Origin of the sequence: Nocardioides conyzicola (assembly GCF_039543825.1) — a bacterium.
Lineage (GTDB): Bacteria > Actinomycetota > Actinomycetes > Propionibacteriales > Nocardioidaceae > Nocardioides > Nocardioides conyzicola.
On the sequence record NZ_BAABKM010000002.1, the window covers coordinates 225559 to 337092 of the forward strand.

Annotated in this window: 111 protein-coding genes and 3 tRNA genes (2 of these 114 cut by a window edge); 40 read left to right on the plus strand and 74 right to left on the minus strand. The window is 71.9% G+C overall.

Annotation, left to right across the window (positions count from 1 at the left end; genetic code table 11):
* The 5 genes in view from thrB to argS are tightly spaced (at most 6 nt apart) and all read right to left on the minus strand, a layout consistent with a single transcriptional unit that may run on beyond the window.
* Positions 1–299, minus strand: the start of a protein-coding gene (thrB, locus tag ABEA34_RS04055) for a homoserine kinase (RefSeq protein WP_345519524.1). Its footprint begins 604 nt before the window's first position; only the first 299 of its 903 coding nucleotides appear in the window; it begins with the start codon at positions 297–299; the stop codon falls past the left edge of the window.
* 6 nt (positions 300–305) lie between these two features.
* Entirely contained in the window at positions 306–1391 is a 1086-nt protein-coding gene (gene thrC, locus ABEA34_RS04060) for a threonine synthase (RefSeq protein WP_345519525.1), read from the minus strand.
* Positions 1388–2698, minus strand: coding sequence for a homoserine dehydrogenase (locus ABEA34_RS04065; RefSeq protein WP_345519526.1), 1311 nt, complete (start codon positions 2696–2698; stop codon positions 1388–1390). Before ABEA34_RS04065 ends, thrC begins: the two co-directional genes overlap by 4 nt.
* Positions 2698–4092 carry a diaminopimelate decarboxylase gene (gene lysA / locus ABEA34_RS04070; RefSeq protein ID WP_345519527.1) on the minus strand — a complete coding sequence of 465 codons (1395 nt, stop codon included), beginning with the start codon at positions 4090–4092 and terminating at the stop codon, positions 2698–2700. The genes ABEA34_RS04065 and lysA overlap by 1 nt, the downstream gene beginning before the upstream one ends.
* A gap of 4 nt (positions 4093–4096) precedes the next feature.
* On the minus strand, positions 4097–5764 hold the full coding sequence (gene argS, locus ABEA34_RS04075; protein WP_345519528.1) for an arginine--tRNA ligase: 1668 nt from the start codon (positions 5762–5764) through the stop codon (positions 4097–4099).
* Positions 5765–5920: 156 nt separating this feature from the next.
* Between argS and ABEA34_RS04080 the strand changes: the two genes are divergently transcribed.
* Positions 5921–5993 (plus strand) — tRNA-Arg (locus ABEA34_RS04080).
* 60 nt (positions 5994–6053) lie between these two features.
* Here the strand turns inward: ABEA34_RS04080 and ABEA34_RS04085 are convergent.
* Both ABEA34_RS04085 and ABEA34_RS04090 read right to left on the minus strand, forming a co-directional pair.
* Positions 6054–6950 carry an LCP family protein gene (locus tag ABEA34_RS04085; protein WP_345519529.1) on the minus strand — a complete coding sequence of 299 codons (897 nt, stop codon included), beginning with the start codon at positions 6948–6950 and terminating at the stop codon, positions 6054–6056.
* Complete coding sequence (locus tag ABEA34_RS04090) at positions 6947–7537, minus strand: hypothetical protein (protein WP_345519530.1); 591 nt, start codon at positions 7535–7537, stop codon at positions 6947–6949. The genes ABEA34_RS04085 and ABEA34_RS04090 overlap by 4 nt, the downstream gene beginning before the upstream one ends.
* A gap of 173 nt (positions 7538–7710) precedes the next feature.
* Here ABEA34_RS04090 and ABEA34_RS04095 point away from each other — a divergent pair, with 173 nt between their 5' ends.
* Both ABEA34_RS04095 and ABEA34_RS04100 read left to right on the plus strand, forming a co-directional pair.
* Complete coding sequence (locus tag ABEA34_RS04095; RefSeq protein WP_345519531.1) at positions 7711–11451, plus strand: multifunctional oxoglutarate decarboxylase/oxoglutarate dehydrogenase thiamine pyrophosphate-binding subunit/dihydrolipoyllysine-residue succinyltransferase subunit; 3741 nt, start codon at positions 7711–7713, stop codon at positions 11449–11451.
* Positions 11452–11454: 3 nt separating this feature from the next.
* Positions 11455–11631, plus strand: a complete 177-nt coding sequence (locus tag ABEA34_RS04100) for a DUF6104 family protein (protein ID WP_345519532.1) — start codon at positions 11455–11457, stop codon at positions 11629–11631.
* Between the two features lie 98 nt (positions 11632–11729).
* Here ABEA34_RS04100 and ABEA34_RS04105 read toward each other — a convergent pair whose 3' ends face one another.
* Entirely contained in the window at positions 11730–12287 is a 558-nt protein-coding gene (locus ABEA34_RS04105; protein WP_345519534.1) for a TetR family transcriptional regulator, read from the minus strand.
* The gene (locus tag ABEA34_RS04110) at positions 12280–14553 is read right to left on the minus strand and encodes a sulfatase-like hydrolase/transferase (RefSeq protein ID WP_345519536.1); all 2274 of its coding nucleotides are present in this window, start codon (positions 14551–14553) and stop codon (positions 12280–12282) included. Before ABEA34_RS04110 ends, ABEA34_RS04105 begins: the two co-directional genes overlap by 8 nt.
* Before the next feature lie 63 nt (positions 14554–14616).
* Here ABEA34_RS04110 and ABEA34_RS04115 point away from each other — a divergent pair, with 63 nt between their 5' ends.
* On the plus strand, positions 14617–15267 hold the full coding sequence (locus ABEA34_RS04115; RefSeq protein WP_345519537.1) for an acetoacetate decarboxylase family protein: 651 nt from the start codon (positions 14617–14619) through the stop codon (positions 15265–15267).
* Between the two features lie 2 nt (positions 15268–15269).
* Positions 15270–15686 carry an MmcQ/YjbR family DNA-binding protein gene (locus ABEA34_RS04120; RefSeq protein WP_345519539.1) on the plus strand — a complete coding sequence of 139 codons (417 nt, stop codon included), beginning with the start codon at positions 15270–15272 and terminating at the stop codon, positions 15684–15686.
* Here the strand turns inward: ABEA34_RS04120 and ABEA34_RS04125 are convergent.
* From ABEA34_RS04125 to ABEA34_RS04140, 4 genes are all read right to left on the minus strand, one after another.
* Positions 15655–16329: an SDR family oxidoreductase gene (locus tag ABEA34_RS04125; protein ID WP_345519542.1), complete on the minus strand. Its 675-nt coding sequence runs from the start codon at positions 16327–16329 to the stop codon at positions 15655–15657. The genes ABEA34_RS04120 and ABEA34_RS04125 overlap by 32 nt on opposite strands.
* Positions 16326–17294, minus strand: a complete 969-nt coding sequence (locus tag ABEA34_RS04130; RefSeq protein ID WP_345519544.1) for a zinc-binding dehydrogenase — start codon at positions 17292–17294, stop codon at positions 16326–16328. Before ABEA34_RS04130 ends, ABEA34_RS04125 begins: the two co-directional genes overlap by 4 nt.
* A gap of 21 nt (positions 17295–17315) precedes the next feature.
* Positions 17316–18494, minus strand: coding sequence for an NAD(P)-dependent malic enzyme (locus tag ABEA34_RS04135; protein ID WP_345519546.1), 1179 nt, complete (start codon positions 18492–18494; stop codon positions 17316–17318).
* A gap of 125 nt (positions 18495–18619) precedes the next feature.
* Positions 18620–18934 carry a S24/S26 family peptidase gene (locus ABEA34_RS04140; protein ID WP_345519548.1) on the minus strand — a complete coding sequence of 105 codons (315 nt, stop codon included), beginning with the start codon at positions 18932–18934 and terminating at the stop codon, positions 18620–18622.
* A 60-nt stretch (positions 18935–18994) separates the two neighbouring features.
* Between ABEA34_RS04140 and sodN the strand changes: the two genes are divergently transcribed.
* The 5 genes from sodN (at position 18995) to ABEA34_RS04165 (ending at position 22429) form a co-directional block, all read left to right on the plus strand.
* Entirely contained in the window at positions 18995–19396 is a 402-nt protein-coding gene (gene sodN / locus ABEA34_RS04145; protein WP_345519549.1) for a superoxide dismutase, Ni, read from the plus strand.
* Between the two features lie 452 nt (positions 19397–19848).
* On the plus strand, positions 19849–20382 hold the full coding sequence (locus ABEA34_RS04150) for a SigE family RNA polymerase sigma factor (RefSeq protein ID WP_345519550.1): 534 nt from the start codon (positions 19849–19851) through the stop codon (positions 20380–20382).
* A complete protein-coding gene (locus ABEA34_RS04155; RefSeq protein WP_345519552.1) occupies positions 20379–21023 on the plus strand; it encodes a hypothetical protein in 645 nt (214 codons plus the stop codon). The genes ABEA34_RS04150 and ABEA34_RS04155 overlap by 4 nt, the downstream gene beginning before the upstream one ends.
* Before the next feature lie 163 nt (positions 21024–21186).
* Positions 21187–21624 carry an ATP-binding protein gene (locus ABEA34_RS04160; RefSeq protein ID WP_345519554.1) on the plus strand — a complete coding sequence of 146 codons (438 nt, stop codon included), beginning with the start codon at positions 21187–21189 and terminating at the stop codon, positions 21622–21624.
* Between the two features lies 1 nt (position 21625).
* Positions 21626–22429, plus strand: a complete 804-nt coding sequence (locus tag ABEA34_RS04165) for an RNA polymerase sigma factor SigF (RefSeq protein ID WP_345519556.1) — start codon at positions 21626–21628, stop codon at positions 22427–22429.
* Between the two features lie 5 nt (positions 22430–22434).
* Here the strand turns inward: ABEA34_RS04165 and ABEA34_RS04170 are convergent, their stop codons facing one another.
* Positions 22435–22836, minus strand: coding sequence for a hypothetical protein (locus tag ABEA34_RS04170; RefSeq protein WP_345519558.1), 402 nt, complete (start codon positions 22834–22836; stop codon positions 22435–22437).
* 223 nt (positions 22837–23059) lie between these two features.
* Here ABEA34_RS04170 and ABEA34_RS04175 point away from each other — a divergent pair, with 223 nt between their 5' ends.
* Complete coding sequence (locus ABEA34_RS04175; RefSeq protein WP_297753441.1) at positions 23060–23311, plus strand: WhiB family transcriptional regulator; 252 nt, start codon at positions 23060–23062, stop codon at positions 23309–23311.
* Positions 23312–23317: 6 nt separating this feature from the next.
* On the opposite strand, the gene ABEA34_RS04180 is transcribed toward ABEA34_RS04175, so the two are convergent.
* Entirely contained in the window at positions 23318–24793 is a 1476-nt protein-coding gene (locus ABEA34_RS04180) for a sensor histidine kinase (RefSeq protein WP_345519563.1), read from the minus strand.
* A 68-nt stretch (positions 24794–24861) separates the two neighbouring features.
* On the opposite strand from ABEA34_RS04180, the gene ABEA34_RS04185 reads away from it, so the two are divergent.
* From ABEA34_RS04185 to ABEA34_RS24125, 5 genes are all read left to right on the plus strand, one after another.
* Complete coding sequence (locus ABEA34_RS04185) at positions 24862–25713, plus strand: DUF2785 domain-containing protein (protein WP_345519565.1); 852 nt, start codon at positions 24862–24864, stop codon at positions 25711–25713.
* 9 nt (positions 25714–25722) lie between these two features.
* Positions 25723–27381: an acetolactate synthase gene (locus tag ABEA34_RS04190; RefSeq protein WP_345519567.1), complete on the plus strand. Its 1659-nt coding sequence runs from the start codon at positions 25723–25725 to the stop codon at positions 27379–27381.
* On the plus strand, positions 27374–27874 hold the full coding sequence (locus ABEA34_RS04195; protein WP_345519568.1) for a GNAT family N-acetyltransferase: 501 nt from the start codon (positions 27374–27376) through the stop codon (positions 27872–27874). Before ABEA34_RS04190 ends, ABEA34_RS04195 begins: the two co-directional genes overlap by 8 nt.
* On the plus strand, positions 27874–28233 hold the full coding sequence (locus ABEA34_RS04200) for a thioesterase family protein (RefSeq protein WP_345519569.1): 360 nt from the start codon (positions 27874–27876) through the stop codon (positions 28231–28233). The genes ABEA34_RS04195 and ABEA34_RS04200 overlap by 1 nt, the downstream gene beginning before the upstream one ends.
* A gap of 170 nt (positions 28234–28403) precedes the next feature.
* Positions 28404–28478, plus strand: a complete 75-nt coding sequence (locus ABEA34_RS24125; protein ID WP_371863162.1) for a 50S ribosomal protein bL37 — start codon at positions 28404–28406, stop codon at positions 28476–28478.
* 65 nt (positions 28479–28543) lie between these two features.
* Here ABEA34_RS24125 and rsrA read toward each other — a convergent pair whose 3' ends face one another.
* The 5 genes from rsrA to ABEA34_RS04225 form a co-directional block, all read right to left on the minus strand.
* The gene (gene rsrA / locus ABEA34_RS04205; protein ID WP_345519570.1) at positions 28544–28819 is read right to left on the minus strand and encodes a mycothiol system anti-sigma-R factor; all 276 of its coding nucleotides are present in this window, start codon (positions 28817–28819) and stop codon (positions 28544–28546) included.
* A complete protein-coding gene (locus tag ABEA34_RS04210) occupies positions 28816–29451 on the minus strand; it encodes a sigma-70 family RNA polymerase sigma factor (protein WP_345519572.1) in 636 nt (211 codons plus the stop codon). The genes rsrA and ABEA34_RS04210 overlap by 4 nt, the downstream gene beginning before the upstream one ends.
* 87 nt (positions 29452–29538) lie before the next feature.
* Positions 29539–30183 carry an alpha/beta hydrolase family protein gene (locus ABEA34_RS04215; RefSeq protein ID WP_345519574.1) on the minus strand — a complete coding sequence of 215 codons (645 nt, stop codon included), beginning with the start codon at positions 30181–30183 and terminating at the stop codon, positions 29539–29541.
* Entirely contained in the window at positions 30180–30920 is a 741-nt protein-coding gene (locus ABEA34_RS04220) for an SOS response-associated peptidase (RefSeq protein WP_345519576.1), read from the minus strand. The genes ABEA34_RS04215 and ABEA34_RS04220 overlap by 4 nt, the downstream gene beginning before the upstream one ends.
* Before the next feature lie 19 nt (positions 30921–30939).
* Positions 30940–31602 carry a hypothetical protein gene (locus tag ABEA34_RS04225; protein ID WP_345519578.1) on the minus strand — a complete coding sequence of 221 codons (663 nt, stop codon included), beginning with the start codon at positions 31600–31602 and terminating at the stop codon, positions 30940–30942.
* A gap of 184 nt (positions 31603–31786) precedes the next feature.
* Here ABEA34_RS04225 and ABEA34_RS04230 point away from each other — a divergent pair, with 184 nt between their 5' ends.
* Genes ABEA34_RS04230 through rsgA form a run of 4 tightly spaced genes read left to right on the plus strand, consistent with a single transcriptional unit; the run spans position 31787 to position 35950 of the window.
* Complete coding sequence (locus ABEA34_RS04230; RefSeq protein WP_345519580.1) at positions 31787–33133, plus strand: sigma-70 family RNA polymerase sigma factor; 1347 nt, start codon at positions 31787–31789, stop codon at positions 33131–33133.
* Positions 33134–33142: 9 nt separating this feature from the next.
* Entirely contained in the window at positions 33143–33667 is a 525-nt protein-coding gene (locus ABEA34_RS04235; protein ID WP_345519582.1) for a DoxX family protein, read from the plus strand.
* Positions 33668–33695: 28 nt separating this feature from the next.
* Entirely contained in the window at positions 33696–34964 is a 1269-nt protein-coding gene (gene aroA, locus ABEA34_RS04240) for a 3-phosphoshikimate 1-carboxyvinyltransferase (protein ID WP_345519584.1), read from the plus strand.
* Entirely contained in the window at positions 34961–35950 is a 990-nt protein-coding gene (rsgA, locus tag ABEA34_RS04245) for a ribosome small subunit-dependent GTPase A (protein ID WP_345519586.1), read from the plus strand. The genes aroA and rsgA overlap by 4 nt, the downstream gene beginning before the upstream one ends.
* Here the strand turns inward: rsgA and ABEA34_RS04250 are convergent.
* Positions 35947–36378 (minus strand): DUF2231 domain-containing protein, encoded by a 432-nt coding sequence (locus tag ABEA34_RS04250; RefSeq protein ID WP_345519588.1) that lies wholly within the window; start codon positions 36376–36378, stop codon positions 35947–35949. The genes rsgA and ABEA34_RS04250 overlap by 4 nt on opposite strands.
* 41 nt (positions 36379–36419) lie before the next feature.
* Between ABEA34_RS04250 and hisN the strand changes: the two genes are divergently transcribed.
* Both hisN and ABEA34_RS04260 read left to right on the plus strand, forming a co-directional pair.
* The gene (gene hisN, locus ABEA34_RS04255; protein WP_345519590.1) at positions 36420–37295 is read left to right on the plus strand and encodes a histidinol-phosphatase; all 876 of its coding nucleotides are present in this window, start codon (positions 36420–36422) and stop codon (positions 37293–37295) included.
* A 39-nt stretch (positions 37296–37334) separates the two neighbouring features.
* Positions 37335–37766 (plus strand): CBS domain-containing protein, encoded by a 432-nt coding sequence (locus ABEA34_RS04260; RefSeq protein ID WP_345519591.1) that lies wholly within the window; start codon positions 37335–37337, stop codon positions 37764–37766.
* A 4-nt stretch (positions 37767–37770) separates the two neighbouring features.
* Here the strand turns inward: ABEA34_RS04260 and ABEA34_RS04265 are convergent, their stop codons facing one another.
* Positions 37771–38808 carry a PP2C family protein-serine/threonine phosphatase gene (locus tag ABEA34_RS04265; RefSeq protein ID WP_345519592.1) on the minus strand — a complete coding sequence of 346 codons (1038 nt, stop codon included), beginning with the start codon at positions 38806–38808 and terminating at the stop codon, positions 37771–37773.
* A gap of 105 nt (positions 38809–38913) precedes the next feature.
* On the opposite strand from ABEA34_RS04265, the gene ABEA34_RS04270 reads away from it, so the two are divergent.
* Complete coding sequence (locus ABEA34_RS04270; protein ID WP_345519593.1) at positions 38914–39282, plus strand: FKBP-type peptidyl-prolyl cis-trans isomerase; 369 nt, start codon at positions 38914–38916, stop codon at positions 39280–39282.
* 1 nt (position 39283) lies between these two features.
* Here the strand turns inward: ABEA34_RS04270 and ABEA34_RS04275 are convergent, their stop codons facing one another.
* Positions 39284–39529 carry an RNA-binding S4 domain-containing protein gene (locus tag ABEA34_RS04275; RefSeq protein ID WP_345519594.1) on the minus strand — a complete coding sequence of 82 codons (246 nt, stop codon included), beginning with the start codon at positions 39527–39529 and terminating at the stop codon, positions 39284–39286.
* A gap of 92 nt (positions 39530–39621) precedes the next feature.
* The gene (locus ABEA34_RS04280) at positions 39622–40899 is read right to left on the minus strand and encodes a DUF445 domain-containing protein (protein WP_345519596.1); all 1278 of its coding nucleotides are present in this window, start codon (positions 40897–40899) and stop codon (positions 39622–39624) included.
* A 46-nt stretch (positions 40900–40945) separates the two neighbouring features.
* On the opposite strand from ABEA34_RS04280, the gene ABEA34_RS04285 reads away from it, so the two are divergent.
* Both ABEA34_RS04285 and ABEA34_RS04290 read left to right on the plus strand, forming a co-directional pair.
* Positions 40946–41344 (plus strand): FAD synthase family protein, encoded by a 399-nt coding sequence (locus ABEA34_RS04285; RefSeq protein WP_345519598.1) that lies wholly within the window; start codon positions 40946–40948, stop codon positions 41342–41344.
* A 67-nt stretch (positions 41345–41411) separates the two neighbouring features.
* Positions 41412–42719: an APC family permease gene (locus ABEA34_RS04290; RefSeq protein ID WP_345519600.1), complete on the plus strand. Its 1308-nt coding sequence runs from the start codon at positions 41412–41414 to the stop codon at positions 42717–42719.
* On the opposite strand, the gene pdxR (ABEA34_RS04295) is transcribed toward ABEA34_RS04290, so the two are convergent.
* Positions 42661–44091, minus strand: a complete 1431-nt coding sequence (gene pdxR, locus ABEA34_RS04295; RefSeq protein ID WP_345519602.1) for a MocR-like pyridoxine biosynthesis transcription factor PdxR — start codon at positions 44089–44091, stop codon at positions 42661–42663. The two genes, ABEA34_RS04290 and pdxR (ABEA34_RS04295), sit on opposite strands and share 59 nt — an antisense overlap.
* 74 nt (positions 44092–44165) lie before the next feature.
* Between pdxR (ABEA34_RS04295) and ABEA34_RS04300 the strand changes: the two genes are divergently transcribed.
* The gene (locus ABEA34_RS04300; RefSeq protein WP_345519603.1) at positions 44166–44696 is read left to right on the plus strand and encodes an AMIN-like domain-containing (lipo)protein; all 531 of its coding nucleotides are present in this window, start codon (positions 44166–44168) and stop codon (positions 44694–44696) included.
* A gap of 31 nt (positions 44697–44727) precedes the next feature.
* Here ABEA34_RS04300 and ABEA34_RS04305 read toward each other — a convergent pair whose 3' ends face one another.
* A complete protein-coding gene (locus tag ABEA34_RS04305) occupies positions 44728–45975 on the minus strand; it encodes an HNH endonuclease signature motif containing protein (protein WP_345519604.1) in 1248 nt (415 codons plus the stop codon).
* Between the two features lie 343 nt (positions 45976–46318).
* Here ABEA34_RS04305 and ABEA34_RS04310 point away from each other — a divergent pair, with 343 nt between their 5' ends.
* The 3 genes from ABEA34_RS04310 to ABEA34_RS04320 all read left to right on the plus strand — a co-directional run bounded on the left by ABEA34_RS04310 (position 46319) and on the right by ABEA34_RS04320 (position 49705).
* The gene (locus ABEA34_RS04310; protein WP_345519605.1) at positions 46319–47137 is read left to right on the plus strand and encodes a ceramidase domain-containing protein; all 819 of its coding nucleotides are present in this window, start codon (positions 46319–46321) and stop codon (positions 47135–47137) included.
* Positions 47138–47347: 210 nt separating this feature from the next.
* Positions 47348–47767, plus strand: coding sequence for a hypothetical protein (locus ABEA34_RS04315; protein WP_345519607.1), 420 nt, complete (start codon positions 47348–47350; stop codon positions 47765–47767).
* An 18-nt stretch (positions 47768–47785) separates the two neighbouring features.
* Positions 47786–49705 (plus strand): cellulose binding domain-containing protein, encoded by a 1920-nt coding sequence (locus ABEA34_RS04320; protein ID WP_345519609.1) that lies wholly within the window; start codon positions 47786–47788, stop codon positions 49703–49705.
* Between the two features lie 3 nt (positions 49706–49708).
* Here the strand turns inward: ABEA34_RS04320 and ABEA34_RS04325 are convergent, their stop codons facing one another.
* Both ABEA34_RS04325 and ABEA34_RS04330 read right to left on the minus strand, forming a co-directional pair.
* A complete protein-coding gene (locus ABEA34_RS04325) occupies positions 49709–51145 on the minus strand; it encodes an LLM class flavin-dependent oxidoreductase (protein WP_345519611.1) in 1437 nt (478 codons plus the stop codon).
* Positions 51146–51161: 16 nt separating this feature from the next.
* The gene (locus ABEA34_RS04330) at positions 51162–52148 is read right to left on the minus strand and encodes an FUSC family protein (protein WP_345519613.1); all 987 of its coding nucleotides are present in this window, start codon (positions 52146–52148) and stop codon (positions 51162–51164) included.
* Positions 52149–52227: 79 nt separating this feature from the next.
* On the opposite strand from ABEA34_RS04330, the gene ABEA34_RS04335 reads away from it, so the two are divergent.
* On the plus strand, positions 52228–53361 hold the full coding sequence (locus tag ABEA34_RS04335) for a calcium:cation antiporter (RefSeq protein ID WP_345519615.1): 1134 nt from the start codon (positions 52228–52230) through the stop codon (positions 53359–53361).
* Between the two features lie 19 nt (positions 53362–53380).
* On the opposite strand, the gene rodA is transcribed toward ABEA34_RS04335, so the two are convergent.
* The 11 genes from rodA to ABEA34_RS04390 form a co-directional block, all read right to left on the minus strand.
* On the minus strand, positions 53381–54541 hold the full coding sequence (gene rodA / locus ABEA34_RS04340; RefSeq protein ID WP_345519617.1) for a rod shape-determining protein RodA: 1161 nt from the start codon (positions 54539–54541) through the stop codon (positions 53381–53383).
* A gap of 1 nt (position 54542) precedes the next feature.
* Positions 54543–56666, minus strand: a complete 2124-nt coding sequence (gene mrdA / locus ABEA34_RS04345; RefSeq protein WP_345519619.1) for a penicillin-binding protein 2 — start codon at positions 56664–56666, stop codon at positions 54543–54545.
* Positions 56666–57175 (minus strand): rod shape-determining protein MreD, encoded by a 510-nt coding sequence (gene mreD, locus ABEA34_RS04350; RefSeq protein WP_345519621.1) that lies wholly within the window; start codon positions 57173–57175, stop codon positions 56666–56668. Before mreD ends, mrdA begins: the two co-directional genes overlap by 1 nt.
* Positions 57172–58101, minus strand: a complete 930-nt coding sequence (mreC, locus tag ABEA34_RS04355) for a rod shape-determining protein MreC (RefSeq protein WP_345519623.1) — start codon at positions 58099–58101, stop codon at positions 57172–57174. The genes mreD and mreC overlap by 4 nt, the downstream gene beginning before the upstream one ends.
* A complete protein-coding gene (locus ABEA34_RS04360) occupies positions 58098–59129 on the minus strand; it encodes a rod shape-determining protein (RefSeq protein WP_345519625.1) in 1032 nt (343 codons plus the stop codon). Before ABEA34_RS04360 ends, mreC begins: the two co-directional genes overlap by 4 nt.
* 100 nt (positions 59130–59229) lie before the next feature.
* On the minus strand, positions 59230–59784 hold the full coding sequence (locus ABEA34_RS04365) for a hypothetical protein (protein ID WP_345519628.1): 555 nt from the start codon (positions 59782–59784) through the stop codon (positions 59230–59232).
* On the minus strand, positions 59781–61553 hold the full coding sequence (locus tag ABEA34_RS04370; RefSeq protein WP_345519630.1) for an alpha/beta hydrolase: 1773 nt from the start codon (positions 61551–61553) through the stop codon (positions 59781–59783). The genes ABEA34_RS04365 and ABEA34_RS04370 overlap by 4 nt, the downstream gene beginning before the upstream one ends.
* Positions 61550–61864, minus strand: coding sequence for a hypothetical protein (locus tag ABEA34_RS04375; RefSeq protein WP_345519632.1), 315 nt, complete (start codon positions 61862–61864; stop codon positions 61550–61552). The genes ABEA34_RS04370 and ABEA34_RS04375 overlap by 4 nt, the downstream gene beginning before the upstream one ends.
* Positions 61864–62373 carry a hypothetical protein gene (locus tag ABEA34_RS04380; RefSeq protein WP_345519634.1) on the minus strand — a complete coding sequence of 170 codons (510 nt, stop codon included), beginning with the start codon at positions 62371–62373 and terminating at the stop codon, positions 61864–61866. Before ABEA34_RS04380 ends, ABEA34_RS04375 begins: the two co-directional genes overlap by 1 nt.
* A gap of 36 nt (positions 62374–62409) precedes the next feature.
* A complete protein-coding gene (ndk, locus tag ABEA34_RS04385) occupies positions 62410–62829 on the minus strand; it encodes a nucleoside-diphosphate kinase (RefSeq protein WP_345519636.1) in 420 nt (139 codons plus the stop codon).
* Positions 62830–62839: 10 nt separating this feature from the next.
* Positions 62840–63535 (minus strand): pyridoxamine 5'-phosphate oxidase family protein, encoded by a 696-nt coding sequence (locus ABEA34_RS04390; protein WP_345519637.1) that lies wholly within the window; start codon positions 63533–63535, stop codon positions 62840–62842.
* A 70-nt stretch (positions 63536–63605) separates the two neighbouring features.
* On the opposite strand from ABEA34_RS04390, the gene pdxR (ABEA34_RS04395) reads away from it, so the two are divergent.
* Positions 63606–64931, plus strand: a complete 1326-nt coding sequence (gene pdxR, locus ABEA34_RS04395; protein WP_345519638.1) for a MocR-like pyridoxine biosynthesis transcription factor PdxR — start codon at positions 63606–63608, stop codon at positions 64929–64931.
* Here pdxR (ABEA34_RS04395) and ABEA34_RS04400 read toward each other — a convergent pair.
* From ABEA34_RS04400 to ABEA34_RS04410, 3 genes are read right to left on the minus strand one after another with little or no spacing between them, the layout of a single operon-like run.
* Positions 64920–65303 carry a DUF4233 domain-containing protein gene (locus ABEA34_RS04400; protein ID WP_345519640.1) on the minus strand — a complete coding sequence of 128 codons (384 nt, stop codon included), beginning with the start codon at positions 65301–65303 and terminating at the stop codon, positions 64920–64922. The genes pdxR (ABEA34_RS04395) and ABEA34_RS04400 overlap by 12 nt on opposite strands.
* Complete coding sequence (locus tag ABEA34_RS04405) at positions 65300–66679, minus strand: bifunctional folylpolyglutamate synthase/dihydrofolate synthase (RefSeq protein ID WP_345519642.1); 1380 nt, start codon at positions 66677–66679, stop codon at positions 65300–65302. Before ABEA34_RS04405 ends, ABEA34_RS04400 begins: the two co-directional genes overlap by 4 nt.
* 23 nt (positions 66680–66702) lie before the next feature.
* Positions 66703–67581, minus strand: coding sequence for a GNAT family N-acetyltransferase (locus ABEA34_RS04410; protein WP_345519646.1), 879 nt, complete (start codon positions 67579–67581; stop codon positions 66703–66705).
* Between the two features lie 78 nt (positions 67582–67659).
* Between ABEA34_RS04410 and valS the strand changes: the two genes are divergently transcribed.
* Positions 67660–70290 carry a valine--tRNA ligase gene (gene valS, locus ABEA34_RS04415; RefSeq protein WP_345519648.1) on the plus strand — a complete coding sequence of 877 codons (2631 nt, stop codon included), beginning with the start codon at positions 67660–67662 and terminating at the stop codon, positions 70288–70290.
* Positions 70291–70305: 15 nt separating this feature from the next.
* Here the strand turns inward: valS and ABEA34_RS04420 are convergent, their stop codons facing one another.
* From ABEA34_RS04420 to ABEA34_RS04480, 13 genes are all read right to left on the minus strand, one after another.
* Positions 70306–70800, minus strand: coding sequence for a hypothetical protein (locus tag ABEA34_RS04420; protein WP_345519650.1), 495 nt, complete (start codon positions 70798–70800; stop codon positions 70306–70308).
* A gap of 145 nt (positions 70801–70945) precedes the next feature.
* Positions 70946–72226 (minus strand): ATP-dependent Clp protease ATP-binding subunit ClpX, encoded by a 1281-nt coding sequence (clpX, locus tag ABEA34_RS04425; protein WP_345519652.1) that lies wholly within the window; start codon positions 72224–72226, stop codon positions 70946–70948.
* A 135-nt stretch (positions 72227–72361) separates the two neighbouring features.
* On the minus strand, positions 72362–72970 hold the full coding sequence (locus ABEA34_RS04430; protein ID WP_345519654.1) for an ATP-dependent Clp protease proteolytic subunit: 609 nt from the start codon (positions 72968–72970) through the stop codon (positions 72362–72364).
* Positions 72971–72982: 12 nt separating this feature from the next.
* Positions 72983–73573, minus strand: coding sequence for an ATP-dependent Clp protease proteolytic subunit (locus ABEA34_RS04435; RefSeq protein ID WP_345522757.1), 591 nt, complete (start codon positions 73571–73573; stop codon positions 72983–72985).
* 166 nt (positions 73574–73739) lie between these two features.
* Complete coding sequence (locus tag ABEA34_RS04440; protein ID WP_345519656.1) at positions 73740–74867, minus strand: alpha/beta hydrolase; 1128 nt, start codon at positions 74865–74867, stop codon at positions 73740–73742.
* A 218-nt stretch (positions 74868–75085) separates the two neighbouring features.
* Positions 75086–76492, minus strand: a complete 1407-nt coding sequence (gene tig / locus ABEA34_RS04445) for a trigger factor (RefSeq protein ID WP_345519658.1) — start codon at positions 76490–76492, stop codon at positions 75086–75088.
* Positions 76493–76551: 59 nt separating this feature from the next.
* Positions 76552–76624, minus strand: a tRNA-Pro gene (locus ABEA34_RS04450).
* A 46-nt stretch (positions 76625–76670) separates the two neighbouring features.
* Positions 76671–76744, minus strand: a tRNA-Gly gene (locus ABEA34_RS04455).
* Positions 76745–76822: 78 nt separating this feature from the next.
* The gene (locus tag ABEA34_RS04460) at positions 76823–77920 is read right to left on the minus strand and encodes a PP2C family protein-serine/threonine phosphatase (RefSeq protein ID WP_345519659.1); all 1098 of its coding nucleotides are present in this window, start codon (positions 77918–77920) and stop codon (positions 76823–76825) included.
* 29 nt (positions 77921–77949) lie between these two features.
* Positions 77950–78786, minus strand: coding sequence for an Fpg/Nei family DNA glycosylase (locus ABEA34_RS04465; RefSeq protein WP_345519661.1), 837 nt, complete (start codon positions 78784–78786; stop codon positions 77950–77952).
* Positions 78779–79276 carry a ribose-5-phosphate isomerase gene (locus ABEA34_RS04470; RefSeq protein ID WP_345519663.1) on the minus strand — a complete coding sequence of 166 codons (498 nt, stop codon included), beginning with the start codon at positions 79274–79276 and terminating at the stop codon, positions 78779–78781. The genes ABEA34_RS04465 and ABEA34_RS04470 overlap by 8 nt, the downstream gene beginning before the upstream one ends.
* Positions 79277–79288: 12 nt before the next feature.
* On the minus strand, positions 79289–80176 hold the full coding sequence (locus tag ABEA34_RS04475; protein WP_345519665.1) for an alpha/beta hydrolase: 888 nt from the start codon (positions 80174–80176) through the stop codon (positions 79289–79291).
* Positions 80177–80194: 18 nt separating this feature from the next.
* The gene (locus tag ABEA34_RS04480; protein WP_345519667.1) at positions 80195–82117 is read right to left on the minus strand and encodes a CASTOR/POLLUX-related putative ion channel; all 1923 of its coding nucleotides are present in this window, start codon (positions 82115–82117) and stop codon (positions 80195–80197) included.
* A 160-nt stretch (positions 82118–82277) separates the two neighbouring features.
* Between ABEA34_RS04480 and ABEA34_RS04485 the strand changes: the two genes are divergently transcribed.
* Positions 82278–83456 (plus strand): MFS transporter, encoded by a 1179-nt coding sequence (locus tag ABEA34_RS04485; RefSeq protein ID WP_345519669.1) that lies wholly within the window; start codon positions 82278–82280, stop codon positions 83454–83456.
* Here ABEA34_RS04485 and ABEA34_RS04490 read toward each other — a convergent pair.
* Both ABEA34_RS04490 and ABEA34_RS04495 read right to left on the minus strand, forming a co-directional pair.
* Positions 83453–83986 carry a MaoC family dehydratase gene (locus ABEA34_RS04490; RefSeq protein ID WP_345519671.1) on the minus strand — a complete coding sequence of 178 codons (534 nt, stop codon included), beginning with the start codon at positions 83984–83986 and terminating at the stop codon, positions 83453–83455. The genes ABEA34_RS04485 and ABEA34_RS04490 overlap by 4 nt on opposite strands.
* A gap of 64 nt (positions 83987–84050) precedes the next feature.
* Positions 84051–84236: a DUF5302 domain-containing protein gene (locus tag ABEA34_RS04495; protein WP_345519672.1), complete on the minus strand. Its 186-nt coding sequence runs from the start codon at positions 84234–84236 to the stop codon at positions 84051–84053.
* A 70-nt stretch (positions 84237–84306) separates the two neighbouring features.
* Here ABEA34_RS04495 and ABEA34_RS04500 point away from each other — a divergent pair, with 70 nt between their 5' ends.
* Positions 84307–85314: an endonuclease/exonuclease/phosphatase family protein gene (locus ABEA34_RS04500; RefSeq protein ID WP_345519673.1), complete on the plus strand. Its 1008-nt coding sequence runs from the start codon at positions 84307–84309 to the stop codon at positions 85312–85314.
* A gap of 15 nt (positions 85315–85329) precedes the next feature.
* Here the strand turns inward: ABEA34_RS04500 and ABEA34_RS04505 are convergent, their stop codons facing one another.
* The 10 genes from ABEA34_RS04505 to ABEA34_RS04550 all read right to left on the minus strand — a co-directional run bounded on the left by ABEA34_RS04505 (position 85330) and on the right by ABEA34_RS04550 (position 98981).
* A complete protein-coding gene (locus ABEA34_RS04505; RefSeq protein ID WP_345519674.1) occupies positions 85330–86541 on the minus strand; it encodes an acyl-CoA dehydrogenase family protein in 1212 nt (403 codons plus the stop codon).
* A gap of 36 nt (positions 86542–86577) precedes the next feature.
* Positions 86578–88812 carry a hypothetical protein gene (locus tag ABEA34_RS04510; RefSeq protein WP_345519675.1) on the minus strand — a complete coding sequence of 745 codons (2235 nt, stop codon included), beginning with the start codon at positions 88810–88812 and terminating at the stop codon, positions 86578–86580.
* Entirely contained in the window at positions 88812–89831 is a 1020-nt protein-coding gene (locus ABEA34_RS04515) for a glycosyltransferase family 2 protein (protein ID WP_345519676.1), read from the minus strand. Before ABEA34_RS04515 ends, ABEA34_RS04510 begins: the two co-directional genes overlap by 1 nt.
* Positions 89828–90034, minus strand: a complete 207-nt coding sequence (locus ABEA34_RS04520; protein WP_345519677.1) for a hypothetical protein — start codon at positions 90032–90034, stop codon at positions 89828–89830. The genes ABEA34_RS04515 and ABEA34_RS04520 overlap by 4 nt, the downstream gene beginning before the upstream one ends.
* Positions 90031–91332, minus strand: coding sequence for a DUF6752 domain-containing protein (locus ABEA34_RS04525; protein ID WP_345519678.1), 1302 nt, complete (start codon positions 91330–91332; stop codon positions 90031–90033). Before ABEA34_RS04525 ends, ABEA34_RS04520 begins: the two co-directional genes overlap by 4 nt.
* Positions 91329–92882, minus strand: coding sequence for a hypothetical protein (locus ABEA34_RS04530; protein WP_345519680.1), 1554 nt, complete (start codon positions 92880–92882; stop codon positions 91329–91331). Before ABEA34_RS04530 ends, ABEA34_RS04525 begins: the two co-directional genes overlap by 4 nt.
* 64 nt (positions 92883–92946) lie before the next feature.
* Entirely contained in the window at positions 92947–95853 is a 2907-nt protein-coding gene (locus ABEA34_RS04535) for a cutinase family protein (RefSeq protein WP_345519682.1), read from the minus strand.
* Between the two features lie 80 nt (positions 95854–95933).
* On the minus strand, positions 95934–97274 hold the full coding sequence (locus ABEA34_RS04540) for a phospholipase D-like domain-containing protein (RefSeq protein WP_345519684.1): 1341 nt from the start codon (positions 97272–97274) through the stop codon (positions 95934–95936).
* 143 nt (positions 97275–97417) lie between these two features.
* A complete protein-coding gene (locus ABEA34_RS04545; RefSeq protein WP_345519686.1) occupies positions 97418–97864 on the minus strand; it encodes a hypothetical protein in 447 nt (148 codons plus the stop codon).
* Positions 97865–97874: 10 nt separating this feature from the next.
* Positions 97875–98981 carry an endonuclease/exonuclease/phosphatase family protein gene (locus tag ABEA34_RS04550; protein WP_345519688.1) on the minus strand — a complete coding sequence of 369 codons (1107 nt, stop codon included), beginning with the start codon at positions 98979–98981 and terminating at the stop codon, positions 97875–97877.
* A gap of 138 nt (positions 98982–99119) precedes the next feature.
* Between ABEA34_RS04550 and ABEA34_RS04555 the strand changes: the two genes are divergently transcribed.
* The 4 genes from ABEA34_RS04555 to ABEA34_RS04570 are packed head-to-tail and all read left to right on the plus strand — an operon-like array spanning position 99120 to position 102464.
* Positions 99120–100394 (plus strand): magnesium transporter MgtE N-terminal domain-containing protein, encoded by a 1275-nt coding sequence (locus ABEA34_RS04555; protein WP_345519690.1) that lies wholly within the window; start codon positions 99120–99122, stop codon positions 100392–100394.
* Positions 100387–100932, plus strand: a complete 546-nt coding sequence (locus tag ABEA34_RS04560) for a DUF1003 domain-containing protein (RefSeq protein WP_345519692.1) — start codon at positions 100387–100389, stop codon at positions 100930–100932. The genes ABEA34_RS04555 and ABEA34_RS04560 overlap by 8 nt, the downstream gene beginning before the upstream one ends.
* Before the next feature lie 11 nt (positions 100933–100943).
* A complete protein-coding gene (locus ABEA34_RS04565) occupies positions 100944–102107 on the plus strand; it encodes an Mrp/NBP35 family ATP-binding protein (protein ID WP_345519694.1) in 1164 nt (387 codons plus the stop codon).
* Positions 102108–102125: 18 nt separating this feature from the next.
* Positions 102126–102464 (plus strand): sec-independent translocase, encoded by a 339-nt coding sequence (locus ABEA34_RS04570; RefSeq protein WP_345519696.1) that lies wholly within the window; start codon positions 102126–102128, stop codon positions 102462–102464.
* Here the strand turns inward: ABEA34_RS04570 and ABEA34_RS04575 are convergent.
* Positions 102461–102994, minus strand: coding sequence for a hypothetical protein (locus ABEA34_RS04575; RefSeq protein ID WP_345519698.1), 534 nt, complete (start codon positions 102992–102994; stop codon positions 102461–102463). The two genes, ABEA34_RS04570 and ABEA34_RS04575, sit on opposite strands and share 4 nt — an antisense overlap.
* 131 nt (positions 102995–103125) lie before the next feature.
* On the opposite strand from ABEA34_RS04575, the gene ABEA34_RS04580 reads away from it, so the two are divergent.
* Positions 103126–103725, plus strand: coding sequence for a LysM peptidoglycan-binding domain-containing protein (locus tag ABEA34_RS04580; protein WP_345519700.1), 600 nt, complete (start codon positions 103126–103128; stop codon positions 103723–103725).
* Positions 103722–104234 carry an Rv3235 family protein gene (locus ABEA34_RS04585; protein WP_345519702.1) on the plus strand — a complete coding sequence of 171 codons (513 nt, stop codon included), beginning with the start codon at positions 103722–103724 and terminating at the stop codon, positions 104232–104234. The genes ABEA34_RS04580 and ABEA34_RS04585 overlap by 4 nt, the downstream gene beginning before the upstream one ends.
* A 3-nt stretch (positions 104235–104237) precedes the next feature.
* On the opposite strand, the gene secA is transcribed toward ABEA34_RS04585, so the two are convergent.
* From secA to ABEA34_RS04615, 6 genes are all read right to left on the minus strand, one after another.
* Positions 104238–107057: a preprotein translocase subunit SecA gene (gene secA, locus ABEA34_RS04590; RefSeq protein ID WP_345519704.1), complete on the minus strand. Its 2820-nt coding sequence runs from the start codon at positions 107055–107057 to the stop codon at positions 104238–104240.
* A 50-nt stretch (positions 107058–107107) separates the two neighbouring features.
* Positions 107108–108316 (minus strand): winged helix-turn-helix domain-containing protein, encoded by a 1209-nt coding sequence (locus ABEA34_RS04595; RefSeq protein ID WP_345519706.1) that lies wholly within the window; start codon positions 108314–108316, stop codon positions 107108–107110.
* A gap of 36 nt (positions 108317–108352) precedes the next feature.
* Positions 108353–109036, minus strand: coding sequence for a response regulator (locus tag ABEA34_RS04600; protein ID WP_425576855.1), 684 nt, complete (start codon positions 109034–109036; stop codon positions 108353–108355).
* Positions 109037–109147: 111 nt separating this feature from the next.
* Positions 109148–109771, minus strand: coding sequence for a ribosome hibernation-promoting factor, HPF/YfiA family (gene hpf, locus ABEA34_RS04605; RefSeq protein WP_345519708.1), 624 nt, complete (start codon positions 109769–109771; stop codon positions 109148–109150).
* Between the two features lie 377 nt (positions 109772–110148).
* Entirely contained in the window at positions 110149–110940 is a 792-nt protein-coding gene (locus ABEA34_RS04610; protein ID WP_345519710.1) for a ComF family protein, read from the minus strand.
* Between the two features lie 30 nt (positions 110941–110970).
* Positions 110971–111534, minus strand: partial view of an LpqB family beta-propeller domain-containing protein gene (locus tag ABEA34_RS04615; RefSeq protein ID WP_345519713.1) — the 3' end only. Its footprint extends 1191 nt past the window's final position; the window shows 564 of its 1755 coding nt (coding positions 1192–1755); its start codon lies beyond the right edge, outside the window — the gene reads right to left on this strand; it ends in the stop codon at positions 110971–110973.

Consider the following 111534-nt stretch of genomic DNA (forward strand, 5'->3'; position numbering starts at 1 on the left):
GAGCCGAGGCCGCGGGCGTGCGGGATCACGTTGGTGCACGACAGCCGGAGGCCCGGCGGCTGGGTGCCCATCAGGTCGAAGGCGGCCCGCATCGCGCGGACCACCAGGTGCGTCTCGTCGCGGGACACGCCGTCGGCGCCGGCACCGGTCACCGAGACGTCCAGGCCGCTCGTGGTCACCTCGGCGGTCAGCTCGTCGCGCATCGACAGCGCCAGCCCGAGCGAGTCGAAGCCCGGGCCGAGGTTGGCCGAGGTCGCGGGGACGGAGACCCGGACCGGGCCGTCGACGAAGGTCGTCATGTCGCCTCAGTCGAGTCCGGCGGCCGCAGCGGCCGCAGCCACGTCGGCGTCGATGACCGTGTCGACGATCTGGCGGCCGCTCTCGGCGAGGCCCTCGAGCGCCGTGACGGTGTCCTTGAGCCCGTGTCCGGTGACCGTGATGGCGACCGTGCTGCCGCGGTACGACGTACCGCCGGCGAGCTCCTGCAGCAGCCCGGCGATGCCGGCGGCCGAGGCCGGCTCGACGAACACGCCGTCGCGCTCGGCGAGCTCGCGCTGGGCCGCCAGGATCTGGTCGTCGCTCACCGACGCGAAGGCACCACCGGACTCGTCGCGGGCCGCCTCGGCGAGCTTCCACGACGCCGGGTTGCCGATCCGGATCGCGGTCGCCCGCGTCTCCGGGTCGGGGAACGGCTCGCCGGTCACCAGCGGCGCAGCTCCCTCGGCCTGGAACCCGCGCATGACCGGCCGCTTGGTGGCCAGCCCGGCGTCGGCGTACTGCGAGTAGCCGAGCCAGTACGCCGAGACGTTGCCGGCGTTGCCGACCGGCAGCAGGTGGTAGTCGGGGGCGTCGCCGAGGAAGTCGACGATCTCGAAGGCGGCGGTCTTCTGGCCTTCGAGGCGCACCGGGTTGACCGAGTTGACCAGCGCGACCGGGTAGTCCCAGGCGAGGCCCTTGGCGAGGCCGAGGCAGTCGTCGAAGTTGCCGCGGACCATGATCACCTGGGCGCCGTGGATCAGCGCCTGGGCCATCTTGCCGGCGGCGATCTTGCCCTCCGGCACCAGGACGAGCGGCTTGAGCCCGGCCTTCGCGGCGTACGCCGCCATCGACGCGGACGTGTTGCCGGTGGAGGCGCAGACCACGGCCTGGGCGCCGTCGTGCTTGGCGACCGAGATCGCGGCCGTCATGCCGCGGTCCTTGAACGAGCCGGTCGGGTTGTCACCCTCGACCTTGAGCCAGACCTCGGCCCCGGTCAGCCCGGAGAGCCACTCCGAGAACACCAGCGGCGTGCCGCCCTCGCGGAGCGTGACGGCCGGGGTGCCCTCCGGGATCTCGAGCAGCGACCGGTACTCCTCGATGACACCGCGCCACTGGTGGGTCCGGCCGCTCATTCGGCAACTCCTTCGACGCGCATCACCGAGGTGACCTCGCGGACGATGTCCATGTCGCGCAGGGACTCCACCGTCGCGGCGAGCTGCGCGTCGGTCGCCTCGTGCGAGACGACGACGAGCTGGGCGTCGGCGTCGCGGCCCTCCTGACGGACGGTCTGGATCGACACCCCGTGCTCCGCGAACGCGGTCGCGACCGCGGCGAGCACGCCGGCGCGGTCGGCGACGTCGATCGCGACGTGGTAGCGGGTGACGGTCTCCCCCATCGGCAGCACGGCGCGGTCGGCGTACGCCGACTCGCCGGGCCCGCGGGTGCCGCCGATCCGGTTGCGGGCGACCGTGACCAGGTCACCGAGCACCGCGGACGCCGTGGGCGCACCGCCGGCGCCGGGGCCGTAGAACATCAGCTGCCCGGCCGCCTCGGACTCGACGAAGACCGCGTTGTAGGCGCCGCGGACCGATGCGAGCGGGTGCGAGGTCGGGATCATCGCCGGGTGCACGCGCACCGCGACGGCGCTCTGCCCGTCCTCGGTCTCGCGGAGCTCGCAGATCGCGAGCAGCTTGACGACGCTGTTCATCTCGCGGGCCGACGCGACGTCGGCGGCGGTCACCTCGGCGATGCCCTCGCGGTGCACGTCGGAGGCGGTGACCCGGGTGTGGAACGCGAGCGACGCGAGGATCGCGGCCTTGGCGGCGGCGTCGAAGCCCTCGACGTCGGCGGTCGGGTCGGCCTCGGCGTACCCGAGCTCCTGGGCCTCCTCGAGCGCCTCGGCGAAGCCGGCACCCGAGGTGTCCATCTTGTCGAGGATGAAGTTGGTCGTGCCGTTGACGATGCCGAGCACCCGGGTGACCCGGTCGCCGGCGAGCGACTCGCGCAGGGGGCGCAGGATCGGGATGGCGCCGGCGACGGCGGCCTCGTAGTAGAGGTCGCGGCCGGCCTTCTCAGCGGCCTCGAAGAGCGTCGGGCCGTCCTCGGCGAGCAGCGCCTTGTTGGCGGTGACGACGGACTTGCCGCTCTCGAGGGCCGCGAGGATCAGCGACCGAGCGGGCTCGATGCCGCCGATCACCTCGACGACCACGTCGACGTCGTCCCTCGTGACCAGCGCGATCGCGTCCGTCGTCAGCAGGCCGGTCGGCACCTCGATCTCACGCGGCGCGTCCAGCCGGCGTACGGCGACGCCGACCAGCTCGACCGGCGCACCCACCCGGGCCGCCAGGTCGCCGGCCTGCTCACCGAGCAGCCGCACCACCTGGGAGCCGACCGAGCCGCAGCCCAGCACCGCCACCTTGAGGGGCTTGTCGCTCTCCATTACTGATCACCCATGTCCGTCGCCAACAGATCGTCCTCAGTCTCGCGGCGTACGACGACGCGCGCGACCCCGTCCCGTACCGCGACCACCGGGGGCCGCAGCGCGTGGTTGTAGTTGGAGGCCATCGAGCGGCAGTAGGCACCGGTGCCGGGGACCGCGAGCAGGTCTCCGGGACGGACGTCGCCGGGCAGGAACTCGTCCTTCACCACGATGTCGCCGGCCTCGCAGTGCTTGCCGACCACCCGGGCCAGCACCGGCACCGCGTCGGAGGCGCGCGAGGCGAGCGTGCAGGAGTAGTCGGCGTCGTAGAGGGCGGTGCGGATGTTGTCGCTCATGCCGCCGTCCACCGACACGTAGGTGCGCACGGCCCCACCGTCGAGCAGCACCTTCTTGACCGTGCCGACCGTGTAGACGGTGCACATCGCAGGCCCGACGATCGCCCGGCCCGGCTCGATCGACAGCCGCGGCTCGGGGATCCCCAGCGCGCGGCACTCGTGCTCGACGATCTTGCTCATCTCGGTCGCGAGCTGCGCCGGGTCGGCCGGGTCGTCCTGGGTCGTGTAGGCGATGCCGAAGCCGCCGCCGAGGTCTATCTCCGGCAGCGTCACGCTCAGCTCGTCGCTGATCCGTGCCTGTAGCGCGAGCACCCGGCGGGCGGCGACCTCGAAGCCCGAGGAGTCGAAGATCTGGCTGCCGATGTGGGAGTGCAGGCCGAGGAGCTCGATGCCGGGCGCGGCGAGGACCCGGCGTACGGCCTCGAAGGCGTCGCCGCTGGTGATCGAGAAGCCGAACTTCTGGTCCTCGTGGGCGGTCGCGATGTACTCGTGCGTGTGGGCCTCGACGCCGGCGGTCACCCGGATCATCACCCGGGCGGTGAGCCCGTCGACGGCGATCGACTCCAGCCGCTCGATCTCGTCGAAGGAGTCGACGACGATCCGGCCGACCCCGACGTCCACGGCCCGGCGCAGCTCGATCAGCGTCTTGTTGTTGCCGTGGTAGCCGATCCGGGCCGGGTCGAAGCCCGCCCGCAGCGCGACGGTCAGCTCGCTGTTGGAGCAGACATCGAGGCAGAGGCCCTCCTCGGCCACCCACCGCGCGACCGCGACGGAGAGGAACGCCTTGCCGGCGTAGAAGACGTCGTACGACGAGAACGCGTCGCGGAAGGCGCGGGCGCGGGACCGGAAGTCCTCCTCGTCGAGGACGTACGCCGGCGTGTTGACCTCGGCGACCAGGTCCGGGACCGCGAGCCCGCCGACGTGCAGCTCGCCGTCGACCTTGTGGGCCGTCTGCGACCACAGGTGCGGGACCAGGGCGTTGGGGTCGGCGGGCGCCTGCAGCCAGGACGGGCCGCGCATCGCTCCGGGCGCGTGCGCCCAGCCGGCTTCGTGGCTCATCCGCTCACATCCGCTCGGGCGCGGAGACGCCCAGCAGCCCGAGCCCGTTGGCGAGCACGGTGCGGGCGGCAGCGACGAGGACCAGGCGGGCCTCGTTGATCGGGGCGACCGGCTCGTCGCCCTGCGGCAGCATCCGGCACTCCCGGGTGTCGTACCACCGGTTGAAGATGGCGGTCGTGTCCTCGAGGTAGCGGGCCACCCGGTGCGGCTCGCGCAGCTCGGCGGCGCTGGCGACCACCCGCGGGAACTCCGCGAGGGCCCGCAGCAGGTCGCGCTCCTTCTCGTGCGAGAGCAGCGACGGGTCGAAGTCCTCCGGCAGCGACATGCCGAGGTCGGCGGCGTTGGCCATCATCCGGCAGGTGCGGGCGTGGCCGTACTGCACGTAGTAGACCGGGTTGTCGTTGGACTGGCTCGCCCACAGGTCCAGGTCGAGGTCGATGTTGGAGTCCGAGCTGAAGCGGGTCAGCGCGTAGCGCGCGGCGTCGACTCCGATCGCCTCGACCAGGTCGTCGATGGTGACGACGGTGCCCGCCCGCTTGGACATCCGCAGCGGCTGGCCGTCGCGGAGCAGGTTGACCATCTGGCCGATCATGATCTCGAGGTTCTTGCCCGGCTCGTCGCCGAAGGCGGCGCACATCGCGTTCATCCGGCCGACGTAGCCGTGGTGGTCGGCGCCGAGCATGATGAAGCAGCGGTCGAAGCCGCGCTCGCGCTTGTCGAGGTAGTAGGCGAGGTCGCCCGAGAGGTACGCCGGCTCGCCGTTGGACCGGATGATCACGCGGTCCTTGTCGTCGCCGAACTGCTTGGTGCGCAGCCAGAGCGCGCCGTCCTGCTCGTAGGTGTTGCCGAGCTCGGTCAGGCGGGCGACGGCCCGGTCCACGGCACCGCTCCGGTGCAGGTTGTTCTCGTGGAAGTAGACGTCGAAGTCGACCCCGAAGTCGTGGAGGCTCTGCTTGATCTCCTCGAACATCATCTCGACGCCCTCGGCCCGGAAGACCTCCTGGGCCTCCTCGTCGGTGAGGTCCTTGACCTGGGGCTCCTTGGCGACGACGGCCGCGGCGATCTCGTGGATGTACTCGCCGCCGTACCCGTCCTCCGGCGCGGGCTCCCCCTTGGCGCTGGCCAGCAGCGACTTGCTGAACCGGTCGATCTGGGCGCCGTGGTCGTTGAAGTAGTACTCGCGGGTGACGTGGGCGCCGGTCGCGGTGAAGATCCGGCCGAGCGCATCGCCGACGGCCGCCCAGCGGACGCCGCCGATGTGGATCGGGCCGGTCGGGTTGGCCGACACGAACTCGAGGTTGATCTTCTCGCCGGCGAAGGCGTCGCTGCCGCCGTACGCCGCTCCCGCCGCCACGATCTGTGCGGCGACGACGCCCTGCGCGGCCGCCGCGACGGTGATGTTGAGGAAGCCCGGCCCGGCGATCTCGACGCCGGCGATGCCGTCGGTCGCCTCGAGGCCCTGCTGCACGAGGGTGGCGAGCTCGCGCGGGTTCATCCCCGCCTTCTTGCCCAGCTGCAGGGCGACGTTGGTGGCGTAGTCGCCGTGACCCTTCTGCCGCGGTCGCTCCACCGTCACGTGCGTGGGGACACCGTCCGGCAGGGTGATCGCACCCTCGTCGGACAGGGTCGTCAGGACGTCGACGATCGCGGTGGAGAGCTGCTCGGGAGTCACCCGGCAAGGGTATCGGCGCGCCGTCCCGGGCCTCGCATCGATATCCGCCGTGGACGGCCCGCGCGACGACCGGGCCGATTGCACCGCGCCCGCGAGTCGGTTGTAGGGTTCTGCCCAGCCACTGCGACGCTATCGATGGGTACGCCGCGGCAGCACGCCTCCGTAGCTCAGGGGATAGAGCACCGGTTTCCGGTACCGGGTGCCGCAGGTTCGATTCCTGCCGGGGGCACATCACGAAAGCCGCAGGGACTCCCTGCGGCTTTCGGCGTCTCCGCGACGACGTCCGTCCTCAGCACTTCTTGATCGTGGCGTCCTTGCGGGCGTCGTCGCCGTAGCGGCGGGCCTGGTCGACGAACGGCAGGACCACGCTGGCGCCGCCGATGTCGCCGATGCTTCCCTGGACCACGCAGTTGGTGATCTTGCCCGGGTCGACCTGGGCCATCGCCTGGCCGAGCCGGTAGAGCTCGGCCGGCGACAGGTCGGTGTGCATGTGCTGGATGACGCTGTAGACGCCCCGCTCGATGAAGCCCGGCCGGTCCGCCTTGGCCCGCACCGCCGACTGGATGCCGCGCAGGACGCGCTGCTGGTTGGCCGACCGGTCGAAGTCACCGCGGATCAGGTCGTGGCGGATCCGGGAGAAGACCAGCGCGTCGTACCCACCCAGGTGGAGGTGCCCCTTCTTGAACCCCTTGGGCTTGAGGTTGTCGTCGGCGAACGCGATCGGGTTGACGACGTCGATGCCGCCGATGTCGTGGATCATCGCCTCGAAGAACTCGAAGCGGGTCACGAAGACGTAGTCGGGCTGGATGCCGACCAGGTTGCCGACGGTCTCGCCGAGGAGCTGCGGTCCGCCGAAGTAGAGCGACGCGTTGATCTTGTTGGAGCGGTGGCCGGGGATCGGGACCCACGAGTCGCGCGGGATGCCGATCGCGGTCGCCGCGCCCGTCCGGGTGTTCATCCCGACCAGCTGCAGCGCGTCGCCGCGGGTGTGGGTCATGTCCTCGCCGGGGCGTGCGTCGGAGCCGACGGCCAGGATCCAGACCACGTCGGGGCTGACGTCGACGGACTCCGCACGCTTGACCTTCACCAGCTCGATCTCGGTGCTCTGCACCGCCGAGTCGGGCACCACGAGGGCCGCGACCGCGAGCACCGCACCGATCGTCAGCACCCGCACCAGCCGCTTCATCGCGCGTCCTTCGTGACGTCGTAGCCGAAGACCTGCCACCCCTGCTTGCCCTTCGTGAGGTAGAGCCGTCCGACGACCCGGACGTCCTTCACGGTGTCGCCGGTCGTCGTGAACCGCAGCAGCACGTGTGCGGTCACGCCGGCCGGGCGCCCGTGCGCCGCGAGCACGTCGACGGTGACCGCGCGCTTGACCGGCTCGACGCCGACGATCGAGGCGCCGAGGTCGCGGTTGCTCATCAGGTCGCCGTCGTGCTCGGCGTCGGCCTTCGCTCCCGCGGTGAAGCCCGGCCACGCGTCGGCGAAGTCGGCGCGGGGGTAGTCGCCGCCGAGGTAGGCGGCCTCCATCCAGCCGTCGACGACCTTCTGCACCTGGTCGACCACCTGCTGGCGTCGCGCCTGCGACAGCTTGCCGGCCCGCTCACCGAGCTTGGCGTGCGTGACCACGGCCTCGGATGCGGCCGACGCGCCCGAGGTCGGGTCGCCCCCTCCGGGATCGTCGTCGCTGCCGCCGCTGCATCCGCCGGTCGCGAGACCGAGGACCAGCAGCGCCGCGAGCGCCCAGGACCCACGTCCGGTCCGTTGCCTCATAGTCCGAAACTCCCCATCGCAGGTGCCGTTCGGTGGGAAGTCTGCAACGTCAGGTTGTGGCCCTTGGCACACCACGCCGCAAACGCGCCCCACGGTCTGCAATTGCTGGTGCGGGGGTCTAGCCTTGACACCTGACACTCCCCGTGCACGATCCGGAAGAGGCGAATCAAGCCGTGCCGCAGTCCCCAGGCCAGTCCGAGCTCCCGTCCGCCGACTTCGGCGCCAACGAGTGGCTCGTCGAGGAAATGTTCGACCAGTACCAGCGGGACCCCGGGAGCGTCGACGCGACGTGGGCCGCGTACTTCAAGACGAACGGCCACGCCAACGGCGGCAACGGCACGGCGACCGCCACCAAGCAGGCGGCCCCGGCGGCACCCGCCCCGGCCAAGCCGGCGGCACCGGCCGCCCCGGCGAAGACCGCCCCCGCGCAGGAGCACGCACCCGACCCGACGCCGACGCCCGCACCGGTCGCCAAGCCGCGTCCGGAGACCAAGGCGGCCGAGCCCGCGAAGGGCACGACCAGCCCGGTGCCGAAGGAGTCCCGCCCGGCCGCGCCCGCGCCGGCGAAGGACGAGCCGACCTACACCGTGCTCCGCGGAGCGCCGGCGCGCACGGCGCAGAACATGGACGTCTCGCTCACGGTCCCGACCGCGACCTCGGTCCGCTCGGTCCCGGTCAAGCTGCTCTGGGACAACCGCACCGTCATCAACAACCACCTCGCCCGCGCCCGCGGCGGCAAGGTCTCCTTCACCCACCTGATCGGCTACGCGCTGGTCAAGGCGGTCCGGTCGATGCCGGAGATGAACGTCGGCTTCGAGACGGTCGACGGCAAGCCCAACCTGATCACCCCGGCGCACATCAACCTCGGTCTCGCCATCGACGTCCCGAAGTCCGACGGCTCCCGCACCCTCCTCGTGCCGGCCATCAAGGCCGCCGAGAACATGGACTTCGCGGCGTTCTGGACGGCCTACGAGGAGATCGTCCGCAAGGCGCGCGACAACAAGCTGACCGTCGACGACTTCAAGGGCACCTCGATCTCCCTGACCAACCCCGGCGGCATCGGCACCAGCCACTCGGTCCCCCGCCTGATGGCGGGCCAGGGCGCGATCATCGGCGTCGGCGCGATGGAGTACCCCGCCGAGTGGCAGGGCGCGTCGGCCGACGCGATCGCCCGCAACGCCATCAGCAAGGTCATGACCCTGACCTCGACGTACGACCACCGCGTGATCCAGGGCGCGCAGTCCGGTGAGTTCCTCAAGCGGGTCCACCAGCTGCTGCTCGGTGGCGACGACTTCTACGACGAGATCTTCCGCTCGCTGCGCATCCCGTACGAGCCGATCCGCTGGAACAACGACATCGCGACGTCGCACGACGACGAGATCTCGAAGCAGGCCCGGATCCTCGAGCTGATCCACGCCTACCGGGTGCGCGGCCACATGATGGCCGACACGGACCCGCTGGAGTACCGCCAGCGCAGCCACCCCGACCTCGAGATCGAGTCGCACGGCCTGACCCTGTGGGACCTCGACCGCGAGTTCGCGACCGGCTCCTTCGGCGGCGAGGGCCGCCGGTTCATGAAGCTGCGCGCGATCCTCGGCATCCTGCGCGACTCCTACTGCCGCACGACCGGCATCGAGTACATGCACATCATGGACCCCGAGCAGCGCCGCTGGATCCAGGAGCGGGTCGAGCAGCCGCACACCAAGCCGCCCCGCGAGGAGCAGCTGCGGATCCTGCTGAAGCTCAACCAGGCCGAGGCCTTCGAGACCTTCCTGCAGACCAAGTTCGTCGGCCAGAAGCGCTTCTCGCTCGAGGGTGGCGAGACCACCGTCCCCGTCCTCGACGAGATCTGCGAGGCCGCCGCCGAGGCGGACCTCGACGAGGTCGCGATCGGCATGGCCCACCGCGGCCGGCTCAACGTGCTGGCCAACATCGTCGGCAAGAAGTACTCCCAGATCTTCCGCGAGTTCGAGGGCAACATCGACCCGCGCACCGTCCAGGGCTCCGGCGACGTGAAGTACCACCTCGGCGCCGAGGGCGAGTTCGTCGCCGGCTCGGGCGCCGAGATCAAGGTCTCGGTCGCGGCGAACCCGTCGCACCTCGAGGCCGTCGACCCCGTGCTGGAGGGCATCGCCCGCGCCAAGCAGGACGTGCTGGACCGGGGCGCGGCGTTCCCGGTGCTCCCGCTGCTCGTGCACGGTGACGCGGCGTTCGCCGGCCAGGGCGTGGTCGCGGAGACGCTCAACCTCTCGCAGCTGCGCGGCTACCGCACCGGCGGCACGATCCACCTGGTCGTCAACAACCAGGTCGGCTTCACCACCTCCCCCGGCTCGTCGCGCTCCTCGCTCTACTGCACCGACGTGGCCCGGATGGTCCAGGCGCCGATCTTCCACGTCAACGGCGACGACCCGGAGGCCTGCATCCGCGTCGCGCGGCTGGCGTTCGAGTACCGCCAGGCGTTCAACAAGGACGTCGTCATCGACCTGGTCTGCTACCGCCGTCGCGGCCACAACGAGGGCGACGACCCGTCGTACACGCAGCCGCTGATGTACGACCTGATCGAGCAGAAGCGCTCGGTCCGCAAGCTCTACACGGAGTCCCTCATCGGTCGTGGCGACATCACGATCGAGGAGGCCGAGCAGGTGCTGCGCGACTACCAGCTGCAGCTGGAGCGCGTCTTCACCGAGGTCCGCGAGGCCAGCACGCAGCCGTCCGAGTGGACGACGGTGCCCGACTACCCGGACAAGCCGTCGGGCGAGACCCGCACGGCCGTGTCCGGCGAGGTCCTCAAGCGGATCGCCGACGCCTACGTCACCCCGCCCGACGGCTTCACCGTCCACCCGAAGGTGATGCCGCAGCTGCAGCGCCGCTCGGCCGCGATCGCCGACGGCCCGATCGACTGGGGCACCGGCGAGATCCTCGCCCTCGGCTCGCTGCTGATGGAGGGCCGCCCGGTCCGCCTGGCCGGCCAGGACTCGCGGCGCGGCACGTTCGTGTCCCGCTTCGCGACGATCATCGACCGCCGCAACGCCGACGAGTGGACCCCGCTGGCCAACCTCACCGAGGACCAGGCGAAGTTCTACGTCTACGACTCGCTCCTGTCGGAGTACGCCGCGCTCGGCTTCGAGTACGGCTACTCCGTCGCCCGCCCCGAGGCCCTCGTGCTCTGGGAGGCGCAGTTCGGTGACTTCGTCAACGGCGCGCAGACCGTGATCGACGAGTTCATCAGCGCCGGCGAGAGCAAGTGGAACCAGCAGTCCGGCGTCGTGCTCCTGCTCCCCCACGGCTACGAGGGCCAGGGCGCCGACCACTCCTCGGCCCGCATCGAGCGGTTCCTGACGATGGCCGCGGACGAGGCGTTCGTGGTCGCGCAGCCGAGCACCCCCGCGTCGTACTTCCACCTCCTGCGCCAGCACTCGCTCGGCGAGGAGCACAAGCCGATGATCGTCTTCACGCCGAAGTCGATGCTGAAGCGCAAGGAGGCCGCGTCGCACCCGGGTGACTTCACGTCCGGCACGTTCGAGCCCTTCATCAGGGACGCCGCCGCCGACGCCGACAAGGTCGACACCCTGCTGCTGTGCTCGGGCCGGGTGACGTGGGACCTGATGGTGGAGCGCGCGAAGCGCGAGGACGGCGAGCGGTTCGCGATCGCGCGGGTCGAGCAGCTCTACCCGCGCCCCGAGGCCGAGATCCGCGACGAGATCGCCCGCTACCCGCACCTCAAGGCCGTGCGCTGGGTGCAGGACGAGCCCGCCAACATGGGCCCGTGGCCGCACTACCAGCTCAACACGTGGCCGCACGTCGACGCCCAGGTGGAGCTCATCTCCCGCCCCGAGTCGTCGTCCCCCGCCGTCGGCACGGTCAAGCGGCACACCGAGGAGCAGAAGGACCTCGTGGCTCGCGCCTTCTCCTGACCGATGTACTTCACCGACCGCGGCATCGAGGAGCTCGAGAAGCGCCGGGGTGACGAGGAGGTCACCCTGGCGTGGCTCGCCGAGCAGCTCCAGGGCTTCGTCGACGCGCACCCGGAGTTCGAGACCGCCGTCGAGCGGTTTGCGACCTGGCTGGCCCGGCTGGACGACCCAGAGGACTGACGAGTTTCATCGGTCGGCCGATGAAACTCACGCTTGGACGATAATGCTTTGTCGTCCCAGCAGGAGTTTTGTCGGCCGACCGACAAAACTCCCGGCCCTCACCCCAGTACGGCGAAGCCGCGCTCGACGAGCTCCGGCAGCGAGCCCCCGTCGGCCACCCACGTCGCCGTCGCGGCGCGGAAGACGGCGAACCCGACCGCAGCCAGGGTCCGGGCCGCAGCGTCCCCGCCGAGCTCGCGCGCGACCACGTGCTCCCAGGACGCAAAGGTGTCGTAGAGCCGGCCGCGCAGCACCGGCGAGGCCGCGGCGGCGCGCTGGCGCAGCTGCACCCGCTCGCGGTCGGACTCGAAGCCGCGGGCGAGCTCCACGAGCGCCGCGCGTACGACGTCGAGGCCGTCGAGCCCCGAGTCCCCGGCCCGCAGCTCGCGGATCCGTGCCCGGAGCTGGGCCTGCCGCTCCTCGCGGCCCATGTCGAGCACCTCGTCCTTCGTGGCGAAGTAGCGGAAGAAGGTCCGCGCGGAGACGCCCGCATCGGCCGCGATCGCGTCGACCGACGTCTCGTCGTACCCGTCCACGGCGAAGCGCCGCAGCGCCGCCTCCGCGAGCGCCTCGCGCGTGCTGCGCTTGTGGGTCTCGCGACGTCCGGCCTCAGTCACCGGCCAGCGCCACCCGCAGCTCGGCGCCCGCGTCCGGCCGCGCCCCGGGGCGGCCGCTGCGCAGCTCCACCCGTGAGAGGGTCCCGGTGAACGCGAACGGCGGGCGGTAGTCGGCGCCCACCGCGATCCCGCGGTCCCGGCCGACGAGCAGGCCGGCACCCGACGAGCCCAGGTTGGGGAAGAAGACCAGCCCGGGGAGCGGCGCGGACGCGACGTCGACGCCGTCCACGGCCAGCTCCAGCCGCGGCTCGCGGCCGGGCACGTAGCGCACGCTCAGCACGTGCTCCCCCGCCGGCACCGGCACGGGTGCGGCGAGCCGGGTGGTGCGGTCGAGCATGGCGACGGTGGCGACCAGACGACCGTCGAGCAGGTACGTCGCCCAGCCACCGTGCCGGTCACCGACCGCCGTGATGATCCCCTCGGCGCCGCCCTCCGGCACCACGACGGACGCCGTCAGCTCGAAGCCCCCCATCAGCGAGGGCAGCTGGCTCTCCTGGACCGGTCCGCCGCCCGGCGCGTAGCGACCGACCGTCGGCGGCGGGAACTCGCCCGGGTGCATGTGCGCCATCGAGCCCGGGAACTCGAAGAGCGGCAGCACCTGGTTGCGCCCGGCCTCGGCCCACCACAGCTCCTCCAGCCGGCGGACCCGACCGGGCTGCTCGTCGGCGAGGTCGCGCGACTCCGAGAAGTCCTCGGCGAGGTGGAAGAGCGACCACCGGTCGGTGTCGTGGTCGTGGCTGCCGACGAGGTGCGCGCGCTCGTCGAACTGGTTGGCCACATGGTCGGTGACCGCCATCCAGCCGTCGTGGTAGATCGCCCGGGAGCCGAACATCTCGAAGTACTGCAGCCGCCGGTGCTCCTCGGCGTCCGCCGCCGCGAAGCTCGGCAGCAGGGAGGTCCCCTCGACGGGCTGCTGGGTCACCCCGTCGACGGTCTCGGGCGACACGATCCCGGCCGCGTCGAGGACCGTGGCGTAGAGGTCGACGGCGTGCACGAACTGCGGGCGTACGCCGCCGCGGCCGGCCAGCCGGTCACCCCAGCGCACGACGAGCGGGGTCCGGACGCCGCCGAGCCAGGCGTACCGCTTCCACAGCCGCAGCGGGGCGTTGCCCGCCCACGCCCAGCCGTAGGGGTAGTGGTTGTAGGCGTCCGGACCGCCGATCTCGTCGATGCGCGCGATCGACTCGGACACGTCCTCGGCCATGCCGAGCCAGCCGGCGGCCTCGTTGAGCGTGCCCGTCGTCCCGCCCTCGGCGCTCGCACCGTTGTCGGACATCAGCATCACGATCGTGTCCTCGGCGATGCCGAGCTCCTCGAGGTAGGAGAACAGGCGCCCGAGGTGGTGGTCGGTGTGCGTGACGAACCCCGCGAAGACCTCCATGTAGCGGGCGAACAGCCGCCGCTGGTCCGCCGGCAGGGTCTCCCAGTCCGGGATCCACGGCGGCCGCTCGGGCAGCACGGTGTCGGCCGGGATGATCCCCTCGGCGACCTGCCGGTCGAAGGCCCGCTGCCGCCAGGCCTCCCAGCCGTCGTCGAACTGGCCGGCGTACGGCGCCACCCATTCCTCGGTCACCTGGTGCGGGGCGTGCGCCGCACCCGGCGCGACGTAGAGGAAGAACGGCTTGCGCGACTCCGCCTGCTGCTGGTCCTGGACCATCCGGATCGCCTGGTCCACCAGGTCCTCGGTGAGGTGATAGCCCTCCTCCGGCGTGTACGGCGGGTCGATGTGGGTGTTGTCGCGGACCAGCTCCGGCGCCCACTGGCTGGTCTCCGCCCCGAGGAAGCCGTAGTAGCGCTCGAACCCCTGCCCGAGCGGCCAACGGTCGAAGGGGCCGGAGGCGGAGTACTCGTTCTTGGGCGCCAGGTGCCACTTGCCGACGGCGAGGGTGTTGTAGCCGTGGTCGCGCAGCACCCGCGCCAGGGTGGCGGCCGACCTCGGGATCCGGCCCGTGTAGCCCGGGAAGCCGAGCGCCGCCTCCTGGGTGACGCCCATCCCGACGGCGTGGTGGTTGCGCCCGGTGAGCAGGGCCGCCCGGGTCGCGGAGCAGACCGACGTGACGTGGAAGCGGTTGTAGCGCAGGCCCTCGGCCGCGAGCCGGTCGATGTGGGGGGTCGCGATGCCCGACCCGAAGCACCCGAGCTGGGCGAAGCCGATGTCGTCGAGGACGACCATCAGCACGTGCGGGGCGTCGGCGCCGGGCCTCGGGTACGGCACGAAGCGCGGCTCGGAGGTCTCGACACGGCTGGTGATCCGCTGGGTCTGCATGCCGGCGATTCTGTCACTCAACTGACACTTTCGTCTGCCCGTCCGGTGCGGCAGGATGCCTCCATGACCCAGACCGCGTGGATCACCTCGTCCGGACCCGATGGCGAGGTCGCCTACCCGGCGGCGCCGTGGCAGATGGTCGGGCAGCTCTGGCTCTCGATCTTCCGGCTGCGGGAGGGCGTCGACGAGCTCCGCCCCGCCGGGACGTACGGCGCGGCCTTCGTCTCCTACGAGCCCGGCAGCCCGCTGACCTACTCCGAGCTCCTCGTCGCGCGCCTGGTCCCGACCGAGCAGCACGGTCGGTGCGTGTCGATCACCGACATCTGGGTCGACTCCCCCGCCTCGGTCGCCGGTGGCCGCGAGCTGTGGGCGATCCCGAAGGGGCTCTGCGACTTCGACCTCGAGACCAGCCACCGCGGGCCGCTGTCGTCGACCACCTGGTCGGCGTCGCTCGCGCGGAAGCCGATCGCGACCGCCACGTTCACCGACGTCAGCCGGGCCATCCCGCGGGTCCCCTTCAAGGGCACCACCTGGCAGCCCGGCATCGACGACACCGCAGGCGAGGAGCGCACCGCGGTCCTCCAGGGCTCGGCCAAGGCGTTCCCGGCCCGCGGCCACTGGGACTTCGCCCCGGACGGGCCGCTCGGCTGGATGCGCGGTGCCCGCCAGCTCGCGTCCTTCCGCCAGGCCGACTTCCGGATGTCCTTCGGCTGAGCGTGGCACGGCGCATCGAGCCCGACGCGGCCGTCGTACGCCGGATCGGTGCGATCGCCGCCCGCCTTCCCGAGGTCGTCGAGGAGGATGCCTGGACCGGCGTGCGCTGGCGCGTCCGGACCGCGACCTTCGCCCACGTGATGGTCGCCCAGCCCGGCTACGAGTCGGCGTACCGCGACATCACCGGCGACGACGCGATCCGCACCGTCCTCACGTTCCGCGCGGCCGGCGACGAGCTGCTCGCCCTCACCCACGCCGGGCTGCCGTTCTACAAGCCGCCGTGGTCGCCCACGATCATCGGGATGGTCCTCGGCGACGACACCGACTGGACCGAGGTCGCCGAGCTGGTCACCGAGTCCTACCGGTTCCAGGCCCCGCAGCGGCTGGTCAGGCTCCTGGACGCACCGTCAGGTCGCTGATCGTCGCGTCCCGCGGCAGGTCGAGCACGTGCAGGATCGCGTCGACCACGGTCTCGGGACGGATCCAGGCGGCGGCGTCGTACGCCTTGCCCTCCTGCTGGTGCACCTTCTCCTGCATCGGCGTCGCCGTGCGACCGGGGTAGACCGTCGTGACGCGTACGCCGGCGGCGGCCTCCTCGCCGCGCAGGGAGTCCGCGAGGGCGCGCAGGCCGTGCTTGGAGGCGGCGTACGCCGACCACTGGGGGTGAGCGGTGAGACCGGCGCCGGAGTTGACGAAGACGACGGTGCCGCGCGCCCGACGCAGACCGGGCAGGGCGACCCGGGTCAGCGCCGCAGGAGCCACCAGGTTGACCTGGAGCTGACTGGCCCAGGCGTCGGCGCTCAGCTCGGAGACCGGGCCGAGCTCGACCACGCCGGCGGCGTGCACGACCGAGTCCAGCGACTCCGGCAGCTGCAGTGACTCGACCGACTCCGGCCACGCCAGGTCGGCGACCAGCACCTCGGCGCCCGACAGGTCGGCTGCCATCTCCTCGGCGCGCTCGGCCGAACGAGCGAGCACGGTGACCTCCTCGCCGCGCTCGAGCAGCCGGTGCGCCAGCACCGCGCCGATGCCGGAGCCCGCGCCCGTGACGAGATGCGTCACAGCGTGAAGACGATCTTGCCGAACTGCTCGCCATCCAGCATCGCGGCGAATCCCTCGCGCGCCTCGGTCATCGGCAGGGTCCGGTCGATCAGCGGCCGGGCACCGGTGGCGTCGAGCATCGACACCAGGGCCGCGAGCTCGTCGCGCGTGCCCATCGTTGAGCCGATCACGCTGAGCTGCAGGAAGAAGATCCGGGTCAGCTCGGCGTCGTCGAGGTTCGGCCCCGACGTCGTACCGGACGTGATGATCCGGCCGCCCGGACGCAGGGCCCGGATCGAGTGCGACCAGGTCGCACGGCCGACCGTCTCGATGACGGCGTCGACCTTGACCGGCAGCCGGGCGCCGGACTCGAACGCCTCGTGCGCGCCCAGCTCGAGCGCCCGCGCCCGCTTGCCCTCGTCGCGGCTCGTGACCAGGACCCGCAGGCCCGCGGCCCGGCCGAGCACGATCGCGGCGGTCGCGACCCCGCCACCCGCTCCCTGGATCAGCACGGTCTCACCGGCGCGCAGGGCACCGCGGGTGAAGAGCATCCGGTACGCCGTCAGCCAGGCCGTCGGCAGGCAGGCCGCCTCGGCGAACGACAGCGACGGGGGCTTCGGCACGACGTTGCGCCGGGGTACGGCGACCCTGGCCGCGAGCGTGCCCTGGTAGCGCTCGGACAGCAGGGACCGCTTCGGGTCGAAGGTCTCGTCGCCGGTCCAGGAGGGGTCGCTGATCACGGCGTGCACGACGACCTCGTTGCCGTCCTCGTCGAGACCGGCGGCGTCGCAGCCGAGAATCATCGGCAGCGCCTCCTCGCGCAGCCCGACGCCGCGCAGCGAGAAGAGGTCGTGGTGGTTGAGCGACGCGGCCTTGACCGTCACCGTCGTCCACCCGTCGGGGACCTCGGGATCGGGGCGCTCCCCCACCTGGAGGGCGGAGAGCGGGTCTTCCTGGGAGAAGCGGTCGGCGTAGACGGCGAACATGTCCTCGAACGTACCGGGGGCCTATCGCCGCGCGACACCGTCTCGTCGTGCGGCATCCGCCACAGCGGCCGACACGGCGGGACCGACGCGCGGGTCGAACGGCGACGGGATCACGTACGCCTCGGACAGCTGGTCGCCGACCAGGCCGGCGATGGCCTCCGCGGCGGCGAGCTTCATGCCCTCGGTGATCGACGTCGCGTGCGCGTCGAACGCACCGCGGAAGATGCCCGGGAAGGCCAGCACGTTGTTGATCTGGTTGGGGAAGTCCGACCGGCCGGTCGCGACGACCCGGGCGTGCCGGTGCGCGACCTCGGGGTGCACCTCCGGGTGCGGGTTGGCCATCGCGAAGATGATCGCGTCGGGCGCCATCCGCGCGACGTCCTCCTCCGGCACGGTGCCGCCGGAGACGCCGAGGTAGACGTCGGCCCCGTCGAGCGCCTCGGCGAGCGTCCCGGTGCGTCCGGTCTTGTCGGCCGTCATCTCGGCGAGCTCCCGCTTCACCGGCGTCAGGTCGTGGCGGCCCGAGTGCACGATGCCCTTGCGGTCGGTGACCGCCAGGTCGGTGATGCCGGCCTCGAGCAGGATCTTGGCGATCGCGACGCCGGCGGCACCGGCGCCGGAGATGACCACCCGGGTCGACTCCGGGCTGCGGCCGGTGAGCGTCAGGGCGTTCGTGAGCGCCGCGAGCGCGACGACGGCGGTGCCGTGCTGGTCGTCGTGGAAGACGGGGATGTCGAGCAGCGCCTTGAGCCGGTCCTCGATCTCGAAGCAGCGCGGCGCGGAGATGTCCTCGAGGTTGATGCCGCCGAAGCTCGGCGCCAGCCGGACGACGGTCTCGATGATCTCCTCGACATCCGTGGTCGCCAGGCAGATCGGGACGGCGTCCACGTTGCCGAACTGCTTGAACAGCACGGCCTTGCCCTCCATCACCGGCATCGCGGCGGCAGGCCCGATGTCGCCCAGGCCCAGCACCGCGGTGCCGTCGGAGACGACGGCCACGACGTTGGGCACCCAGGTGTAGTGCTGGGTCATCGACGGGTCCTCGGCGATCGCCTCGCACACCCGGGCCACGCCCGGCGTGTAGGCGAGCGAGAGGTCGTCCGCGCCGGCGAGCGCGACGGTCGACCGGACCTCCATCTTCCCGCCCACGTGCAGGTCGAAGACCGGGTCGCCGGCAAACGGATGTGGTGCTTCAGCCATGACAGCTCTGACTTTCCAGAAGGGTGAACGTACGACGGGGAGGGGCCCGGCTCGACACGCAGGGGTGGTGCGCGGAACTCGTCAGGCCTCGGGGGATCTTCCCCGCGAATCAGTCTGGCACACGGTCACAGCCGTCGCGGGCGGGGCCAGACTCTCGCCACGGTGACGGCGATCACGTCCGTCGCGGCCACCGGGCCGCGGTGCCGCGAGTCGACCCCCTCGGCGGGGTTGTCGCTGAGCAGCCACCAGGCCGGCGACCCGTCCCGCGTCGTACGCCGCTCGGCGGCGCGCTTCACCGCGAGCGTGCCGTCGGGGAAGCGCGCGACCACGACGTCGCCCTCGCGGGCGACGCGCCGGTAGGAGACCAGGAGCCGGTCGCCTGCGCGCAGCGCCGGGGTCATCGATCGCCCACTGACCATCGCGAATCCCCACCTCGACATGCGGGTAGTGTCCCAGTGAAAGACTTCAGACAACCGAAGAGAAGATGAGAGAGGACCCGCATGTTCGCGAAGCTGTTCGCCCCCACCCTCGAGGTCTCCGCCCACTGCGACCTTCCCTGCGGCGTCTACGACCCCGCCCAGGCGCGCATCGAGGCCGAGTCCATCAAGGCGATCATCGCCAAGGTCGCCGACAACGACGACCCCGACTTCCGCACCCGGGCGATCCTGATCAAGGAGCAGCGCTCCGAGCTGGTCAAGCACCACCTGTGGGTGCTGTGGACCGACTACTTCAAGCCCCCGCACTTCGAGAAGTACCCGCAGCTGCACACCCTGGTCAACGAGGCCACCAAGCTCGCCGGCGCCTCCGGCACCAAGGGTGAGCTCGACGCCGGCAAGGCCGACGAGCTGCTCGCGAAGATCGACGAGATCGCCGAGATCTTCTGGGAGACGAAGAAGGCTTGAGCTCCGCTCAAGCCTTCTTCGTCTCAAGCACGCCTGAGCTTGCGAAGGCGTGACCGTCTGCGCTCACGACGGACGGACGTCGAAGCAGGCTGGCTGTGAGCATCTTGCTCCCTTGGCTTGATGACAGACGCCCTCTCAGCCCACGTCGGGTTGAGGGGGCGTCTGTCATTCCTCTGTCCTCCAGCCTCCCAGCGCGGCGCTTACCGAGCGGGGCTGAGGGGAGCTCCGACGTCACGGTCCTCGCACTACATGCGCCAGGAGGGCCACGTCCACGTTGCTGGGCGGGGCCGACCACTGGGGCGGCTACCTCCTCGAGCGCAGGTCTGATTGCGGAACCCATAGAGCCGGGTCTGGTCGATTCGGACGTTGCGAGCACCGCCGGATCCTGACCGCAGCCGTTCTTGACCCGAAATGGACGCAACAAGACAGCGGCCCGAAGCGTTGTCCAAAGCATGGAGCTGATGGTGGGAGCGGGATCGGTCGCGGAAGGCGCGCCCCACGACGCGTCGTCGTCGAGCGAATCCTTCGACGACTGGGTGCGGGCTCGTCAGGATGCTCTGCTGAGGTTCGCCACGCTCATCACCGCAGACAGCGACCTGGCGCGGGATCTCGTCCAAGACGCGCTCACCCGGATGTACGCGAGGTGGAGTCGAGTGAGCCGGCTCGAAGGGCCGGACGCCTACGCGCGGCGCATCATCGTTAACCAGAACGTGTCGCGATGGCGACGCGACAGGCGCGTGACCGTCGTCGATCCAGCGGAGATGGTGAGCACGCCCGTACCCGGCCACGAATCAACGATCTCGGACCGCGTGACAATTCTTGCTGCCCTGGCGAGATTGCCGCGCGACCAGCGAGTCGCCGTGGTGCTCAGGTACTACGAAGACCTCAGCTACCAGGAGATCGCGACGCTGACCGGAGTCCGCGAGGGCACCGTCAGATCTCGCGTCTCGCGCGGGATCAGCTCGCTCGAGGGAGACTTCCGATGACGATCAGCGACGAGCGGATGGCTCAGGTCCTGCGCAACGCCGTGAGCGACATCAGGGCGGATCACGACATGGCCGCGACCGCACGACGCCGCGTCGGTCGCCGTCGGATCGCCGTCAGCGGGGCGGCCGGGGTCCTTGCGGTGTGGGTTGGCATCGCCGCCGTACTTGGATGGTCGATGAGGGATGCGAGGGAGCCCGTGGCCGGTGGTAGCGACGGAAGGTCCACGACGGCCGTCCCCGAACAGTCCGGGCCGATGCTCGTCCTGGCCGAGACCGACGGCTGGCCCCGAGTCGACCAGGATCGGTGCGGCGATGCCGCACTCGCCGGATCCACGGTGGTCCGGCTGTCTCACTGGGACGATGCGTGCATCTCTCGGACGCCGCCCGACCAGACCATCGTCTTCGAGATGTCGGCCGATCCCAGCCCGACGGGGGAGGAGCTGGCGTCGGTGAGCCAGCAGGACGAAAAGGCGACGCAAGGCGACGTCACCGTGCGACGTCTTTCGAGCAGCAGGGTGCAGGCGTTCAACAGTCGTTCTGTCTCCGGTATCTACAGTCCTGAGACCAATCAGCTCTACCTGGTTGTCAGTGCAGACCCCGCGCTCGCGGCGCGGATCCTCGACTCCGCTCGCCTCAGCTGACGGACGAGACGCCGGTTCTGCGCGCGCTGGCGGATGTGAGGAGCGCTCCAGACCGGCGCTTAGCGGGACCGGTCCCCGGGTACCACCACACCCGAGGACCGGTCCCGCTACTGTTTCCGGACCGGATCTCCGACCCACCTCGACGACAGCGCAAGGACGACACATGGCATCGATCGGCGTGACCTCCGGCCCGACCGCGACGGGCGGCGTACGCCGTGCCGACGTCGAGCTGCGGGTGCCGGCGGACCGGGCGTACGCCTCCGTGCTGCGCACCACGACGGCCGGCCTGGCCGCCCGTCTGGACTTCCCGATCGACGACATCGAGGACCTCCGCATCGCGGTGGGCGAGGCGTGCGCGATGGTCCTCGGCGAGGCCGAGCCCGACAGCGACCTCCTGTGCAGCTTCTTCCAGGATCCCGGCGAGCTCACGGTCAGCGTCTCCGGCACCATCGAGGGCGCCATCGAGCCCGACTACGACAGCTTCGCCTGGCAGGTGCTGACGACGTTGGCGACCACGGCCAGCGCGGAAGCGACCGACTCAGCGTTCACGATCACCTTGTCGATGACGTCGTCGGTGACCCACCTGGAGCCCGGTCACTGACATGACGATCTCGGACGACGGGACGGACGAGGCCCTCACCGGCATCGAGCTGACCCGGAAGCGCAGTGCGGAGTTCTTCGCGGTGCTGCGCGACGAGGAGGGCTCCGAGGCGAGCCGCGCCATGGCCCGCGAGAGCCTGGTGCACCTCCACCTGCCGCTCGTCGAGCACTGCGCCCGCCGCTTCCGCAACCGCGGCGAGCCGCTCGAGGACCTGGTCCAGGTCGGCACGATCGGACTGATCAAGTCGGTCGACCGGTTCGACACCGACCGCGGCGTGGAGTTCTCGACGTACGCCACCCCGACGATCATCGGCGAGATCAAGCGCTACTTCCGCGACAAGGGCTGGGCGATCCGGGTGCCGCGCAGGCTCCAGGAGCTGCGGATGCAGATCGGTACGGCGAGCGCCGAGCTCACCCAGAGCCTGGGCCGCTCCCCCACACCGCGCGAGCTCGCCGAGACGATCGGGTGCACGGTCGAGGAGATCGTCGAGGGCATCGAGTCCAGCAACGCCTACTCGACGCTCTCCCTGGACGCGAGCGACAACGACGACGACGGCAACGCCAGCATGCTGGACGCCATCGGGATCGATGACGAGGGTCTCGAGCACGTCGAGATCCGCGAGTCGATCAAGCCGCTGCTGGACCGCCTGGCGCCGCGCGAGAAGAAGATCCTGCTGCTGCGCTTCTTCAAGAACATGACGCAGTCCCAGATCGCCGAGGAGATCGGCGTCTCGCAGATGCACGTCTCCCGGCTGCTCAACCGCACCCTGGAGCAGCTGCGCACCTCGCTGGAGGAGCAGAGCTAGACCGGTCAGCGGTCGAGGTCGGGGTCCTCGTCGGCGAGCGCCTCGAGGCTGGCCGGGTGGAAGATCCCCACCAGGACGAGCGCGGCCACGACCGCGATCGCGATGGCGACGCCGGTGGTGTCGCCGCCCCGGAAGCTCCAGGCGACGCCGAGCCCGATCAGCTGGGTCAGGACGACCGGGCTCCGTGCCCAGGACTGCCCGCGCACCAGCGACCAGGCGCAGACCAGCAGGCCGGCGCCGTACACGACGAAGAAGATGCCGGTCGTGGCGCCCATCGCGACCCGGTCGGCGTCGAGGTGCGCGATCTCGAGCACGGCGAAGACCAGCAGCAGCAACCCCTCGACCACGACCAGCGACGCGGCGACGACGAGAGGGGCCGGGCGGTTGGTGGTCGGGCGTAGGCTCACCGGTGCAGCCTAGAAGAGCACGGCGACGATCCCGACGGCAGCACCAGTGTGTGGCTGCTGTGACGGACAAGACCATGTCAAGGGGTTGTTTAACGGTCAAAAGGTTGCCAGTCTGGACGCAGTGCTCGACGACGAGCCGGTTTCGTCATGCCCATGCTGCTGACGCGAGCCGCCCACTGTCCGACCACTCATTGACTCTCAATCGAAAGAAGGCCCCCCAGCCATGGATTGGCGCCACCGTTCCGCATGTCTCGACGAGGATCCGGAACTGTTCTTCCCGATCGGTAACACCGGCCCGGCCATCCTCCAGATCGAGGAGGCCAAGCAGGTGTGCCGACGCTGCGATGTGCGCGAACAGTGCCTCGCGTGGGCGCTGGAGGCTGGGCAGGACCACGGCGTGTGGGGTGGGCTGAGCGAGGACGAGCGCCGCGCGCTCAAGCGCCGCAACGCCCGTTCGCGGGTCCGCACCGCGTAGCGGAGGTCACTCCACCGGCAGGTCGAGCCCGGCTCGGGTGCCCCGTCCACCAGGACGCGGTCCCAGCTCGAGCTGGCCGCCCAGCTCGGACTCCACGAGCGTGCGCACGATCGTCAGCCCCAGGCTGCTCGACGCGTCGAGGTCGAAGTCGGCCGGGAGGCCGCGCCCGTCGTCGTCGACCGTGACGTGCAACCGGCCGACGAGGCGCTGCGCGGTCAGCACGATCTCGCCGGTCAGGTCCGCGTCGTCGGGGTCGAAGCCGTGCTCGACCGCGTTCTGGAGCAGCTCGGTGAGGACCATCGCCAGCGCCGTGGCCGACTCGGAGGGCAGCACGCCGAAGGTGCCGGTACGGCGTACCCGCACGCGGCTGCCGACCGCGCTCACCTCGGTGACCATCCGCCCGAGCGGGTCGATGATCTCGTCGAAGTCGACGCGCTCCTCGACCGCCTGGCTGAGGATCTCGTGCACGATCGCGATCGACCCGACGCGTCGTACCGCCTCCTCGAGGGCGAGCCGGGCCGACTCGTTGTCCATCCGGCGCGCCTGGAGCCGCAGCAGCGCGGCGACGGTCTGCAGGTTGTTCTTCACCCGGTGGTGGATCTCCCGGATCGTGGCGTCCTTGGTGACCAGCTCACGGTCGCGGCGGCGCAGGTCGGTGACGTCGCGCACCAGCACCAGCGCGCCGATGTGGTCACCCTGCGGCCGCAGCGGGATCGAGCGCACGATCAGCGCCACCCCGTCCGTGCCGATCTCGGTGTCGCGGTGCGCCCGCCCGCCGAGCACCGCGCTCAGCGTCTCCTCGTCGGGCCGTCGCCGGGGCGGCACCAGCTCGCGGGTCGTGTCGGCCAGGGACAGCCCGGTCAGGTCGCCCGAGTGGCCCAGCCGGCGGAAGACCGACAGCCCGTTGGGGCTGGCGTAGACGACGCGACCGGCCGCGTCGACGCGGAGGAACCCGTCGCCGACGCGCGGGGTGTCGGCGTGGTCGCTGCGCTGCCCGGCGGCCGGGAAGTACCCGTGCGCGATCATCTGGGTCAGGTCGGCGGCGGACTGCAGGTAGGAGAGCTCCAGGCGGCTCGGGGTGCGTACGCCGAGCAGGTTGGTGTTGCGCGCGACGACCGCGATCACCCGCCCGGCCCGCCGTACGGGGATCGTCTCGACCCGCACCGGCACGTCGTCGCGCCACTCCGGGTCACCCTCGCGGACCAGCCGACCCTCGGCGTACGCCGCGTCGATCAGGGGCCGGCGACCGACGGGCACGAAGGTGCCGATCACGTCGTCGACGTACGCCGTCGGACCGGTCGTCGGACGCATCTGACCGGCCGCCCAGAAGCCCTTGCCCTCCCGGTCCGGGAGCCACAGGACCAGGTCGGCGAAGGACAGGTCCGCGATGATCTGCCAGTCCGCCTGGAGCAGCTGGAGCCACGCGACGTCGTCCGCGTCGAGCTCCGTGTGGCTGCGCACGAGGTCGGTCAAGGAGGGCACACGGCCAACACTAGGGCGCACGGGGACCCCCACTGGACGTCAGACCAGGCTTTGGCAGGATGGCCTCCATGTCCGGGTCATACTGGCGGCAGGTGCATGCCGAGGGTCTCGCGGTCCCCTCCGACCGCCCGCTCGACGAGCTGACCGCGGAGCTCACCCGCATGCTCGGGGACCCCGATCCGGCCCTGCGCGACGGTACGGCGTACCCCGCCCTGATGACCTGGATCGAGCGTGGCGTGTACGACGACCTGCTCGTCGGCCTGGGCGACGGGATGGCCAGCGGGCTGCTCGTCGGCATCGGCGAGCGCGACACCGACACGGTCTTCCGCCGCAGCTTCTCGGCCCTCGTGCTCGGCGAGTGCATCGCCCGCGACAACGTGCGGCCACTGCTGCCGGGCAGCCGGATCCTGGAGTGGGGCGACCGGCTGACGACCTGGCTCCTGCGCGAGCGCGACCTGCGCGGCTACGTCCCCGGCAAGGGATGGGCGCACGCCGTCTCGCACGGGGCCGACACGATCGCGATCCTGGCCCGCTCCCCCCACCTGGCCACCCCCGAGCTCACGGTCCTGCTGGACGTGATCGCCGACCGCCTGCTGCTGCCGGTCGACCGGCTCTTCAGCAGCGGCGAGGGCGACCGGCTGGCGTTCGCCACCGTCGCCATCCTCCGCCGCAACATCGTCCCGCTGCGCGTCCTCGAGCCCTGGATCGCCCGGATCGCCTCGTCGGCCGGCATCCGCTCGTCGTACGACGACCGCGACCCCTACCTCGCCGGCGGCAACGCCGAGGCCTTCCTCCGGGCGCTCTACCTGCAGCTCTCGCTGGGCAGCCGACCGCCGCAGGTGCGCTCCGACCTCCTGCTCGTGGTGGTGGAGGCGCTGAAGAGCACCAACCACGCCTACCTGGTCACTACGGGTGAGTAACCTGCGGGCATGCCCGACAACGACCTGACCGGCCACGCCGGCGAGCTGGCGATCGCGGTGGCGCAGGCCCACGGCGTCGACACCCTCTTCACGCTCTCCGGTGCGCACGTCTTCCCGCTCTACGACGGGGCGGTCAAGGCCGCCGAGCCGGTCACGCTGCTCGACGTACGCCACGAGCAGACGGCCGCCTTCGCCGCCGAGGCCACGGGCAAGCTGACCCGGGTGCCCGGTCTCGCCGTGCTCACCGCCGGACCGGGCGTCACCAACGGGCTGAGCGCGGTGGCGCAGGCGCAGTTCGCCGGCTCGCCGATGGTCGTCGTCGGAGGCCGCGCCCCGCAGGGCCGCTGGGGCACCGGCGCCCTGCAGGAGCTCGACCAGCCGCCGATCTTCGCGCCGGTCTCCAAGCTCGCCCGGACCATCCCGACGGCCGGCGAGGTCCTCGCCGGGATGGACGAGGCCTTCGTGACGGCCCGGTCGTCCCACCGCGGCCCGGTCTTCGTGGACGTGCCGATGGACGAGCTCTTCAACAGCGCCACCGGCCCGGTGCCGGAGGTCGGCCCCGTGCGGGGTGCCGACCCCGACCCCGACGCCGTCGCGCGGATCGCGGCGCTGCTCGCCGGCGCCAGCCGACCGGTCCTGATCCTCGGCACCGACGTGTGGGCCGACCACGCGGAGGAGGCGGCGCTCCGCTTCGTCGAGGCGGTCGGCGTCCCCACCATCACCAACGGCATGGGCCGCGGCATCGTGCCGGGCGGCCACCCGCTGCTCGTGACCAAGGCCCGCAGCACCGCCCTCGGCGGCGCCGACCTGGTCGTCGTCGTCGGCACCCCGCTGGACTTCCGGCTCGGGTACGGCGTCTTCGGCGGCAAGGACGGTGCCACGCCTGCCCAGGTGGTGCATGTGGCCGACTCCGCCGGCCAGGTCTCCGGGCACGCCGAGCTCGCCGCCTCGGCGTACGGCGACCTGACCTCGGTCCTCGACGGCCTGCTCACCGGGATCCAGGGCGCCGCGCACCGACCGGACTGGTCCGGGTGGGTGGGTGACCTGCAGGCCGCCGTGTCCGCCGCCGTCACCCGCGACGCCGCGCTACTCGGCGCCGAGGCCGACCCGATCCACCCGGCCCGGATCTACGGCGAGCTGCTGCCGCGGCTGGCCGACGACGCGGTCGTGATCGGTGACGGCGGCGACTTCGTCAGCTTCGCGGGCAAGTTCGTCGAGCCGAAGCGGCCCGGCGGCTGGCTCGACCCCGGCCCCTACGGCTGCCTGGGCGCGGGACTCGGTGCGGCGATCGCCGCCCGGATCGCGCGGCCCTCCTCGCAGGTCGTGCTGCTGCTCGGCGACGGCGCCGCCGGCTTCTCGCTGATGGACGTCGACACGCTGGTGCGCCACCGGCTGCCGGTCGTGATGGTGATGGGCAACAACTCCGCCTGGGGCCTGGAGAAGGGGCCCATGCAGATGCTCTACGGCTACGACGTGATCGCCGACCTCTCCCCCAGCACGTCGTACGACGGGGTGGTGCGCGCGCTGGGAGGCGGCGGCGAGACCGTCACCGACCCGCGGCAGATCGGCGCCGCCCTCGACCGCGCGTTCGCCTCGGGGGTGCCCTACCTGGTCAACATCGTCACCGACGTCGAGGCCGTCTACCCGCGCGCCAGCTTCGGTGTCTGAGCCGCACGACGGGCCGGTCGTGCGGCGGGCCCGGCCGGAGGACCTCGAGGCGGTCGGCGAGATCACGGTCGCGGCGTACGCCGAGTTCACCGACGGCCCCGACGACCGCTACGTCACGCTGCTGCGCGACGCCGCCCGGCGCGACCGCGAGGCGGAGCTGTGGGTGGCCGAGGTGGACGGCGTCGTCCGGGGCAGCGTGACGATCGCCCTGCCGGACTCGCCGTGGCGGGAGATCGGCCGGGACGGCGAGGGCGAGTTCCGGATGCTCGCGGTCTCCCCCGACGCCCGACGGATGGGCGTCGGCGACGCGCTCGCCCGGCTGGTCCTCGACCGCTTCCGCGAGCTCGGCTTCCGCAGCATCGTGCTCTCGAGCCTCGCGAGCATGAGCTCGGCGCACCGGATCTACGAGCGCCTCGGCTACCACCGCATCCCCGAGCGGGACTGGTCCCCGCAGCCGGGTGTCGACCTCATCGCCTACGCGAAGGACCTGTAGTGGACGCCACCCTGACCTTCACCGTCGCCGACGACGACACCGCGATCGCCGTCGGCTCCGGCAGCCTGCCGGTGCTCGGCACCCCCCGGCTGCTCGCGTGGTGCGAGGCGGCGACCTGCGCCGCGATCGACCCGACCCTGCCCGCCGGCTCCACGAGCGTCGGCACCCGCGTCGAGCTCGAGCACCTCGCCGCGAGCAAGGTCGGCCAGGAGGTCGAGGTCACCGCGTCGGCGACGTACGTCGACGGGCGCCTGCACCGCTTCACCGTCGCCGCGCGCAACATCGGCGGCAAGGTCGTCGGCACCGGCGAGATCACCCGGCTGGTCGTCGACGGCGAGCGGTTCCTGGGGCGGCTGTGAGCGGGCCAGGGATACCCGGTTAACCGGGTATCCCTGAACTCCTGCGTCACTGCACGGCCACAGAAGTTGATGAAGTGCCCGAGGAGTCAGGTCGATTTCCCACCTGGACCCACGTTTGAGAGGATGACCCTTGGCCTCCGGGCCGATTCGTTTCGATCAGGAGGAAAACCATGGGCAAGACCGGCCGCAAGCGTCGCGCTCGCAAGAAGAAGGCTGCCAACCACGGCAAGCGTCCCAACGCCTGAGCGCACCACATGACAGAACCCCCGAACCGTCGGTTCGGGGGTTCTTTCGTCGGTACGCCGAGGAGCTATCCCTCGCGGATCTGCACCTGTACGGCGCGGATCTTGAAGAGCACCCGCTGGCGCAGGTCGTCGGGCGCCACCTCGGCGCACGACCGGGCCACGACGGACTTCACGGTGCGCTGCAGGTCGTACTTCTCCAGGCACGGGTTGCAGCTGTCGAGGTGGACCCGGACCGCGGAGCAGTCGGCCTCGTCGAGCTCGTTGTCGATGAAGTAGACGATGCGGTCGAGGAACTCGGCGCAGTCGCTGGCGGACGGGTCGGTGCCGTGCTCGTGGTTCATGACTTGCCCCCGTCGCGGCCGACGGTGAGGAGGTCGTTGTCGCGGACGTAGTCCGAGAGCAGGTCGCGCAACTGGCGCCGGCCCCGGTGCAACCGGGACATGACGGTGCCGATCGGGGTGTCCATGATCTCGGCGATCTCCTTGTAGGCGAAGCCCTCGACGTCGGCGAGGTAGACCGCGAGCCGGAACTCCTCGGGGAGCCGCTGCAGGGCGTCCTTGACCTCGGAGTCGGGCAGGTGCTCGAGCGCCTCGGTCTCGGCCGACCGCAGGCCCGTCGAGGCGTGGGTCTCGGCGCGGTGCAGCTGCCAGTCCTCGACGTCCTCGGACATCGACTGCTGCGGCTGCCGCTGCTTCTTGCGGTAGTTGTTGATGAAGGTGTTGGTCAGGATCCGGTAGAGCCAGGCCTTGAGGTTGGTGCCGGGCCGGAACTGGTGGAAGGAGGAGTACGCCTTGGCGAACGTCTCCTGGACCAGGTCCTCGGCGTCGGACGGGTTGCGGGTCATCCGCATCGCGGCGCTGTAGAGCTGGTCGAGGAACGGCAGCGCGTCCCGCTCGAAGCGGGCCGAACGGTCGGCCTCGGTCTCGGTCTCGATGTCGACGACCTCAGGGGTCGTCTCGGCAGGGTCGGTCATCGCTTCCCAGAGTAGCCCCGTGGGGCGTTCGAGCAGTGCCTGCATGCTCATGGAACGCGACACACGCGCCGGTCATTCCCGCTGCCGCTACCCGCCGGTCCCCGTGACCTCACGCAGAATCCACTCGAGCGTGGACTCGACGATGATCCCCATCGCCTCCGCCTCGGTGAGCCCGGCCCGGGCCGGAGTCGTGAAGCCGTGGTCGGCGGCGGGTACGACGGCCAGGTCCAGATCGGCCGGGAACTCCTCGGGCCGGCCGAACGGGTCCCGCTCTCCCTGGACGACCAGGGTCGGCACCCGGGCGTCCCGCAGCTCGTGGAGCCGCGACTTCTCCGGCTTGCCCGGCGGGTGCAGCGGGAAGGCCAGCGCCAGGCACCCCGAGGAGCCGAGCTGCTTGGCGCAGCGCGCCGCGGACCGGGCACCCGCCGACCGGCCGCCGACGACCAGCGGGGTCCGGGTCTTCAGGGCGTTGGCGGCCGCCACGAGGCCGGCGTCGAGGGTGGCGGGCGGGGTGGCGACCTTGCGGCCGGCCAGCCTCCACGGCTGCTCGAGGAGCACGACGGTCACGCCGTTGCGGGGCAGGTCGGTGGCGAGCGCGGCGAGGTCGCGGCTGTCGATGCCGCCGCCCGCACCGTGGCTGAGCAGCAGGGTGGCGACCGCGCCGCGGGCCCGGCGTACGACGAGGCGGGCCTCGCCGTGCGGGGTGGCGATGCGGCGCTCCAGGGCACTCACGAGTCCTCCAGGCGCAGCGGTTCGAGCAGCTCCGGGCCGTTGTTGCGGACGTTGCTGACCAGCGTCGAGACCGGGTAGGCCTCGAGCCTGCCCGGGGCCGCCGGGACCAGCAGCTCGACGTCCCCGCCGTGGCGCGGGTCCAGCCACGCGTCCCAGCGGTCGCGCTCGACCATCAGTGGCATCCGGTCGTGGATGTGGCCGACCGAGTCCTCGGCCTCGGTGGTGATCACGGTGCACGTCCACCGGAACCGGTCCGGGTCGTCCTCGGCCTTGTCGGGGTCGCGCCAGATCTCGTAGAGCCCGGCCATCGCCAGGATCCCGTGGTCCTGCGGGCGGATGAAGAACGGCTGCTTGCGCGGCTTGCCGGATGCGGTGAGCTCCTGCGTCGGGTACCACTCGAAGTAGCCGTCAGCAGGGAGCAGGCAGCGCCGCTTCGCGAAGGCCCGCTTGTACGCCGGCTTCTCGGCGACGGTCTCCATCCGAGCGTTGATCATCCGGTTGCCGATCGACGGCTCCTTCGCCCAGGCCGGGATCAGGCCCCAGGTGAGGACGCGGAGCTGGCGCTCCGGTGGCTCCGGGCTGTCCTTGGAGGGCGGCCGCTCGACGACGGCGTACACCTCTTTGGTCGGCGCCACGTTGTAGTCGGCGTCGAGGGCGTCCTGGATCCGGCTCTCGACGATGTCGAACTCGTCGACGAGGTCCTCGGGGCGTCTGCTCGACGCGTAGCGGCCGCACATGCGGTCACTCTAGAGGCGGCTACAGACGGGTGAGCTCGTCGAGCAGGAGAGCGGCCGACCGGTCGGAGTCGGGCAGGCCCTCGATCCACACCCGCGGCCGGGGCGGCCCGGCGCGCTCGAGCATCCGCGTCAGCAGGTCGACGCGGCGCAGCAGGCGCGCGTCGCGCTCCGCGAGCACGACCAGACGGCCGGGGGCGATGTGCCCGATGGTCTCGCTGCCCGGGAAGACGCCCCGGACCGTCGCTCCGACCTGGGCGTCCTCCATCGCCCGGGCGAGCGGCTCACCGAGCTGCTCGGCGTCGCGGGCCGCGTCGGCCGCGACCACGACCAGGGCGTGCGTCTCGTGGACCGGGCCGGCGCGGAAGAGATCGCCGAGGCAGGTGCGCAGGTGGGCGAGGCTGGCCAGCCCGGTCAGCGGGTCGGTGCACGACACGTTGTGCAGGTAGCCCAGGGTCGCGTCGCTCCACGCCACCGCGAGCGCGCGGACCTCGGCGTGGTCGGGCTCGGCGCCCCGGACCAGGCGCCAGGTGGTGGCGAGGTCGTCGAGCGCCTCGGCGAGCGAGACGCCGTCGCGGGCGAGCACGCCGCCCAGCACCTCGCAGGCGGCGACCGAAACCGATCCCGAAGCAAGGACCTCCCCCACTGCCTCGAAGCGTGGCGGCAGGGCCGCTCGTAGCTCCAAGGACAGCTCCCGTCCTGCTTCGGGATCGCCCGTGGTCGTGCTTCGCTTGCGCGTCGCGTTCCAGTCCACGGTGGCTCCCCCAAGGTTTCGGTCTGCCGGCGATGGGACGGCGTGCGTACCGGGCCATGACGCGAATCTCGAAAAAGATTTCGTCGCCTTTCGCGCGCTGGCGCGTTGAGCCTGCGTGGGCCCCTCCGTCTCGACCCTCGACGAGCGCAGCGATGCCGAACTCATCTCGGCCGTGCGCGCGGGAGACGTCGCGTCGTACGGCGAGCTCTTCGCCCGCCACGTGGACGCCGCGCGGCGGCTCGGCCGGCAGCTCGTCCCCGGCCCGGACGTCGACGACCTGGTGTCCGAGGCGTTCACCAAGGTGCTCGGGGTCCTCCAGCGCGGCGGTGGTCCCGACCTCGCCTTCCGCGCCTACCTCCTGACCGCCGTACGCCGGCTGCACGTCGACCGGATCCGCTCGACGGCCCGCCTGCACACGACCGACGACCTCACCCCGTTCGACCCCGGCGTCCCCTTCCGCGACACCGCCGTCGAGGGCTTCGAGAGCGCCGCGGCCGCGCGGGCCTTCGCCTCGCTCCCGGAGCGCTGGCAGCTCGTGCTGTGGCACACCGAGGTCGAGGAGCAGAAGCCCGCGGAGGTCGCCCCGCTGCTCGGGATGACCCCCAACGCGGTGTCCGCGCTCGCCTACCGGGCCCGCGAGGGGCTCCGCCAGGCCTACCTGTCGATGCACGCCGCCGACAACGAGGACGACACCTGCGAGCGCACCCGCGCCGAGCTGGGCGCCTACGTGCGCGGCGGTCTCTCCCGGCGTGACGCGGCCCGGGTCGAGCAGCACCTGCAGGAGTGCCGCGCGTGCACCGCTCTCTACCTCGAGCTCACCGAGGTCAACTCCAACCTCCGCGCCGTGCTCGCGCCGCTGCTCCTGGGCAGCGCCGCGGCGGCGTACGTCGCCTCGACCGGCAGCGTCAGCGCCACCGGGCTGGCGCTGCTCCTCGGCCGGGCTCGCGACGCCGTGCTCGCGCACGGCCCGACGGCGGCCGTCGCCGGCGTCGCGGCGGCTGCGGTCGTGGCCGCGTCGGTGATGACCTTCAACCAGGACCGCGACGGCAGTCCGAGCGCCGAGGACACCCCGGCCCTCAGCGGTCCGGCCGGCGCGGGCACGCCGTCCGTCGCACCCGGTCGGGACCGCCCGCTCCACCGCGATCGTCGCGGCGCCGGTCCTGCGGCCGAGGACGCCCCGGCCGCGACGCCGCGGACCGGTGCGTCCGCGCCCGCACCCTCGTCGGAGCCGTCCACCCGCCCCTCGGCGGGACCGACCGGCGGCGGTCACCCGACGACCCCGCCCACGGCCGAGCCGAGCCGGCCGCCGACGGAGCAGCCGTCCACGCCGCCGCTCGTCGACCTGAGCGCCGACGTCTCGGTCGGCCCGGACGGCGTCGCCGTCGGGCTCGGCCTCGGGCTGGGAGGCGTCCCGGTGGTGCCGCACACCACCGTGGGAGTGCCATTGCCCCCGTTGGGGTAAACACGAGGCATGACCGTCAGCAGACTCATCGCCCGCCCGATGCTCGCGTCGATCTTCGTCGTCGGCGCCGCCACCGCCCTCAAGAACTCCTCCGGCACGGCCGCGAAGGCCGACCCGGTCACCTCCCGCCTCGTGCCGCTCGCCAAGAAGGCCGGCATCCCGCTGCCGGAGGACCCCGAGACCCTGGTCAAGATCAACGCCGCCGTCCAGATCGGCGCCGGCCTGGCGCTGGCCACCGGCCGCGCTCCGCGGATCTCGGCAGCCGTGCTCGTCGCGTCCCTGATCCCGACCACCGCCGCCGGACACCGGTTCTGGGAGATCGAGGACCCGGCCCAGCGCACCCAGCAGCGACTGCACTTCTTCAAGAACCTGTCGGTCGTCGGCGGCCTGATCATCGCCGCGGGCGACACCGACGGGAAGCCCGGCGTCGCCTGGCGGGCCCGGCACGGCGTACGCGACGCGCGCCGCGAGGCCAAGCGGCTGGCCCACGACGCCCGTCGCGAGGCCAAGCTGGCTCGGGCGCGGATCGGCTGACCGCTCGGCCGCCACTAGGCTGTCGCGCGTGACGAACCCCCTCGAACCGTGGCCCGCGCCGCGGGTGACGCAGCCCGTGGACGTCGTCGTCACGCTGCCCGGCAGCAAGTCGATCACCAACCGCGCGCTGATCTTGGCGGCGGTCGCCGACGGACCCTCCGTCGTACGGCGGGCGCTCCGCTCGCGCGACACCTCCCTGATGGCCGCGGCGCTGACCTCGCTCGGCTCGACGGTCGACACGTCGGGCGAGGACTGGCTCGTGACACCCGGCGTCTTCGACCGGGACGCGGTCGTCGACTGCGGCCTGGCCGGCACCGTGATGCGGTTCGTGCCCCCGGTCGCAGCGCTCGCGCGCGGCTCGGTGTCCTTCGACGGTGACGAGCACATGCGGCAGCGCCCGATCGGCCAGGTGCTCAACGCGCTGCGCGACCTGGGCGTCTCGATCGACGGCGACACCCTCCCCTTCTACGTGCACGGCACCGGCTCCGTGCCCGGCGGCGTGGTGGTCGTCGACGCGAGCGGGTCGTCGCAGTTCATCTCCGCGCTGCTGCTGGCCGGCGCCCGCTACGACGCGGGCGTCGACGTGCGCCACGACGGCAAGCCGGTGCCGTCGCTCCCCCACATCGAGATGACGATCGCGATGCTGCGCGAGCACGGCGTCGAGGTCGACGACGGGGATGCGAACCGCTGGCGGGTGGCTCCTGGTCCGATCAAGGCGATCGACCACGTCATCGAGCCCGACCTCTCCAACGCGGCGCCCTTCCTCGCCCTGGCCGCGGTGTCCGGCGGGTCCGTGACGGTGCGCGACTGGCCGCACGCGACGACCCAGGCCGGTGACGCGCTGCGCGGGATCCTCACCGAGATGGGCTGCACCGTCGAGCTCGTCGACGAGGGCCTGCGGGTCACGGGCCCGGGGAGCCTGCACGGCATCGACGTCGACCTGCACGACGTCGGCGAGCTCACTCCCGCGATCGCCGCCCTCTGCGCGCTCGCCGACTCACCGTCGCACCTGCGCGGCATCGGCCACATCCGCGGGCACGAGACCGATCGGCTCGCCGCCCTCGCCGCCGAGCTCGGCGCCCTCGGCGCCGACGTCACCGAGCACGCCGACGGGCTGAGCCTGCGGCCCGCTCCGCTGCACGGCGGGGTCTTCCACACGTACGCCGACCACCGGATGGCCCACGCGGGCGTCATCGTCGGTGCCGCGGTCGACGGGGTGCTCGTGGAGAACATCGCCACGACCGGCAAGACGTTCCCCGACTTCGCGGGCTTCTGGTCGGGGCTCGTCGTCCCATGACGAACCGGTACTCCGACCAGGACATCGAGCACTACGACCGTCCCCGCCGGCGTACCCGCCCCCGCACCAAGGACCGCCCCACCTACGACGACGCCGTCGACGGGGTCGTCGTCACCGTCGACCGGGGCCGCTACACGCTGCTCCTCGACGGCCACAAGGTGATGGCGATGAAGGCGCGGCCGCTCGGCCGCAAGGGGGTCGTCGTCGGTGACCGGGTCCGGGTCGTCGGTGACACCACCGGGGACGACGGCTCGCTGGCGCGGATCGTGGAGGTGCACGAGCGCGTCACCACGCTGCGGCGTACGGCCGACGACGACGACCCGGTCGAGCGGGTGATCGTCTCCAACGCCGACCAGCTGGTCATCGTCACCGCTCTCGCCGATCCCGACCCCCAGCCGCGGCTGATCGACCGCGCCCTCGTCGCGGCGTACGACGCCGGGATGCAGCCCCTGCTGTGCCTGACCAAGGCCGACCTGGCCGACCCCGAGACCCTGCTGGTCACCTACCGCTCGCTCGGGGTGCCGTGGGTGGTGACCGAGCGCGGCGGCGACCTGACCGCGGTGCGCGCGGCGCTGGACGGCAGGATCAGCGTGCTCGTCGGCTCGAGCGGGGTCGGCAAGTCCACCCTGGTCAACGCGCTGGTGCCGACCGCCTACCGCGACGTCGGCGTCGTCAACGCGGTCACCGGCCGCGGGCGGCACACGTCGACGTCGGCCTTCATGCTCGCTCTCCCGGACGACGCCGGGTGGATCATCGACACCCCGGGCATCCGGTCGTTCGGGCTCGCGCACGTGCAGCCCGAGAAGCTGATCGAGGCCTTCCCCGACCTCGACGAGATGACCGAGGACTGCCCGCGCGGCTGCACCCACGGCAGCGACGAGCCGGAGTGCGGGCTCGACGAGGCGGTGGCGGCAGGTACGGCGGACCCGCTGCGGGTCGAGTCGTTCCGGCGCCTGCTGGCGGCCCGGAGCGAACCTCTCTACTAGCCCCAGACGGCCCGGGCGCCGGCCTCGCCGGTGAGGAAGACCAGCACCAGCGTGGCGACCGCGGCGACCGCGAGCAGCAGGTCGAGCACGATCCGGAGCGCACCCGTGCGGGTGGCGAACCAGCCGGCCGCCAGGGCGATCACGCCGAACGCGATCGTCACCCAGAGCAGCTGACCGGCCCGGTCCTCGTGCGTCTGGACCTGCGGGCTGGAGCGCAGCTCGGGCTTGTGCTCGAGGAAGTTGTCGCCGGTGAGGTAGGCCGCGACGATCGACAGGGTCGCGACCACGGCCAAGCCGACCATCGGCCACCGGAGCTTCAGCCGCCACCGGGGCACCAGGAACGCCAGCGCGACGAGGGCTGCGATCGGGCCGAAGATGACCGCTGCGTGCACCACCAACGGGTGCAACGGAAGTCCGTTGATCTCCATAGGTGAAGGTTGCACCAGGTTGATGAGAATAGTGTGAGCCCGTGCCGACGACTTCCACGGACTACACCGACGACCTGCGCCTCGCCCACGTCCTGGCCGACGACGCCGACTCGATCTCGGAGAGCCGGTTCAAGGCGCTCGACCTGCACGTGATGAGCAAGCCGGACCTGACGCCCGTCACCGACGCCGACCAGGCGGTCGAGGAGAGCATCCGCCGCACCCTCTCCCGGGCCCGCTCCCGCGACGCGATCACCGGCGAGGAGCAGGGCTCGACCGGGCACAGCCAGCGGCGGTGGATCATCGACCCGATCGACGGCACCAAGAACTTCGTCCGCGGCGTGCCCGTCTGGGCCACCCTGATCTCGCTCGCGGTCGACGACGAGGTCGTGCTCGGCGTCGTCTCCGCACCGCTGCTGCAGCGCCGGTGGTGGGCGTCGAAGGGCAACGGCGCGTGGACCGGCCGCTCGCTGCTCAAGGCGACGCGCTGCCAGGTCTCCGACGTACGCCGGCTCGAGGACGCCTCACTGTCCTACTCCTCGCTGTCCGGCTGGGACGAGCGGGACCGGCTCGACGACTTCGAGTCGCTGATGCGGCGCTGCTGGCGCACCCGGGCGTACGGCGACTTCTGGTCCTACATGCTGCTCGCCGAAGGGGCCGTCGACCTCGCCGCCGAGCCGGAGCTGCAGGTCTACGACATGGCGGCGCTCGACATCATCGTGCGCGAGGCGGGCGGCCGGTTCAGCTCGCTGGACGGCACCGACGGGCCCTTCGGCGGCAACGCGCTCGCGTCCAACGGGCACCTGCACGAGGCGGCGCTGTCGTTCCTCGGCTCGCTGCCCGATGACGACGACGACCCCGACTCGCGTCGCCAGGGGCCGGGCTCGGTCTCCGACCTGCGGTCGCACCGGCGCGACTGACCCCTTACATGTGAGCCCCGTCACGGCTACCGTCGAAGCATGCGCATCGGTGACGTGCTCAACGCCAAGACCAGTCACGAGGTCGTGACGATCACTCCCGACGCCGGGGTGCGCGAGCTGGTGGCCAAGCTCGCCGAGCACAACGTCGGCGCCCTGATCGTGAGCTCCGACGGCTCCACGCTCGACGGGATCGTCAGCGAGCGGGACGTCGTCCGCCACCTCCACAACGACGGCACCGTTGTCAACAACACGGTCGCCGCGATCATGACCGCGGCGGTGGAGACCTGCGACCCGGACGCAGAAGTCGACGAGCTGATGAAGACCATGACCCAGCGCCGGATCCGGCACGTGCCGGTGGTCCACGACGGTCAGCTGGTCGGGATCATCAGCATCGGCGACGTGGTCAAGCACCGCATCGACCAGCTGGAGTTCGAGCGCGACCAGCTCGACAGCTACGTGCGCCAGACCTGAGCTGCTACTGGGGCGCGCTCTCCGCGAGGACGAGCGCCATGTCGTCGTTCATCTCCTGGCCGGCGTAGGCCAGCAGGTGGGCGACCAGGGCGTCGAGGGCCTCCTCGACGGTGCCCTCGCCGAGCTCGTCGGCGAAGTCGTCGAGCGGGAAGAACTCGCCGCTGCGGTCCCGCGCCTCGACCAGGCCGTCGGTGAAGAAGAGCATCCGGGCACCCGCGGGCCACGCGTGCTCGCTGAGTACCGGCTCGGAGCCCATGCCCAGGGGCACGGTGGGCTCGCCGGTGTCCATCTCCGAGGCACCGCCGCCGTCGACCATGATCGGCGGGTGGTGGCCGCAGTTGGCGAGGGTCACGCGGTCCTCCTGGAACTCGCCGACGATCGCGGTCACGAACTCCTCGGCGCCGAGCATCCGCGACAGCGTCTCGTCGATGCGCTTCGCGAGCGCGACCGGGTCGGGCTCGGAGAAGGCCGCCGCCCGGAAGGCGCCGAGCACGGTGGCCGCGGTCTGCACCGCCTCCAGGCCCTTGCCACGCACGTCGCCGACGATCACGCGCACGCCGTACGGCGTGGCCGCGACCTCGTAGAGGTCGCCGCCGACCAGCGCCTCGGCGCTGGCCGAGACGTAGCGTGCGGCGAGCCCCAGCGCGCCGATGGCGCTCGGCATCGAGCGCAGCACCGCCCGCTGCGCGGTCTCGGCGATCACGGTCATCCGCTGCAGCCGCGCCTCGCGGCGGTCGCGCAGCAGGGCGGACAGCACCGCGAGACCCGCGAGCGTCGCGCAGATGCTGACCCGGAACCAGTAGTCGAACGTGTACGGCACGCCGAGCCAGGTCCCGCCGAGCGCCGAGATGGCCACGGCGACCAGGGCGACGAGCCCGGTGCGGTCGGCCCGGGTCATGAACGAGGCGACGATCGGCGCGGCGACCATCGCGGTCGTCAGCTGGATGTCCCACGAGACCGAGATGAAGGAGAGCGCCGCCAGCACGCTGAAGCCGCTGACGAGCCCGAGATCCAGACGGCCCGAGCGTGGGAGGGGGTTCACCCCGGAAGTCTGTCAGCACCGGTGTCGCGGCGAACGGGTTATCCCCATCCCTGTGAGCCAGTACACCCGATCGGGTGAGGCCGGACCTTGGCTAGGGTGGACGCCATGGACAAGCCCGAGATCGACTTCCCCGACTTCGAACCGCCCGCCGACCTCGTGGTCACCGAGATCACCGAGGGCGGGGGCGACGAGGCCGCCGCCGGCTCGACCGTCTCCGTGCACTACGTGGGCGTCGCGCACTCCACCGGTGAGGAGTTCGACGCGTCGTACAACCGCGGCACCCCGCTGCAGTTCCGCCTCGGCGCCGGCCAGGTCATCGCCGGCTGGGACCAGGGCGTGCAGGGCATGAAGGTCGGCGGCCGCCGCCAGCTCGTCATCCCCCCGCACCTCGGGTACGGCGACCGCGGCGCGGGCGGCGTCATCAAGCCCGGCGAGACGCTGATCTTCGTCGTGGACCTGCTGTCGGTCGGCTGACCTACCAGGGCAGCCCGTCGTCCGCGCTCTCGTCGGCGACGCGCGCGGACTGCGGGCCGAGGGTGACCACGTCACCCATCACGAGCTGACGCCCCCGGCGGGTCTCGACCTCGCCGTTGACGGTCACCTGCCCGTCCTGGATCACCGGCTTGGCCTCGGCCCCGCTCTCCACCAGGTTGGCGAGCTTGAGGAACTGACCCAGCCGGATCGACTGGTCGCGGATGGCTACGTCGTACGGCTCGGACATGCGGTCATTGTGCTCCGCAACCGTCGAGTGACGTGAAACGGCCCTCAGGACAGCTCCTGGAGGGCCGATCCGCGTCACTCGACGATGACCGCTCAGCTGATCAGCACCGACACCGTGTGGATGAGCACGCCGACCAGGCCACCCACGATGGTGCCGTTGATCCGGATGAACTGGAGGTCGCGGCCGACCTGGAGCTCGATCCGGCGGGAGGCCTCCTTGCCGTCCCAGCGGTCGACGGTGGCGGTGATGATGGCGGTCACCTCGCTGCCGTAGCGCTCCACCGCGTAGACGGCGGCGTCCGCGGCGAGGCCGTCGAAGCGCGCGCGGAGGGCGGGGTCCGCGACGACGCGCTCGGCGAAGGCGGTCGTCTCGGCGACCAGCCGGGTGCGGAGCGGGCCGTCCGCGTCGGCGAGAGACGCCTGGAGGCTGCTCCGCAGGGCGTTCCAGAGCGAGACGCCGGAGGCGACGACCTGCGGCTGGTCGAGCAGTCGGGCCTTGAGCCGTTCGGTGCGCTGCTGGGTGTCCGGGTCGTGCAGGAGGTCGTCGGCGAGCTTGGCCAGCATCGAGTCGAGCGCGACCCGGGCGTGGTGGCGCGGCTCGTCGCGGATGTCGTCGACCCAGGCGACCAGCTCGCGGTGCAGCCGGGTGATGACGGCGTCGTTGAGGCGGGTCGGCGCCCACCAGGGGGCCCGCTCCCCCAGGATCTCGGCCACGACCTCGGGGTTGGCCACCAGCCACCCGTGCAGCTCGTCGAGGGCGAGGTCCACGAGCCCGTGGTGCAGGTCGTCGCGGACCGTCTCCTCGAGCAGGCTGCCGATCAGCGGCGAGATCGGCTCGGCGTGGAAGCGCGGCACCAGCACGTCGCGCACCAGCTCCTCGACGTGGTCCTCGCGGATCCGGCCCAGCGCGTCCCCGACGACCTCCGCGACCTCGTCGACGGCCCTGCGTGCGTGCTCGGGCACGGCGAGCCAGCGGCCCACCCGCAGCGAGATCGTCGCCGAGCTCACGCGCTCGCGGATGATCGCCTCCTGGAGGAAGTTCTCCCCTACGAACTCCTCCAACGACCGTCCCAGCTCGTCCTTGCGCTTCGGGATGAGTGCCGTGTGCGGGATGGGCAGGCCGAGCGGGTGCTTGAAGAGCGCGGTGACCGCGAACCAGTCCGCGATCGCACCGACCATCGATGCCTCCGCGCCGGCGTTCACGAAGCCCCAGAACCCGTCCTGGCCCCCCTCGACCACCAGGGTCACGACGTACACGACGGCGGCGAGCAGCAGCAGCCCCACGGCGAGCGAGCGCATCCGTCGCAGACCCTGCCGACGGCGTACGTCGGCCTCGGGATCGGGCGTGATCATCGTCAAGGTGGAAGCCATGTCCCCGCCATCCTTCCCCACGTCCGGTCGTGACAGACTTCTCGGCATGTCTCGCACGGTCATCACCTTCGGCACGTTCGACGTCTTCCACGTCGGACATCTCAAGGTGATCGAGCGCGCCGCAGCGCTCGGCGACCGCCTGGTCGTCGGGGTATCCGCTGACGAGCTGAACATGCGCAAGAAGGGCCGCGAGCCCGTCTTCAGCCAGTCGGAGCGGCTCGCGATCGTGGCCGCGCTGAAGGCGGTCGACGAGGTGTTCGTCGAGGAGAGCCTGGAGCTCAAGCGCGAGTACATCCAGCAGTACGGCGCCGACGTGCTCGTCATGGGCGACGACTGGGAGGGCCGGTTCGACGAGTTCCGCGACATCTGCGAGGTCGTCTACCTGACCCGCACCCCGGCGATCTCCACGACGGCCCTGATCGAGAAGATCTCGGCCGGCAGCTGAGCGGCCCATCCAGACCGCCCCGAAATGGCCCAGCGCGGGCCGTCCCGGCGGCCCTACGTTGGCCCACGTGACCACCTCGCTGACCCCCGACCCGATCACCGCCGACGACCCCGTCACCCACGGGGGGCTCGGCGTCTCGCAGGGCGCGGCGCTGACCCTCGGGGCCGTCCTCGGCACCGGCGTGATCTCCCTGCCCGGGCTGGCCGCCCAGGAGGCCGGGCCGGCCTCGCTGGTGGCCTGGCTGGTGCTGGTCCTGCTGTCGATACCGCTGGCGACGACCTTCGCCGCCCTGGGCGCCCGGTACCCCGACGGCGGCGGCGTCGCGACGTACGCCCGCCGCGCCTTCGGCAGCCGCGCCGCCACCGTGACCGGCTGGTGCTTCTACTTCGCGATCCCGCTGGGCGCCCCGGCGGCCGCGGGCTTCGCCGGTGCGTACGTCGCCGACAGCCTCGGGGGCGGCCGGCAGACCCAGCTGCTCACGTCCGGGGTGCTGATCGGCACCGTTGCGATCATGAACTGGTACGGCATCCGGATCTCCGGCCGCGTCCAGCTGGTCATCGCCGCCGCGCTCGCCGCGCTGCTGATGGTGGCCACCCTGGTCTCGCTCCCCCACGCGAGCACCGCCAACCTGACGCCGTTCGCGCCCCACGGCTGGTCCGCGATCGCGCCGGCCATGGCGCTGCTGATCTGGGCGTTCGCCGGGTGGGAGGTCGTGACGTCGCTGTCGTCGGAGTACCGCAACCCCGCGCGCGACATCACCCGTGCCACCGCGATCGCCCTGGTCGTGATGGGCGTGATGTACCTCGGCGTCGCGTTCGCGACCGTGGCGGTGCTCGGTGACGACAGCAGCAACGCGCCGCTCTCCGACCTGCTGGTGCTGGGCTTCGGCGAGCCGGCGCGGGCGGTGACCACCGTGGTCGCGGTGCTGCTCTCGCTCGGCGCGATGAACGCCTACTTCGCCGGCAGCGCCCGGCTCGGCGCCGCGCTGGGCCGCGACGGCTCGCTCCCGGGGTGGTTCGCCCGTGGCTCGACGGCCGGGGAGGTCCCGCGCCGGTCGCTGGCCGTCGTCACCGCCGGTTCGCTGCTCACCCTGCTCGGCGTCGCGCTGACCGGGGTCGCGATCGAGCGGACCATGCTGCTGGTGACGGGGGCTTTCGCGCTGGTCTACGTCGTCGGCACGGCGGCCGCGTTGCGGCTGCTGCCGCGCGGCACGTGGGTGCGCCGCGGCGCGATGGTCGCCTTCGCGTCCTCGTTGCTGCTGCTCGGCCTGATGGGCAAGAACCTGCTCCCGCAGCTCGTCGTCGGGGTGGCCGCCCTCATCTGGATGGCGCGCGACGCGCGACGTGTCGAGCCACCAGCGCCAACCCCGGCGTGATCGACGCCGGGCGCAGCGCCCCGTAGCCCAGCACCAGGCCCACCCGCCTGCCGGGACCGACGGCGTACGCCGAGAGCGCGTCGAGCGCGACGCCGTCCGCACGGCAGGCCCGGGCGACCGCCCCGTCGTCGACCGTCGGGTCGGCGAACACCGCGGTCAGGTGCAGCCCGGCAGCCGACGGCACCACGGTCAGCACGTCGCCGAGCTGCCGGTCGAGCTCGGTGCGCAGCAGGTCGCGGCGCTCGGCGTACACCGCGCGGGCGCGCTTGACGTGGGTCGCGAACAGGCCGTCGGCGATGAACCGGGCCAGGGCCGCCTCGCCGGCGGGGTCGCCGTAGCCGTCGGCGAGCTGACGCGCGCCACGCAACGCGTCCCGCAACGACGGGGGCACGACGACGTACCCCGCCCTCAGCGCGGGGACCAGGGTCTTGGAGTAGGTGCCGAGGTAGAGCACGCGGCCGTGCCGGTCGAGCGCGTGGAGGGTCTCGAGCGGCCCCTCGACGAACCGGAACTCGCTGTCGTAGTCGTCCTCGACGATCGCGATGCCCTGCCGGTCGGCCAGGTCGAGCAGCGCCTCGCGGCGACGCCGCGAGAGGGGCGGGCCGTGGGGGAACTGGTGCGACGGCGTCGTGTAGACCACCCGCGCCTCGGCGGGCACCTCGTCGACGACCAGCCCCTCGTCGTCGACCCGGACGGGGACGACCCGCGCGCCGTGCGAGGCGAAGACCTCCCGGGCCTGGGGGTAGCCCGGGTCCTCGACGACCACGACGTCGCCCGGTGCGACCAGCACCCGCGCGATCAGGTCGAGCGCCTGCTGGGTGCCGTGGGTGACCACGATGTCGTCGGCGTCGGCGGTCACACCGCGGTTGAGGCCGATGCAGCGCGCGATCGCGGACCGGAGCTCGGGGTGGCCGCCCGGCGCGGCGTACGTGCCGGGGCTGTGCGCACCCGCCCGCACCTCGGCGTTGAGCAGACGGCGCCACGCGTCGAAGGGGAAGAGGGACGCGTCGGGGATGCCGACCCGGAAGTCGTACGCCGGCGCCGCGCTCTGGCCGCTGACCTGGGTCGGCACGTAGGTCCAGCCGGCCCGTGGTGTGAGCACGCCGGCCCGCCCCGCCCTCGGCGCAGGCGTCGCCAGGTCGGCGACGAAGGTGCCGGCGCCCACCCGCGACTGGAAGAACCCCTCGGCGACGAGCCGCTCGTAGGCCTGCGCGACGGTGTTGCGCGAGACCCCCAGGTCCTGCGCCAGCGCGCGCGTCGGGGGGAGCCGGTCGCCGGGCGTGAGCCGGCCGACCCGCACCGCCTCCAGCAGCGCGCGGTAGATCGCGCTCGCCCGGTCCCCACGCTCGCTCAGGTCCACCGCCAGGTCCACGAGGCAGACTCTCCCAGAGGCCACCGACAGCGGTGCTGGACAACCGTCCCGGGTGCCTGCGCGTCCTCACCTGCATGCGCACCTACGCGGCAGCTCCCGCCCTGCTCACCCTCGCCCTGCTGGCCGGGTGCGGCGGGAGCGACGGGAGCGCGCCGCCCTTCGCGGCCGGCACCGGGCCCGACGACGGCGGCCACGGCTCGGGCAACGGGCTCGCCCTGACCGGCGTACGCACCACGCACGAGTCCGACTTCGACCGCATCGTCTTCGAGCTCGGCGGCACCGGGACGCCCGGCTGGCGGGCGGAGTACACCGCCCACCCCGTCTACGAGGGCTCGGGCAACCCGGTGACGCTGCGCGGCACGACGTACCTCTCCGTCAACCTGCGCGGGCTCGGCCTCCCGCCCGACACCGGCGTCGTGCCGTACGGCGACGACAGCACGCGCGTCCCCGGCGCCGACGGCTCCGGGATCGTCGAGATCGCACCCGGCGGCGTCTTCGAGGGCGAGCAGCAGGCGTACGTCCGCCTGGCGGGCGCCCAGCGGCCGTTCCGCGTCTTCGCGCTCACCGATCCCACCCGGGTGGTCGTGGACGTCGCCGACCGGTGAGGAACCAGCGGCGGGATGAAGGCGCTCCAGCCTAGCACCTGCGGTGGAAGGTGACCTTGCCGTCGGGTTGGTGGGTCGTCTCGTAGGTCGGGTCGTGGGCTCGTGCGTGGTGTCGGGGGCAGAGGAGGCCGCCGTTTGAGAGGTCGGTGTTGCCGTCGTCTGCCCAGCGGGTCCAGTGGTGTCCGTGGCACATCCAGGGTGGCCAGTCGCACCCGTCGGCGAGGCAGCCGCCGTCCCTGATGCCCAGGGCGGTCAGCTGGGCCTTGGTGAAGAAGCGTCTGGCTCTGCCGACGTCGAGGACCTCGCTCTTGCCGTTGAGGACGACGGGGAGGATCCGGGCGGTGCAGGCGAGACGTCGGACCTGGCGGGGGCTGATGCGTTCGCCGGTGTCGAGGACACCCGCCTTGTTCAGCTTGCCGGTCAGCACGTCGAGGTCGATGTGGATGACGATGGTGGCGTCGGTGCCGCCGACCTGGGGCAGGTCCTTGGCACTGATGCGTTCGATGAGCTCGGCGAATGCGCGGCCCATCCGCTTGGGTCCCGGGCGGCGTTCGACGCCGGGTCCGTGGGTGGCGGCCTGGTGCTTGGGTGCGGCGATCGCGAGGAGCATCTTCTTGAGCATCGCGGCCTGCACGGTCGGGAGGGTGAACCGGGCGTGGGTCTTGCCGTGGCCGTCGTCGGTCATGGTGAGCCGGGTCGCTTGGGCGGCTTTGGCTTCCTCCTTCTCGAGGAGGTCGGCCTCGTGCTGGTCCGCGAGGTCCGGGGCGACGACCTCGAGGAGCCGGCGGCCGAGGATCCGCAACGTCTTCGCGTCGTGCTCAGCAGCGGCATCGACGAGATGCTTCTCCGCGCGGATCACCAGATCCGGGTCCAGATCGGCGGGAAGCTCCTTGACCGCCCGGACGATCACGACCGCCTGCTCCGGGCGGAGGCCGCCGGCGGCGAGCGCGTCCCGGATCACGTCGTGGGTGTCCAGGTCGTAGCCGAGGTGCACCACACCCGCCGCGGCGGACCGGGTCATCCGGGTCTGGTGCGCCAACCAGGTCGCGGTCGACGTCGCACCGACATCGGCGCCGACCTGCAGCTCGTCGGCGTGCCGCGCAACCCGGGCCCGGAGCTCCACGACCTGCGCCTCCAGCTTCGTCAGCTCCAGCAGAGTCGACGCTGCTTCGCCAGAGGACATGGACCACACCGACGCATCCACCACGGCATCGGCAACACCGCGCATCCGCACGGTCGCCGTCGCCACCTGGTGGTGGGGTGTGGTCATCGCTGTCATGCGACTAGCCAAGCACTGCCCACCGACAGTCAGAGGCCTCAGAACGCCTTATCCACAGGGTTCCAGGTCACGAAACGATCACGATCCTCCCTGAGGGAGGCGGTCGGCTTTCTGGGGTTTCGAGACGGGCCTGGCGGCCCTCCTCAACCACCGGTGGGGCTACCGGAAGGCCGGGAGGCGACGCCGACCCGAGCGCGCCCTACCCGCGTAACTGCCTATCGGCGGCCGACCCGGACGGACCCGCAACCCGCTGACAGTCGGAGCGAGGTTTCGAGGCCCGGCGCTGGCGCGCCTCTCACCTCATCCACCGGCGACCACCACGAAGACCCCCTAGGGTCGGCACATGCCGACCCGGTCCCTCCGCCCACTGGCGTACGCAGCACTCACGGCGGTGGCCTCGATCGGGCTGCTGGTCCTCGCGATCGGCAACGGCTGGCTGGGGCCGGACGTGGGGCGCGGCGCGAACTTCTGCGAGGCGGCGCGCGACGGGTGGGTGAAGCAACGGGCCAACTCCTACTCCAACATCGGGTTCGTCGTGGCCGGTCTGCTGGTGGCGTGGCGGGCGGGCCGGCGCGACCAGCTGGGTGACGTCCTCCCGACGCACGGCGGGCTCGCGACGGCGTACGCCTGCGTGGTGGTCGTCCTCGGCCCGGCGAGCGCGGCGATGCACGCGACCCAGGCGGAGCGAGGTGGGGACTTCGACCTGCTGAGCATGTACCTCGTCGCGGCGTTCGCGGCCGCCTACGCGCTGATGCGCTGGTACCGGCAGGGACAGGTGCTCTTCGCCCAGCTCTTCCTGCTCTTCGTCGCGGCGTGCGAGCTGGTCGGGCTGTACGACGGGCGGGTGCCCGTCGTGGACCAGGCGGGCAACGTCGCCTTCGCGGCGCTGCTGCTCACGGCGGTCGTGCTGGAGGTACGGCTCTGGCTCCGGGCCGGACGCTCCCCCGAGGCCGTGCCGCGGACCGACCTGCGCTGGGGCGCGGCCTCGCTCGCGGCCATCCTCGTCGCCTTCACGATCTGGAACGTCACCAAGTCGCTGTGGTGCGACCCGCACTCCCTGCTCCAGGGACACGCCGCCTGGCACCTGCTCGACGCCCTTTCGGCGTACCTGCTGTTCCGCCTGTGGACAAGCGAGATCGCTCGTCCGGGTGAGCCCGGGTAAAGAAACCCAGCGGGACCCACACCGTCCGCTATTGCGGTGCTAGACCAGTGCCAGCAAGAACGGACCGTAGCTCGGACGGGCCTGCACGACACAGGGAGAGTCGCTGCATGTGACCCGCATGCCGCGCTGGGGTGGCGGTCGTCCGAGCATGTGCGCGCGCTCTCCGAAGGGTGCCCCAGTGGGGGCAACAACGAGAGGTACGCACCCAGAATGTCCAAGCAACTCCTGCTCGCACTCGGCGCCGGTGGCGCCGTCACCGCAGCCGTCGTCGCGTCGGCCGCCAGCATCGGATCGGTCAACTCGACCGACCTCGGAGCCGGCACCACGGTCGTCGCCAGCTGCGACTCCAGCATCGACGTCGACTACACCACGTCGTACGACAGCACCGAGGGCGGCTACAAGGTCGCGACGATCACCCTGTCCGGCCTCGCCGCCGCCTGCATCGGCCAGGACGTCACTGTCACCGTGAAGGGTCCGGGCGCCTCCAGCAACGCCTCCCTGGACGAGGTCGACGGCACGGTGGCGAGCGACAGCGGAACCCCCGCTGCCGCGGTGAACCTGGAGCTGACCCCCAGCACGACCGTGATGGCCGCGGACGTCACCGGGCTGGCTGTCGTCATCTCCGGCTGACCCCGGCCGACCCACCGCGTGGTCGAGCTGGAGATCCGGACCAGGCGGCGCAGACCGTGGCTGCGCCGCCTCTTCAGCCTGCTCAGATGGTCCGGCACATTGCTCGTCCTGGTGCTGGCGATCCCCACCCCGTGGGGACCGCCGCACCTCGGGGTCACGGTCGTCTCGGGGCAGTCGATGCTGCCCACCTACGACCCGCAGGAGCTCGTCGTCACCTGGCGGGCCGACGACTACCCGGTCGGGACCCCGATCGTCTACGGCATCCCGGCCGGCCAGGCCGGTGCCGGCCTCAACGTCGTGCACCGCGTGGTGGACACCGGGCCCGACGGCACCCACATCACCCAGGGCGACAACAACGACCATGTCGACCCGTGGCACCCGCGCAACAGCGACATCCGCGGCAAGGTCGTCGTCCACGTCCCGCAGGGCGGCAGGATGCTGCGGATCCTCGGCTCACCGCTGATCCTCGCCGTCCTCGCCGGGATCATGACGGCCGCCGCCGTGCTCAAGCGGAAGGACGACGAGGACCCTCCCGACGACAGCTGGCGCGGACCGCGCAGGCGCAAGCGTCACCGTCGCAACACCCCGAGGGTGATGCCGATCGCGTCCCGCGCCGTGGCCCTCGCCGCGGTCACCGGACTCGTGGTCACGGCGGTTCCAGCACGGGCCGCCGACCTCGGCGACATCGAGGCCGCCGACCTCTTCGCGAGCACGACGGCCGCGTCGGTCGCCCAGAACCCCGTCTCCTACCAGCAGACCCTCACGAGCGAGACCGCGACGTCGTACTGCGCGACGGTGGTGGTGACCAACCACTCCGCCCAGGCGGTGCAGTGGGAGGTCAGCCTCAACATCTCCCAGGCGCCGTACAACGCCACGACGATCGCGTCGTCGTACAACGCCACGACCGTCAGCTTCAGTGCGACCGTGTGGCGCGTCCGCGGCGTCGACTGGAACGCCGCACTGGGCGCCGGCCAGTCCTACACCTGGGGCTACTGCGCCAACCGGCCGGCAGGCAGCCTGACCGACGCCAACGCCTCTGTCAGCGTCACCAGCTCCGACCCGCAGTCGTACTGCGCGACGGTCACCGTGTCGACGGCCGCCGTCAACTGGGTCCACTGGAAGGTCACCATCGGGCACAGCACGTCCGGCGTCACCGACCCGGTCTACTGGCTGGCGGCCGCGCCCACCAACATCAACAACTCCGCGACCGTCTCCTTCGACGCCGGCACCGGCACCTGGGTGGTCCAGGGCAGCGGCAGCAACGAGTACGTGAAGTCGGGCACCGACGCGACGTTCGGCTACTGCGCGCCGACCGCCGCAGCGGCGCCGTACACGGACGTGACCCCCACCGTGACCCTCAGCAACCAGGACTCGACGAGCTACTGCGCGGACGTCACGGTCTCCACGACCTCCACCACGTGGATCAAGTGGCGCGCGACGATCGACCACACCACGCCCAACCTCACCGCCGCGGTCTACTGGCTCAACGCGGCGCCCACCGACCTCACCAACGTCTCGTCGGTCGGCTTCAGCGCCACGACCGGCGCCTGGCAGGCCGGGGGCGTCGCCTTCAACAAGCTGATCAAGGCCGGTACGCCGGCGAGCTGGCGCTTCTGCGCGCCCAAGAACACGACCGGCGACATCTACACCGACGCGACCGTGAGCGTCTCCATCGCCAGCGACTGGGGTGCCGGCTACTGCACCAACGTCACGGTCTCGACGACCTCGACCGACTGGATCACCTGGCGCGGGACGATCGACCACACCACCCCTGGAGTCTCCGCGTCCAGCTACTGGCTGACCTCGATCCCGTCGAGCTACTACGGGGTCGAGTCCATCTCCTTCACGGCCGGCACCGGCACGTGGACGTTCAAGGGGCTGTCCTACAACTCGCAGATCAAGGCCGGCAGCCCGGTCACCTTCGGCTACTGCAAGTAGCCGTCAGTAGAAGCTGTAGCGGGCCAGCGGCTCGACCAGCTGGCTCTCCTCGTAGGACAGGTGCGAGGTCATCGTGTCCGAGAGGAGGTCCACCGCCTCCCGCAGCCGCGCCAGGCCGTCCGGCTCGGACACGACCGCGACCAGCGCTCGGTCGACCCCGTCGAGGACCCCCGCGATCACGTGGTGCTCCTCCTCGAGCCGGTCGATGACCGGCACCAGGCCGGCGTCGCTGGCGCGCAGGTGCGGGAACATCGACGTGTCCTCGATGGTGTGGTGCGTCGTCACGACCCGGCAGTAGGACTGGCAGTAGGCGCCGAGCGCCCAGTCGTTCTGCCGCATCGTCATCGTGTTGATCAGCGACCGGGCCGCGCCCGCGTCGAGCGTCCCGGCCTCGACCTGGGAGATCAGGTCGAAGAGCTGCTCGAGCTCCGAGCGCAGGTGGTCGTGCACGTCGACGAGGTGCTGACCCGTGGCCCGCTCCTGGGCCGACCAGGCCAGCGGCGGGTGCGGGGAGTCGTACGTCGGACGGGTCGACTCGTCCCAGGGCGACACGCCGCTCCGGCGTACGCCGTCATCGACCGTCGGTCGAACGGCGTCGCCGGATCGCACCTCGACCGGCTGCGGTCCCGCGGGGCGTGGCGACCCCGCCCGCTCGGCCGCCACCAGATCGCGGACGGCCGGAGCGACGTCGGTGCCGAACCGCTGGATGGTGGCCGGGTCGTCGCCGGCCACGATGAACGTGCTCGTCCCGTGGGTCAGGGTCAGCTCGGCCAGCCACTCCGGCCAGCCCGGGTCGCCGGACGGGTTGACGTTGTAGAGGCGCCGCACCTGCGCCGGGGTCCGACCGGCGGCGAGCGCGGCCTCGTCGATGCGCGCGTTGCGCTCGGCCAGCTGCTCGGGCGGGACGTAGGACTGGCTCGGCAGCCAGCCGTCACCGACCCGACCGGTCAGGGCCAGCATCCGCGGCCCGATCGCGCCGACCCAGATCTCGACGTCGTGCAGGGGCGCGGGGCCGGCGCGCCAGGTCTGCTTGATGATCTCGATGCCGTCGTCGAGCGCGGCCAGGGCCTCCCCCGGCGTACGACGCGGTCCGCCGGCGGCGACGATCGCGTCCCAGAAGGCGCCGGCGCCGATGCCGAGCTCGACCCGGCCGCGGCTCAGGACGTCGAGGCTCGCGACCGTCTTCGCGAGGACGTACGGCGGCCGCAGCGGCAGGTTGCTGACGTTGGTGGTGACCCGCAGCGACGACGAGCGGGCCAGGATCGTGGCGATCAGCGCCCAGGCGTCGAGGAAGCGTGCCTGGTAGGGGTGGTCCTGGATCGTCGCGAGCTCGAGCCCGGCCGCCTCCGTGAGCAACGCGAGCTCCACGACCCGGTCGGCGCCAGCGGCGTCCGGGGTGAGGAAGGTGCCGAACTGGAGTTCCTGGCCGTAGTCGGGCATGACCCCATTGTGTCGGTCACGTGCGCGGCCGCCGCAGCCGGACGACCAGTGGCGCGAGCACGAGGGCGACGAGCGCGGCCACGCCGATGCCGAGCGCCGTCTCGAGGACCCGCTCCCAGAAGCGCGAGCGGGCATCCTCCGGGTCGGTGGCGAGGAGCAGGACGAACACCAGGAACGTCGTGTACGCCGGGGTCAGGTACCAGCGACTGGCAGCCGTTGCGGTGGCCGCCACGACGACCAGCGCGATCGCGGCGCCGAAGACCCAGGCCGGGGCGTCGGTCGCGACCAGGCCGATGGCCAGCAGCGCGCCGACCACTACGTCGGCGATCCGGTCCACCGACCGCATCCGCTGCACGTCCGGCACCGGACGCATCACGATCAGCCCGGCGATCACCGGCCAGCCGACGTGCTCGAGGTCGAGCCCGAACCCGATCGCCGCGCAGACCGCGCCCGTCGTACCCGCGAGGAGGCCGAACCGCGCCATCACGGCGCGGGTCGGGGCCGGAGGCGCTGCCGCAGCCGATGCCGGAGGTCGCTCGGGCCAGCACGTCGCAACCAGGAGCGCCCAGGTCGAGCCGAGGACGAGGGTCAGGCCCAGGTCCCAGGAGCTCCGGACCCCGGGGTAGCTCAGGCCCGCTCCCATCAGGGGCAGGCACAGGCTCAGCACCAGCGCACCCGCGGGCTGGTCCGCGGCGACCCGTCCTGCGAGCACGGCGACCACGAAGAGGCCGGCGACCGCGAGCGGGGGCCAGACCGCCAGCGCGGACCCCAGCACGATCGAGGCGCCCGCGAGGTAGCCGACCACGGCGGCCCGCAGCCTCCCACGACGTCGCGGCGCCAACGGCAGGATCCCGGCCGGGATGACCCCGACCGCCAGCAGCGCCGCGAGCTGGACGTCGTGCACGGCGACGGCCGCGGCCGGGAGCGCCAGGAGGAGCCCGCGGAGTGCGCCCGCTCCCTCCCACCTGACGGCAGGCGGGGCGGAGGAGGGAGCCGTCGTCACGATCGCGACGCTAGGTCCACGCCATTGTCGGGGAGTCACCCGACGCGGGTGAGACATCGCGGTCCGTAGGGTTGCGGCCATGAGCACGAAGAGATCCGCCTGGCTCAGCTGGACCACCCTCGCCCCCGTCGCCGCCCTCGTGGTGCTGGCGCTCGCGTGGGGCCGCCACCCGGGCACGGTGGCGGCGGTCGCGGTCGGGATCTTCCTGATCGGCGCCGTGCTGTCCGCCGTGCACCACGCCGAGGTGGTCGCGCACCGGGTCGGCGAGCCCTTCGGCTCGCTGCTGCTCGCGGTCGCCGTCACGGTCATCGAGGTGGCGCTGATCGTGACGCTGATGGTCGGCGGCAGCGGCGACACGTCCGCCCTGGCCAGGGACACCGTCTTCGCCGCCGTGATGATCACGCTCAACGGCATCGTCGGGCTGTCCCTGCTCATCGGCGCGGTGCGCTACCGGATGGCGGTCTTCAACCCCGAGGGAGCCGGCTCCGCACTGATGACCGTCGTGGCGCTCGCGACCCTGACGCTGGTGCTGCCCCGCTTCACGACGTCCCACCCGGGGCCGGAGTTCTCCTCCGCCCAGCTCACCTTCGCCGCCGTGGCCTCGCTGGGTCTCTACGGCATCTTCGTCTTCACCCAGACCGTCAAGCACCGCGACTTCTTCCTCCCGGTCTCGACCGGCCCGGGCTCCGGCTCCGTGGACCGCCCGGTCGACGGGCCGGTCGACCTGGACGGCGACGGGCACGCGGACCCCCCGAGCGACCGGGCCGCGCTGGCCAGCCTGGCGCTCCTGCTCCTCGGCCTGGTCGCCGTGGTCGGGCTGGCCAAGGTCGAGTCCTACCCGATCGAGGACGGCGTCGACTTCCTCGGCTTCCCGCACTCGTTCGTCGGTGTCGTCATCGCCCTGCTCGTGCTGCTGCCGGAGTCCATCGCGGCCGGCCGGGCCGCCGCGCGCAACCGGGTGCAGACCAGTCTCAACCTCGCCTACGGCTCGGCGATGGCGAGCATCGGCTTGACGATCCCCGCCATTGCGATCGCCTCGATCTGGCTGGACGGCCCGCTGGTGCTCGGCCTCGAGCCGACCCAGATGGTGCTGCTGCTGGTGTCGGTGATCGTCTCGGTCCTCACCGTCGTGCCCGGCCGGTCGAAGTCGCTGCAGGGGTTCGTGCACCTGTCCCTGCTGGCGGCCTTCGTCTTCCTGGCCATCAACCCGTAGCGGAGTCGCCGCTGGGTCGTCAGGATCGGACGAGCACCCGAGGAGCGGTGCCGAGCCGAGCCGCGGGAGCGGCGTTGGCGCGCAGGTGGATGTTCTGGAGCAGCCCGATCGCCAGCATGCCGGCGAACATCGAGCTGCCGCCGTACGACACGAACGGGAGAGGTACGCCGGTCACCGGCATGATCCCCAGGCACATCCCGATGTTCTGGAAGGCCTGGAAGCCGAACCAGCAGGCGATGCCGGCCGCGGCCAGCCGCCCGAAGACGTCGTCGGTGCGGACCGCGATCGCGAGCGCCCGCCAGATCACCACCGCGAGCAGCGCGATCAGCACGCCCGCGCCGATCAGGCCGAGCTCCTCCCCCGCGACCGTGAAGACGAAGTCGGTGTGCTGCTCGGGGACGAACCCCGCGCGCGTCTGGGAGCCGCTGAAGAGGCCCTCGCCGGTCAGCCCGCCGCTGCCGATCGCGATGCGCGCCTGCTCGACGTTGTAGCCGGCGCCGCGCGGGTCGAGGTCGGGGTTGGTGAACGCGAGGAAGCGCTCGATCTGGTACTGCTTCAGGAAGCCGCCGGCCACCGCGGCGACCGCGGCGGTCACGCCGCCGGCGGCGAGCAGCGCGAGCCAGCGGCGCGGGGCACCCGAGACGGCGACGACGCCCAGCACGGTCGCGGAGAGCACCAGCATCGTGCCCAGGTCGGGCTGCAGCAGGATCAGCACGGTGGGCACGCCGGCGATCACCAGCATCCCGACGACGTCGCCGACGCTGCCGCCGGCGCGACCCCGCCGTGCGTCGGCGCGCTCGGCCACCCACAGCGCCATGCCGACGACCACCGCGAGCTTGGCGAACTCCGACGGCTGGATCGACATGCCGCCGAGCTGCAGCCAGGACTGGGACCCGTTGACGGTGCTGCCCATGGCCAGCACCAGCACCAGCCCGACGACGGAGCCGAGGTAGACGAGGGGGGCGATGATCCGCACCCACCGGTGGTCGGTGGCCAGCACCAGGACCATGAGCACGAGCCCGATGACGACGTTGACGAGCTGCTTGCGCAGGTACGCCGTGGTGTCGCCGCCGGTGAGGTCCTCGCGGTGGCTGGTCGCCGACCACACGAGCAGCGTGCCGAGCGTGACCAGCGCCAGGACGGCCAGCGTCAGGATCCAGTCGAGCCGGGGCACCTTCATGTCAGTTCTCCTTCGCCGAGCTCGGCGGCAGGATCGAGCCGTCGGCCATGAACGTCGGCAGCCCGGCCGGCGGCGTGGTGCCGGGGATCGCGGCCTTGCTCGGGTCGACCGTCGTCCCCTTGATGCCGTAGAGCGCCTCCCAGATCGCGCGGACGGCCGGGCCGGTGGTGCCGGACCCGGTGCCCGCCTGGGTCACCATGGCGATCACGACGTAGTTCTCGTCGTACGTCGCGACCCAGGAGGTCGACTGCTTGCCCTGGACCTCGGCGGAGCCGGTCTTGCCGCGGATGTGGACCCGGTCAAGCGGGAAGCCGCCGAACTTCCAGGCGAGCGTGCCCACCTTCGGGGTGCCGAGCAGCGCCTGGTCGACGTAGCGCAGGCTCGCGGCCGACGCGTCGATCCTGCCCTGCACCTTCGGCTTGATCTTCTTGATGGTCGTCCCGTCCGCGCTGACCACGGCCTTCGCGACCCGCGGCTCGTAGAGCGTGCCGCCGTTGGAGAGGGCGGCGTACGCCCGCGCGAGCTGGAGCGGCGTGACGATGGTGTCGCCCTGGCCGATCGAGTAGTTCACGGCGTCGCCGGCACGGTAGTAGCTGCCCTCGAGGCAGAACTCGTGCGCGAAGAGCCGCAGGAAGTCGGAGGTGGCCGAGTCGTCCTTGTCGATCTTGCAGTAGTAGGACTTCATCGACTTCCAGTAGCCCAGCTTCCAGTGCCGGTCGGCGATCCGGCCGGTGGCCTCACCGGGCAGGTCGACCCCGGTCTCGCTGCCGAAGCCGAAGTCCTTGGCCTCGTCGACCAGCGGGTCCTTCGCGTCGACGTTCTGGGGGTCCGACCCGTACTGCTGCCAGTACTTCAGCCCGACCCGGTAGAAGAACGTGTCGCAGGACAGCTGCAGCGCCTGGTCGAAGCCGATGAAGCCGTGCGCGGCGGACTCGTAGTTCTTGAACCAGCGGTTGCCGACCTGCAGCCCGGACGAGCAGTCCAGACGGGTGTCGGGGGTGAAGCCGTTGTTGAGCGCGCCGACCGTCATGATCGGCTTCCACGTCGAGCCGGGGGCGAACTGGCCCTGGGTCGCCCGGCTCAGCAGCGGGTTGTCGGCGGCGGCCGAGTAGAGGCGGGCGAGCTGCTTCTTGGTGATGCCGCCGACCCAGGTCTCCGGGTCGTACGTCGGCTGGCTGGCCATCGCGACGATCCGGCCCGTCTTGGCCTCCATCACGACGGCGGCGCCCGAGTCGGCGACGTAGTTCTTGTGCGTGACCGGGTCGTAGGTCTCTCGCGCCTTCGCGATGGTCTTCGCGAGCTGCCGCTCCACCGTGCCCTGGAGCTTGGCGTCGATGCTGGTGACGAGCGTGTCGCCGGGCTTGCCCGCGACCTCACCGTCGTCGCCGAGCACGCGGCCCATCGAGTCGACCGCCACGCTCTTGTAGCCGGGCATGCCGCGCAGCCAGCGGTCGTACTCCTTCTCGATCCCGGCCCGGCCGACCGACGACGCGCCGTTGACCGAGGTGTCGTCGTCCTTCCGGGACTGGTCGAGCTCGTCCTCGGTGATCGGGCTCAGGTAGCCGAGCACGTGCGCCAGGTTGATGCCGTACGGCGAGGGGTAGGCGCGCACGCTCTGCTGCTCGGCGAGCACGCCCGGGAAGTCCTCCGGCTGCTCGAGGACCCGCAGCGCGACGGCCTTCTTGACGTCCTCGGCGACCGGCACCGGCTGGTACGGCGAGCCGTTCCAGCACACGCCCGACTCCGAGCCTTCCTCGCCGCAGGTCACCAGCAGCTTGCGGATCCGCGGCGCCGACACGCGAACGACCCCGGCGACCCGCTCGAGCAGCACGCGCTGCTGGTGCTCGCTGAGCTTGGCCAGGACGCTGCGGTCGATCGACACCACCCACGACGTGCGGTTGGCGACCAGCGGGCGGCCCATGTCGTCGACGATCAGGCCCCGCTGCGGCTGGACCACGACCTCGCGGACCGACTGCGACGTGGCCTGGGCGTGGTACTCCTCGCCCCCGACGACCTGCAGGTAGTAGAGCCGCACGAAGAGCGTGGCGAACAGCGAGAACACCAGCGCCTGGATCACGAAGAGCCGCAGGCGACCGGTGCGCTGCGCCGACTTGGGGGGGAACATCAGGCGAGCGACCGGTCCGGCTCGAGGTGACGGAACATCGCCATCACCGGCGGCAGCACGAGCGGCGTGAGCACGACGTCCCAGAGCACGCCGACCAGCACCACCTCGAGCATCTGGGGGATGCCGATCGGGTCGCCGAGGACGAGCCCCGAGAGGGCGAAGACCGAGGTGCCGACGAAGGACGACGCGGCGACCGTCGCGACCACGGTGCCAGCGGTCGGCTGCGTCTCGCGGCGGACCCGGCCGGCGACGTACCCGACGACCACGAGGGCCAGCGCCCAGCGGCCGGCGAGGTGGTCGGACGGAGGCGCGAGGTCGAGGGCGAGACCGGCGGCGAACCCGAGCACGGCCGCGAACTCCGGGCCGCGGGTCAACGCGGCGCCGACGACGACGAGCAGGCAGACGTTGGGGACGATCCCGTCCCACGCCAGGTGCGGGAAGAAGGAGACCTGGAGGACCAGGGCGACGCCGACGGCGGCGGCGGCGACCACGGCACGGAGGAGGTTCACTGGAGGCTCCCTTCGGGCTCGATCACGGAGCGGTCGCTGTCGGTGCCGGACGGGACCACGATCCCGACCAGGTCGAGCGCACCGAAGTCGACGTACGGGTCGATGACCGCGCGCTGCGCCGTCTCGCGCAGGCTGCTGTAGACGCTGGTGACACGGCCGACCGGGACGCCGGCGACGTACGGGCCGCCGGCCTCGCTCCCCCAGGTCACGACGGTGTCGTGCTTGGCGGGTACGGCGGTGTCGTCGACGAGCTCGAGGTCCAGGCGCCCGTCGCCGCCCAGCACGCCGCGGCCGTGCAGGAAGCCGACCTCCATGCTCCGGCCGACCCGGCCGCCGACGACGGAGTCGGCGTCCACGATCAGCAGCACGGTCGCGGTGGTGCGGGTGACGCGCAGGACGCGGCCGACCAGGCCGTCGTTGTTGACCACGGTGAGGTCGGGGTGCACGCCGGCGTCGGAGCCGGCGTCGATGGTGACGGTCCGGGAGAAGGACTGGGAGGCGCCCATCCCGACGACGCGGGCCGGGACCAGGGAGTAGCCGAGGCTCTTGGCGGCCGCGGTGAGGCCGTCGTACTCCTCGAGGCGGTTGCGGTCGTAGTCCTGGGTCGCGACCTGGGAGCGCAGGTCGGAGTTCTCGGCCTGCAGGTCGAGCAGGTCCTGCTGCATCGAGTCCTTGGAGCGGAACCAGCGCGGGACAGCCGTGAACGGGCGTACGGCGGCGCTCGTCCCCACCTCCACGGGCCCGAAGACCTCGCCGACGGCGCGGCGGGCCGGGTCGACCGGCGAGGAGGAGAGCGAGTCGAGGCTCATCACCGTCAGGCAGGCCAGCACCAGCGCGACCAGCAGCCCGCGCCGCGGGCGCTGCTGGTCGTCGTCGGAGCCGCGCCACCGACGCTCCTTGCGGCGGTCGAGCCGGTTGAGACTCATCCCACCCGCCTGCGGTCGCTGACCAGCACCTGCTGGAGCGCCTCGAACTCCTCGACGCACTTGCCCGCACCGATCGCGACCGACGAGAGGGGGTTCTCGGCGACGTGCACCGGCATGCCGGTCTCGTGCCGCAGCCGCTCGTCGAGACCACGGAGCAGGGCGCCGCCGCCGGTGAGCACGATGCCGCGGTCCATGATGTCGCCGGCGAGCTCGGGCGGCGTCTGGTCGAGGGTGCTGCGCACGGCGTCGACGATCGCGTGCAGCGGCTCCTCGAGCGCCTGGCGCACCTCGGCGCTGGAGACCACGACGGTGCGCGGCAGGCCGGAGACCATGTCGCGGCCGCGGATCTCCGCCTCCGGCTCGTCCGTCACCGGGAACGCGGAGCCGAGGGTCATCTTGACCTCCTCGGCGGTGCGCTCGCCGAGCATCAGCGCGTGCTCCTTCTTCATCCACGCGACGATCGCCTGGTCCAGGTCGTCGCCGGCGGTGCGGATCGACAGGCTGGTGACGATGCCGCCGAGCGAGATGACCGCGACCTCGGTGGTGCCGCCGCCGACGTCGACGACCATGTTGCCGGTCGGCTGGTGGACGGGGAGCCCGGCGCCGATCGCGGCTGCCATCGGCTCCTCGATGATGTAGACCTTGCGGGCGCCGGCCTGGTAGCCGGCCTCCTTGACCGCGCGCTGCTCGACCGCGGTGATGCCGCTCGGCACGCAGATGACCATCCGCGGCTTGGCGAAGTAGCGGCGGCGGTGCACCTGCTGGATGAAGTAGCGCAGCATCTGCTCGGTGGCCTCGAAGTCCGCGATCACGCCGTCCTTGAGCGGGCGGATCGCGGTGATGTTGTCGGGCGTGCGCCCGATCATCCGCTTGGCCTCGTGGCCGACGGCCACGATGTCTCCGGTGCTCTCGTTGATCGCCACGACGCTCGGCTCGTCGAGCAGCACGCCCTTGCCGCGGACATAGACCAGCGTGTTCGCGGTGCCGAGGTCGACGGCCATGTCGCGGCCGATGAAGCTGTTAGCCATCGTGTCGCCTTGTTGCCTGTGGGGAAGAAGTGACAACAGGCTACGAACGGGGACGCCCAGCACCGGGGAGGACACGCGGCCTCACCTGCGGATTTCGCGATCAGCCCACGTCCGGGCCGGGGTCGTCCCGGCTCATCCAGTCCGGCCAGTCGTCCTGGGGCACGGCGACGCACGGGCCGGCGGCGAGCCGGATCAGCACGTCGCCCTCGGCCCCGAGGTCGGGGATGTCCATCAGGTCCGCCGCGACGGCACCGTCGTCGACGCGCACCCGGTCGCCGGCGGACGAGCCCCGCACGGCGTACCCGCTGCGCTCGGCGATGGTCCGCAGGTCGGCCCCGACGTCCTCCGGGGTGCCGGGCCGGGCCTGCAGGCGTACGTCGGCGATGTAGCGGAAGTCCTGGTAGCCCTCGGGGAACCGGCTGGTGCACCCCTCCCAGCGGCCCCGCGACTCCAGGACCTCCCCGCCGAGCACGTCCTGGCTGGCGGCCACCAGGCCCTGGGCGGTCTCCTCGACCGCGTCCCGCTGGCCGAGCAGGGCCTTCTCGGCGTCCTCGTGGTCGGCGCCGCCGTCGCCGAGGCCGGCGCACGCCGTGACCGCCAGCACCAGGGCGATCGCGGCGGCCGACGCCCAGCGCCGCCCCCGGCGTCGGCTCACGGTTCGTCCAGCGTGTCGCGCTCCGTCGGGTCGCGGTCCCACTCCGGGTCCTGCGGACCGGCGTACCAGGGGTCGGTGACCGGGTCCGCGGTGAGGACGGCGTCGTAGTTGCCGCTGACGATCTGGCTGAGGTTGTAGAGGGACTCGCTGCCGTGGTCGAAGTACTTCGAGTGCTCGCCGAAGTCGAGGTGGTCGGGACGGGTCGTCGACTCGGCCTCGAACCGGATCGCCCCGAAGTCGTCCTCCGCCGGGTCGTCGCCGAGGCCCGCTCCCCCGAGGACCGACTCCAGGTGGACCCATCCGTGGTTGCCGAGGTCCGCGATGGGGTCGCGCGAGTTGGCGCCGGCCCAGACGTGGCCCGGGTCGACCCCGGTGTCCCCCACGTCGTCGGTGTCGCCGCCGACACCCGGACTGCCGACGAAGACCAGGTCGTCGACCGGGATGCCCTCGTCGTGGGCGGCATGGCCGGTGGTCGTCGAGCCGTAGCTGTGGCCGATCGCCGTCAGGTGCGCGGGATCGCCGTCCCGCGAGTCGCGGAGCCCGTCGATCATGTCGGCCAGCCGATCGCCGCCGGCCGTCGCCATGTCCTCGCTGAGGACACCGGCGGCGTCCCAGCCCTCGCCCTCCCAGGGCAGGTTGTCCGGCGCGTCGTACCCGATCCAGAACATGGACGCCACGCCGGCGGTGCCGTCGACGCTGCGGGTGGCCTCGTAGAGGTCGAGCGCCCGGTCGGCCTGGTAGGGCGCGCTCTGCCCGTCGGTGCCGAAGCCGGGCACGGTGACCGCGACGTCGCGGGCGGTCGCGAGGTCGCCGGCCGCGATGGCGACCGCGCCGTCGCCGTCGAAGGCGGTCGGGTCGTAGACGTAGAGCTGCGAGGAGACCTGGTCGAGCGTCTGCGGGTCGATGCCGCCCTCGATCGTCTCCCGCGCCTGCTGCGCGGCGCGGGCGTTGTCGAGCCACTGGCGCTCGTCGTCGGTGAGCAGGCCCTGGTCCTCGAGGTGGCCCCAGTCGGCCAGGTCACGCTCCAGCGAGACGGTGTTGGCGGCGTCGCGGGCCCAGGGCGGGATGCCGTCCCGGTTGCCGATCGACTCCGGGGACGCGGCGATGATCGCCAGCTGCTGCTGGTGGTCGAGGCTGTCCCACCAGCGGTTGACCTCGCGGGACGACGCGTCCGGACCGGGCATCGCGTGGAGCGCGGCGTCCGCCGGGTCGTCGGCCCCGCCGTACCTCCGCTCGACCTGGTCGAGCGTGAGCACCCGCGCGAACGCCTCCTGGATGGCCTCCTCCTCGGCCATCAGGTCGGTGATCCATCGGTCCAGGTCGGTCTCGTAGGTCGCCACCCGGCTCGCGCAGTCGTCGCACGCCGCCTGGATCGCCGGTGCGTCGTCGACGGTCGCCGCGGCGACCCGGTCCCGCAGGGCGTCGATGGTCGCGACCAGCTGGGCGCGCTCGTCGACGAGCCTGCCCCGGCGATCGAGCAGGGACTGCAGCGTGGCGGCGTGCTGGTCGACCCGGCGCGCGACCGTGCGCAGCGCCAGGGACATCGCGTCGGCCAGACGGCCGGTGGGCCGGATTCCGTCGTGGTACGCCGTGGCGCCGAGCCCGGTCCACGTCGTGATCCGGGCGTCGCCCGCCACGAACGACCCCAGGTCGTCGACCTGGGCGGAGGCCGCGAGCAGGTCGGCGGCGTACTCGCGGATGCCGGCGGGGTCGGCCTCCAGGTCGGGGACCTCCCGCGGCAGCGGCGGGAGGGTGACGACGCCGGTCACCGCTCCTCCCGGAGCGCGTCGTCGAGCAGCAGGTGGTCGGAGGCGACGAGCTGGTCGGTGCGCGCGTAGTCGGCGGCGCTGGCCCGCAGGCCGTCGGCCTGGGTCTCCGCCGTCGCGCCGAGATCACTGACGTGCCGCTGCCAGGTGCTGGCGAACCGCGCGGCCGCGCCCGCGACCCCCGACGTGAAGCCCGCGGTCGGTGCGTCGGCGACCTGGCCGGCCGCGGCCTCGAGATCGAGGTGGCGCTCGTCCCACGCCCGGGCCGTGGTGCCCATGGTGAGCGGCACCGCCATCGTGAACGGATCGGCCATCAGCGCCTCGCCAGCTCGCGGGCCCGGTCGGCGCCGACGGGCAGGGAGGTGGAGGTGGCGGTGAGGACGAAGCTGCCGGACGCCGCGGCGTACGTCGCCCGCAGGTGCATCGTGGCGCGCCGGCCGATCAGCTGGCTGACGGCGCCCGCCCGGTAGGCGAGCTCCCACCCGTCGCGGGTGAGCGCGGCGGCCAGCGTCTCGAGGGGCGACTCGCCGAGCCGCCCGGCCAGCCGGGCGCGCGCCTCGACGCTGGTCGGGTCGTCGCCGAACGCGAAGCGGGTCTCCGGCACCTGACCGTCACCGACGGCCTCGGCCCAGGCCTTCGTGGCGATGCCGGTGGCCAGGTCGAAGGCGTTGGCGAGCTGCTGCTCGGTGGCCTGCTCCACCTGCTGGACCGGCTCGGCGGCGCGCTGCTCGGGCGGCAGGAGGACGATGTCCACGTCCGGGTGTCGGCGCCGGACGGCGGCGAAGAACGGCGGGAGCGGCGCATCCCGAGGCTGGAGCTCCATGCCGGAAGGCTGCCCTGAGGCGCCCTCCCGAAACCGTTACAGGCCGGGGAACCAGATCCCGATCTCGCGCTCGGCGGACTCGGGCGAGTCGGAGCCGTGCACGAGGTTCTGCTGGACCTTCAGTCCCCAGTCGCGGCCGAGGTCGCCGCGGATCGTGCCCGGAGCGGCGACCGTGGGGTCGGTCGCACCCGCCAGCGAGCGGAAGCCCTCGATGCACCGCTCGCCCTCCAGCACGATCGCGACGACCGGGCCGGACAGCATGAAGTCGACGAGCGGCTGGTAGAACGGCTTGCCCTCGTGCTCCGCGTAGTGCTCGGCGAGCACCTCGGGCGTCGCGGACCGCAGCTCGAGCGCCACCAGGGCGTAGCCCTTGGCCTCGATGCGGCGGATGATCTCACCGGCCTGGCCGCGCTTGACGGCGTCGGGCTTGAGCAGGACGAGGGTGCGCTGGGTCATAGCCCGGAGCCTATAGAGACGCGGCCCGTCGTACGACGTCGGCCGGGACCGGTCCGCTGGCGTCGTCGGACGGGACCGGGTCGCCGGCCGTCCGCCGCACCGGGATGACGCCGCCCCACACCCCGGCCTCGATGTCCTCGGCGTCGTCGACCGGACCCTCGCCCCGCGACTTCATCGACGCCTCGTGCAAGGACACGGCGAGCACGGCCGTCGCGGCCAGCTCCTTGCGGGTGCTGGCCCGCAGCGTCGCCGAGCGTCCCGGGATCATGTGGTCGACGATCAGGTCCAGGGCGCGGCGGCGCTCGTCCTCGTCGTCCACCAGGCGGGCGGCGCCGATGACGACGGCGGAGCGGTAGTTCATCGAGTGGTGGAAGGCGGAGCGCGCGGCGACCAGCCCGTCCAGCTCGGTCACCGTGACGCAGACCGTGCTGTCGGTCGCGGTCCGCAGCCAGCCCGCGGCCACCGAGCCGTGCAGGTAGAGGGTGCCGTCGAGGTCGGGGCCGTCCAGGTCCACGGCGTACGCCGCCGGCAGCACGAGCGGGTGGCTGACCCCGTCGCGGGCGACTGTCACGCCGAGGTGGGCGATGAGCGCGTCCGCCAGGAGGCGGTGCAGCTCGGCGCGGTCCTCCACCATCCGGTTGCGGCCGCGGCCGACCGTGGTGCGCGGTGTCGGGGAGAGCGGAGGCAGTGTCGGGCTCAGCGTCATGGGTCTAGCCTGACGGTGAAGTGGCCTGCACGCACGGGCCAATCCGACACCAGTTCGACAGGACACTCAGATGAGCACCCTCCCGGTCGTGCTCGACCGCACCGCCCCCGGACCGCTGGGCGTCCAGCTCTCGGGCGCGATCCGCGAGCTCGTCGTCGCCGGGACCCTGGCCCGCGGCGACCGGCTCCCCAGCAGCCGGGCGCTGGCCGCCGACCTCGCCGTCAGCCGCTCGGTGACCGAGCACGCCTACGAGCAGCTGCTCGCCGAGGGCTGGCTGGAGGCCAGGCGCGGGTCCGGCACGTACGTCGCGGCCGGCGGCGCCACCGCCAGCGCCTCGCCTCGTCGGCCTGCCCGGGCACCCGTCCGCGACCTGGTCCGGCTCGACGCCGGCACCCCCTGGATCGACCCCCGGCACGCGGCCGGGTGGCGCCGGGCCTGGCGCGAGGTGTCGACCGCCCGGCCGCCGCGGGGGTACGACGACCCGCGCGGCCTGCCCGAGCTGCGCGTCGCCCTCGCCGACCGGATCGGCCGGACCCGGGGCCTCTCCCTCGACCCGGACGAGGTCGTGGTCACCAACGGCACCACCGACGGGCTCCGGCACCTGCTGTCCGTGCTGCCGCCCGGCCCGGTCGCCCTGGAGGACCCCGGCTACCGGGCCGCGGTGGAGACGGTCCGGGGGGTGGCCCGCGAGGTGCGCGACCTCCCGGCCCTGGCGGCGGTCACCGACCTGACCGGGGTCGTCGCCGCCTACGTCACGCCGGCGCACCAGCACCCGCTCGGCCGGGTGCTGCCCGCCGCCGACCGGGTCGCCCTGCTCGACGCCGCCCGGGCCGCGGGCGCGGTGGTGGTCGAGGACGACTACGACTCGGAGTTCCGCTATGACGTCGCACCCGTGCCGGCCCTGGCCAGCCTCGACCGGGACCGGGTCGCCTACCTGGGCACGGCCGCCAAGTCGGTCGCCCCGTCCCTGCGGCTCGGCTGGCTGGTGCCGCCCCCGGCGTACCTCGACGCGATCAACGCCCGTCGCGCGATCACCCACGAGGGCGCGCCGTGGCCGGTCCAGCGGGCGTTCCTCGCCCTGCTGCGCGACGGGTACGTCGACAAGGTGGTGCGGACCGCTCGCCGCGTGTACGCCGACCGGGCTCCCCGGGTGGCCGCCGCGCTCACGCCGTACGCCGAGCTCGCGGGGCCGCTCGCCGGGATGTACTCCACCTGGCTGCTCCCCCAGGCCGACGCGGTGCGCGCCCGGGAGGCGGCCCGCCGGGCGGGGTTCGAGGTCAACCTGCTGTCCGACTACTGCCGCTCGGCGCGGCTGACCGGGCTGGTGGTCGGCTTCGGCGGGGTCACCGACGACGAGCTCGACCGCGCGCTGGCGGCCGTGACGTCAGTCCTCTGAGGGGGCCGTCTCGTCGTACGCCGCGAACGCCGCGGCGCGCTCGCGCTCGATCCGGCGGCCGAGGAGGTAGGCCGAGCCCCACAGCAGCGCGAAGATGCCGCCCAGGACGAACATCAGCGGGATCACGAAGCCGAGCGCGATCGCGGCGACCTGGACGGCCCAGCCGAGGGCGTACGCCCACTCGGCGCGGAGCATGCCCGCGAGCAGCAGGCAGACCACCGCGAGGCCGACGCCGATCGCGACCGCGGTGCCGGCGCCGACGTCGGCGATCGTGATCATCACCGGGGTCGTCAGGCCGAGGGTGATCGCCTCGAGGCTGAGCACCGCCGCGCACATGCCGCGGCGCGGGGAGCGCTGTCGCTCGTCCGTCATCGGCGATCTGTCCTGGCCGAGCGCACCAGCAGGCTGCGGGCCTCTCCGACGGTGACGACGGACCCGGTGACCAGCACGGCCCCCGACCCGACGCCTGCGCCGAAGGCGGCGCCGGCCTCGGCCAGCGTGGCCGCGGCCTCGATCGCGTCGCCGAGCCGCGGAGTGACCGAGACCCGGTCCTCCCCGAAGACCTCGCGGGCGATCACGGCGAGCTGCTCGGCGGGCAGGGAGCGGTCGGTGGAGTTCTGCGTGCACACGACGTGGGCGAGGTGCGGCTCCAGGGCGACCAGGAGCTGCTCCTGGTCCTTGTCCGCCATCACCCCGACCACGCCGATCAGCGGGTTGAACGTGAACGAGTCCTCGAGGGCCGCACCCAGCGCCTCGGCGCCGTGCGGGTTGTGGGCCGCGTCGAGGACGACCGTGGGGCTGCGCCGGACGATCTCGAGACGCCCCGGCGACGTCACCTCGGCGAAGGCCGCGCGGACCAGCTCGGCGTCGAGCTCCTGCTCGCTGCCGAGGAAGGACTCGACCGCGGCCAGCGCCACGGCGGCGTTCTGCGCCTGGTGGGCGCCGTAGAGCGGGAGGAAGACGTCGTCGTACCGCGCGCGGAGACCCTGCAGCGACAGCATCTGGCCGCCGACGGCGGGCGTGCGGGCGGCCACGCCGAAGTCGATGCCCTCGCGCACCGCGGTCGCGCCGACCTCGTCGATGCGCTCCTGGAGCACCGCGGCGACGTCGGGGGTCTGCTCGGCGATCACCACGGCCGCGCCGGGCTTGATGATCCCGGCCTTCTCGAAGGCGATCTGGACGGCGGTGTCGCCCAGGTAGCGGGCGTGGTCGATCGCGATCGGCAGGATCACGGCCACGGCGCCGTCGGCGACGTTGGTCGCGTCCCACGACCCGCCCATGCCGACCTCGACCACGGCGGCGTCGACCGGGGCGTCGGCGAACGCGGCGTACGCCATCCCGACCACGGTCTCGAAGAAGGACAGCGGGTGGTCCTGCTCGCGGTCGACCAGGTCGAGGTACGGCGCGACGTCGTTGAACGCGCGCACGAACTCCTCGTCGCCCAGCGGCTCGCCGTCGATCGAGATCCGCTCGGTCATCCGCTCGACGTGCGGGCTGGTGAACCGGCCGGTGCGCAGGTCGAGGGCGCGCAGCAGGGTGTCGATCATCCGCGAGGTGGAGGTCTTGCCGTTGGTGCCGGTCAGGTGGATGACCGGGTAGGCGTGCTGGGGGTCGCCCAGCAGCTCCGTGAACGCCAGGATCCGGTCCAGGGACGGCTCAAGCTTGGTCTCCGGCCAGCGGGACAGCAGGGCATCCTCGACCTCGTCGAAGGTCTCGGCCAGCCGGGGTGCGTCGGGGGTCTCACTCATCGTGGGTCGAGTCTAGGGACTGGTCATCCCACCAGCAGATTCACCATGTCGACGACCGGGCGGTAGCCGATCGCCTCGTAGACGTGGTTGGAGACCGGGTTGGCCTGGTCGGTGAAGAGGCAGCAGCGCACGCCCTGCTCGACGTACTGCCCGGAGACCTCCGCAACGGCGCGGCTGGCATAGCCGCGGCCCCGCTTGTCCCTCGGCGTGTAGACGGGGCCGATCCGGGTGACGCCGTTGGCCGGCACGTTGGCGCCGGTCAGGTGCACCGGCTCGCCGGTCTCGTCCTCCCAGAGCCAGATGACGCCGTCGTCGATCCTCCCGACCATGTCCTCCAGGGAGAACTCCTCCATCGCGTGGGGGTCGCTCCGGCCGGCCTGCTCGGCCGCGGCGGCCGCGAAGTCCAGGAACCACGCCAGGCAGATGTCGGCGTCGTCGCGCGTCGCCTGGCGGAGCCGACCGGACGGCGCGGGCGGCTCGACCAGGTCGCCGAGCTCGAAGAGGCGGAGGTGCTCGTGCACCCGGACCACTCCCCCGGACAGCCGGGCGTACTCCTCCGCGAGCAGCCGCGACGCCGGCAACGCCCCGTTGACGCCGGCGACTTCCTCGCCGCGCCCGTGCAGCGCGCGGGCCAGGGCCACGGCGGCGTCGTCGGGCATCGGGAGCACGTAGAGCGGGTGGGGCGCGAACGGCGCCGTCCGCATCGCGACCCCGACGACCTCACCCTGCTCGTCGCGCACGATCGCCCACCAGCGGTAGGGCCCGTCGCCGCCGCCGCTCCGCGCCAGCCGGCGCGTGACCGTGGCGATGACCGTGGTGATCACCGGCTCGGCCGCGAGGTGGGCGCCCACCGCGGCCAGGAATCGATCGGGGTCGTCGGTGAACTCGATGCGGGAAACCATGACCGAAGTCAGCCAGTCGGGTGGCTACCGTCACAACCGGTTTCTCGGCCGGACGACCCGCGCCCTAGGATTTCGGACATGACCGAGATCCAGGACCAGGCCACGGACACGACCAGCGCTGATCGACGCGCCGTCGTCGTACCCCCGAAGCCTGCGCTGGAGGGTCTCGAGGCCGCCTGGAGCGAGCGGTGGAAGGCCGACGACACCTACGCCTTCGACCGCACCCAGCCGCGCGAGAACGTCTACTCGATCGACACCCCGCCCCCGACCGTGAGCGGCAGCCTGCACGTCGGTCACGTGTTCTCGTACACGCACACCGACCTGATCGCCCGCTTCCAGCGGATGCGCGGCAAGTCCGTCTTCTACCCGATGGGCTGGGACGACAACGGGCTGCCCACCGAGCGCCGGGTGCAGAACTACTTCGGCGTGCGCTGCGACCCGTCCCTGCCCTACGAGGCCGACTTCACCCCGCCGGAGAAGCCGGACCCGAAGAAGCAGGTCCCGATCAGCCGGCCCAACTTCATCGAGCTCTGCGAGCGGCTCGTCGAGCAGGACGAGCAGGTCTTCGAGCAGCTGTGGCGCACCCTCGGCCTCTCCGTCGACTGGAAGCAGCACTACACGACGATCGGCCCGAAGGCCCAGACCGTCAGCCAGCGCGCGTTCCTGCGCAACTTCGCCCGCGGCGAGGCCTACCTCCAGGAGGCGCCGACCCTCTGGGACGTCACCTTCCAGACCGCCGTCGCCCAGGCCGAGCTCGAGGCGCGCGAGTACGCCGGCGCCTACCACCGGGTCGCCTTCCACCGCCCGGACGGCGAGCCCGTCTACATCGAGACGACCCGCCCCGAGCTGATCCCCAGCGTGGTGGCGCTGATCGCCCACCCCGACGACGAGCGCTACCAGTCGCTCTTCGGGACCACGGTCACCAGCCCGGTCTTCGGCGTCGCGATCCCGGTCGTGGCCCACCCCCTGGCCGAGATCGACAAGGGCTCCGGCCTCGTCATGTGCTGCACCTTCGGTGACCTCACCGACGTCACCTGGTGGCGCGAGCTCGACCTGCCCGTGCGCACCGTGATCGGCCGCGACGGCCGGATGTCCCGCGAGACCCCCGAGTGGCTGAGCGCGCCGGCCGCGGCCGCGGCGTACGAGGAGCTCAAGGGCAAGACCGCCTTCTCCGCCCGCGAGGCGGTCGTCGCCGCCCTGCGCGCGTCCGGCGACCTGGACGGCGAGCCCACGCCCACGCAGCGGATGACGAACTTCTACGAGAAGGGCGACAAGCCGCTCGAGATCGTCGCCACCCGACAGTGGTACATCCGCAACGGTGGCCGCGACGCCGGCCTGCGCGCCGAGATGATCGACCGAAGCTCCGAGATCCAGTGGATCCCGGCGCACATGAAGCACCGCTACGACAACTGGGTCGGCGGGCTCAACGGCGACTGGCTGATCTCCCGTCAGCGCTTCTTCGGCATCCCGTTCCCGGTCTGGTACCCGCTGGACGCCGAGGGCGAGCCCGACTACGACCACCCGCTGCTGCCCCGCGAGGCCGACCTACCGCTCGACCCGTCGACGGTCGCCCCCGGCGGCTACAGCGAGGACCAGCGCGGGAGGCCGGGCGGCTTCATCGGTGACCCCGACGTCATGGACACCTGGGCCACCTCGTCGCTGACGCCGCAGATCGCCGGCGGCTGGGAGTCCGACGACGACCTCTGGCAGCGGGTCTTCCCGATGGACCTGTGCACCCAGGCGCACGACATCATCCGGACCTGGCTCTTCTCCCGCGTGGTCCGCGCCCACTTCGAGAACCACGTCGCGCCCTGGTCGCACGCCCTGGTCTCCGGCTTCATCCTCGACCCGGACCGCAAGAAGATGTCGAAGTCCAAGGGCAACGTGGTGGTGCCGACCGAGATCCTCGACAAGTTCGGCGCGGACGCCGTCCGCTGGCGCGCCGCGATGGCCCGCCCGGGCCTGGACTCGCCGTTCGACGAGACCCAGATGAAGGTCGGCCGGCGGCTGGCCATGAAGGTGCTCAACGCCTCGAAGTTCGTCCTCGGCGAGGTCGGGGCCAGCGGCGTCAACCCGTTCGAGGTCTCCGAGCCGATCGACTGCGCACTGCTCGGCCGGCTGGCCGGCGTGGTCACCGCCGCCACCGACGCGTTCGAGGCCTACGACTACACCAGCGCCCTCGAGACCGTCGAGAAGTTCTTCTGGGAGTTCTGCGACGACTACCTCGAGCTGGTCAAGGAGCGCGCGTACGACGAGGACGGTGGCGCCGCGACCGTCTCCGCCCGGGCTGCCCTGGCGATCGCCCTCGACGTGCAGCTGCGGCTGCTCGCGCCGTTCCTGCCCTACGTGACCGAAGAGGTCTGGTCGTGGTGGCGCTCCGCCGAGCTCGGTGGGACCTCGATCCACCGCGCCGCCTGGCCGACCGTCGCCGAGCTCGGCTCGGCCGCCGCGACCGACGGGATCGCGCTCGACGCCGTCGCCGCCGCGCTGGTCGGCATCCGCGGTGCGAAGTCCACCGCGAAGGTCTCGATGCGGGCCCAGCTGTCGCGCGTGGAGATCCGCGGCCCGCGGCCGCTGGTGGCGGCGGCAGAGCTCGCGGGTGACGACCTGCGCCGGACCGGCAAGATCGTCGGCGACCTGGTGTTCACGCCCGTCGAGGGCGCGACCGAGCTCACCGTCGAGGCGGAGCTGGCTCCGGTCGAGGACTGACCTCGCGCGGCCGGCTCAGTGCCGGCCGCGGTGACCGCGGTGGTGACCGTGCCCGCGCGCGGGACGGCCGTGGTCCGCGTGGCCGCGCCCGGCGTGCTCGTGCGCGTGTCCGTGGTGGTGTCCGTGGCGACGGGCCTCGGGACGGGCCTCGTGACGGGCGTGGTGACGCCCGACGCCGTGGCGGTGGTGATGGCCAGCCTCGTGGTCATGGTGACGGCGGACGCCACGCGTCACGACGCGGTGCTTCGACGCGGGCGCGGGTGTCGCCGCCTTCGCGGGGTGCGCAGCGGCGTGGTGCGGCAGCCGCTTCGCCGGCAGCGGCGCGTCAGCGGCTGCGGCGGGCGCGGGCGCGGGCAACGGCTGCAGCACCGCGCCGGCGATGAGCCCCATCGGCGTGTGCCGGGCCAGCCCGCCCAGGGCGTCGGTGCGCGCGGAGTAGACCATCACGCCGATGCAGGAGAGCACCACGACGATCGAGGCGATCAGCGGGGCACGGTGCTCCGAACGCATGCCAGACCCTCCCGAGTGACGACCGACGAGGACCCGGCCGTTCGAGGAGAGTGTTGCGGTCCGGACCGGTGTCGCCAAACCCCTGAGGCCCGTCGGGCCACAAATGACCCAGATGGACTAGGTCGGCGTGGTCTTCCGCGTCCGCTTACGCGGACTTCTTCTTCTTCTCGGTCTCGCGCGGCACCAGCGTCGGGGCGACCCCGTCGGTGACGACCTCGCCGGTCACGATCACCTTGGCGACGTCGCCACGCGAGGGCACGTCGTACATCACGTGGAGGAGGACCTCCTCGATGATCGCGCGCAGGCCGCGGGCGCCGGTGCCCCGCTCCATCGCGTTCTCCGCGATCGCCTCGATCGCCTCGGTCGTGAACTCGAGCTCGACCCCGTCCAGCTCGAAGAGCTTCTGGTACTGCTTGACCAGCGCGTTGCGCGGCTCGGTGAGGATCTGCACCAGCGCCGGCCGGTCGAGCTTGGTCACGCTGGCGATGAGCGGGAGCCGGCCGATGAACTCGGGGATCAGGCCGAACTTGGTCAGGTCCTCGGGCCGCACCTGCGAGAGCAGGTCCTCGGCGTCGCGCTCGACCTGGCCGCGGACCTCGGCGGTGAAGCCCAGGGTCTTCTTGCCCACCCGCTGCTCGACGATGTGCTCGAGCCCGGCGAACGCGCCACCCACGACGAACAGGATGTTGGTGGTGTCGATCTGGATGAACTCCTGGTGGGGGTGCTTGCGACCCCCCTGCGGCGGCACCGAGGCGGTGGTGCCCTCGATGATCTTCAGCAGGGCCTGCTGCACGCCCTCGCCGGAGACGTCGCGCGTGATCGAGGGGTTCTCCGCCTTGCGGGCCACCTTGTCGATCTCGTCGATGTAGATGATGCCGGTCTCGGCCTTCTTGACGTCGTAGTCGGCGGCCTGGATCAGCTTGAGCAGGATGTTCTCGACGTCCTCACCGACGTAGCCGGCCTCGGTCAGCGCGGTGGCGTCGGCGATCGCGAAGGGCACGTTCAGCATCCGGGCGAGCGTCTGCGCGAGGTAGGTCTTGCCGCAGCCGGTCGGTCCGATCACGAGGATGTTGGACTTCGCGACCTCGACGACCTCTTCCTTGCTGTGCTTGCCCGACAGCGGCTGGACGCCCGCCTGCACCCGCTTGTAGTGGTTGTAGACGGCGACCGCGAGCGACTTCTTCGCCTGCTCCTGGCCGATCACGTAGGAGTTGAGGAACTCGAAGATCTCCCGTGGCTTGGGCAGCTCGTCGAGGCTGACCTCGGTGCCCTCGTTGAGCTCTTCCTCGATGATCTCGTTGCAGAGGTCGATGCACTCGTCGCAGATGTAGACGCCGGGTCCGGCGATGAGCTTCTTGACCTGCTTCTGGCTCTTCCCGCAGAAAGAGCACTTCAGCAGGTCGCCTCCGTCACCGATACGTGCCACGGGCGGTCATCCTCCGGTAAGTCGAGCCCGGTACTTCGAGCTGGTGCAGCAGTGGAGCAGGTCCGGGACCCGAGGGCCCCCCCGACGGTACCGCGTGCCACCCCCGTTCAGGGGCGGGACACGGACACGTCGACATCAGGCGAGTGCCGGGACACCCTTGCGCGACTCGATCACGGCGTCGATGAGCCCGTACTCGACCGCCTGGGCGGCCGTCAGGATCTTGTCGCGCTCGATGTCGGTGCTGACCTGCTCGATCGAGCGGCCGCTGTGGTCGCTGATCATCTTCTCCAGCAGCTCGCGCATCCGCAGGATCTCGTTGGCCTGGATCTCGATGTCCGAGGTCTGGCCGAACGTGCCCTCGGTGTAGGGCTGGTGGATCAGGATCCGGCTGTTGGGCAGCGCCATCCGCTTGCCGCGGGCACCCGCGCCGAGCAGGATCGCGGCGGCCGAGGCCGCCTGACCGATGCACACCGTCTGCACGTCGGGCTTGATGAAGTTCATCGTGTCGTAGATCGCGGTCAGCGCGGTGAAGGAGCCACCCGGGCTGTTGATGTAGATCTGGATGTCCTGGTCGGGGTTCATCGACTCCAGGCACATCAGCTGCGCGATCACCGCGTTGGCGACGTCGTCCGAGATCGGCGAGCCGAGGTAGATGATGCGGTCCTCGAAGAGCTTGCCGTAGGGGTCGATGCGGCGGAAGCCGTAGGAGGTGCGCTCTTCCCACTGCGGGATGTAGTAGTTCATCGGTGTCCCCGTTCAGTTCTTGCTGGTGTGGGCCGGACGGCCCTCGTCGGCGGCCTCGCGGGCGCTCTTGACGACCTGGTCGACCAGGCCGTAGTCCTTGGCCTGCTCGGCGGTGAACCAACGGTCGCGGTCGGCGTCGGCCTCGACCTGCTCACGGGTCTGGCCGGTGTGCTCGGCGATCAGGTCGAGCAGCACCTGCTTGATGTGCAGCGACTGCTGGGCCTGGATCTTGATGTCGGACGCGGAGCCGCCCATGCCGGACGACGGCTGGTGCATCATGATCCGCGCGTGCGGCAGGGCGTAGCGCTTGCCCTTCGTGCCGGCGCAGAGGAGGAACTGTCCCATCGACGCGGCGAGGCCCATGCCGACCGTCGCGACGTCGTTGGGGATGTAGTTCATGGTGTCGTAGATCGCCATGCCGGCGTCGACGGAGCCACCCGGGCTGTTGATGTGCAGGAAGATGTCGGCCTCGGGGTCCTCGGCCGACAGCAGCAGCAGCTGGGCGCAGATCGCGTTGGCGTTCTGGTCGCGGACCTCCGAGCCGAGGAAGACGATCCGCTCGCGCAGGAGGCGCTGGTAGATGTGTCCGTCGAGGTCGTTCATCCCGCCGCCGCCGTTGAGCTGCGGCTGATGAGTCCCCGGGTGCGAGGCGGAGCTGGAGTACTGGGTCACGGGAGCGACCCTAGCCGCAAGAGCCGACAGTTCCACGGGCAACCACCCCCTGTTCGCCAACAGCGGATTTCAGCTCGGCCCGTCTCGCCGGACCCGGTCATGCCAGCCACTCCCGCAGGGCCGTGTGGACCTCCGGGTGGTTGAGCAGGCCGAAGTGGTCGGTGCGCCCCAGGTGCAGCACGGTGGCGTCGGGGAACAGCTCCTGGCCGTACCGGTCGCGTCCGTACGCCGACGGCGGCCGGACCAGCAGGTCGCCGAGGACGTGGCCGACCGGGTGCCGCTCCCGGGCCGTCAGCGTGGCGGCCACCAGCCGGTAGCGCGCGTGCGGCAGCGGCGGGACGTCCTCGGCGAGGCCGGCGACCAGGTCGTGCACGCCGACCGACCGCCAGTCGAGGATGCGGCCGAACGCCGCCGTCTCCGGGAGCCGGGACAGCCCCCGGCTGCCGTGGCCGATGCCGCGTGCGATCGGCGCGCCGAGGTGCGGCGTACCGAGCGTGACGATGTCGGAGACCCGGTCGGTCCAGGGCTCCTCGACCTCGCTGGCGACGGCCCCGGCCGCTCGCAGGATCAGGCCGCCCATGGAGTGGCCGACCAGGGCGACGCGGTCCACCGGCACGGGCCAGGCCTCGACGAGGCGCTGCATCAGCGAGGAGAGCGCGGCGCCGTTCTCGCGCAGCCCGAGGCCGGTGTTGGCGCGCAGGTAGACCGGCGTCCAGCCCTCCTCGGCGAGCATCTCGGCGTACGTCGTGCCGGTGCGCTCGCGCCAGCGCTCCCAGTAGGACTCGTTCTCGCAGAGGCCGTGCAGGAACACCACGAGCCGGCCGGTCGCGCGGGGGTACGCCGCGGCGAGGCCGTCGGCGTCCAGCGGCACGTCGCGGCCCTGGGCGCGGACGGTCGTGCCGAACGCCATGCGCGGGCGCTCCCGCACCAGGCGGTCGCCGATCAGCCCGTTGACCGCGGAGCTCACGAACCGGCCGCGCGGTCCCTCCTCGAGCCGCGGACCCACGCCGGCGGCCGCCACCTTGTCCAGGCCGGCTGACGCAGCGCGGAGGCCCACCGAGACCCCGCCGTACACCGCCGAGGTGATCCGGCGTCCCGGGTAGCCCCCGAACCGGTCCGCCCAGGCGTCGTGCGTGTCGCGCACGCTGCGGACCACCAGCTCGTCGGCGACCTCGGTGAGCAGGGACAGCGCGTCGAGCACGCCGGGTCCGGATGCGCGTGTCATGCCGTGACCATACCCGCGGTATGTGCTGGTGGCGAGATCGCCGGGTCGCGGGTTTCACCGGGTGCCCGGTGAAACCCGCACGACACGCCGGGGCGGATCGGCGTGTCGTGCGGCTTTCGGCTGACAAGCCCGCCCCCCGCCCCCAACGCCGACGACCCGCCCGGACCGAGGTCCGAGCGGGTCGACGTACGACGGGGCCCGTCAGGCGGGCGCGAGGATCAGGCCTCGGCCTTCTCCTCCTCGACGGGCTCGGTGACCTCGGCCTCGACGACCTCGGCCGCCTCGTCCACGGGCTCACCGATGGTGCCGTCGGGGCGCAGGTTCTTCAGCTCGACCACGTTGCCGGAGGCATCGGTCACGACGGCCGACTCGACGATGCGGGCCAGCGCCTTGCCGCGCAGGATCTCCTGCACCAGCTCCGGGATGTGGTTGTGCTCGAACATGTGGTTGGCGAACTCCTGCGGGTCCTCACCGGACTGCTGGGCCTTGCGGACCATGTGCTCGGAGAGCTCCTGCTGGTCGATGCCGAACTCCTCGACCTGCGCGATCTCGTCCAGGATGAACTGGGCGGTCACGGCGTCGCGGACCCGGCGCTCGAGGTCGGCCTCGAACTCCTCGACGGTCTGCCCCTCGTCCTCGAGGTACTTCTCCATCGTCACGCCGGCGTACGCGAGCTGCTGCTCGAAGCTGCGGCGACGGGCGGTCAGCTCGTCGGCGACGATCGTGTCGGGCAGCGGGACGTCGACCGTCTCCAGCAGCGCCTCGAGGACGGCGTCGCGAGCGGCGGCGGCCTGCTCGAGGCGGCGGCCGCGGCCGAGCCGCTCCCGGACGTCCTCGGTCAGCTCCTCGACCGTGTCGAACTCGGAGGCCAGCTGGGCGAACTCGTCGTCGAGCTCGGGGAGCTCCTGCTCCTGCACCTGGGTCACGGCGACCGCGACGTCGACGCCCTCGCCGACCAGGTCACCGCCCACGAGCTGGGAGGTGAAGATCTTCTCGTCGCCGGCGGCCAGGCCGACCAGCGCCTCGTCGAGACCGTCGATCATGCCGCCGCGACCGACGCGGTAGGACATGCCGGAGACCTCGGCGCCGTCGACGACCTCGCCGTCCTTGGTCGCCTTGAGGTCCATGACCACGAAGTCGCCGTCGGCGGCCGGGCGCTCCACGTCGATCAGGGTGGCGAAGCGCTCACGGAGCGCCTCGACCTGCTCGGAGACGTCCTCGTCGCTGATCGCGATGTCCTCGACGGAGGCGGTGACGCCGTCGTACGTCGGGAGCTTGATCTCGGGCTTGACGTCGACCTCGGCGGTGAACTCGAGGGTCTCGTTGTCCTCGAACTTGGTCACCTCGATGTCCGGCTGCGCGAGCGGCTGGAGGTCGTTGGCCTGCAGCGCCTCCACGTACTTCTGCGGGACGACCTCGTTGACGGCCTCCTCGAGGACCGCGCCGCGGCCGACCTGGCGGTCGATGACCGCCGGCGGGACCTTGCCGCGACGGAAGCCGGGGACGTTGATCTGCTGGGCGATCTTCTTGTACGCCGCGTCGAGGCTCGGCTTGAGCTCCTCGAAGGGCACCTCGACGGTCAGCTTGGCCCGAGTCGGGCTCAAGGTCTCGACGGCGCTCTTCACAGGCTTTCTCCTACTGTTCGGTGATGGTGCTGGGGATGGGGGTGCGCGTGCTGGTGCAGTCGGGGCGACAGGACTCGAACCTGCGATCTCCTGCTCCCAAAGCAGGCGCGCTAGCCACTACGCTACGCCCCGCCAAGTGGGGTCCCGGGCGCGCCGGTGGCGCGCTCACGACCCTGCTTGGAGCGGATGACGGGAATCGAACCCGCGTAATCAGTTTGGAAGACTGGAGCTCTACCATTGAGCTACATCCGCGAGCCCGGGGCCGAGGCCCCAGGGCGGATGCAATCGTGCCACATGCGGGGGTCCCGACCCCAACCGGGACGACGGGGCTCAGCGCCGGTGGACCAGCACCAGCGCCCGGTCGTCGTTGCGGGAGCCGAGTGCGTCGACCAGCCGGTCGGCCCCGCCCTCGAACTCGCCACGCAGCAGACGCTCCGCGTGGCCGAGCATCCGGTCGATCCCGATGCCGATCTCGCGACGCGCGGTCTCGACCATCCCGTCGGTGTAGAGGAGCAGCGCGTCGCCGGGGCGGAGCACCCCCGCGACCGGGATGAACTCGGCGTCCTCGATCAGGCCGAGGACCGGGCCCTCGGCCTCGTGGACCGTCCAGCGGCCGGAGCCGGCGTCGAGCTGGGCGGCCGGCGGGTGCCCGGCGGTGCGCACCTCGAACCTGCCGGTGACCAGGTCCAGCGAGAGGTGGACGGCCGTCGCGAAGCCCTCCTCCCAGCCCTGGCGCAGCAGGTAGTCGTTGGCGGCGGGCAGGAAGTCGGGTGGCGCGAGCGCGCCGAGCAGGCCGCCGAACGCGCCCGACAGCAGCAACGCGCGGGTCCCGGCCTGCTCCCCCTTCCCGGACACGTCGACGACGACGATCTCGAGCCGGTCGGCGTCGGGCGTGCCGACGGAGACCATGAAGTCGCCGGCGAACGGCGTACCACCGGCCGAGCGCAGCGCGGTCTCGGTGAGCCAGCCCTCGGGGAGCGGCGGGATGACGCCCTGGCTGAGGATCCGGTCGCGGAGGTCGACCAGCATCGACTCGCCCTGGACCCCGGCGACCCCGAGCCGGGAGCGACGGAACGACGTCAGCAGCACGATGAAGCAGAGCAGGTAGAGGATCGTGATCGCGAGCACCTGCTTGGCCGTGATGTTCGGCTGCACCGAGATGGCCAGCATCAGCATCACCATCACGAGGACCACGAACCACGGCAGCTGGCGCGGGCCGAGCAGCAGGCTGCCGAGCAGCAGCGGGACGATGAGCACCGTCATGGGCGCCGTGTCGGGCCAGATCAGCACCAGCACCGTCACGACGACGCTGAGCGCCACCAACGCGATCAGCGTCCCGTTGCCGCGCGGCACGATGCGCCGGCGTCGGCGCGCGACCTTCAGCCGAGACGGGCTGGCGGCCCGGTCCGCGTCGCTACGAGCGGTCATTCGTCGTCGTTCCTCGTCCTCGGGTGCGCTCACTGTAGTGCTCGCGAGCGGTACCTGCGCTGGCAATGGGAGCACCAGAAGAGGTTGCGTCCCTGCAGCTCCGCGGTGCGTACGGCGCGGCCGCACACGTGGCAGGGCATCCCGTTGCGGCGGTAGACGTAGACCTCTCCCCCGTGGTCGTCGCGACGCGGCGGGCGCCCCATCGCCTCCGGCGTGTGCTCGTCGCGCACGGTGTCGATCCGGCCGGTCCGCACGCCCTCGCGCATCAGGACGACGAGGTCGTCCCACATCGCGCGCCACTGCCCGACCCGCAGCGTGTTGCCGGGTCGGTAGGGATCCATCCGGTGCCGGAACAGCACCTCGGCCCGGTAGACGTTGCCGACGCCCGCCAGGACCGACTGGTCCATCAGCAGGCCGCCGATCGGCGCCTTGCTGCGCCGGATCCGGTCCCAGGCGACACTCGGGTCGGCGTCGTCGCGCAACGGGTCCGGTCCCGACCGGGCGACGATCGCGTCGCGCTCGGCCAGGGTGAGCAGCTCGCAGGCGGTGGCACCCCTCAGGTCGGCGTACGACGAGTCGGCGACCAGCCGGAGCCGCACCTGGCCGACCGGTTCGGGGACGACGGGGGCGTCGGCGTGGACGTCGAACTTCCCGTAGAGGCCGAGGTGCACGTGCACGAACCGGTCGCCCGGGAAGGCGACGAAGAGGTGCTTCCCCCACGCCTCGGCCCCGAGGAGCACCTGTCCGTCGACCTGGGCGGCGGAGCCCGCGAACCGTCCCTGGGGGCTGCTCGCCTCGACCACCCGGCCGCCGAAGGTCGCGGTCAGCTCGTCGGCGAGACGGTGGAGGGTGTGCCCCTCAGGCATCGGACGGGCGCGGGGGCAGCGGCGGCAGGTCGCCGGTCCGCTCGTACGCCGTCAGCTCGTCGATCCGTCGCTGGTGCCGCTCGGCGCCGGAGAAGGGCTCCGCGAGGAAGAGCTCGATGAACCGGGTCATGTCCTCGATCGGGTGCATCCGGCCACCGACCGCCACCACGTTGGCGTCGTTGTGCTGGCGGCCGAGCAGGGCCGTCTCCTCCGACCAGGCCAGCGCGCAGCGGATGCCGGGAACCTTGTTGGCGGCGATCTGCTCGCCGTTGCCGGAGCCGCCGATCACCACGCCGAGGCTGTCCTGGCCGGCCGCCCGCTCCTCGGCGACCGCCGTTGCCGCGCGGAGGCAGAAGACGGGGTAGTCGTCCTCGGCGTCGTACCAGAACGGCCCGTGGTCCACGGGCTCGTAGCCGTGCTCGGTGAGCCAGGCCGTCAGGTGGTCCTTGAGGTCGAGTCCGGCATGGTCGCAGCCGAGGTGCACGCGCATGCGGCCATTCTCTCAGTCCTGCTGGTGGAGGAACGCGGCGGTCTGGCGCAGCAGCGCCTCGGCGGCCGGGAAGACCGCGGTGTGCCGCCAGAACCCGTGCAGCTGGCCGAGGTAGCGGGTCGCGGTCACGGCGACCCCGGCATCCGCCAGCAGCCCGGCGAGGTGCTCCCCCTCGCCGCAGAGCGGGTCGTGCTCGGCGGTGACGACCAGCGTCGGCGGCAGGGTGTCGAGCCGGTCGGAGAGCAACGGCGCGAGGTCGGGGTCGTCGTAGGCGTCGGGCGTCGCGGCGTACTGCTCCCAGTACCAGGCGGCCTCCCGCGGGTCGAAGCCGTCGGCACGGGTGCGGTAGCTGTCGAAGCCGGCCCGCGGGTCCAGGAAGGGGTAGATCAGCACGGCCGCCCGGAAGCGGCCGAGGTGGCGGAGCGCCGCGACCAGCGCGAGGTTGCCGCCCGCGCTGTCGCCGTGGACGTACGCCGGCCCGCTCAGCCCGAGCCCGCCGGCCTCCCGGTCCAGCCAGCCGACGACCGTCGACACGTCGTCCGGCGCCGCGGGGAACCGGTGCTCGGGAGGTCGCCGGTAGTCGACGCTGAGCACCGACATCCCGGTCCGGTTCGCGAGCCGCCGGGCGGCCGCGTCGTGGACGTCGACGTCGTTGAAGACGAAGCCGCCGCCGTGCAGGTGCACGACGACCGACGCCGCCCGGTCCCCGGTCGGGCGGTAGAGCCGCACGGGTACGCCGTCGGCGTCGAGGTCGCGCACGTCGGCGACGTCCTCACGCGGCTCCGCGGCGGCGACGGCACGGGCCTGCGCCCGGGCCGCGTCGATGTCGTAGCCGTCGGTCCAGACGGGGGTCTCGCCGGCGACGAGCTCGAGGGCGCGCCGGGACTCGGGGAAGAGCATGGGCCGACGGTAGTGCCCTCAGTCCTCCGCGAGCACGACCACCCGGTCGCCCGGGACGACCCGGAACGTCTCGGACTTGGCCGGGTTGACCCGGACCCCGAAGGCGCTGGTCCCGTCGGACAGGGCCTCGGACTTGTAGCCGATCGCGGTCTCGCCGCGACGGGTCGCCCCGGCGACCACGGTCGCGAACTCGACCTCGGACCCGGGCTCGACGTACCACTCGGCGGGCCGCAGGTAGATCTCGCTGCCCTCGTCGCCGAGCAGCTCGCTGAAGACCGCCTCGAGCCGGTGGTCCTCCGAGAGCTGGGTGACCAGCAGGCTGACGATCTCGCCGCTCACGACGACGTCGTCGACGTGCGCGACCTGCGCGAGCACCCGGTTGCGGTCGTCGAGCATCTCGCTGACCACGGGCGTCGCCGAGCCCATCCGGGCCAGGATGTCGCGCACGTGCAGCAGGGTGACGAGCGTGCGGGCGTCGGCGGCCTGGACGTCCAGGTCGTCGGAGTAGCAGAGCACGATCACCTGGTCGAGGTCGGCGCCCAGGTGGTGCTCGAGGGTCGCGCGGTCGGTGGTCGAGGCCTGGACCACGGTGACGTCGAGGTTGTTCATCGGCGGCAGGACGTCCGGCGCGTACGACGTGACCACGGTCAGGCCCGAGCCGGCCGGCGCGTACTTGTCGAGCTCGCGCAGGACGATCCCCGCCCGCTCGTTCCAGCCGATCAGCACGGCCCGGGTCGGGTGGTCGTCGAAGCCGAACGACGTGCCCAGCCGCGTCAGGTCGGGGCGGGCGAGCGCGTCCGGCTCGCCGCGCAGGGTCGAGTCGTCCTCGGCCACCACGATCAGCGTGCAGCCGTCGACCACGGTCTCCGGCGGCGGGTTCAGCTTGGGCCCGTCGTCGGAGATGACCCCGATGACGCCGGCCAGCTCGTAGGCGAGCAGCGCGTCGGCGTACGTCGCCCCGGCGGCCAGGCCGTGGTCCTCGAGGAAGTAGATCTCGTCCCCGCCGTAGTCGAAGAGCTCGGTGTAGACGGCGGCAGCGCCGGACTGCCGCGACGTCTGCACGACGAGCTTGGCGACGGTCTCGCGGATGTCGAGGAGCACCGTGCGGTCGGCGCCGACCAGCCGGGCGGCCTCGAGGTTGGTGGGGTTGCGGATCTCGGCGACGATGCGCGGGCCGTCGGGGCCGTCGTGGGTGAGGGCGAGCAGCGTCTTGATGACCTCGCTGTCCGGGTCGTCGGACGTCTCCGGCGCGAGCAGGATGACCGAGCGGGCGGTGCCGTGGCTGCTGAGCGCGAGGTCGTCGAGGTCCATGGGCGAGCCGGACCGGCAGATCACCCGGGTGCCGAGCAGGTCGGGGACCTTGGCCCGGATGATCTCCTCCATCTCGACCTTGTCGCGGTCGGCGAGCACGACGATCACCGGCTTCCTGCGGCTCTCGTTGGCCAGCGTCAGCTCCCGGATGATCGTGAAGATCGAGTCCGACCAGCCGAGGATCACGGTGTGGTCGCTCTCGAGGACCGTGGAGCGGCCGCGCCGGAGGTCGGCGAGCTTGGCATCGATGCCGGTGGCGATGACACCGATCAGCGCGCTGACGATGAAGAGGCCGGCGATGGTGAGCACCAGCATCGTGAGCAGGAACTGCCAGGATCGGTCGCCGTCACCCGCGACCGTGCCCGGGTCGAGCGCGTGGAAGAGGTTCTGCATGAGGTCGCGGAAGAACGGCTTGGCCGGATCCCCGGTGGGCCGGAGCCGGAAGATCGCGACGATGACCGTGAACGCCACGATCAGCACCAGCGTGGTCACGCACAGCCACGCGATCAGCGCAGGCGTCCCGCGCGACATGCTGTTGTCGAACTGGTAGCGCAACCGCTCGCGGAGCTTCGGCTCCTCGCGGTGCCGGCTCCGCGCGATCGGCGTCGACCGCTCGGTCGGCTTCCCCATCGCCGTCTTCGTGCGCTGGCGTGCTTGTAGGCCCGTGCGTGCCATCTCATCCCCCACGTTCGCTGTTCCTCGGAGAATGGTCGCGCACCACAGGCACCCGGGCACCGGTTTCCGGTGAACTCCTGGGTCGTCGCACGGTACGGCGTGCCACGATGCGCCCATGGACCTGTCCCGCGCCCGCATGGCCGTCGCCGCCGGCTTCCTCACCCAGGGCCTCATCCTGCTCAGCCTCACCACCCGGCTGCCGGACTTCCAGGACAAGTGGCACCTGTCCGACGTCACGCTGTCACTGGTCCTGCTGATGATGATCCTGCTCGCCGGGGTGGGCTCGGTGGTCGCCGAGACGCTCGCGAAGCGGCTCGACAGCGCCCTGCTGCTGCGCTCGGGGCTGCTCCTCATCGCGGTGGCGCTGCCGGTGATGTGCCTGGCGCCGACGATGGTCGTCTACATCGCCGGCATCGCGGCGTACGGCGTCGGGCTCGGCATCGTGGACGCCAGCACCAACATGCAGGCGGTGGCGCTCGAGCACCGCTACGGGCGCCCGATCCTGCCGTCGTTCCACGGCGCGTGGACCCTCGGCGGCGTGGTCGGCGCCGGCATCGGCTTCGCCACCGCCGAGCTGCCGGTCGAGGTCAACGCCCTGGTCGGGCTGATCCCGCTGGCCGTGGCCTTCGGGCCCTTCCTGCCCCGCGACCACGGACCGACCGAGCTCCCCACCGAGGTGGCCGTGCCGTGGCGCCCGATCATCCTCGTCGGCGTCGCGATGGTGCTCTTCTACATGGTCGACACCGGCGTCCAGACCTGGGGACCGCTCTTCCTCGACCACACCTTCACGACACCGGAGAGGTACGTCGCGCTCTCGGCCCTGGCCTACCTGCTGGCCAGCGGCGCGGTCCGGATCGCCGGCGACCGGCTGGTCGCGAGGGTCGGTGTCGTCCCGATCCTCCGGGTCGGCGCCGTGGTCGGTGCGGCCGGCCTCGCGGGCGTCGTCTTCTCCCCCACGTGGCAGGTCGCGGTGCTCGGGTTCGCCGTCCTGGGCGCCGGCGTCGCGGTCGTCGCGCCCCTGAGCTTCTCCGCCGCGGCCCGGATCGCGGGCGCCGCGGAGGACGGCGTGGAGTTCTCGCCCGCCGTGCGCCAGGCCCGCGTGGACGCGGTGATCGCCCGCTTCAACCAGTTCAACTACGTCGGCGCGCTGCTCGGGTCGGTGATGACCGGCCTCGTCGGGCAGGACTCGCTGCGGATCGGGTTCGCGGTCCCGATGATCCTGGTGCTCGGCATCATCCCGCTGGCGCCGGCGTTCGCCCCGAAGATCATCGCGCTGACCACCCGCCCCCGCTAGCTCGGTGCGGGGCCGCTCCAGTTCTTGTCCGGCTGGGGCACGGGCCGGCCGGGCTGCTCGCCGCCGCGGGCCTCGAGGTAGCTGTCCTTCGGCACCATCACCTTGCGGCGGAAGATGCAGACGACCTTGCCGTCCTGGTTGTAGCCGATGGTCTCGACGTGGACGACGCCCCGGTCGTCCTTGGACTTGCTCTCGGTCTTGTCGAGGACGGTGGTCTCGCCGTACAGCGTGTCACCGTGGAAGGTCGGCGCGACGTGGCGCAGCGACTCGACCTCGAGGTTCGCGATCGCCTTGCCCGAGATGTCGGCCACCGACATTCCGAGCAGGATCGAGTAGACGTAGTTGCCGACCACGACGTTCTTGCCGAACTGCGTGGTCTCCTCGGCGTAGTTGGCGTCGAGGTGCAACGGGTGGTGGTTCATGGTGAGCAGGCAGAACAGGTGGTCGTCGTACTCGGTCACCGTCTTGCCGGGCCAGTGCTTGTAGGTCGCGCCGACCTCGAACTCTTCGTAGCTGCGTCCGAACTGCATGCGCACACTCTGCCCGCCCGGGACGCGCACCGCACCATGGGCTATCTCACGGGAAGGGCGCCGACTAGCTCCCGCCGCCGCCGGCCTTGCGGCGGTGCAGCTTCGGAGCGTTGTCCGCGACCTCGGACCCGTGCGCCTTCTCCTGCAGCGGGCCGTCCTGGTGGACGCCCTTCTCCTTGGAGTTCTTCCGGTCCAGGGCCTCGCGCATCTTGGCCTTGAGGTCGTCGTTGGTGCCGTGGGAATCCGTCATGTGGCCCAGCCAAGCACGCCGGTGGGCAGGCGTCGACGGTTTACCCTCGGCCGGACGTATCCTCCTGCGCATGGGGGAGGACGGTGCGGGTCGCACGACGCCCGGGTGGGTCCACAACGCCGCCTCCGTCGCCGTCGGCCTGCTGCTCGTCGCGGTCCCGGTCGTCGTGGTGGCCTACGGGCACTTCGCCGACGACGACAAGCCCACGAGCCGGGCCCCTGTCGGTACGCCGAGCGGCCCCACGCCGTCGGGCTCCGTCTCGGTCTCCTCCGCTCCCACCACGGGACCGAGCCCTGACCCGCTGCCGACCGCCACCGGTGAGACCTGCGTGCCGGGCAGCCTGACGAACCTCACGGTCGTCTCGTTCAACATCGAGTCGGCCCACGCGGCCGACGGGAGCGTCCAGCTCGAGCTGCTCGCCAGGACGCTGAAGTCGTGGAAGCCCGACGTCGTCCTGCTGCAGGAGGTCGACAAGGACCAGCTGCGCACCGGCCGCGTCGACATGGCGTCGTACCTCGGTCAGAAGCTCGGCTTCAGCTCCACGTTCGGCCCCAACATGGCCGGCCGGGCGGGCGGGCAGTACGGCACCGCCCTGCTGTCCCGCTACCCGATCAAGAGCGTCGAGAACACCCGTCTCCCCCGCCTCCCCGGCGACGAGCAGCGCGGCCTGCTGCACGCCGTCCTCGACGTCGACGGGGCCGACCTGAGCGCGTACGTCGTCCACCTGCAGCACACGTCGACGCGAGCCCGGATGAGCCAGATCACCACGATCCGCCGGCTGGTCGCGCGCGACCCGCTGCCCAAGGTCATGGGGGGTGACTTCAACGCCCACCCGGGCTCCAGCGTGATGGCCGTCGCCCGGACGATCGCCACCGACACCTGGCCCCTCGTCGGGTCGGGCCCCGGCCTGACCGTGCCCCGGATCGCCCCGCGGGCCCGTATCGACTACCTGCTGCAGACGGGTCTCGTGCCGGTGAACATGCAGGTCCTGACCCCGCCGCTGTCGGACCACCGGGCCCTGTGGGCCAGGTACGGCTTCAGCACGACCGGCGCGGTGTGCCTGCCGTCCTTCGGCTGAGCGTGCCGGGCGGGCTCAGCCCTTGAGCTTGTACTCCTTGAGCAGGCTGCGGCCGATGATCATCTTCTGGATGTCGGACGTGCCCTCGCCGATGAGCATGAACGCCGCCTCGCGGTAGAGGCGCTCGATCTCGTACTCCTTGGAGTAGCCGTAGCCGCCGTGGATCCGGAAGGAGTCCTGGACGACCTCGTTGCAGTACTCCGAGGCCACCATCTTGGCCATGCCGGCCTCGACGTCGTTGCGCTCGCCGGCGTCCTTCTTGCGGGCGGCGCGCACCATCATCGCGTGGGAGGTCTCGACCTTGGTCGCCATCTCCGCGAGCCGGAAGAGGATCGCCTGGTGCTCGGCGATCGGCTTGCCGAAGGTCTCGCGCTGCTGGGCGTAGGCCACCCCGAGCTCGAAGGCGCGGTTGGCGATGCCGACGGCCCGGGCCGCGACGTTGACGCGGCCGACCTCGACGCCGTCCATCATCTGGTAGAAGCCCTTGCCCGGCTCGCCACCCAGGATCTGGTCGGCGGAGATCCGGTGACCCTCGAACACCATCTCGGTGGTGTCGATGCCCTTGTAGCCCATCTTGTCGATCTTGCCGGGCACCGTGACGCCCTGCGCGGTCTCCCCGAAGCCGGGCTCCTTCTCGACCAGGAACGTCGTCATGTTCTTGTAGACCGAGTCGTTGCCCTCGTCGGTCTTGACCAGGACGGCGACCAGGGTGGAGGAGCCGCCGTTGGTCAGCCACATCTTCTGGCCGGTGATCTCGTAGCCCTCAGCCCCGTCATCCAGCTGAGTCCTGGTCGCCTTGGTCTTGATCGCCGCGACGTCCGAGCCGAGCGAGGGCTCCGACATCGAGAAGGCGCCCCGGACCTCGCCGGTCGCCATCTTGGGCAGGTACTTCTGCTTCTGCTCCTCGGTCCCGTGCTTCATCAGCATGTAGGCGACGATGAAGTGGGTGTTGATCACGCCCGAGACGCTCATCCAGCCGCGCGCGATCTCCTCGACGCACAGCGCGTAGGTCAGCAGCGACTCCCCGAGGCCGTCGTACTCCTCGGGGATCATCAGCCCGAAGATGCCGAGCTCCTTGAGTCCCTCGACGATCTCGGTGGGGTACTCGTCGGCGTGCTCGAGCTCGGTCGCGACCGGGAGGATCTTCTCCTCGACGAACGTCCGCACGGCCTTCAGGATCTCGGCCTGGTCGTCGTTCAGTCCTTCGGTCTGGCACAGGCGGCCCATGATGTCCCCTCGTCGACGGCGAAACTCACCGGTAACTTACTCGCTCGGCGGGTCGCCGACCACGTGAGGAATCGCACCCTCGTCGGGCTGCGGCCGGCGGCGGCGACGCCAGTCGACGACGCCGAGGACGAGGGCGCCGAGCGTGCCGATCCCGGCGGCGCCGAGACCGGCGGTCAGGCCCGGCGGCCGGAACGTCACGTCGAGCGTGCCGGAGGCCCCCGGCGGGACCTTGACCATCAGCATGCCGATCTTGGTGCGGGTGACCGGGACCGGCTTGCCGTCCAGCTCCGCCTGCCAGCCGGGCCAGCCGAGGGCGGCGAAGATGAGCTGGCCCCCGTCGCCGGAGTCGGCGATCTCGACCCGCTCGTGCAGCGGCGCCTCCGTGTCGGCCGACGTCACGTCGATGCCGTCGGCGGCCCAGCTGAGGCGTGAGTCCGGCCACGCCAGCGGCTGGTCGCGGGTCAGGACGAGCACGGCGTCGTTCTGCTCGGCGATGGACCAGCCCTCGGGGATGTCGACGCCGATCGCCATCTCGGGCTGGACGACGACGGTGTCGACCTTCATCAGGTCCGCGATCGGGATCCCGGCGACCGCCGACTTCGCCCAGAGGTTGGGGTAGCCGCACGGCTGCGTCAAGCCGTCGTACTCCATGCAGAAGTGCCTGTTGAAGACCCGCATGCCCATGCCGGTGTAGGCGTTGACCGCGTCGACGTCGGCGACCTGGTACATGCTGCCGGGCAGGTAGTTCTTCCAGGCGCGCTGGAGCTCGCGGGGGTGCTTCTCCTGCAGGGGCTTGAGGTCGGCGAACTGCATCACCCGGCCGTCCCGGTCGCCGAAGCGCTCCTGGATGGCGGCGACGTCGCGCGGCAGGTGCCAGTAGCGCGACGAGGCGTTCTCGCCGAAGGCGTGGACCTGGAGGCCCAGGACCAGCCCGGTGCCGACGATGCAGATCGCGGCGAGGCCGGCGGTGGCCTGCTCGCGCCACCGGTTCCACAGCAGCACGGCTGCGACCAGCGCGAGCACGAGCAGGACCCCGGCGGCGAGCTGGTGGGCGGCCGCCGGTCGCTCGGCCCAGGCCAGGTAGCCCGCGCCCAGGACGATGGCGGCCGAGGCGAGCGCGCGGCCACGGGCGTGGGTGCGCTGGAGCCCCTGGCTGAGCAGCACCGCGAAGGCGACGGCCACGCCGAGCCAGGCGTACTCGGTCAGCCGCAGGGGCCACCGGAAGAGCCACAGCTTCGAGGGACCGACGCTCAGCGCGAGGTAGATGACCGTGACGACACCGAGGCCGCTGAGCTCACGGGCACGCTGGCGCAGGACGCCGTACCGGAGCCAGGGCAGGAGCGGCAGCACCAGCCAGAAGAGGTACGTCGCCGGGACGCGCATCGGGCCGGTGATCGCCTTGATGTCCGGCACGAACGTCGGCGAGCTCAGGCCCAGCAGGTCCCCGATCCCGGGCCGCAGCTTGCCGCTGTTCTCGATGAGCGCGCCCTGGGAGCGGACGGCCAGGTCGGAGGTCTCCACGAGCGGCAGGTAGACGAGCGGCAGGAAGGCGGCGATGCACAGGCCGACCAGCACCAGGCGGACGACGCCGGCGCGGTTGCGACTGAGCAGCCCCTCCGCGACGAGCCCGAGGCCGACGATGACGACCGCGAGCGTGCCGTAGGGGTTGCCCTGCGTGATCGTGAGGACGCCGACGAGGAAGGCCCAGAACGGGTTGGTGGCGCCGCGCAGGGTGCGGCGGAGCACCCACCAGAGCCAGGTCGCGTAGGCGAACGCCATCAGGCCCGACGGCCAGGACCCGGCGTCCCAGTAGAGCGTGAACCCGCTGAACGGCAGGGCGGTCGCGACGACGGCCGCCGCCCACCGCGCCGCGCCGTACTCCCGGGCGAGGTGGTAGGCGCCGAGCGCCAGCACCACGAGCACGACCAGCTTGACCACGAACGTCGCGAGCATCAGGTCGGACGCCGCCGACATCCACAGCCAGACCAGGATGTTGATCGGGTTGTAGATGCCGTAGAGGGCTTCGGCGGCGTAGTTGCCGCCCGCCCAGGCGTCGGGGTCGAGCCACGGCGGCCACTGCCCCGAGCGGACCAGGTCGCCGAGGTGGACCCACGTCGGCGCGAACTGCGCCGCGGTGTCGCCGCGCTGGAAGAAGTAGGGGTGCGCGACGTACGGGAGGCAGGCGTACGCCGCCGTCACCACGCACACCAGCAGGGGCCACAGCCACCGTCCGCGCTCGCGCGTGCCGGTGTCGTTCTGGGTCGTCGTCATCAGCGCTTCTCGTGGAGGTGGGCGTCGTGGTCGGGGCCGAGGTCGACGGTGATCGGGGTGCGGCCCGGCCCGTCGCTGCTCTCGCGGAGCAGGAAGAGCGGCCGGCGCTTGGTCTCGGCGTAGATGCGGCCGAGGTACTCGCCGATGACGCCGAGCAGGATCAGCTGGACCCCGCCGAATCCGGTCACGGCGCAGATGATCGTCACGTAGCCCGGGGCGCTGTTGCCGTGGATGACGGCCTCCGCGAGCACCCAGCCGGCGTACCCGATCGCGACCGCCATCACGATCAGCCCGAACCAGATCGAGAGCCGCAGCGGGCGGTAGTTGAACGAGATGACGCCGTCGAGGCCGTAGTTGAAGAGGTCGCGCAGCCGCCACTTGGTGGTCCCGGCCTCACGCGAGACGTTCTCGTAGTCGACGACGGCGGTGGGGAAGCCGATCCAGGCGAAGAGGCCCTTGGAGAACCGGTTGGTCTCGCCGAGCGACAGCAGCGCGCGGACCGCCTCGCTGCTGAGCACCCGGAAGTCGCCGACCCCGTCCTCGAGCTGCACGTCGATCAGCCGGTTGATCATCCGGTAGTAGATCCGGGACAGGAACGTGCGGACGACGGGGTCCTGGTCGCGGGTGCGCCGCGCGACCACCTGGTGGTAGCCCTCGTCGAGCAGCGGGACCATCTCGGTGAGGAGCTGCGGCGGGTGCTGGAGGTCGCCGTCCATGATCGCCACGGCGGCGCCGCGCGCCTGGCTGAGGCCGGCGAGCATCGCCGACTCCTTGCCGAAGTTGCGGCTCAGCGCCAGGTAGCGGAACCGGGAGTCCGCGGCGTGGATCTCGCGGAGCATCTCGAGGGTGCGGTCGCGGCTCCCGTCGTCGACCAGGATCACCTCGAACGTGTCGGCCACGCCCGGCAGCACCTCGCCGAGCACCTTGACGAGCTGAGGGAGCGACTCCTCCTCGTTGTAGCAGGGCACGACCACCGAGAGGGCGACGGCGTGGCCGTCCGGGCCGCCGGGGCCACTCATCGCTGCCTCGCCCGCTGGTCGGCCTGCAGCATCGGCACCAGGCTGCGCTCCAGCTCCGTGACCTGTGCCTCGAGAAGGTCGGCGAGCCGGGCGGTCTCGTCGATCGCGAACGTCAGCGACTCGATCGCCTCGTGGTGCTTGATGGCCGCGGCCAGCCCGGTGCCGTAGGCCGCCTGCCGCAGCAGGTCGGCCGGTCGGCTCACACCGACTCCTGCTGGTAGCGCCTCAGCGCCCTGGCGGTGACCTCCGGGTCGCGGTCGCCGAGCGGCAGCAGGAGCTCGCTGACGACGTCCTGCAGCGCGGCGACGCGCAGGTGCAGGGAGCGGTCCACGTCGATCTGCTTCTCCAGCTCGGCGATCCGGCGCGCGTTGGCCTCCGTGCGGTGCTTGAGGTACGGCGCGCTGGTGCGCAGCGCCGCTGTGCGAGCGGCGCGGCGCAGCCGGCCGCCCTCGACCTCGGCCTCCGCCGGCGCCCCGTTCTTGGACCGCTCCCGCACGAGCAGGAGGAGCTGCACGATCGTGTCCAGCGCGGTGTCGAGGAGCTCGGCGTCGGTGACGTCCGCGGGCGATCGGCCCGCGCCCGCGCTCGGCGCCAGGTCGGCCAGGTCCCCGCGTACGTCGTAGCCGGCGGCGTCGACGCGTTCCACGGACCGGGTGGCCTGCTTCTGCGCGTCGCCCAGCTGCCGGTCGGTGGTCCGGATCGGCTCGGAGCCGAGCTTGGCCAGCACGCCGTGGGCGAGGGTGTCCCGCAGCCACTTGGCCTGCTCGCGGCTGCCCTCGATCGGCGGTCCGATCCGCTCGTTGACGCGTCGCAGCAGCTCGGCCGCGGTCACTCCGAGCGACTCGTTCACGAGGCCCACCCCCAGGTTCAGGTCGTTCGTTGTCGCGGTCAGGTCACAGGCGGCGGCGAAGCGGTGCCACAGCTCGTCGGGATCGCGCCGCTCACGCGGCACGGTGACGACGTGCACGTGGTCCGGGCTCAGGCTCGCACCCCACCGCTCCGCGACGCTGGCCGGGTCCATGGTGCGCCAGCCCCACTCGCGCTGCGGCGGGGCGTTCTCGCGCGAGGGGCGCCACTCGTCGAACGGCATCGTGAGGCCGAACTTGAGGCGCTCCTGCCACGCCGACGGCACCATCTTGCCGAAGTCGCGGGCGGTGATGACGACGTGCACGTCGATCCCGGCCAGGTCGGCGATCGCGCGCTCGGCCTGCTCGCGGGTCGCCGCCGAGAAGAGCTCGTAGCTGAGCACGGCCGACGGGCCGTCCCAGGCGCGGATCTGGGCGACGAGGCGCTCCCAGCTGCGCTTCTGCCGCGCGGAGAGCGTGCCGACCCGCCGGTCCTCGCGCACCACGAGGGCGGCGTGGACGCGGTCGACGTGCCGCTCCCCCACGACCAGCACCCCGGCCGCCGCGAGCGGCTCCCGGTTCTGGTCGAGGACCCGCTGGAGGTACGTCGTGCCGGACTTGGGAGCGCCGACGTGCAGGTAGACCCGCTCGGTCACTCCGCCACCTCCCCGGCACCCGCGGACCCGCGCTCGGGCCACTCCACGATCATCCTCCACGCTCCCGCCGGCCCGCCCCGCAGCGCGCGCTCGGCCCGGTCGAAGCCGGAGCGCTCGACGATCCGGCCGCCCGCGGCCAGGACCTGCTCCTCGACCGAGGCCGGCGAGAAGGGGTGGACCCGGCCCGTGCCGTGCCGTTGCGCCCACTTCCGACCGGCGGCACGGTCGCGGGTCACCCCGCCGACGTAGGCCCGGCCGCCGCTGCGCAGCGCCATTCCGGTCAGGAGCCAGAACGCCTCGATGCCGTCGGGCTCGAGCGTCTCGAGCAGGCGGTACGCCGCGATGACGCGCGGCCCGGGTCGCCGCGCGAGCCGGGCGCCGCGCACGAGCACGTCGCGCCGGTCGTAGAGGTTGAGCTCGTCGACCTTGGCCCCGGGGAGCTTGCGGACCGCACGCGCGAGCGGCGCCGGCACGGCGTAGTCCAGGCCCAGGGTCGGTCGCCCGCCCTCGGCGTACCTCCGCAGGTCGGCGCCCCCGCCCGCGCCGATCTCGACGACGGTGGTCTCGGGCGTGATCTGGTCGCACACCCACCCGGCGAACTCCGACGGGGCACCCTTCGCGGTCGCCGCCGTGGCGTTGGCGTGCCGCCAGTCGCGGCGGCCCCGCATCAGCGAGCCGAACCAGCTGTCGAAGCGGCGGACGATCTCGGGACCGGGCTGGTGCTGGAAGGAGGGATCGGGCACCCGCCAGTTGGGTCCGTAGGACACCTCGAGCAGGGCGGCCGGGTCGGCGGGTGCGGGCAGCATCCGGCCCTCGAACTCGATGTCGCGCAGCGGCAGCAGTGCCTCGAGCGGCACCGGGGCACGCACGGTGGCGGTCTCGTAGAGCAGCCCGTCGAGGTAGAACGTGATGTAGATGTCGATGCCGGCGGCGCCGCCGTCCGGGCCGCGGAACCGGACGGTGATGAAGGCGGCGGAGGCGTGGGTGACCCGCATCCCGGCCCGCCGCAGCGCGCGGCCGATCCGCCACAGGTCGGCGGCCATCGCGGCCGGCGTGCTGGCGGTGCTGAGGAAGCACAGGTCGATGTCGGAGTCGTGACCGATGGCCCGCCCGTTGCGGGCCGCGCCGAGGAGGCTGCCGAAGGCGATCCAGCCCTCGACACCGCAGTCGTCGCGCATGACCCGCAGGATCTCGACGGCCTTGTCGGCCATGGCGTCGATGACGCCCGGGTCGCGGTCCTCGAACGGTCGCTGGATGAGGCCCCACTTGTCGACCACGATCGGGGTGCCCTGCGCGTCGACGAGCCGGAGCCGCTCGGCGCTGGTGCCGAACTGGCGCTCACCGACGAAGATCTCCCGGTCGCCGGCGACGACCCGTACCTCGACCTGTCCGTCGAGCAGCCGCTTCATCCGCTTGGGCCACACCACCGAGGCCGGGTCCGAGGACGCGCGGTCGACCGAGAACGACCACACCCGGCGCCCGTCGAAGAGGACGTCGGCCGAGCCGCTGAAGCCGCGAGGCAGACGGATGCCGGTGTCGTCGACCTGCACGGCTGTCCGCTTGGTTCCTCGCCCCACTACATCCCTCGGCGTCGACTTTCGAATCGCGCGCACTCTACTGCACCGTGAAGGACACGTCCTGCACGGCGTGATCGGTCGTACGGCGGACCTGGGCACCCTGGCTGATGCCGACCTTGCCGAACGCTCCGTCGGAACCGAAGATCCAGTCGACCCTCCGACCGGCCGGGGGCTTGCAGGTGGGGTCGGTGCTGCCGCCGAGGGCGGCCCGGAGCCTGGTCTTGGCGGTGACCTGGCAGAAGACCCGCTTGTGGTCGTTGAAGTCACCGGTCAGCAGGATCGGGAGGCCGTCCTTCTGGAGCTTCTTGATCGTCTTGATGATCAGCGCCGTGGCCTTGCGCCGGTCGTCCTCCATCTTGCCCGGCGAGAAGTGCGCGTTGATCCAGTAGAGCTCCTGGCCGCTGCTCAGGTTGCGCAGCCGCACGACCGGCTGGGGCCGCGGCTGGTTGCGCATGAACGGGATGGTGATCGTGTCCTTCCAGACCGCCTTCCACTCCGACGTCCGCCACATCACCGACTGCGGCGCCCCGGCGTACCCGAGGCTGGTGCCGGGCCAGATCGTGTACTTGCCGTCGGTCGCGGTCGCGAGGGAGGCCACCTGGTCGGGCTGGATCTCCTGCACGCCGACGAGCGATCCGTTGCGCGCGTCGATCAGCGACGACGCCCACTCCGAGCGGATCCGCCCGGGTGCCCAGTCGGGCCGGTCGCCCGTCGCTCCGGTGTGCTGGCTGCCGAGCAGGTTGAAGGTCATCACCTTGGTCGTCAGCGACTTCTTCTTCTTGCGCGCCGCGGCCGACACCGCCGGCCGGTCGCCGATCTCCCGCTGCACCTGCGCGTCCGTCGAGAGGCGGAGCGCCGCGGCTCCGCTGCGCAGGACGGCCTGCTCGCGTGCGGCGTCGGCGGACGACACCGCCGCCCGTCGCGCGGGCACGGCGTTCGCGCCGAGCTGGCCGGTCTCGTTGCTCCCCCAGCAGGTGGGCACGGACCCGGCCAGGCCGCAGCCGTGCATCCAGCCCGTGGTGAGCGTGGTGAGGGTCGGTACGGCGGCCGCGCGGACGGGGATGAGGCTCGCTCCGGCAGCGCCGGTGCCGAGCTGGCGGTAGCGGTTGCCGCCCCAGCACCAGGTCGCTCCCGTGTCGTCGAGCGCGCACGTGCTGCTGTCGCCTGCGGACACGGCCGTCCAGATCTGCGCAGGTGCGACGGCGTGCGGCGCCCAGGCCTCCGTGCGGGAGCCGTCGCCGATCTGGCCGTCCTTGTTCAGGCCCCAGCAGGCGAGTCCGCCGGACGTGGTCACGGCGCAGCTGTGGCCCCAGGACGTGCTGACCTGCATCCACCCCGCGTCGGACCCGACGCGGGCCGGCGTGGGCTGGACTGCGGCGGTCGAGTTGCCGACCTGGCCGAAGCTGTTCTGCCCCCAGCACCACGTCGTCCGGTCCCCGCGCACGGCACAGGTGTGCCAGCCGCCGGTGCTGACGTCGGTCCAGCCGTCGCCGGCGGAGCCGACCAGCCGGGGCGTCTCCACCATCCGCGAGGTCGTGCCGATGCCGACGGCACCGCGCAGGTTCTGGCCCCAGCAGTAGAGGGCGCCGGCCGTCGTGATCGCGCAGGTGTTGAACCAGCTGGTGGTCACCTGGTCCCAGACCTGGCCGGGTGCGACCCGCTGGGGCTTCGACTGGATCCCGGACTTGCCGATGCCCAGCTGGCCGAAGTTGTTGAGGCCCCAGCACCACAGCGTGCCGTTGGTCTTGACCGCGCAGGTGGTGGCGCCGCTGGTGCTGATGCTCCCCCAGCCGGTGCCCTTGACCGGCGCGGGCGTGCTGCGTCCCGTCGTGGTCCCGTCACCGAGCTGGCCGAACTGGTTGGCGCCCCAGCAGCTGGCGTGCCCGCCGCCGTCGGTCGCGCAGCTGTCCTGGCCACCGGCGCTCACCGAGGTGGCGCCGTCGGAGACGCTCAGGACCACCTGACCGGTGTGGGTCGTGGTCGCGGGCGTCGTGCCGACCACCGTGTAGCGGACCGTCCACTGCCCGCTGCTCGTCGGCGTGCCGCTGAGCTCGCCCGTGGGCGAGAGCGTCAGGCCCGGCGGAAGCGTGTCGGTCGTGGTCCACCGCACGCCGCCGAGGGACGCGGGCGTCACGTCGGCGCGCAACGGCAGCCGCAGCGGCTCACCGACCAGGGCGGCCTGCACCCGGAGCGCCGGCTTGGGGACCGGCCACCGTCGCGCCCGGTCGAGGGCGGCGTCGCGGGCCTTGGTCGTCGCGGGCAGGGAGTGGTCGTAGCGGCGCGCCTGGGCGGTGGCGTAGCGCAACGACGCCCGGCCCGGAGCGCACACGAGGTCGCCGGCGAGGCAGACGTTCCAGACGCCGTACGTCGAGGTCGACCGCGGCGGCGCGTCGACGTGACGACCGAGCCGCGCCTCGATGCCGCGGCGCTGGGCCGGGTCGGAGATCAGGACGCCCGCGGAGATCCGGGCGCCGTACGGGCGCTGGCGGACCTTGGTCAGCGCGCTGTGCACGATCCGCGCGCCCTGGGCGTAGCCGACCAGCACGAACTGCTGCTCGGGGCAGGCCGCGGCCGCCGCGTCGAGGGTCTGCACGAGCTTGGCGGTCCCGGGCTTGACCGGGGCAAGCCACTGCCGCAGCGCCGGGCGCCGGATCGACGCCACGGCCGTGCGGGCCTGCCGGTGCTGGGAGGTCAGGGCGCCGAGCTTGGGGGTGTGCAGCACGACCCGCTTCTGCTGGACCGAGCGTCCCCCGGACAGCTTGCGGACGTACGCCGCGGCGAAGCGCTCCACGGCCGGCCCGAACGTCGCGCCCTTGGCCCGTCGCTGCCCGTTGCCGTCGACGCCGACGACGAGCACGTCCGCGCAGGCGGAGCGGCGCGCCGACGAGGCCGCGCTCGAGCTGGCCGCGGCCTCCGCGTCGGTCGGGTCCGACGCGGAGGTCACCGCGAGAAGGGACGCCGTCAGGGTCAGAGCCAGCAGTGGTGCGGCTCCGACCTGCCCGAGTTGTCGACGTGCCCCCAAGATCACATTTCCTGTTTGATCAGCGCGTAGGGATCGACGGTCGGGGCGTCCAGGCTGCGACGCTCGACCCCGCCGTTGCCGTTGCCGGTCTGCCCGATCGTGGAGGTGCCCCACGACGAGGGCCGGTGGGTGAAGAGGTAGTCGATCCAGTTGCTGTAGCGCTTGGTCGTGTAGGAGCTGCGGATGACCCCGATGACCTCGTCGCTGACCAGCGAGACGTGCGTCCAGTTGGCCGACCCGTTGATCGTCACCGACGCGTTCGTCTTGCCGTCGTAGACCCCGCTGATGGTCAGCGTCTTCATGTGGACGTAGCGGTCGTAGATGCCGTCCTCGTCACGGTCCCACGCCAGGTGCGTCATGGGGATGGGACGACCGGCCTCCTGGCGCATGATGCGGAGGACTTCGTTGCCGAACATCGCGTAGACGAGCCGGATGTCGCAGCCGCGGCGGTGCATGATCGCGAGCCGCTTGGCGATCGCGATGCCGCGGTCGCCGTACATCGCGGTCTGGGCGATCCGGATCTTGGTGTGGCCGTGCACGCCGGTCCCACCCGTCGCGCCGAGGCAGCGGACCTTGTTGAGCACGTTGAGCGCCGGGTCACCGGACGGGACGGCCTTGCCGGAGTAGGGGTAGAAGATCGCCGAGAACGGGCCGTGGTTCCACTGGCGGTAGGCGCCGCCCTTGGGCTTGCGGTCCTTGGCCATCTCGTTGAACACCGAGAGGAACTCCCGGTACTCGTCGGGCTTGTTGACGCGGGTGTAGACGTCGTTCCACTGGATGTCGGCCGCCAGCTCGGTGGCGTTGTTGGACCCGTAGATCACGACGTTCTTGGCCCGGCCGGACTTGCTGAAGAGGTAGAACTTCGTGTGCGCGATGCCGTGCGGCCCGCGGCAGGCGCTCTGGCACCGACGCAGCCAGCTGCGGTTGACGGCCTTCTTGCGCTTCTTGCTGCCCTGCTTGAGGCCGTAGGCCAGGCGCGCGGCGTCGGGGTTGCGGTTGTCCGGGGCCCAGTTGGAGCCGTCCATCACGACCTGGACGGACACCCCGCGCTTGTTGGCGCGCAGCAGCGCAGCGGTGATGTTGCTGCTGCGGACGTTCCACGAGGCGATCCGGATCTCCTCGCCGCGCGGGACGCTGTCGATCGTCTTCAGCAGCTTGCGGATGATGGCGCGGCGGGAGTCCGTCGACCCGTAGGGGTTGTTGAAGGTCGGGCCGGCGGCCGGCGTGTACTTGGGCTTGGGCTTCGGCTTCGCTGCGACGGCCGGGGAACCCACAGCCAGGACGCTCACCACCAGCGCCGGGGCCAGGGCGATCGCGATCTTCCGCAGAACTTGGTGACGCAAATCCGACTCCCCCACGTAGCTGGCCGCGGGGGTACCTGCGCGCACGCTGCGCACTCCCCGCGCCGACACTCTAACCAACGGTCAAGGCCCTTCCGAATCGCCGCGCCCGAGCCGCGTGGTGCTGGAGGGACACATGGGGAGGCTCAGGCAGTGCAGGTGGCGCGCGTCCGGCGGTACCTGGCGTCCTTCTGGAGCGGCCCCTTGGACTGCGAGATCACGTGGCCGGGCACGCCCCAGAACCGGTCGTCGTAGGTGACCAGCACCGCGCCCATCGAGCAGTGGATCGAGTCCGCGGGGACCGCGATCCCGTCCGCGGCGCAGCCCTTGTACGGCGAGGGCAGGTCGGCGTCGGCGACCCAGGTGTCGGAGCAGTCGGGCCACGACGCCGGGGCCGCGGTCTGGCTCGACTCTTCAGAGGCCGTCGGCGACGCCTCGACGGTCGGCGACGCCGACTGGCTCGGGCTGGCGCTGTCGGTTGCGACCGGAGCGGCGTCGCCCTCGTCGGAGCCGCAGCCGGCGGCCAGTCCGGCGACGAGCGTGCCGGCGGCGATCATCACGAACGTACGCAGCACCACACCCATGGCAGCCACGCTAACCCACCTAGTGGGCGGCAGGGGCGGGGTTGTCGAGCCCGACGTCGGCGTACAGCAGGTAGTGGTCGCTCGCGGCCGCCCGCGACGCGCCGTCCTGGACGTAGCCGGAGAACGCGACGTCCGAGGTGCCCATGATCCAGTCCACCCGACGCGGGTTGGGCGGCAGCTGGCACCCGCCGGCACCGCTGCCACCGTTGGCGGCCACCATGTCGGCCTCGGTGGCGGCCCGGCAGAAGAACTCCTCGTGCTCGTTCATGTCGCCGGTGATGATCACCGGGAGGCCGGTGGACCTGAGCTGCTTGACGAGGGCGATCTCGACCGTCGTCGCGGCGTCGCGCTGGGTCTCCATCCCGCCCGCCGAGTTGTGCGCGGTGATCACGTAGAACTCGCCGCCGTGCTCGCGGTCGCGTAGCCGGACCCACGGCAGCGGGATGCTCTGGCTCGCGAAGACGTACGACACGGAGCCGGTGTCCACCAGCTCGAACTTGGAGTCGAGCCAGGCCACCTGGAGCCGCTGCCCGTTGCTGCCGAGCGCCTGGACGGGCCACATGGCGTAGCCCGGCAGGTTGTTCTGCAGCGCGGGGATCTGGTCGTCCTGGACCTCCTGGAAGCCGGCGACCTGGATGCCACGCGACCGGACCAGGCCGGCCGTGATCGCGGCCCGCTCCGGTCCAGGGCCGTAGCCACCGCGACCCGCGGTGTGCTGGCTGCCGAGGATGTTGAGGGTGCCGATCCGGAAGGACGAGGTCTTCGGCAGCTTGGCCTTGCGCGCCGCCTCGCGGCTCGCGCGGCGCTCGGCGCGCGCCCGGATGACCTGGGCCATGTCCAGCTTGAGCGTCCGGGCCTGGACGACCACCTGCGGCTCGTCCGCGGAGGAGGCAGCGGCGGCGGCGCCCGAAGCCGTGCTGCGGGGGGTCCCGTGGGCCGAGGGCAGCGCCCGGGCCGCGGTGTTGGCGGCCTCGTCGGCCACGGGGTCGGCCGGGTCGCCGTCCGCGGCGTGCAGACCGACGAGGATCGCGATGACGAGGCCCAGGGTGCAGACCGCACCGACCGTCGCAGCCAGGGCACCTGCGCGCTCCCGGCTGGGGCGCCGATCGGCGGCGTGCTTCGACATCGCGTGCGATCCTCCCGCATCCGAGGGTGATCAACTGGCCCGGGCGTCGCGTGCGCCCGGCAGACTTGGCGGAGACTGTACCGAACTGCGCCGCGCCCCTCTGCATCGCAGGAGGCCGTGCCGGTAGCGTTCGTCGTCGTGAGCACCACCCCCTCCCGCGTCTACGTGGCCCGCCTCGTCGGGCTCCCGATCTTCGACCCCCAGGGCGACCAGGTCGGCAAGGTGCGAGATCTCGTGGTGGCGGTCCGCTCGGAGGTCCAGCAGCCCCGCGTCCTCGGCCTGGTCGCCGAGGTGTTCGGCCGGCGGCGGATCTTCGTGCCGATGACCCGGGTGACCAACATCGACAGCGGGCAGGTCTACACGACCGGCCTGCTCAACATGCGCCGCTTCGAGCAGCGGCCCACCGAGACGCTCGTGATCGGGCAGATGCTCGACAAGTCCGTCTTCGTCCCGAGCACCGGCGTGACCGGGACGGTGTACGACGTCGCGATGGAGCAGGCGCGCAACCGCGACTGGGTGCTGAGCAGGGTGGCGATCCAGGAGCCGGCCAAGGGACTCCGCCGGCGGGGCCAGACCTATGTCTGCGAGTGGCGCGACGTCGACGGTCTCACGCAGCGCGAGGAGGCGCAGGGAGCCACCCACCTGATCGCGGCCCTCAACGAGATGCGGCCGGCCGACGCGGCCAACATGATCCGCGACCTCCCGCCCGAGCGGCGGCGCGCGGTGGTGGCCGCGCTCGACGACGAGCGGCTCGCCGACGTGCTCGAGGAGCTGCCAGAGGAGGACCAGGTCGAGATCCTGGAGCACCTCGACAGCGAGCGCGCCGCCGACGTGCTCGAGGAGATGTCGCCCGACGACGCCGCCGACCTGATGGCCGACCTGCCGCCCGAGACCGCGGCCGCGCTGCTCGAGCTGATGGAGCCCGAGGAGGCCGAGGACGTGCGCCGGCTGATGGCGTACGTCGAGAACACCGCGGGCGCCATGATGACCTCGGAGCCGGTGATCCTCGGCCCCGACGCGACCATCGCCGACGCCCTCGCGCACGTGCGCAACCCCGACCTCACGCCTGCGCTGGCCGCCCTCGTCTACGTGTGCCGGCAGCCGCTGGAGACGCCGACCGGGCGCTTCCTCGGCGTCGCCCACATCCAGCGGCTGCTGCGCGAGCCCCCCTCGACGCTGGTCGCCGGCGTCCTCGACGACTCCATGGACCCGCTGCGTCCCGAGGCCACCATCGACCAGGTGGCCGCCCACCTGGCGACGTACAACCTGGTCGCCGCGCCCGTGGTCGACGACAACCACCACCTGCTCGGCGCGGTCAGCGTCGACGACCTGCTCGACCACATGCTCCCCGAGAACTGGCGCGACCAGGCGATCCGCTCCAACGACCGCTCCCAGGGGGTGCGCCGTGGCTGACCGCCCGTCCCGCTCCCGTCTCGACACCCCGACCGAGACGCGTCGCCAGCTGGTCCGGCGCCCGTCGTACGACTCCGACGCCTTCGGCAGCTTCGCCGAGCAGTTCGCGCGCTACATGGGCACGGCCCGGTTCCTGATGTGGATGACCGGGTTCGTCGCCATCTGGTTCGGCTGGAACCTGCTCGCGCCGGAGGGGCTGCGCTGGGACGACTATCCGTTCATCTTCCTGACGCTGATCCTCAGCCTCCAGGCGTCGTACGCCGCTCCACTGATCCTGCTCGCCCAGAACCGGCAGGAGCAGCGCGACAAGGTGGTCGCCGAGCAGGACCGCCAGGCCAACGCCCGCGCGCACGCCGACATGGAGTTCCTCGCCCGTGAGGTCGCCTCGCTGCGGATGGCCGTCGGCGAGGTCGCGACCCGCGACTTCCTCCGCTCGGAGCTGCGCTCGCTGCTCAGCGACCTCGACGAGCGGGCCGAGCTCGCCGAGCGTGCGCAGGGTCACGTGGGCAAGGGCGAGCCGGAGACACCCACCGCCTAGACTCGGGGATCATGAGCACCCCCACTCTCGAGCAGGTCAACGCCGCTCTCGCGACCGTGAACGACCCCGAGATCAAGCGACCGATCACCGAGCTCGGCATGGTCGACTCCGTGGTGATCGACGGCGACGGCCTGGCACACATCACGGTGCTGCTGACCGTGGCCGGCTGCCCGCTCAAGGACACCATCACCCGCGACGTCACCGCGGCCGTCACCCGGGTCGCCGGCATCACCGGCGTCGACCTCACGCTCGGCGTGATGACCGCCGAGCAGCGCTCCGGCCTGCAGGAGACCCTGCGCGGCGGCCAGGCCCAGCGCGAGATCCCGTTCGCCCAGCCCGGCTCGCTGACCAAGGTGCTGGCGATCGCCAGCGGCAAGGGCGGCGTCGGCAAGTCCTCGGTCACCGTCAACCTCGCGCTGGCGATGGCCAAGCTCGGCCTCAAGGTCGGCATCGTCGACGCCGACATCTACGGCCACTCGGTGCCGGCCATGCTCGGCGTCGCCGACTACCGGCCGACCCAGGTCGACGACCTGATCATGCCGGTGCCCACGCCGAGCGGCGTCTCCGTGATCTCGATCGGCATGCTCAAGCCGCGCCGCGACCAGGTCGTGGCCTGGCGCGGGCCGATGCTCGACCGGGCCCTCGTGCAGATGCTCGCCGACGTCTACTGGGGCGACCTGGACGTGCTGCTCCTCGACCTGCCGCCGGGCACCGGCGACGTGGCGATCTCGCTCGGCCAGCACCTGCCGGGTGCCGAGGTCGTCGTCGTGACCACGCCGCAGGAGGCCGCTGCCGAGGTCGCCGAGCGGGCCGGCACGATGGCCTCGATGATGCACCAGCGTGTCGTCGGCGTCGTCGAGAACATGAGCTTCCTGCCGTGCCCGCACTGCACCGCCGAGGGCAAGGACCACCGCCTCGAGATCTTCGGGCACGGCGGCGGCGAGCGCGTCGCGGCGACGCTCTCCGAGCGCTTCGGGTACGACGTGCCGGTGCTCGGCCAGATCCCGATCGACACCTCGCTGCGCGAGGGCGGCGACGTCGGCAAGCCGATCGTCGACTCCGACCCGACCGCCCCGGGTGCGGTGGCGCTGACCGCCATCGCCGGTCGGCTCGCGGGCCGGGGCCGCGGGCTCGCCGGCATGCAGCTGGGCCTGACCCCGACCAGCAAGTTCTGACGCAGTAGGTTCTGGGTCATGTTCGGCGTGGGTCTGCCTGAGTTCGCGGTGATCGCCGTGATCGCGATCTTCGTGTTCGGACCCGACAAGCTCCCCGACCTGGCCCGTCAGGCCGGCCGGATGGCCAAGCAGGTCAAGCAGCTGGCCAACAACGCCCGCGACGAGCTGCGCGAGGAGCTGGGGCCGGAGTTCGCCGACCTCGAGCTGCGCGACCTCGACCCGCGCGAGATCGTGCGCCGGCACATCTCCGAGGCGATGGACGCGGACGACGACGAGGAACCGGCGCCGCGGACCCGGCGCGGCCAGCGGCCGCTCGAGGACGGCGAGATCCCGCCGTACGACGCGGACGCGACCTAGCGGCTCTGCACGGCCGCCAGCCCGGCGTACGGGACCAGCACCGCCCGGCCGTCCTCGCCGACCGCCATCTCGACGAAGTCGGCGCCCACGCGCCGCACGGTGCCGTCGAGCAGGCGACCGTCGTCGAGGCGCAGGACGCACCGCTCCCCCGCCTCCGCCAGCCGGCGCAGCGCCGAGCCGAGGCCGAGCCGGGCCACCGGTGACCACGCGACCTCCGGGGACGAGCGCTCGGACGCAGCGCGCACGGAGAGCACCGCGGCCAGCGCGACGATCCAGTCCTGACCGCTCCCCCCGACCAGGCACCAGCCGGTGCCGACCCGCTCGAGCACGCCGTTGACCACCCCCACCCCGCGGACGTCGAGCACCACGTCGCCGCCCACCGAGGCCATCAGCCGGCTGGCGAGCGTGACCTGCTGGTACTCCGCCCGGCTGCGGTCAGCGAGCTCGTGGCCGCGCTCCACGTCGTAGAGCGCCTCCGCCTGCTGCTCGAGGTCGTCGAGCAGCGCGAAGAGGTCGTCCTCCCAGGCCATGGCTGCACTCTCCCCGCCGTACGACGTGCCCGAAACCGAGCCGCGACTGTGGATCAACGGTTGACTCCGTGAGTAAAAAGTCGTCGACTTAAGCAAACAGACGCAAACGCAACGATCTGGAGTCTCGGGCCATGATCAGCAGCCAGCAGGCATCACCTGCGCGATGCGCCGCCGTCGGCGTCGCATCGACCGCCGCGGCCGGGAGCCTGGTCGCCTGGCTGCTGCCGATCGCCCTCGCGCCCGGCGCCGGCACCTTCGACACCGCGCTGGTCCGGCTCTGCGCCGCCCTGGCGGTCGTCGCGGCCGGCTGGCTCTGGCTGGCGAGCGTCGCCACCGTGCTGGCGGCCCGTCGCGGGCGCGCCCCGCACGCCGGCGTACCCGCTCCCCTGCGCCGGGCCGTCCTCGCGGCCTGCGGGGTCGCCCTGACCGGCGGCCTGGTCGCCGGCCCGGCGGGCGCGACGCCCGGCCGGCTCCACGAGGACCGGGTCGCCCGCCCGGCGGCGTCCGCCGTCGCCGGTCTGCCGCTGCCCGACCGGGCGACCGCCGCCCCGACGGTCCGGGTCGTGCCCGGCGACACCCTCTGGGCGATCGCCGCGCGCACGCTCGGCCCCGGCGCGACCGACGCGGAGATCGACGCGTGCTGGCGGCGCCTCTACGACCTCAACCGGGCCGCGATCGGCCCGGACCCCGACCTCATCCATCCCGCCCAGCGACTGGAGGTACTGCCATGACCGCATCCCGACACCACGACGTCGTGCCGCTCCGCCGGCCGGCCCCGCTGGCGACCGTGCAGGGCACGCTCGCGCTGGACCTCGAGCCGCGGCAGGACCCGCCGCGGCTGCCGTCCCCCCGCGGGCCTGTCGCCGACGTGCTGCCGATCGACGGCCCGCCCCGCCGGCTGATCGAGGACTGGGCGCGTCGCTACACCCAGGCCGCGGTCGAGATCGTCGGCGGCGACCGCCCCGTCACCCAGCTGCTCCGCTGGAGCTCCCGCGAGGTCTACGACAACCTGCAGCGCCGGGCCCAGCTGGTGGCGCAGGCCGGCCGGCACCAGCCCGGCCAGGGCCGGTTCCAGCCGGTCCGGCCGCGCGTGCTCGGCGTCCGGTCCTGCTTCGTCACCCGCGACGTCGTCGAGGTGAGCACGCACGTGCGGTACGGCGAGCGCTCGCGCGCCCTCGCCGCCCGCTTCGAGCGTGCCCAGGACCAGCGGTGGCGCTGCACGGCCCTGGAGTTCGCCTGAGGGTCAGCTGACGCGCGCCGTCAGACCCGTCGGACCGCCGGGGCGCCCGTGGCACTGCTTGTACTTCTTGCCCGACCCGCAGGGGCACTGCGCGTTGCGGCCGACCTTGGCGAACTCGTCCTCGACGGCCTCGGTCTTGACCGCCACCTCGCCGTCCTCGGTCGGCGCCGAGTAGGACAGGTTCTGCGGAGCGGCGGGCCGCTCGAGGCCCTTGGCCTTGATGGTCGGGTGAGCGCTGGGCTGCTCGGCCGACGGCAGCTGCCGCGCCATCGGCTCGGCGACCTCCTCCTCGACCTCGACCTCGAGCTCGGCGTCGTCCTCGTCCTCCTCGACCTGGACGTCCAGGTTGAACAGGAAGCCGACGGACTCCTCCTTGATGCCGTCCATCATCGCGGTGAACATGTCGAAGCCCTCGCGCTGGTACTCGACCAGCGGGTCGCGCTGCGAGTAGGCCCGCAGGTAGATGCCCTCGCGCAGGTAGTCCATCTCGTAGAGGTGCTCGCGCCACTTGCGGTCGAGCACCGACAGCACGACGCGGCGCTCCAGCTCCCGCATCACGGACTCGCCGATCTCCTCCTCGCGCCGGTCGTACGCCGCGTTGGCGTCGGCCTTGAGGGTCTCGGTGAGCTCGTCGCGGTCGAGTCCCTCGACTCCGCCGGCCTCGGCGATGAGCGCCTCCTTGTCGACCGTGACGGGGTAGATCTGGCGCAGCGCGTTCCACAGCGCGTCCAGGTCCCACTCCTCGGCGAACTCGGCGGTGGCACCAGCGACGTAGCCAGCGACGGTGTCGTCGAGGAAGCCGCGGATCTGCTCCTCGAGGTCCTTGCCCTCGAGGACCTCGCGGCGCTCGGCGTAGATCACCTTGCGCTGGCGGTCCATCACGTCGTCGTACTTCAGGACGTTCTTGCGGGACTCGAAGTTCTGCGACTCGACCTGGCCCTGGGCGTTGGCGATCGCGCTGGTGACCCGCTTGTTCTCGATCGGGACGTCGTCCGGGATCTTCAGCACGGTGAGGACCCGGTCGACCCACTCGGACTTGAAGAGCCGCATCAGCTCGTCCTCGAGCGACAGGTAGAAGCGGGACTCGCCCGGGTCGCCCTGACGGCCGGAGCGACCGCGCAGCTGGTTGTCGATGCGACGCGACTCGTGGCGCTCGGTGCCGACGACGTAGAGGCCGCCGGCCTCGCGGACCTCGTCGTGCTCGTTGGCGACCTGTTCCTTGATCCGCTCGACCATGGTCGGCCAGGCCTCGTCGTACTGCTCACCGGTCTCGCCACCGGGCTCGAGGCCCTGCCGGCGCAGCTCCTGGTCGGCGAGGAACTCGACCGAGCCGCCGAGCATGATGTCGGTGCCTCGACCCGCCATGTTGGTGGCGACGGTGACGGCGCCCTTGTGGCCGGCCATCGCGACGATCTTGGCCTCGTCGGCGTGCACCTTGGCGTTGAGCACGGAGTGCGGGATGCCGCGCTTGCGCAGCTTGTCGGAGAGGTGCTCGGACTTCTCGACGGACACGGTGCCGACCAGGACCGGCTGGCCCTTCTCGTGCCGCTCGGCGATGTCGTCGACGACGGCGTCGTACTTCGCCTCCTCGGTGCGGTAGACGAGGTCGGCCTGGTCGACGCGGGCCATCGGCTTGTTGGTCGGGACCTGGACCACGCCGAGGTTGTAGATCTTGTCGAACTCGGACGCCTCGGTCATGGCCGTACCGGTCATGCCGGAGAGCTTCTCGTAGAGGCGGAAGAAGTTCTGGAGGGTGATCGTGGCGAGCGTCTGGTACTCCTCGCGGACCTCGACGCCCTCCTTGGCCTCGATCGCCTGGTGCAGGCCGTCGTTGTAGCGCCGGCCCGCGAGCATGCGGCCGGTGTGCTCGTCGACGATGAGCACCTCGCCCTCCATGACGACGTACTCCTTGTCGTTGCGGAAGAGCTCCTTGGCCTTGATCGAGTTGTGCATGAAGGAGATCAGCGGCGTGTTGACGGAGTCGTAGAGGTTGTCGATCCCGAGGTGGTCCTCGACCTTGGTGATGCCGGGCTCGAGGACGGAGATCGTGCGCTTCTTCTCGTCGACCTCGTAGTCGACGTCCTTGACCAGCTTGGCGGCGACCTTGGCGAACTCGGCGTACCACTGCACGTCGTCCTGGGTCGGGCCGCTGATGATGAGCGGGGTGCGCGCCTCGTCGATGAGGATCGAGTCGACCTCGTCGACGATCGCGAAGCTGTGGGTGCGCTGCACGCACTCCTCGATGGAGCCCGCCATGTTGTCGCGCAGGTAGTCGAAGCCCAGCTCGTTGTTGGTGGCGTACGTGATGTCGCAGTTGTAGGCCTCGCGGCGCTGGTCCGGACGCATCTCGGGCAGGATCACGCCGACGGTCAGGCCCAGGAAGTTGTGGACGCGGCCCATCATGTCGGACTGGTACTTGGCCAGGTAGTCGTTGACCGTGACCACGTGGACGCCCTTGCCGGAGAGCGCGTTGAGGTACGACGGCAGCACGGCCACCAGCGTCTTGCCCTCACCGGTCTTCATCTCGGCGATGTTGCCCATGTGCAGCGCGGCACCGCCGGTGACCTGCACGTCGAACGGCCGGAGGCCGAGCACCCGGCGGGCGGCCTCGCGGGCGGTCGCGAAGGCCTCGGGCATGATGTCGTCGAGCGACTCCCCGTTGGCCAGCCGCTCCTTGAACTCGTCGGTCATCCCGCGCAGCTCCTCGTCGCTCATCGCGACGAAGTCATCCTCGATGGCGTTGACGGCCGCGGTCACAGCCTCGAGCTGGCGCAGGATCTTGCCCTCGCCGATGCGGAGGATCCGGTCGAGAATCGCAGGCACGTGTGGTCCAACTTCCGTAAGTCGCGCTGATAACGCTGAGCGGCGCCACTCTACCCAGCAACACCCAGGGTCCGAAGCGCAGGAGCCAGGTCACCACGCGGTTCGACGACGATCCCGGACAGGCCCAGCCATCCGGCAAGCCGCCGCAGCTCGGCCGAGAGCTCCTCGGCGGTCTCCGGCGGGGCACCCGGCTCGGCGTACGCCCCCTTGACGACCAGCAGACCTGCCCCCTTGTCGAACTTGCGGTCGGCCTTGAGGTCGACGCGCGCGACGATGTGCTCGCCGAGCAGGAACGGCAGCACGTAGTAGCCGTGGACGCGCTTCTCGGCGGGCACGTAGATCTCGATGCGGTAGTGGAAGTCGAAGAGCGCCTCGGTGCGCGCCCGCTCCCAGACGACGGGGTCGAACGGGCTGAGCAGGGCCCGGGCACCGATCCGGCGGGGCAGGCGCGCGCCGCGGTGGAGGTACGCCGGCCGCTTCCACCCTGCGACCGACACGGGGACGAGCTCCCCGTCGTCGACCAGCGTCGCGACCGCCGTCGCGGTGTCGTCCACCGGCATCCGGTAGTAGTCGCGCAGGTCCTGCATCGTCGCGACGCCGTGGGAGCGCGCCGCGCGGCGGACGAGCTCGAGACCGGCCTCGGCGCGGGTGGGCGTCGGGCGCGCGAGCACCTCGGCCGGGATCACCCGCTCGGGCAGGTCGTAGCGGATCTCGAACTGGCTGTTGCGGCCGGCGATGGCCACCTGCCCGGACGTGTAGAGGTAGTCGAGCATCCGCCGGGTCTCGGACCAGTTCCAGCCCCAGTTGTCCTTGGCCCGCGGCAGGCCCTCGTCCAGGTCCCGGGCCGTGGACGCGCCCCGGTCGGCGAGCTCGGCGAGCAGGCTGCGCTCGAGGTGGTCGTTGGCCGCGACGAAGCCCCACTTGCCCCGCTTGGCGCGGTAGTCGTCCATCCGGTGCTGCATCACCGGCCACAGGTCGACCGGCATGAACGCCTGGACGTGCGCCCAGTACTCGACCATCCGCCGCGGCCGCTGCTCGGAGGCGCGCCGGAGCAGGTCGACGTCGTAGGGGCCCATCCGGGAGTAGAGCGGCATGTAGTGGGCGCGCTGGAGGACGTTGACCGAGTCGACCTGGAGGACGCCGGTGCGCTCGAGGGTGCGCTGGAAGGTGCGCATCGTGGGCTCGGCGTGCTGCTTGTCGAGGAACCCCTGGGCGGCGAGCGCGACCCGGCGCGCCTGGGCGACGCTCATCGACTCCATGCGGCGAGGCTAGAGGAGCCCTCCGACATCTTCCCGTCAGGGAAGATCCAGGAGCTTCTCCTTGACGGCATACATGACCGCCTCCATGCGCGAGTGCAGCTGGAGCTTCTCCAGGATGTTGCGCACGTGGTTCTTCACCGTGTTGTCGCTGATGAAGAGCTCCTTGGCGATCTCGCGGTTGTTCATGCCCTTGGCCACCAGGCGGAGCACCTCGAGCTCCCGGTCGGTCAACCGCAGCCCGGAGGCGTGGTCGCGCTCGGGGCGCGACATCTGCTTGAACTCGTCGATCAGCTTGACCGCCATCGACGGGCTGATGAGGGACTGACCGTCGGCGACCACCCGGACCGCCTGGGCGACCTCCTCGATGGAGGAGTCCTTGAGCAGGTAGCCGGCGGCACCGCTCTTGACGGCCTCGTAGAGGTCGGCCTCCTCGTCGGAGACGGTGAGCATCACGATCTTGGCCGTCGGCACGGCCTCCTTGATCGCGAGGCAGGCCTCGATCCCGGAGCGCTTCGGCATCCGGATGTCGAGGAGGACCACGTCGGGCGCGGTGCGCTCCGCGAGGGCCGTGCCCTCGAAGCCGTCACCGGCCTCGCCGACCACCTCGACGCCGGGCTCGACGCCCAGCAGCATGACGAGTCCGCGCCGGAAGAGCTCCTGGTCGTCCACCACGAGGACGCGGATGGGCTCACGCCCCGCGTCGGTCATCGCCTCGGCCACGAGGGAATCATGGCACGACCGGGCCTTCTCGCGCTGACATCCGGGGGATGGAACGCATCGGTGGGATGACCCGGACGGGCCATCCCACCGGTGAAGCGGGCCTCATGGCCGTCAGACCGTGGCCTCCAGGTCGAGCGAGATGACGCCGTAGTCGTAGCCCCGGCGTCGGTAGACGACCGCCGGCCGCTCGCTCTCCTTGTCGACGAAGAGGTAGAAGTCGTGACCGACCAGCTCCATCTCGTAGAGCGCCTGGTCGAGCGTCATCGGGTTGGCCGCGTGCGTCTTCTCCCGGACCACGAGGGGGCCGTCGCCGGTGACGGCGATGGGTCCGACCTCACGGTCGTGGGTGACCACCTCGTCGTCCACCGCGGCCGGAGCCGGGGTGCCGCTCGCCAGCGCCTGACCGACGGACACCGGGGCGTGGCGCCCGTGGTGGACCCGACGGCGGTCCGAGGCCCGCCGCATCTGCGCGGCCATCTTGTCGAGCGCCAGGTCCAGCGCGGCCATCTTGTCCGCCGCGCAGGCCTCCGCCCTGATCACGGGCCCCTTGGAGAGGGCCGTCAGCTCGACGCGTACCGCGCGCTCCGCCTGCCGCGGGTTGCGTTCGTTCTCGACCTCGACGTTGACCCGGATGATCCGATGATCGTGCTTCTCGAGTCGCGACAGCTTCTCCTCGACATGACTGCGAAAGCGATCAGACAACTCGCAGTGTCGACCCGTGACCACAACTTCCATGTGAACCTCCCGATTGCACAGCTTGCTTCTCGGTGTTTCGGCGGTCAGCTCCGGACAGCCCCACCTCGGGGTACGCCGGAGAGAGGAGCCCGCCCGGCCGACCTGGTCTTCGACCCCACAATCGCCTGCTGAGGCTCTCGCAGCTTCTCTGCCACTACTGACCTTCTCCCGACCGCCGCCGCATATGACGACGGGGCCGAGGCAGGACTTACCACTAAGCCGCACCGTGATCGACGCCCGCTCCGCGGAACGGGGCGGGACGTCTTACGTGGACCGTTTTGCCTGCGACTGGCATCGGCTTGTCGACCGAGCACCCGATTGGACCGAGGCATCTCGACGACGCAACCACGGACCCGGGCGGACTCCATGTAGAGACGTTAGTCCGAAGGGTCGGCCGACGAAAGGGGGCGGGCCTGTCCGGTCGGGATCCTGCGGCGTGTCGCGGCCACGGCGGCCACCGCGGCGACCTGCAGCCCGACCGCCTCCAGTGCGCGTTGCGCCTCCCGGAGCGTCACGCCGGTGGTGACCACGTCGTCGCAGACGACCAGGTGCGCGTGGGTACGCCGCGCGGCGAGCCGCCGGACCTGCTCGGTCGGGCAGTGCATCGACCCCGCCAGGTTGGCGGCGCGCGCGACCGCGCCCAGCCCCGCCTGGTCCACGGCGCCCGGCCGGCTGCGCAGCAGCGGCATCGCGAGGACGTCGAGGCCGTCGCGGCGCAGCAGCCGCGCGGCCCGGCTGGTGATCCGCCCGGTCGGGTCGTGCCCGCGGGTGCGGCTCACACCGGGCCGGGACGGGACCGGCACCAGCACCACGGGGCCCGGGGGGGCGTCCGCCAGGGCAGCGCGGACGGACTGGAGCAGCAGCCGCGCCAGCGGATCGCGCAGCCCGAGGAGCCGCCGCTCCTTGTGCCCGATCACGAGCGCCCGCAGCGCCCCGGCGTACTCCCCCGTCGCCCAGGGCGGCGCGAGGCCGGCCGGCACCGGGTCGGGCCACGCCGGCCGGGCAGCGGCGGGCAGGGTCCGGGCGCAGTCCGGGCAGAGCACGCGTCCCGGTCTCGCGCAGCCCGCGCACGCGCCGCCGAGCAGCAGGTCGGCGGCGGCGTCGGCGATCTCGCCCCAGGTGTCACGCGGCACGGCCCCGATGTCACCACCGGCGTCGGTCCGTCTCAACCGTGGGGCGGGAGCCTGTGGACAGGCGCCTCAGCCGACGTACGTGATCGCCGTGGTGTCCGCGGCGAGCGGGATGACGCGCCGCCCGGCCGCCGAGAGGTTGACCAGCGCCTTCAGGTTGAAGCCGTAGCGCGGCTCGTCCACCGCAGGCGACCCGACCAGGCCGAGCAGCGAGCCCTCGACCGGCGGCGAGCTGGCCTCGGCGGCCGGCGATCCGTCGACCGACGCCGTTCGCAGCTGGACCACGGCCTTGGTCGCCGGGAACGGGCTGAGGATGTCCAGGTTGGTCGTGTTGCGCCAGGCGATGGCTCGCACGGGCAGGTCGCTGTCCGCGGCGCTGAAGATCGGCCGAGCCGGGGTCGCCCACAGCACCCGGCCTCTCCGGTTGTGGGCGATCCGGCTGACGACCAGCTCGTCGCCCGAGCCGCGGCGTACGACGGCCACCAGGCGGGTGCCGTCGCGGGAGACCACGAAGCTGTGGACCCGGGCGCCGGTCACCCCGTGCACGTCGAGCACGTGGCGCTTCCCGTCGACCACCCAGGAGACCTCGGCGCCCTGGGCGGTGCGGTCGATCAACCACATCCGGTCCGCGAA

Coding starts and splice junctions, on each gene's coding strand:
- thrC (WP_345519525.1), bottom strand. CDS start 1,391: ATGAGCGGCCGGACCCACCAGTGGCGCGGTGTCATCGAGGAGTACCGG.
- ABEA34_RS04065 (WP_345519526.1), bottom strand. CDS start 2,698: ATGGAGAGCGACAAGCCCCTCAAGGTGGCGGTGCTGGGCTGCGGCTCG.
- lysA (WP_345519527.1), bottom strand. CDS start 4,092: ATGAGCCACGAAGCCGGCTGGGCGCACGCGCCCGGAGCGATGCGCGGC.
- ABEA34_RS04085 (WP_345519529.1), bottom strand. CDS start 6,950: ATGAAGCGGCTGGTGCGGGTGCTGACGATCGGTGCGGTGCTCGCGGTC.
- ABEA34_RS04090 (WP_345519530.1), bottom strand. CDS start 7,537: ATGAGGCAACGGACCGGACGTGGGTCCTGGGCGCTCGCGGCGCTGCTG.
- ABEA34_RS04100 (WP_345519532.1), top strand. CDS start 11,455: ATGTACTTCACCGACCGCGGCATCGAGGAGCTCGAGAAGCGCCGGGGT.
- ABEA34_RS04110 (WP_345519536.1), bottom strand. CDS start 14,553: ATGCAGACCCAGCGGATCACCAGCCGTGTCGAGACCTCCGAGCCGCGC.
- ABEA34_RS04115 (WP_345519537.1), top strand. CDS start 14,617: ATGACCCAGACCGCGTGGATCACCTCGTCCGGACCCGATGGCGAGGTC.
- ABEA34_RS04130 (WP_345519544.1), bottom strand. CDS start 17,294: ATGTTCGCCGTCTACGCCGACCGCTTCTCCCAGGAAGACCCGCTCTCC.
- ABEA34_RS04135 (WP_345519546.1), bottom strand. CDS start 18,494: ATGGCTGAAGCACCACATCCGTTTGCCGGCGACCCGGTCTTCGACCTG.
- ABEA34_RS04140 (WP_345519548.1), bottom strand. CDS start 18,934: ATGTCGAGGTGGGGATTCGCGATGGTCAGTGGGCGATCGATGACCCCG.
- sodN (WP_345519549.1), top strand. CDS start 18,995: ATGTTCGCGAAGCTGTTCGCCCCCACCCTCGAGGTCTCCGCCCACTGC.
- ABEA34_RS04150 (WP_345519550.1), top strand. CDS start 19,849: ATGGAGCTGATGGTGGGAGCGGGATCGGTCGCGGAAGGCGCGCCCCAC.
- ABEA34_RS04155 (WP_345519552.1), top strand. CDS start 20,379: ATGACGATCAGCGACGAGCGGATGGCTCAGGTCCTGCGCAACGCCGTG.
- ABEA34_RS04160 (WP_345519554.1), top strand. CDS start 21,187: ATGGCATCGATCGGCGTGACCTCCGGCCCGACCGCGACGGGCGGCGTA.
- ABEA34_RS04165 (WP_345519556.1), top strand. CDS start 21,626: ATGACGATCTCGGACGACGGGACGGACGAGGCCCTCACCGGCATCGAG.
- ABEA34_RS04175 (WP_297753441.1), top strand. CDS start 23,060: ATGGATTGGCGCCACCGTTCCGCATGTCTCGACGAGGATCCGGAACTG.
- ABEA34_RS04185 (WP_345519565.1), top strand. CDS start 24,862: ATGTCCGGGTCATACTGGCGGCAGGTGCATGCCGAGGGTCTCGCGGTC.
- ABEA34_RS04190 (WP_345519567.1), top strand. CDS start 25,723: ATGCCCGACAACGACCTGACCGGCCACGCCGGCGAGCTGGCGATCGCG.
- rsrA (WP_345519570.1), bottom strand. CDS start 28,819: ATGAACCACGAGCACGGCACCGACCCGTCCGCCAGCGACTGCGCCGAG.
- ABEA34_RS04210 (WP_345519572.1), bottom strand. CDS start 29,451: ATGACCGACCCTGCCGAGACGACCCCTGAGGTCGTCGACATCGAGACC.
- ABEA34_RS04220 (WP_345519576.1), bottom strand. CDS start 30,920: ATGTGCGGCCGCTACGCGTCGAGCAGACGCCCCGAGGACCTCGTCGAC.
- ABEA34_RS04235 (WP_345519582.1), top strand. CDS start 33,143: ATGACCGTCAGCAGACTCATCGCCCGCCCGATGCTCGCGTCGATCTTC.
- rsgA (WP_345519586.1), top strand. CDS start 34,961: ATGACGAACCGGTACTCCGACCAGGACATCGAGCACTACGACCGTCCC.
- ABEA34_RS04250 (WP_345519588.1), bottom strand. CDS start 36,378: ATGGAGATCAACGGACTTCCGTTGCACCCGTTGGTGGTGCACGCAGCG.
- ABEA34_RS04260 (WP_345519591.1), top strand. CDS start 37,335: ATGCGCATCGGTGACGTGCTCAACGCCAAGACCAGTCACGAGGTCGTG.
- ABEA34_RS04270 (WP_345519593.1), top strand. CDS start 38,914: ATGGACAAGCCCGAGATCGACTTCCCCGACTTCGAACCGCCCGCCGAC.
- ABEA34_RS04275 (WP_345519594.1), bottom strand. CDS start 39,529: ATGTCCGAGCCGTACGACGTAGCCATCCGCGACCAGTCGATCCGGCTG.
- ABEA34_RS04280 (WP_345519596.1), bottom strand. CDS start 40,899: ATGGCTTCCACCTTGACGATGATCACGCCCGATCCCGAGGCCGACGTA.
- ABEA34_RS04285 (WP_345519598.1), top strand. CDS start 40,946: ATGTCTCGCACGGTCATCACCTTCGGCACGTTCGACGTCTTCCACGTC.
- ABEA34_RS04300 (WP_345519603.1), top strand. CDS start 44,166: ATGCGCACCTACGCGGCAGCTCCCGCCCTGCTCACCCTCGCCCTGCTG.
- ABEA34_RS04305 (WP_345519604.1), bottom strand. CDS start 45,975: ATGACAGCGATGACCACACCCCACCACCAGGTGGCGACGGCGACCGTG.
- ABEA34_RS04310 (WP_345519605.1), top strand. CDS start 46,319: ATGCCGACCCGGTCCCTCCGCCCACTGGCGTACGCAGCACTCACGGCG.
- ABEA34_RS04315 (WP_345519607.1), top strand. CDS start 47,348: ATGTCCAAGCAACTCCTGCTCGCACTCGGCGCCGGTGGCGCCGTCACC.
- ABEA34_RS04325 (WP_345519611.1), bottom strand. CDS start 51,145: ATGCCCGACTACGGCCAGGAACTCCAGTTCGGCACCTTCCTCACCCCG.
- ABEA34_RS04335 (WP_345519615.1), top strand. CDS start 52,228: ATGAGCACGAAGAGATCCGCCTGGCTCAGCTGGACCACCCTCGCCCCC.
- rodA (WP_345519617.1), bottom strand. CDS start 54,541: ATGAAGGTGCCCCGGCTCGACTGGATCCTGACGCTGGCCGTCCTGGCG.
- mrdA (WP_345519619.1), bottom strand. CDS start 56,666: ATGTTCCCCCCCAAGTCGGCGCAGCGCACCGGTCGCCTGCGGCTCTTC.
- mreC (WP_345519623.1), bottom strand. CDS start 58,101: ATGAGTCTCAACCGGCTCGACCGCCGCAAGGAGCGTCGGTGGCGCGGC.
- ABEA34_RS04360 (WP_345519625.1), bottom strand. CDS start 59,129: ATGGCTAACAGCTTCATCGGCCGCGACATGGCCGTCGACCTCGGCACC.
- ABEA34_RS04375 (WP_345519632.1), bottom strand. CDS start 61,864: ATGGCCGATCCGTTCACGATGGCGGTGCCGCTCACCATGGGCACCACG.
- ABEA34_RS04380 (WP_345519634.1), bottom strand. CDS start 62,373: ATGGAGCTCCAGCCTCGGGATGCGCCGCTCCCGCCGTTCTTCGCCGCC.
- ndk (WP_345519636.1), bottom strand. CDS start 62,829: ATGACCCAGCGCACCCTCGTCCTGCTCAAGCCCGACGCCGTCAAGCGC.
- ABEA34_RS04390 (WP_345519637.1), bottom strand. CDS start 63,535: ATGACGCTGAGCCCGACACTGCCTCCGCTCTCCCCGACACCGCGCACC.
- pdxR (WP_345519638.1), top strand. CDS start 63,606: ATGAGCACCCTCCCGGTCGTGCTCGACCGCACCGCCCCCGGACCGCTG.
- ABEA34_RS04400 (WP_345519640.1), bottom strand. CDS start 65,303: ATGACGGACGAGCGACAGCGCTCCCCGCGCCGCGGCATGTGCGCGGCG.
- ABEA34_RS04405 (WP_345519642.1), bottom strand. CDS start 66,679: ATGAGTGAGACCCCCGACGCACCCCGGCTGGCCGAGACCTTCGACGAG.
- ABEA34_RS04410 (WP_345519646.1), bottom strand. CDS start 67,581: ATGGTTTCCCGCATCGAGTTCACCGACGACCCCGATCGATTCCTGGCC.
- valS (WP_345519648.1), top strand. CDS start 67,660: ATGACCGAGATCCAGGACCAGGCCACGGACACGACCAGCGCTGATCGA.
- ABEA34_RS04420 (WP_345519650.1), bottom strand. CDS start 70,800: ATGCGTTCGGAGCACCGTGCCCCGCTGATCGCCTCGATCGTCGTGGTG.
- ABEA34_RS04430 (WP_345519654.1), bottom strand. CDS start 72,970: ATGAACTACTACATCCCGCAGTGGGAAGAGCGCACCTCCTACGGCTTC.
- ABEA34_RS04435 (WP_345522757.1), bottom strand. CDS start 73,573: ATGAACGACCTCGACGGACACATCTACCAGCGCCTCCTGCGCGAGCGG.
- ABEA34_RS04440 (WP_345519656.1), bottom strand. CDS start 74,867: ATGACACGCGCATCCGGACCCGGCGTGCTCGACGCGCTGTCCCTGCTC.
- ABEA34_RS04460 (WP_345519659.1), bottom strand. CDS start 77,920: ATGACCGCTCGTAGCGACGCGGACCGGGCCGCCAGCCCGTCTCGGCTG.
- ABEA34_RS04465 (WP_345519661.1), bottom strand. CDS start 78,786: ATGCCTGAGGGGCACACCCTCCACCGTCTCGCCGACGAGCTGACCGCG.
- ABEA34_RS04470 (WP_345519663.1), bottom strand. CDS start 79,276: ATGCGCGTGCACCTCGGCTGCGACCATGCCGGACTCGACCTCAAGGAC.
- ABEA34_RS04475 (WP_345519665.1), bottom strand. CDS start 80,176: ATGCTCTTCCCCGAGTCCCGGCGCGCCCTCGAGCTCGTCGCCGGCGAG.
- ABEA34_RS04480 (WP_345519667.1), bottom strand. CDS start 82,117: ATGGGGAAGCCGACCGAGCGGTCGACGCCGATCGCGCGGAGCCGGCAC.
- ABEA34_RS04485 (WP_345519669.1), top strand. CDS start 82,278: ATGGACCTGTCCCGCGCCCGCATGGCCGTCGCCGCCGGCTTCCTCACC.
- ABEA34_RS04490 (WP_345519671.1), bottom strand. CDS start 83,986: ATGCAGTTCGGACGCAGCTACGAAGAGTTCGAGGTCGGCGCGACCTAC.
- ABEA34_RS04495 (WP_345519672.1), bottom strand. CDS start 84,236: ATGACGGATTCCCACGGCACCAACGACGACCTCAAGGCCAAGATGCGC.
- ABEA34_RS04500 (WP_345519673.1), top strand. CDS start 84,307: ATGGGGGAGGACGGTGCGGGTCGCACGACGCCCGGGTGGGTCCACAAC.
- ABEA34_RS04505 (WP_345519674.1), bottom strand. CDS start 86,541: ATGGGCCGCCTGTGCCAGACCGAAGGACTGAACGACGACCAGGCCGAG.
- ABEA34_RS04510 (WP_345519675.1), bottom strand. CDS start 88,812: ATGACGACGACCCAGAACGACACCGGCACGCGCGAGCGCGGACGGTGG.
- ABEA34_RS04515 (WP_345519676.1), bottom strand. CDS start 89,831: ATGAGTGGCCCCGGCGGCCCGGACGGCCACGCCGTCGCCCTCTCGGTG.
- ABEA34_RS04550 (WP_345519688.1), bottom strand. CDS start 98,981: ATGTCGAAGCACGCCGCCGATCGGCGCCCCAGCCGGGAGCGCGCAGGT.
- ABEA34_RS04565 (WP_345519694.1), top strand. CDS start 100,944: ATGAGCACCCCCACTCTCGAGCAGGTCAACGCCGCTCTCGCGACCGTG.
- ABEA34_RS04570 (WP_345519696.1), top strand. CDS start 102,126: ATGTTCGGCGTGGGTCTGCCTGAGTTCGCGGTGATCGCCGTGATCGCG.
- ABEA34_RS04575 (WP_345519698.1), bottom strand. CDS start 102,994: ATGGCCTGGGAGGACGACCTCTTCGCGCTGCTCGACGACCTCGAGCAG.
- ABEA34_RS04580 (WP_345519700.1), top strand. CDS start 103,126: ATGATCAGCAGCCAGCAGGCATCACCTGCGCGATGCGCCGCCGTCGGC.
- ABEA34_RS04585 (WP_345519702.1), top strand. CDS start 103,722: ATGACCGCATCCCGACACCACGACGTCGTGCCGCTCCGCCGGCCGGCC.
- ABEA34_RS04595 (WP_345519706.1), bottom strand. CDS start 108,316: ATGGAGTCGATGAGCGTCGCCCAGGCGCGCCGGGTCGCGCTCGCCGCC.
- hpf (WP_345519708.1), bottom strand. CDS start 109,771: ATGGAAGTTGTGGTCACGGGTCGACACTGCGAGTTGTCTGATCGCTTT.